Below are 114,615 nucleotides of genomic sequence, written 5' to 3' on the forward strand. Positions count from 1 at the left end.
CCCCGGCGCCCGCGCCGACCACAGCCCCGACGGCGCCCAGCCCGGCCCCCGTCGTCACCACGCCGCCCGCCCCGCGGCCGGCGCCCAGCCCGGCGCCCGCGCCCAAGCCGGCCCCGGCGCCCGTCGCGCCCGCCCCGGCTCCCAGTGGCGCCGGCGAGGTGGCGATCGCCTGGGCGCGGCAGCAGATCGGCACCCCCTACGGCTGGGGCGCCGTCGGCCCCGACTCCTACGACTGCTCCGGCCTGACGATGCGCGCGTTCCAGCAGGCCGGCATCAACCTGCCCCGAACCAGCCGCGCGCAGTACGGCGCCGGCTCGAAGGTCCCGGTGAGCCAGCTCGCCGTCGGCGACCTGGTGTTCTGGTCCAACAACGGCTCGGCGTCAGGCATCTACCACGTGGCCATCTACACGGGCGGCAACATGCGGCTGCACGCGCCGCGGCCCGGGACACCCGTGCAGGAGGTCTCGATGATGTCCACCGGGCTCATGCCCTACGGCGTCCGCGTCTGACCCGCGCCGACGCGCGCGCCCACCCGGGCGCCGGCACAGCACGAGGCCCCGCCGTCCCGGCGGGGCCTCGTCGGCTCAGACGCGCGGCGCGCCGGCGTCCCCGGCACCCGTCGGATCGGCGTGCCCGGCGTCGCCGCTGCCGGTGTGGGCGGCGTGCCCGGCGCCGGCGTGGTCGTAGTAGCCGGTCTCCTTGGCGCGCTGGTAGGAGCGGCGGATCTCCTCCTCGGCCTCCTCACGCCCGGTCCAGTGGGCGCCCTCGACCGACTTGCCCGGCTCGAGGTCCTTGTAGACCTCGAAGAAGTGCTGGATCTCCAGGCGGTGGAACTCGCTGACGTCCTCGATCTCGGTGCGCCAGGAGGCGCGCTGGTCCGCGGCCGGCACGCACAGGACCTTGTCGTCGCCGCCGGCCTCGTCCCGCATGCGGAACATGCCCACCGCGCGGCACCGGATGAGGCAGCCCGGGAACGTCGGCTCCTCCAGCAGGACGAGGGCGTCGAGCGGGTCGCCGTCCTCGCCCAGCGTGCCCTCGATGAAGCCGTAGTCGTCGGGGTAGCGCGTGGACGTGAAGAGCATCCGGTCGAGCCGGATGCGCCCCGTCTCGTGGTCCACCTCGTACTTGTTGCGGTTCCCCTTGGGAATCTCGATCGTGACGTCGAACTCCACGGCTTCCCTTCCTCCGCCCCCGACGACCGCGGCCGTCAGCGGGGCACTGTGTGCGCGCCCGGCACTGAGCTGACGGGACACTCCTGGGCACTAGTGTGTCGCACGAGAGGGGGCTCGTGCGCGGACACGGCCCTGAAACGGTTCTGGCGGGAGGTGCGGTGGCTCGACGACGCACCGCCTGGACCGCCGTCGGCGCCGTCGCCCTGCTCCTCGGCGGGTACGGCGTGGCGGACGCCGCGGACATCGTGCCCGGGGTGCTGACCACCGGCCCGGCCCCGGCCGATCCCGCGACCTTCCCCGCCGTCACGCTCCCCGGGGGCGCGCCGGCCGCGCCCGCCGTGGCCGGCCCGGACGCCGAAGCCCCGGTGCCCGGCACCGCCGCGCTGGAGACCCGGGCCCGGTCCCTGACCGAGGACCCCCGGATGGCGGGCGCCGCCGGCATCGTGGTGGCCGACGCCGTCACCGGCGCGACCCTGCTGGATGCCGACGGCGCCACCGCGCGCGTCCCGGCCTCCTCGCAGAAGCTGCTCACGGCCGCGGCGGCGCTCGACGCCCTCGGGGCCGCGCGGACCCTGACGACGTCCGCGGTCCAGGCCGGGAAGGACTCCGTGGTGCTCGTCGGGGGCGGCGACGTCATGCTCGCCGCCGGCGCGGGCGACCCGGGTGCCGTGATGGGCCGCGCCGGCCTGGGTGACCTCGCCGCCGAGACCGCCGCGGCGCTGCGCGCGCAGGGGCTCACCAGCGTCGGCGTCGGCCTCGACGACCGCCTCTTCACGGGCCCGCTGTACGCCTCGGACGTCACCGGCACCGACCGGAGCTTCGTGATGCCGGTCCAGGCCCTCGCCGTGGAGACGGGGCAGGGCGGAGGCGGCGCCGCCGAGGACCCGGCCCTGGACGCGGCGCGGACCTTCGCGGCGGCCCTGGCCGCGCAAGGTGTCACGGTGCGCGGCGACGTCGGCCGCGCCGCCGCCCCCGCGGACGCCGCCGCGCTCGCCGAGGTCCGCTCGGCGCCCGTGGGGGAGCAGGTGCGCTACGCCCTGAAGCACTCCGACAACTCGGTCACCGAGGTGCTGGCCCGCCTGGTCGCCGTGGAGCGGGGCGACACGGCGGACTTCGCCGGCGCGACGGCCGCCGTCCTCGCGCAGCTGGACGAGCTCGGCGTGGACGTGTCCGGGGTGCACCTGGAGGACGGCTCCGGGCTGAGCATGACGAACCGCGTGCCGCCCGCCGTGCTCGCGGACGTGCTCCTGACGGCGCTCGACCCGGAGGCCACCTCGCTGCACGGCCTCCCCCCGTCGCTGCCCGTGGGCGGCCTCGACGGCACCCTCGACGGCCGGTTCTCCGGCGGGTCGGCGGGGATCGTGCGCGCCAAGACGGGGACGCTCAACCAGGCCATCAGCCTGAGCGGGACGGTGGTCGACGCCGACGGCCGGCTGCTCGTGTTCGCCGTCCTCACGGACTCCCTGCCGCTCGGCACCGCGCTCGACGCGCGCGCCGCCGTCGACGACTGGGTCGACGGGCTCGCGGCGTGCGGGTGCGCCTGAACCATTACGTTAGGCCCATGAGCAGCGCCGTCGACTGGCAGGTGGCCGTGCGCCGCGCCGGGACCCTCACCCCGCCGGGGCCCCGCGGCTCGCGTGCGGAGCTCCGCGCCCTGATCCAGGTGCTGCGCAGCGCCGGCGCCGAGGCGCCCCTGCACGTGGGGGAGATCACCGGGCTGCGTGCCGCGGCGCGGCGCGCCGCCGAGGTCCCGGTCTACGTGGTCGACCGGCCCCGGTGGGCGCAGGCGAACGTCGAGATGTTCGCCCAGCTCACCGACGGGCTCCTGCCCACCTCCCGCCTGCCCGGGTCGGCGCGCATGGCGGGGGAGGAGATGGGCGTGATGCTCGCCGTCCTGGCCCCCAAGGTGCTGGGCCAGTTCGACCCCTTCACGCCGGCCGGCCCCTCGCCGGGGCGGCTCGTGCTCGTCGCCCCCAACGTCCTCAAGGTCGAGCGCGAGCTCGACCTGGACGCCATGGACTTCCGGATGTGGGTGTGCCTGCACGAGCAGACCCACGCCGTGCAGTTCGCCGCCGCGCCGTGGCTGGCCGGCCACCTCTCCTCGCGGATGCGGGCCCTGGTCGAGGGCGTCTCCTCGGCCGAGGAGGGCTCCGAGCGCCTCGGCCGCGCGCTGCGCGCCATCGTGGACACCCTCGCCTCAGCCTTCTCCGGCCCCGGTGACGTCCCCTCCCACGAGGTGGGCGGCCCGCTCGTCGAGGCATTCCTCAGCGACTCCGAGCGCGCCGCGATGGGCGAGGTCGTGGCGGTGATGAGCCTGCTCGAGGGGCACGCCGACGTCGTCATGGACGCGGTGGGCCCCGCCGTCCTGCCCTCGGTCCGCCGGATCCGCGCCGCCTTCGAGAAGCGCCGGGACGGGACCTCCGCGCCCGACGTCCTGCTGCGCCGCCTGCTCGGCATGGACGCCAAGGTGGCCCAGTACCGCAACGGCGCCAAGTTCGTGCGCGCCGTCGTGAGCCGGGTCGGCCACGACGGGCTCAACGCCGTGTGGACCTCGCCGGAGCAGCTGCCGAGCGCGGCCGAGGTCGCCGACCCGGGGGCGTGGGTCCGCCGCGTGCACGGTTAGGTGGCCGGACCCCACCCCGACGTCGCGGCCGCACGCGCCGGGGTCCGGCGCGTCCTGGCCGACCTGCCGCCCGGCGCCCGCGTCCTCGTGGCCTGCTCCGGCGGCGCCGACTCCCTCACGCTCGCCGCCGCGACGGCGTTCGTCGCGCCCCGGGAGGGCTGGTCGGCCGGCGCCGTGGTCGTCGACCACCGGCTCCAGCCCGGGTCGGGGCAGGTCGCGCGCGGCGCCGCGGAGCAGTGCCGCCGGCTGGGCCTCGAGCCGGTCCTGGTGCGCCCGGTCGAGGTCGTCGGCGGGGCGCGCGGCAGCGGCGCCGGGGGACCGGAGGCGGCCGCGAGGGACGCCCGGTACGCCGCCCTCACGCAGGCCGCCGGGGACGCCGGCGCAGTCGCCGTGCTCCTGGGGCACACCCTCGACGACCAGGCCGAGACGGTCCTGCTCGGCCTCGCGCGCGGCTCCGGCGCGCGCTCCCTGGCGGGCATGGCCACGGTGCACGGGCTCTGGCGGCGCCCCTTACTGGCCATGCGGCGCGCCCAGACCGAACAGGTGTGCCGCGTGCTCGGCCTGGACTACGTGCGGGACCCCGCGAACAGCGCGGACGGGCCCTGGCGCGCCGCGGACGGCACGGCGCTGCGCCGCGCCGCGCTCCGCGAGCGGGTGCTGCCCGCGCTCGTGGGCGCCCTCGGGCCCGGTGTCGTCCCCGCGCTCGGGCGGACCGCGGCCCAGCTCCGGCGCGACGGCGACCTCCTCGACCGCCTCGCCGACGACCTGCTCCACCGCGCACTGCTGGGCCGGCCGCCCGTCGAGCTCGACGTCGCCGTGCTGGGCGGCGCGCACCCGGCGCTGCGCACGCGCGCCCTGCGCTCGGCCGCGCTGCTCGCCGGGGCGGCGCCGGGCGCGCTCGCCGCCGTCCACGTCGAGGCCCTCGACGCCGTGGTCTCGGCCTACCACGGGCAGGGTCCCCTCCAGCTGCCCGGCGGCGTCACCGCCACCCGCAGGTGTGGCAGGCTGACACTCGCTGCTCACGACGGCCACGGCCGGGCGTGAGCCGGCGAGGTGGTCGTGGTCGCGCCACCGGACGAGCTCGGAAAGGGGCGCAGTGGACGCGCAGGACATGGGGCAGGACCTGGAGAAGGTCCTCGTCAGCCAGGAGCAGATCGAGGCACGGCTGGACGAGATGGCTGCGGACATCGACGCGGACTACGCCGGCAAGGACCTGTTGCTCGTGGGGGTGCTCCGCGGCGCCGTCATGGTGATGGCGGACCTCTCGCGCCGCATCCATGTCCCGGTCCAGATGGACTGGATGGCAGTCTCCTCCTACGGCTCCGGGACCAAGTCCTCCGGCGTGGTGCGCATCCTCAAGGACCTCGACTCCGACCTGCACGGGCGTGACGTGCTCATCGTCGAGGACATCATCGACTCCGGGCTCACCCTGTCCTGGCTGGTCGCCAACCTCCGCTCCCGGGGGCCCGCGTCCGTCGAGATCGCCACGCTGCTGCGCAAGCCCGAGGCCGCGAAGGTGCAGGTCGACGTGCGCTATGTCGGCTTCGACATCCCCACCGAGTTCGTGGTCGGCTACGGCCTCGACTACGCCGAGCAGTACCGGAACCTGCCGTTCGTCGGGACGTTGGCGCCGCACGTCTACGGCGGCTGAGCCCGACGCGGCGGCTCCGCGGGTGCCGCCGGCCCGGGGAACCGCGAGGAGCCTTGGAACAGCGCCGGGGCGTCGGGCGTTGTCCCGTGCATGCCCTGCGCGAACACGAGGGGCGAGCCCGGCCATCGGTCAGGTTTGTCATATACCGTCGGGCGATGACCGTGCGACCAGGAGGGACCGGGCTTAAAGCCCATACTCGATGAACGCCAAGAAATTGCTCCGAGGGCCACTGATCTGGATCCTCATCATGCTCCTCCTCGTCTCGATGGGGTGGTCGCTCCTGGGGCAGGGCAGCACCCAGCGGATCGACACCTCCCAGGGTCTCGAGCTGCTCGCCGGCGACACCGTCAAGCAGGTGGAGATCACCGAGGGCACCCAGCGGGTGCGCATGACGCTGTCCGAGCCGTACAAGGCGCCGGACAGCGAGGGCGGGACCGTCGACAAGGGCACGTCCGTCGAGTTCTCCTACGTCGAGCCGCAGGGCCCGGGCGTCATCCAGGCCGTCGAGAACGCCGCACCCGAGCAGGGCTACAACTCCGTGGTCCCCACGACGTCGGTGTGGACGTCGCTGATCACGTTCCTGCTGCCGATGCTCATCATCTTCGTCGTCTTCTGGTGGCTGCTGTCCCGCTCGCAGGGCGGCGCCGGCGGCATGATGAAGTTCGGCAAGTCCAAGGCCAAGCTGGTCTCCAAGGAGACCCCGCAGGTCACGTTCGACGACGTCGCCGGCGAGAACGAGGCCGTCGAGGAGCTCCAGGAGATCAAGGAGTTCCTCGCCGAGCCCGCGAAGTTCCAGGCCGTGGGCGCCAAGATCCCCAAGGGCGTGCTGCTCTACGGGCCGCCCGGGACGGGCAAGACGCTCCTGGCCCGCGCCGTCGCCGGCGAGGCCGGGGTGCCGTTCTTCTCCATCTCCGGCTCGGAGTTCGTCGAGATGTTCGTCGGCGTGGGCGCGTCCCGCGTGCGCGACCTCTTCGAGCAGGCCAAGGCCAACGCGCCGGCCATCATCTTCGTGGACGAGATCGACGCCGTCGGCCGTCACCGCGGCGCGGGCCTGGGCGGCGGGCACGACGAGCGCGAGCAGACCCTCAACCAGCTCCTGGTCGAGATGGACGGCTTCGACGTCAAGACCAACGTCATCCTCATCGCCGCGACCAACCGCCCCGACGTCCTGGACCCCGCGCTGCTGCGCCCCGGCCGGTTCGACCGGCAGGTCTCCGTCGAGGCACCGGACATGCACGGGCGCGCCGCGATCCTCCACGTCCACGCGAAGGGCAAGCCCATGGCCCCCGGCGTCGACCTGGGCATGGTGGCCAAGCGCACGCCCGGGTTCACCGGCGCGGACCTGGCCAACGTCCTCAACGAGGCCGCGCTGCTGACCGCCCGCTCCAACGCCCAGCTCATCGACGACCGTGCCCTGGACGAGGCCATCGACCGCGTTGTCGCCGGCCCGCAGAAGCGCACGCGCGTGATGAACGAGAAGGAGCAGAAGGTCACCGCCTACCACGAGGGAGGGCACGCCCTCGCGGCGTCGGCCCTGCGGTACACCGACCCCGTCACGAAGGTCACGATCCTGCCGCGCGGCCGCGCCCTCGGCTACACGATGGTCATGCCCAGCGAGGACAAGTACTCCACGTCCCGCAACGAGCTCCTCGACCAGCTCGCCTACGCCATGGGCGGGCGCGTCGCGGAGGAGATCGTCTTCCACGACCCCACCACCGGCGCCTCGAACGACATCGAGAAGGCGACGGCGCTCGCCCGCAAGATGGTCACCGAGTACGGCATGAGCGCGCGCGTCGGCGCGATCAAGCTGGGGCAGACGCAGGGCGAGCCCTTCCTCGGCCGTGACATGGGCCACCAGCGCGACTACTCCGACGACGTCGCCCGCATCGTCGACGAGGAGGTCCGCCAGCTCGTGGAGAACGCCCACGACGAGGCCTGGGAGATCCTCACCCAGTACCGCGACGTCCTGGACCACCTCGTCCTCGAGCTGCTGGAGCACGAGACCCTCAACCAGGCGGAGCTCGCCCGGGTCTTCGCCCCCGTGGTCAAGCGGCCCGCCCGGCCGGTGTGGCTCTCGTCCGAGGACCGTCAGGTGAGCACGATCCCGCCCGTGCAGACGGCGGCCGAGGTGGCCCGGCACGAGCAGATGCTGCCCCAGGACGAGATGGCCGCCGCGGGGGAGACCGCGCTCGGGGACCACGCCCCGGTCGGCCAGATCCCCGAGGACGGCCGGGTCGGCGGCGCGGCGGAAGGCCTGTGAGCGGACCGCACGAGGCCGTGCCCGGCAACTTGCCGCGCCCGCCCGGGGACTCGCCGCGCCCGCCCGGCGACGGCCGGGCACGCCGGCCCTACGACGCCGACGGCGTGCGCCGGGCCGTACGTGACCTGCTCGTGGCCGTGGGGGAGGACCCGGAGCGCGACGGCCTCGCCGGCACGCCCGAGCGCATGGCGCGGGCCTACGCCGAGATGTTCGCCGGCCTCACCGAGGACCCCGCCGACCACCTTGACGCCGTCTTCGACATCGGCCACGAGGAGATGGTCATCGTCCGGGACATCCCGCTGTACTCGATGTGCGAGCACCACCTCCTGCCGTTCCACGGCGTCGCCCACGTCGGCTACATCCCGGCCGCGGACGGGCGGGTGACAGGGCTGAGCAAGATCGCCCGGCTCGTGGAGGGGTTCGCCCGCCGTCCGCAGGTCCAGGAGCGGCTGACCACCCAGATCGCCGACGCCCTCGTCGACCGGCTCCACCCCGGCGGCGTGCTCGTCGTCATCGAGGCCGAGCACCTGTGCATGTCCATGCGCGGGGTGCGCAAGCCCGGCTCCCGGACCCTGACCTCGGCCGTCCGCGGCCAGATGCGCAACGTGGCCACCCGCGCCGAGGCGATGAGCCTCATCCTGGGCCACCGCGGCTGAGGCCGGCCCGGTCCGACGCCGAGACCCGTGAGCCGGTTGCCGCCCTGACTTATAGCCTGGACGGATGAGCACCCCGACCGCCTGGACCACGCCCAGCCCGCTCCCGCAGGCACTGCAGGAGACCGGGCGGACGCTCGTCGTGGGCATCGTCAACGTCACGCCCGACTCGTTCTCCGACGGCGGTCAGTGGTTCGACACCGACGTGGCCATCGCCCACGGCCGCCACCTGCTCGCCCAGGGCGCCGACATCGTCGACATCGGCGGCGAGTCCACCCGCCCCGGCGCCGACCCGGTCACCCCCGCCGAGGAGCTCGCCCGGGTCCTGCCGGTCGTCGAGGCGCTCGCCCGCGACGGCGCCGTGGTCAGCGTGGACACCATCAACGCCACGACCGCCGAGGCCGCGCTCGCGGGCGGCGCGCTCCTGGTCAACGACGTCTCCGGCGGGCTGGCCGACCCCGCCATGGCCGCCACCGTGGCGCGCACGGGGGCCGTGTACATCCTCGGCCACTGGCGCGGGACGCCCGAGACGATGAACTCCCTCGCCGTCTACGACGACGTCGTGGTGGACGTCTGCTCCGAGCTGGAGGCGCGCGTCTCCGAGATGCTCGCCGCCGGGGTCCGGCCCCAGCAGATCGTGATCGACCCGGGCCTCGGCTTCGCCAAGGACCCGGAGCACAACTGGCGCCTGCTCGCCCACCTCGACGCCCTCGCCGCCCTCGGGCACCCCGTGGCCGTGGGGGTCTCGCGCAAGCGGTTCCTCTCCGGCGTCGTGGCCCCCGAGGTCGCCGCCGAGCCCCTCGCCCGCGACCACGCCACCGCCGCGGTCAGCGCGCTCGCCGCCCACGCCGGCGCCTGGGCCGTGCGGGTCCACGAGGTCGTCGGCTCCGCCGACGCCGTGCGCGTGGCCGCCGCATGGCGGGCGCACCGATGACCTCCCCCGTCCTGGGCGCCGACGGGCAGGAGCTCGACCAGATCCGCCTCCTGGGCCTGGGCGCCGTCGGCCACCACGGCGTCTTCGAGCACGAGCGCGTCGAGGGCCAGCCCTTCGGCGCGGACGTCGTCATGCACCTGGACACGCGCGCCGCGGCCCGCGCCGACGACCTGGCCGGCACCGTCAGCTACGCCGACGTCGCCGACGACGTGGCGGCGCTCCTCGGCGGCGAACCGGTGGACCTGCTCGAGACCCTGGCCGAGCGGATCGCGCAGGCGGTGCTCGCCCGGCCCGGTGTGCGCGCCGTGGACGTGACCGTGCACAAGCCCCGGGCGCCGCTGACCGTGCCCTTCGACGACGTCCAGGTGAGCATCCGCCGCAGGGCGGTGCTGGCCCGGCGCCCGGACGGCGGCACGCGCTTCGTGCTCGCCCTGGGCGCCAACCTCGGGGACCCGCTCGGGACGCTGCGCGAGGTGGTCGGCGCGCTCGGGCACGCGCCCGGCGTGCGCACCCTGGCCGTGTCGCCGCTGGCGCGCACCGCCGCCGTGCTCGCGGCCGGGCAGGCGGCGCAGCCGGACTACCTCAACGCCGTCGTCGTGGGGGCCACCACCCTCGCCCCACTGGAGCTGCTCGCGCTGGGCCGGCGCCTGGAGGCGGAGCACGGCCGACGCCGTGACGAGCACTGGGGGGCGCGCACCCTGGACGTGGACGTCATCAGCGTCGGCGACCTCGTCGTCGCCGACCCGGTGCTGACCTTGCCTCACCCGCGTGCCCACGAGCGCGCCTTCGTCCTCGTCCCGTGGGCGCAGGCGGAACCGGGCGCCGTGCTCCCCGGGCCGGCCGGCGGCCTGGTGGCCGAGCTGGCGGACCGGGCGCCGGACCGCCGGACGGTGCGCTGGCTGGCCGCGGACTGGCTCAGCGGTGACGTGCCGGACCTGCCGGCGGCCGGGCACGGCGTCGACGCCGGTGCGGGGGCGCGCTGATGCGGCGGACCTCGTGGCAGACGCTCGTCGCCCTTGCCCTGGCGGCCGGCCTCGTCACCTTCCTCGTGCTCTCCGTGCTGGACGAGCGCGGCAACCTGCCGGTCCCCGTGCCCACCGTGAGCGGGCTGGGCCCGGCGGTCCTCACGGTCGTGCTCCTCGGGCTCGGGCGCAACGTGCGCCGGCTCGTGCACCGCAAGCCCACCTCCATGACGCCGATCGGCGCATCCCGCGTGGTGGTGCTCGCCAAGTCCTGTGCGCTCGTCGGCTCGGCGCTGGTCGGGTACTTCGCCGCGCACCTGCTCTCGAACCTGGACAACCTCGCCGCCCCGCTGCCCCGTGAGCAGGCCTGGGCGTCCGGGCTCGCTCTCGCCACCAGCCTGGTGCTAGTGGGCGCCGCACTGCTCGTGGAGTGGTGGTGCCGGGTGCCGCCGGAGGACGACGACCCCGAGAAGCCGGGGCCGGGCAGGACGACGCCGACCGCGGCGTGAGCGGGTGCGGGCCGGCGGGGGTGCGGGCCGAGGATGCTGAGGTCCCGGCGCTCTTCTGCCAGGCTTGTCGGAGCACCCGACCACCGAGGAGACGACGATGACCACCCGACCCGCCGACGAGCCGACCCGCGCCCCGGGCCCGGCCGCTGGGGTGGCCAGCCCCTTCGAGCCGTTCGGCGTCACCTTCACGCCCGTCTCGGACGGGCTGATCCGGGCGCGGGTGATCGTGGTGTGCCTCTCGCTGGTGGTGCCGGTGGTGGCGGCCGTCGTCCTCGGCGTCATCTTCGGCGGCTGGGTGTGGGCGGCACCGGTCGTGGTGATCGCCGTCCTCGCCTGGCTGCTGTGGCTGATCCCGCGCCAGGTCCGCGCGATGGGGTACGCCGAGGCCGAGGACGACCTGCTCGTCCGCCGGGGCATCCTCTTCCGCTCCCTGACGGTCGTGCCCTACGGGCGCATGCAGTTCGTTGACGTCAACGCCGGCCCGCTCGACCGCCGCTGCGGCGTGGCCCAGGTGCAGCTGCACACCGCCTCCGCCCAGACCGACGCCAAGATCTCGGGCCTGCCGCCCGCCGAGGCGTCCCGGCTGCGGGACCGGCTGACCGCCCGTGGCGAGGCCAGGCTGGCGGGGCTGTGAGCGCCACCCCGGGCTCCGGCGTCCCGCACGGCGCGGGGCCGGCGCTGCCGCACGACGGCGGGCCGCTGCCGCACGACGGCGGGCCGCTGCCGCACGACGGCGGCGCGCCCGGGCAGGGGGCGCCGCGCGAGCCGGCCTGGCGTCGCGTGCACAAGATCACCCCCGTCCTGAACGCCTGGAAGGTCATCGTCGCGGTCCTCGCGTTCCTGGCGTGGCAGCTGACGGACGACGTCACCAACCTGCCCGCCGAGGTCTGGGACACCGTCGCGCAGTACCGCGCGCGGGCCATCCTCGCCGTGGTCGGTGGGCTCGCCCTGATCGCGCTGGTGGCGACCGTCTACTCGCTGCTGTCCTGGCGGCGCATGCGCTTCACCGTCGGCGAGGAGTCGATCGACCTGCACACCGGCATCCTCTTCCGCCAGGAGCGCCACGCCCGCCTCAACAGGGTGCAGGCCATCGACGTCGTCCAGCCGCTCCTCGGTCGCCTGTTCGGCCTCGCCCAGGTCCGGGTGGAGACGGCCGGCAGCGGCGGGTCGAACGTGGTCATCGGGTACCTGCGTGAGGCGGACGCACAGGACCTGCGCAACGAGATCATGGCCCGGACCGCCGGCGCGCCGATGCCGGTCGCCGGGTCGCCTGTCGGCGTGGCACGCCCCGTCGTCGCGGCGCCCGAGCGCGAGATCGTCCAGGTCCCGGCGGGCCGGATCGTCGGCTCCCTGCTCCTGTCCGGCTCCATGATCATGTTCGTCCTCGTCATGGCCGTTCTCGTGACCGCGGCGATCATCACCCGCAACTTCGGGCCCTTCGTCGGCGCGTTTCCGGCGGTCCTGGGCTGGGGCGGCTACCTGTGGAGCCGCTTCGCCGGCGAGTTCGGGTTCAGGGCGGCGATCTCGCCGGACGGCATCAGGCTGCGCCACGGGCTGCTCGAGACCCGCACCCAGACCCTGCCACCCGGCCGCGTCCAGGCCGTCGTCCTGAGCCAGCCCCTGTTGTGGCGCCGGCGGGGCTGGTGGCGCGTGGAGGTCAACGTTGCCGGCTACGGCATCAACGTGCCCGGCAACGGCGGCGCTGTGGAGACCGTGCTGCTCCCCGTCGGCAGCCGCGGCGAGGCCCTGACCGCGCTGTGGCTGGTGCTCCCCGACCTCGGTGTGGACGAGGCCGAGCCCGTCCTCGACGCCGCGCTCGAGGGCCACGGCGGCGCGGGCGGGTTCCTCACCAGCCCGCGGGCGTCCCGCTGGCTCGACCCGCTGACCTGGCGCCGCAACGGCCTGCGGATCACCCGCACCGCCCTGCTCGTGCGCCGCGGACGCCTCGCGCGCCAGCTCGCGGTCGTGCCGCACGAGCGCACCCAGTCCCTCGCCCTGCAGCAGGGCCCGCTCGAGCGCCGGCTCGGCGTGGCCGACCTGCACGCCCACTCGGTGCCCGGGCCGGTCACCGCGGTGGCCACACACCTCGAGGCGCACCTGGCCGGGGCCCTGCTGCTCGAGCAGGCGCACCGGGCCCGTGGTGCGCGGGCCGCCGAGGGGTTGCAGGAGTGGCAGCGGCGCGTCGGCGCCCCGCCGGCCGGCTCCGACGGCGCGGAGGGCGCGGAGGAGACGCCGGCCCAACCGGGCGGCACGGCCCCGGGGTCGCCCGTCCTGGGATGATGTCGGCGTGAGTCCTGAACCCGTCGTCCGCCCCGCCCACTCGCCCCGCCCCGGTCGTCTCGGCGTGGGGGTGGTCGGTGCCGGCCGGGTCGGGGCCGTCCTGGCCAGCGCCCTGCGCAGCGTGGGGCACGCCGTCGTCGGGGCCACCGCGGTCTCCGCGGAGAGCAAGGACCGGGTCGAGGCGCTCCTGCCGGGCGTGCCGGTCCTGGGCGTGGACGAGGTCGTCGAGCGCTCCGAGCTGGTCCTGCTCACCGTGCCCGACGACGTCCTGCCCGACCTCGTCGCCGGGCTCGCGGAGCTGGGCCGGTGGCAGCCCGGCCAGCTCGTGGTGCACGTCTCGGGCCGTTACGGCACCGAGGTGCTCGCCCCCGCGCGGGCCGCGGGCGCGATCGTGCTCGCGATCCACCCCGCCATGACGTTCACCGGCACGAGCCTGGACCTGTCCCGCCTGACGGGGTGCCCGTTCGCCGTGACCGCCGCCGCGCCCGTGCTGCCGATCGCGCAGGCTCTCGTCGTCGAGATCGGCGGCGAGCCGTTCGTGCTCGACGAGGCGGACCGGCCCGTCTACCACGCCGCCCTCGCCCACGGCGCCAACCATCTGGTCACCCTCGTCGCCCAGGCGGAACGGGCCCTGCGCGCCACGGGCATCGAGGAGCCCGGCACACTCCTCGCCCCGCTGCTGACCGCCGCCCTCGACGGCGCGCTGCGGGGCGGCGAGCAGGGCCTGACCGGGCCCGTGGTCCGCGGGGACGTCGGCACGGTCCGGGCGCACCTCGCCGCGCTGGGGGCGCTCGCACCCGAGGACCTCGCCGACGTCGTCGACAGCTACCGCGACCTGGCCCGCGTCACCACCAGGCGCGCCCTGGCGAACGGGCGCCTGAGCGAGGCCGCCGCCACCGCACTGCTCGACGCCCTCGCCGTGGACGGAGCCGAGGGCGGTGCCTCAGGCGTCCGCCCCCAGGCGGCCGCCGCCGCGAACGCGGCCGGTGCTCCCGCCGCCGCGCCCGTCACCGGCCGCGACGCGACGGACCGCCCGCCCCTCGATCCCGTCCTCGCCCGCACCCGCGGCGAGCTGGCCGCCGCCCTGCGCTCGCAGACCGGCACCCGCGCGTTGGTGATGACTATGGGCGCCCTGCACGACGGGCACCTCGCCCTCGTGCGCGAGGCCCAGGCGCGCGCCGACCACGTGGTCGTCTCCGTCTACGTCAACCCGCTCCAGTTCGGCCCCGGCGAGGACTACGCCGCCTACCCCCGTGACCTCGAGCACGACCTGGCGCTGCTGACCCAGGCGGGGGTCGACGTCGTCTTCGCGCCGGACGACGACGAGGCGTACGTCGCCCGGCCGCTCGTGCGCGTCGACCCCGGCCCCGTCGCGGACGTGCTCGAGGGCCGCACGCGGCCCGGGCACTTCGCCGGGGTGCTGCAGATCGTGTGCAAGGTGCTGAACCTGGTGCGGCCGGACGTCGCGCTGTTCGGCGAGAAGGACGCGCAGCAGCTGGCGCTGGTGCGCACGATGGTGCGGGACCTCGACCTCGGCGTCGAGATCGTGGGCGTCCCCATCCGCCGCGAGGGCGACGGGCTGGCCATGTCGAGCCGGAACGCCTACCTCTCCCCGGCGGAGCGGGCCCGGGCGCTGACCCTGTCCCGCGCCCTCGACGCCGGCCGGGCGGCCGCCGACGCGGGCGCCGACACGGACGCCGTCCTGGCCGCGGCGCGGCAGGTGCTCGATACGGGCGAGGGGGTGGCCGTCGACTATCTTGCACTGGTCGACCCCGGGACGTTCCTGCCCGTCGGCCCGGACGCGACCGGCCCCGGCCTGCTCGCCGTCGCAGCCCGCGTGGGCGGCACCCGGCTCATCGACAACATGACCCTCCAGCTGCAAGGACCGAGGCCCGCATGACCCCCCGCACGACGCCGAGCTCCCTGGTACGCCAGATGATGACCGGCAAGATCCACCGCGCCACCGTGACCCAGGCGGACCTGCACTACGTCGGCTCCATCACCATCGACGCCGAGCTGCTCGACGCCGCGGACCTCCTGCCCGGCCAGCAGGTCGACGTCGTCGACGTCACGAACGGCGCCCGGCTGACCACCTACGTCATCCCCGGCGAGCGGGGCAGCGGCACCGTGTGCATCAACGGCGCGGCCGCGCACCTCGTGCACGCCGGCGACCTGGTCATCGTCATCGCCTACGGCCAGCTCAGCGACGCGGACGCCCGCGACTACACGCCGCACGTGGTCTTCGTCGACGGCCGCAACCGCATCCTCGACGTCGGCGAGGAGCCCGGGCAGGTGCCCGCCGTCGACGACGGAGCGGCCCGGCGCGTGGAGCCCAGCGGCATGACCGTCGCCGACTACCGCCAGAGCGTGGGCTCGCGCGTGGGGCCCGGGCCCCGCGCCTGAGCCCGCCCCGCCTGAGGCCGCTCCACGACTGAGCCCGCGGCGTCCGACGCCGCCAACATCACGTTTCCGGCCGTGAGCGGGCGAACCTGGTGCGGCTACCCTTGTCCGGTGACCGAACAGACCACCGACCAGGGCGTGACCACGGACGACGCCGAGCACGACGAGCACGGCCAGGACGCCCCCGAGCAGGTCCGGGTCCGCGCCGAGAAGCGTGCACGGCTGCTCGCCGAGGGCGTGGACCCCTACCCGGTCACGCTGCCGATCACGACGACGATCGCGGCCGTGCGCGCCGCGCACGGCGGGCTCGCCGCGGGCGAGGAGACCGACGTCGCCGTCGGCCTCGCCGGCCGCGTGATGTACCTCCGCAACACCGGCAAGCTCTGCTTCGCCACCCTCCAGGACGGGGCGGGGGAGCGACTCCAGGTCATGCTGTCCAAGGCCGAGGTGGGCGAGGAGTCGCTCGCGGCCTTCAAGGCCGACGTCGACCTCGGCGACCACCTCTTCGTCCACGGCCGTGTCATCGCCTCCCGGCGCGGCGAGCTGAGCATCTTCGCCGACTCCTGGCAGCTCGCCGCCAAGGCGCTGCGCCCGCTGCCCAAGACCTACGAGAACGAGGCGGGTGAGCAGGTCGCGCTCTCCGAGGAGGGGCGGGTGCGCCGCCGCCACCTCGACCTCATCATGCGCCCGGGCGCCCGGGACATGGTCCGCACCCGCGCCGCCGTGGTGAAGTCGTTGCGCCGGTCCCTCGACGAGCGCGAGTTCGTCGAGATCGAGACGCCGATGCTGCAGATCCAGCCCGGTGGCGCCGCCGCCCGGCCGTTCGTCACGCACATGAACGCCTACGACGTCGACCTGTACATGCGCATCGCCCCCGAGCTCTTCCTCAAGCGCGCGGTGGTCGGCGGCGTGGAGAAGGTCTTCGAGATCAACCGGAACTTCCGCAACGAGGGCGCCGACTCCACGCACTCCCCGGAGTTCTCCATGCTCGAGGCGTACGAGGCGTACGGCTCCTACGACACCATGGCCGTGCTTACCCGCGAGATCATCCAGCGCGCGGCGCTGGACGCCTTCGGCTCGACCACCGTGGTCCTCGAGGACGGCGAGGAGTACGACCTCGGCGGCGAGTGGGCGCAGATCGGCCTGTTCGACTCGCTCTCCGGCGCGCTGGGGGAGGAGGTCAGCCCGGCCACGCCGACGGCGACCCTCGTGGCCCACGCCGACCGGCTCGGGATCTCCCTGGCGCCGCACTACACGCCCGGGAAGATCGTCGAGGAGCTCTGGGAGCACCTCGTGGGCGACCACCTCTACGCCCCAACCTTCGTGCGCGACTTCCCCGTGGACACCTCGCCGCTGACCCGCGACCACCGCGCGAAGGACGGCGTCGTGGAGAAGTGGGACCTGTACGTGCGCGGCTTCGAGCTCGCCACCGCCTACTCCGAGCTGGTCGACCCGGTGATCCAGCGCGAGCGCTTCGCCGCCCAGGCGCTGGTCGCCGCGGCCGGCGACCCCGAGGCGATGGTGCTCGACGAGGACTTCCTCGAGGCCATGGAGCAGGGCATGCCCCCGGCCGGCGGCATGGGCATGGGCATCGACCGGCTGCTCATGGCGCTGACGGGCCAGGGCATCCGCGAGACCATCACGTTCCCGCTCGTCAAGCGGCGCTGAGCCCGCCGGTCAGCCGGCGCCGACGTCCTGCGGTTCCCGGGGCGCTGGTTCCGGCTCGACCTTGCGGCGCCGTCGCACCACCGCGAGGACGACGGCGGCGAGGCCCGCGAGGACGAGCAGCCAGGGGAGCAGCACACCGAGGGTCACCAGCACGGCGCTGGCGAAGGAGACGAGCGCGTCCCACCCGGTGGCCAGGCCGCCGAGGAACCCGCCCGGCGCCAGGCTCGGCGAGCGTGCCGTGACCAGCTGGATGCGGAGCGTGGCGAGGTCGACCCGCTCGGCGAGCCCGGCCCGCTCCGCCTTGAGCGCCTCGAGGTCCGACTGCCGCGCGCTCAGGGCGTTCTCGGCCGCGATGAGGTCGGCGCTGGTCGTGGCGCCCGACATGAGGGCCAGCAGGCGGTCCACCGACGTCTGGAGGGCCGTGATCCTGGCGTCGAGGTCCCGGGTCTCGCGGGTGACGTCCTGGGAGCTGATGGTCAGGTCGCGGGCCTCGCCGAGGCTCTCGAGGCGGTCCAGCGTCGCGGTGAGGTCCGCGGACGGGACACGCACGGTCAGCCACGCGGCCGGGTCGATGCCCTCGCCGCCGGCCTGCTCCGAGCGTTCGTCGACCCGGCCGCCGGCGCCCTCGACGATCGCGGCCACGCGGTCGGCGGCGTCACGGGCGTCCGCGACGACGAGCGTCATCGACCCCGTCGAGATGACGTCCCGGGCGCCCTGCCCGCCGCCCTGCGCCCCGCCGCCCTGGTCCCCGACGGCCGGGGCCTCGCCGCCGACCCCCGGCACGGACTCCGCGCCGGAGCTGCCCGTCGGCGCGTCCGTGCAGCTCGTCAGGAGCACCGCGGCGAGCAGCAGCGCGACGACCCACCTCATGGCCCTCATGACCGCACCGTAGGGGCTGGGCGGCGGCCGCGGGCGTTTCGTTGCGAACCCGTGACCTGGCCGGCCCGTCCCGCCCCTGGCGGAGGCGGCCGGCTCAGCGCCGCAGGAGCGCCGCGATGTCCCGCTCGGCCTCGTCGACACGGACCTTGCGCGCGCCCTTGCCCGTGAGGTCGGCGATCATGGCCGGCTCGTTGCGGGCGAGGTTGAGCCCGCGCCGGACCAGCGTCATCGGGGGCTTGCGCGCCTCGCCCAGGTCCCGCATGAGCCGGTACCAGAAGGTCTGCGCGCGGGGGCGCCAGATGCACAGCGCGTCGGCGAGGATGTCCTCCTCGCGGCACGCCTCGACGATCTCCGCCGCGAAGATCCCCTCGGCGATGAACAGCGGCAGGCCGTCCAGGGACAGGTGCGTGGTGCCCGTGCGCCGGTTCGTCGGGATGTCGTAGACCGGCAGGTCGGCGTGGCCGGTGCTGCTGAGCTCGACCAGCGCGGCCATGGCCGCGGCCCGGTCCCAGCACAGCGGGTTGTCCCAGTCCACGATGCCGTAGCGGCGCGGCAGCGACGGGTTCTCGCCGTCGAGGTAGAAGTCGTCCAGCGAGACCACCGGGAGGCCCATGCGCCGGGTCAGCGACGTCTTGCCCGAGCCCGACGGTCCGGTGAGGAGCACCACGCGGGCGGCGGCCCGCCGGGTGCCCGGCGGGAGCTCGAAGAGACCGTCCTGCGCGGTGGCCTCGGCCTCGTTCGTCCCGTCCTGGCCCACGGCCATGCCCCGTCCTCCCTCAGCTCGGCGCCCCTGCTGCCGGAGGCCCTGACAAGGATAGGCCGCGGCGCGAGCGCGGATGCCGGACCTGTGGTCCCGGCGGGCCTTGACGCCGCCGGGGGCGAAACCTAGGGTCCCCATCACGAGCACAGCGGGCAACGGCGCCCGGGCCAGCGCCTGGTCACGCGTACGCCCCTCCTGTGCGGCGGGCACCGGCCCACGCGGTGTCCACGGAGCCGACCGGCACCCAGCACGGCCGCGCACGAGGCGAAGGAGCTCGCGGTGGACGTGACGGAAGCTCTCGGCACCGGGACGGTCCGCAGGATGCTCGCCGAGCAGACCATCGAGGTCCCGTCCTGGGCGTACGGCAACTCCGGCACCCGGTTCAAGGTGTTCTCCCAGTCCGGGGTGCCTCGCGACCCGTACGAGAAGATCGCCGACGCCGCGCAGGTGCACCGGTACACCGGGGCGGCGCCGCGGGTCTCGCTGCACATCCCCTGGGACCGGGTGGGCGACTTCGCGGACCTGCGCCGCCACGCCGAGGACCTCGGCGTCGCGATCGGCGTGATCAACTCCAACGTCTTCCAGGACGACGACTACATGCTCGGCTCGCTGTGCCACCCCGACCCGGCCGTGCGGCGCAAGGCCGTCGCCCACCACCTCGAGTGCCTCGACGTCATGCGCGCCACCGGGTCCGGCGCCCTGAAGATCTGGCTGCCCGACGGGCTGAACTACCCGGGCCAGGACGACCTCCGCGCGCGGCAGGAGCGCCTCGCGGACGCCCTGGCGCAGATCTACGCCGCCCTGGACCCGGACCAGCGGATCCTCCTCGAGTACAAGCTCTTCGAGCCCGCCTTCTACGCCATGGACATCCCGGACTGGGGCACGGCGCTGCTGCACTGCATGGCGCTGGGTGAGCAGGCCGACGTCGTGCTCGACACGGGCCACCACGCCCCCGGCACCAACATCGAGTTCATCGTCGCGCAGCTCCTCCGGGTCGGGCGGCTGGGGGCGTTCGACTTCAACTCCCGCTTCTACGCCGACGACGACCTCATGGTCGGCGCCGCCGACCCGTTCCAGCTGTTCCGGATCATGAACGAGATCGTGGCGGCCGACGCGCTCCGGCCGGGTTCCGGCGTGAACTTCATGCTCGACCAGTGCCACAACATCGAGCCCAAGATCCCGGCCCAGATCAGGTCGGTGATGAACGTCCAGGAGGCCACCGCCAAGGCGCTGCTCGTGGACCGGGCCGCGCTGCACGACGCGCAGCAGGCCGGTGACGTGCTCGGCGCCCACGGCGTGCTCATGGACGCCTACAGCACCGACGTGCGGCCGCTCCTGGCCCAGGTCCGTCTCGACAAGGGCCTCGACCCGGACCCCGTGGCCGCCTTCGCCGCCTCCGGCTACGCGCGGCGGGCGGCCGCCGAGCGGGTCGGTGGCGGGCAGGCCGGCTGGGGGGCGTGACATGACCAGCCCCGTCGTCGCCGACCTCCTGGCCCGGTCCAACCGGCTCGGCGCCGACCCGCGCACCACCAACTACGCCGGCGGCAACACCTCCGCCAAGGGCACCGCGACGGACCCGGTCACGGGCGGGGACGTCGAGCTGGTGTGGGTCAAGGGCTCCGGCGGGGACCTGGGCACCCTCACCGAGCGGGGCCTGGCGGTGCTGCGGCTGGACCGCCTGCGCGCCCTCGTGGACGTCTACCCCGGGCGGGAGCGCGAGGACGAGATGGTGGCCGCGTTCGACTACTGCCTGCACGGCAGGGGCGGCGCCGCCCCGAGCATCGACACCGCCATGCACGCCCTGGTCGACGCCGCCCACGTCGACCACCTGCACCCCGACTCCGGCATCGCCGTCGCCACCGCCGCGGGCGGCGAGTCCCTCACCCGGGAGATCTTCGGCGACCGCGTGGCCTGGGTGCCCTGGCGCCGCCCGGGCTTCCAGCTCGGCCTGGACATCGCCCGGATCAGGCGGGACAACCCGCGCGCCATCGGCTGCGTCCTCGGCGGCCACGGCATCACGGCCTGGGGCGAGACCAGCGACGAGTGCGAGGCCCGGTCCCTCGAGATCATCCGCACCGCCGAGGCGTTCATCGCCGCGCGCACCGAGACGCTGCTCGCGCAGGGCCACCACCCCTTCGGGGCCCGCCGGCCGGGCTACGAGCCCCTCCCGGAGGCGGAACGCCGCGCCAGGGCCGCCGTCCTCGCCCCGGTGATCCGGGGGCTGGTCTCCCGCGACGCCCGCCAGGTCGGCCACTTCACCGACTCCGACGACGTCCTGGAGCTCCTCTCCCGCGAGAAGCTGGCCGCCCTCGCCGGGCTGGGCACCTCCTGCCCGGACCACTTCCTGCGCACCAAGGTCCGGCCCCTTGTTCTGGACCTGCCCGCCGGCGCGCCGCTCGAGGAGGTGGTCGCCCGGCTCGGCGAGCTGCACGAGGCCTACCGCGCCGAGTACCGGGCGTACTACGAGCGCCACGCAGGCCCCGGCACGCCACCCATGCGCGGCGCCGACCCCGCCGTCGTGCTGATCGCGGGCGTCGGCATGTTCTCCTTCGGGAAGGACGAGCAGACCGCGCGGGTCGCCGGCGAGTTCTACGTCAACGCCATCCACGTGATGCGCGGCGCCGAGGCGCTGTCGAGCTACTCGCCCATCGCCGAGGCCGAGAAGTTCCGCATCGAGTACTGGGCCCTGGAGGAGGCCAAGCTTCGCCGGATGCCCCCGCCCCGGCCGCTGGCCACCCGTGTCGCGCTCGTCACCGGCGCCGGCTCCGGCATCGGCCGGGCCATCGCCCGCCGGCTCGCCGAGGAGGGCGCCTGCGTCGCGGTCGCCGACATCAACCTCGAGGCCGCCGAGCGTGTCGCCGCCGAGATCGGCGGCCGGGACGTCGCCGTCGCCGTGCGGGGAGACGTCACGGCCGAGGACGACGTCGCCGCCCTGGTCGCGGCCACGTCCCTCGCGTTCGGCGGCGTGGACCTGGTGGTCAACAACGCCGGGCTCTCGATCTCCAAGCCCCTGCTGGAGACGACGACGGCGGACTGGGACCTCCAGCACGACGTCATGGCCCGCGGGTCGTTCCTCGTCTCCCGCGAGGCCGCGCGCGCGATGGTCGCGCAGGGGCTGGGCGGCGACATCGTCTACATCGCCAGCAAGAACTCCCTCTTCGCGGGGCCCAACAACATCGCCTACTCCGCGGCCAAGGCCGACCAGGCCCACCAGGTCCGCGTCCTCGCCGCCGAGCTCGGCGCGCACGGCATCCGCGTCAACGGCATCAACCCCGACGCCGTCGTGCGCGGCTCCGGGATCTTCGCCGGGGGCTGGGGCGCCCAGCGGGCCGCGGTGTACGGCGTCGAGGAGTCCGAGCTCGGCGCGTACTACGCGGGGCGGACGCTGCTGGGGCGGGAGGTGCTGCCCGAGCACGTGGCCGCGGCGGTCGTCGCCCTCACCGGCCCGGACCTGTCCCAGACGACCGGGCTGCACGTCCCGGTCGACTCCGGCGTGGCCGCCGCATTCCTGCGATGACCACCTTCGTGGCCGTCGACCTCGGCGCGTCCGGCGGCCGGGTCATCCTCGGCGCCGCCGACGGCGACGGCGTCCGGGCCACCGAGCTCAGCCGGTTCCCCAACCGGCCGGTCCTCGTCCCCGGCGCCGGGGGCCCTCGGCTCCACTGGGACGTCCTGGCCCTGTACGCCGAGATCCTCGACGCGCTCGCCGAGGCCCGGCGCCGCAGCGACGACATCGCGGGGATCGCCATCGACTCGTGGGCGGTCGACTTCGGGCTCCTCGACCAAGACGGCGCCCTGCTCGGCAACCCGGTGCACTACCGCGACCCGCGCACGGCGGGCGTGCCCGAGCGCGTCCTCCGGCAGGTTCCCGCGGGCGAGCTCTACGCGGCCACCGGGGTGCAGGTCCAGCCCTTCAACACCGTCTTCCAGCTCGTCGCGGCGGCGCGCACCGCCCAGCTGGGCGCCGCCCGGCGGCTGCTGCTCATCCCCGACCTGCTGGGGTACTGGCTCACCGGCGAGCAGGTCGCCGAGCTGACCAACGCCTCCACCACCGGCCTGCTCGACGTGCGCGCGCGCCGCTGGTCCGAGAGCGTCGGGCAGCGCGTGCGGGACGGGTTCGGGGTCGGCGTCCTCGACCTGCTCCCGCCGCTCGCGGAACCGGGCACCGTCCTCGGACCGCTCCGCGGCGAGGTCGGCCGGGCGGCCGGCGGCCTCCACGCCGCCGTCGTCGCCGTCGGGTCGCACGACACCGCCTCCGCCGTCGTGGCCGTCCCCGCCACCCGCCCCGACTTCGCCTACATCTCCTGCGGCACGTGGTCCCTCGTGGGCCTCGAGCTCGACTCGCCAGTGCTGACCGAGGCGTCGCGGGCCGCCAACTTCACCAACGAGCTCGGCCTCGACGGCACCGTGCGCTACCTGCGCAACGTCATGGGCCTGTGGCTGCTGCAGGAGTGCGTGCGGGCCTGGCAGGAGGACGGGGACGCCGTCGACCTCGCCGCGCTGATCACCGAGGCGGGGCGCGTCACGCCGCTGCGCCGTGTCATCGACGTCGACGACGCCGACCTCCTGGCGCCCGGGGACATGCCGGCCCGACTGGCCCGCGCCGTCGCGCGCACGGGGGCGCCGGCGCCCGGCACGCGCGCCGAGACCGTGCGCTGCATCCTCGACTCCCTCGCCCTGGCCTACCGGCGCGCGGTGCGGCAGGCCGAGGGCCTCGCCGGCCGGCGCGTGGGGGTCGTCCACCTCGTCGGGGGCGGGGTCCGCAACACGCTCCTGTGCCAGCTCGCCGCCGACGCCATCGGGCTGCCGGTGGTGGCCGGGCCGGTCGAGGGGGCCGCCATGGGCAACCTCCTCGTCCAGGCGCGGGCCCTCGGCGCTATCGACGGCGACCTGGCGGCCCTGCGCCGGCGGGTCCTGGCCTCGGCGGAGCTGACCCGCTACGAGCCCGGGGAGGGCGGCGCCGGCCAGGACCGGTGGGACGAGGCGCAGCGGCGGCTGTGGCCATGAGGGGCCCGGTGGTGAGGCGCACGAACGCGGACCCGCGAGTACCTTGGGAGCGTCCGGGTCGTGCGTCGAGCAAGGAGGCTCTCGCGTGGCTGCACCGACCGCGCCTCCTGTGCGCGCCCCCGCTGCCTCCCTCCGCGCGGCCGGAGGGAGGGCGCCACATCCACGAGCAGGTTCGCGCTGACCACCCACAGCAAGGAGAGGACCATGCGTCGATCGCGCAGCAAGGTCGCCGTCGCGGCCACCGCGCTCGCACTCGCCCTGTCGGTTTCCGCGTGCACACAGCGCGACACCGGCGGGGGAACCGGTGGACAAACCTCGAGCGGGGCCGCGGCCACCGGCAGCGGCGGCGGTAAGGTCACCGTCGCCTTCGTCCCGAAGATCCAGGGCATCCCGTACTTCGAGGCGATGAACACCGGCGGCAAGAAGGCCGCCGAGGACATCGACGGGCTCACGTGGCTCTACCAGGGCCCCACGACGGCCGACCCGGCCGCCCAGACGGACATCGTCCGGTCGCTGATCCAGCAGAAGGCCGACGTCATCGTCGTCGCCCCGAACGACCCCGACTCCATGGCACCCGTTCTCGAGGAGGCGAAGAGCGCCGGCCTGCACGTGGCGACGTCGGACACCGACGCGCCGAACTCCGTGCGCGAGGTGTTCGTGAGCCAGGCCTCCCCGGACGGCATCGGGGACTACGTCGTCGACACGCTCGTCAAGGCGATGGGCGGGTCCGGCAAGTACGCCATCGTCTCGTGCGGGGAGACGGCGCAGAACCTCAACACGTGGATCAAGGTCGAGCAGGACTACACGGCCTCGAAGTACCCGGACGTGCAGATCGTCGACGTCGTGTATGCGGGCGAGGACCAGGCCAAGGCCACCGAGATGGCGACCGACCTCATGAACGCCCACCCGGACCTCACCGGCCTGGTGGGCCAGTGCACCACCTCCGCACCCGGGGTGGCGCAGGCCGTCCGCGACGCCGGACGCATCGGCAAGGTGTTCACCGTCGGCGTCGGCACGCCCAAGTCGATGGCCCCCTACCTCAAGGACGGCTCGTCGTCCGGGTCGATCCTCTGGGACGTCGAGGCCCTGGGCTACCTCACCGCGTGGGCCGGGGTCCAGCTCGCGGGGGGCAAGGAGTTCCAGGCCGAGAACGACGTCAGCGACACCATCAAGGGCGTGAAGTACGACGCCGCCACCAAGGAGCTGCTCCTCGGGCCGCCCCTGGTGCTGACCCAGGAGAACGTGGGCAAGTACAACTACTGACCCGGCTCCCCGCCCGTCCCACGGGCGGGCGGGGACGCCCACAGCGAGGGGGCCGGCATGACGACGTCGGGCGCCACGTCCGCCGCCGGGGCGCGGCTGTCGCTCACCGGCATCACGAAGCGGTTCGGTGGTGTGCGGGCCATCCGGCACGCCGACCTGCGGGTGATGCCGGGCGAGGTCCACGCCCTGGTGGGGGAGAACGGTGCGGGCAAGTCGACGCTCATCAAGATCCTCTCCGGCGCCGAGTCCCTGGACGCCGGGCAGATCGAGTTCGCGGGCCGGCCGGTCGATATCAGGACGGCCGGCGACGCCATCCGCCTCGGCGTGGCGACGGTCTACCAGGAGGCGCAGCTCTTCCCCGACCTGACGGTCGCGGAGAACATCTTCCTCGGCAGGGAGATCCGCACGGGCGGCCGGATCGACTGGGCCGCGCAGAACGAGCATGTCGTGCGGCTGCTGGACCGGCTCTCCCTGCCGGCCTGGTACGCCACGCGGCTGGTGGGCACCCTCTCGGCGGCGCACCAGCAGCAGGTCTCCATCGCCAAGGCCCTCTCCCAGGACGCCGAGGTCCTGATCCTGGACGAGCCGTCCGCGATCCTCACGGACGCCGAGATCGAGGTCCTGTTCTCGGCGATCCGGCGGCTGACCGCGGCGGGGGTCTCCATCATCTACATCACCCACCGCCTCGACGAGCTGTTCGTCATCGCCGACGTGGTGACGGTCATGCGCGACGGCAGCACGCTGGGGACCTTCCCCGTGGGGGACCTCGACGTGCGGCGCGTCGCGCAGATGATGGTCGGCGGCGAGATCACCGAGGTTGCCCGCTCGCGCGTCGCCGCCGACGCCGAGCCGCGCCTCGTGCTCCACGGGCTCAGCTCCGAGGGGTCCTTCCACGACGTCGACCTCACCGTCCGCGCCGGCGAGGTGGTGGGCCTGTACGGCCTCGTCGGCTCCGGGGTGGCCGAGATCGCCTCTGCCATCTACGGCATGGAACGCGTCACCGCGGGCACCATCTGGTTGGACGGCCGGACCGTCACCCCCCGCTCGCCCCGCCACGCCCACGACCTGGGCATCGCCCTGCTCCCCGCGAACCGGAAGCGGGAGGGGTTGTTCGGCTTCCAGTCGGTGGCCTTCAACATCTCCGTCGGGCACCTGTCGCTCTTCAAGAAGGCGGGCGCCTGGATGGATCGTCAGCGCGAGCGGACGGTGGCCCGGAGCATGATCGGGCGGCTCGCCATCAAGACCCCGGACGAGTCGGTCGCCGTCGCCAACCTCTCCGGCGGGAACGCCCAGAAGGTGGTCCTGGCCCGTCAGCTCGTCGAGCGCCCCGGCCTGCTCCTCCTCGCCGAGCCCACGCAGGGGGTCGACATCGGGGCCAAGGAGGAGATCCACCGGATCATCGAGGAGCTCGCGCAGGAGGGCACCGCCGTGCTGGTCGCGACGTCGGACCTGTCCGAGGCGACACGGATCGCGGACCGCCTCGTCGTCATCCGGAACGGGACGCCGTTCGCCGAGTTCGCGCCGGGCGCCGACCACGCCGACGTCCTCGCCGCCGCCGCCGGCCACCGCGAGGACTCCGAGCTCGCCCCGCAGCGCCTGGAGGAGCGGCCGTGAGCGCCCCCGCGACGACGAGCCCGGCCGCGCGGCGCACCGGCCGGGTCATCGCGCCGCCCGTGACGGGCCAGGAGGTCGTCCTCCTCGGCGTCATCGCCGTCACGTGGGTGCTGCTCTGGGCGTTCACGCCGGCGTTCCTCACGTCCGAGTCGATCCAGCCGCTGCTCGTCCGCCTCGCCCCCACCGGGATCATGGCCGTCGGGATGACCTTCATCATCATCACCGGGGGCATCGACATCTCGGTCGCCGCGACGCTCATGGTGTGCGCCGTGGTCACCGCCAAGCTGCTGGCCACCGCGGGGCTGGCGTTCGTGCCCGCGCTGGTCGTCGCCCTCGTGCTCGGCGGCGTGCTCGGCGCCGTCAACGGCGTGCTCATCGCCTACGGGAGGGTGCCCGCCATCATCATCACGTTCGGCACCGCCAACCTGTTCCAGTTCGTCGGCCTGCGGATCTTCAACTCCCAGACCGTCAACGGCATCCCCGGAACCTTCGCCACGTTCGGGCGGGGGGAGGCAGGCCGCACCTTCGGCGTCCCGCACAGCTTCGTCATCATGGTGCTGATCGTCGCGGCCGCCTGGTGGTACCTGCGCCACTTCGCCGGCGGCCGGCACTTCTTCGCCATCGGCGGCGACGCGCACGCGGCGGAGCTCGCCGGCGTCAACGTCCGGCGACGGACCTTCCTCGCCTACACGGTCACCGGCGTGCTGGTCGGGCTGGCGGCCTGCTTCACCCTCGCCGGGGGCACGTCGAGCCTGGACCAGAACGTCGGCCGCGGGCAGGAGCTCGCCGTGATCGCCGCCGTCGTCATCGGGGGCACGTCGATCCTGGGCGGTCGCGGGTCGGTGCTGGGCAGCGTCCTCGGTGCGCTGCTCGTCCAGACGGTGGCGTCCGGCGTCACGCAGATCGGATGGCCGAGCCAGCTGTCGAACCTCTTCGTCGGCCTGTTCATCATCGTCGCCGTCGGCGCCGACCTGGTCCGCGAGCGACGGAGGCGGACCTGATGGCGGCGACGGCCCAGGCCCCGACCGGGACCCCCACGGCCGGCGGGGAGCGCGAGTCCGTCCGCGCGCGGCTGCTGCGCGCGGTCCTGACCCAGCGGATCGTGCTGCTCGCGATCCTCGTCGTGGTGGTCGTCGTGGTGATGATGACCCTCGACCGGCTCGGGTACCTCTCGGCCTCGTACAACTCCGACTACATGGCCGCGGCGCTGATCAACGCCGTCCCCCTCATGATGCTCGCGCTCGCGGAGCTCATCGTCATCGTCTCCGGGCGGGGCGGCATCGACCTGTCCGTGGGGGCCAACGTGTCCCTGACGGGGATGGTCTTCGGCTTCGCGTACGGGTTGTGGGGCTGGCCGCTGGCGGTGTCCGTCGCCGCGGCGATCCTGTTCGGGGCCCTCCTCGGCCTGGTCAACGGCGTGCTGGTGGCCTCCCTGGGCTTCCCGCCGCTCATCGCCACCCTGGCGACGTACTACGCCTATCTCTCCCTCGCGCTGGTCATCAACGGCCAGAAGCCCGTCAACACCACGCCGATCCAGGGCCTGTACGGGGCCTCCCGCGCCGTCGAGCTGCCCCTGGTGGGGCAGTACCTGCCCCTCGTCCCCGCGGGGGTGTTCCTGTTCCTGCTGCCGACCATCGTGATCGTCTGGCTCCTCATGGGCCGCTCGACGTACGGCCGCAAGGTCTACGCCATCGGGACCAACGACACCGCCGGGCGGTGGGCCGGACTGGACGTCGCCCGCAGCAGGATGCTCGCGTACGTCGCGGCCGGCGCGATCTCCGGCCTCGTCGCCGTGGTCACCGTCTCCCAGTTCGCCTCCGCCCGCCCCGACGCCGGCACCTCCGGCAACGGGATGGCCCTGCCGGCCATCACCATCGCCGTGCTCGGCGGGGTGGCCATCACCGGCGGGCTCGGCCGCGTGCTCGGCGTGTTCCTGGCGGCCCTGCTCATCGTGTGGCTCAACGCGGGCATCCTGCTGGCCTTCGCCGGCAACCTCAGCTCGCAGATCCAGCTCCTCGCGCTCGGCGTCATCCTCATCGCGGCCGCGCTGCTCAACGGCATGGCGACGCGGCGGTACGGGGGGACACGCTAGCGCGGTCGCCCGGCACCGCGCCGCAGCCCACCCGCCGCCTTGGCGCCGCGCCCCGCGCCACAGTTCGCCGCCCGTCGTGGCGCCCCCACCGTCCAGAGGAAGGCAGAACGATGAAGTTCGGTATCCACAGCATGGTCTGGGTGGGCGACTGGTCCCCCGAGCACGCGCGCCACGCCATCGCCTCGACCGCGGAGGCCGGCTACGACCTCATCGAGCTGGCGGCGATCGACCCCGCGGACTTCGACGTCGACCTGACGGCGAAGCTGCTCGCCGAGCACGGGATCGCGGCGACGGCGTCCCTGGGCCTGGACGCCGCCACGGACGTCTCGAGCGAGGACCCGGAGGTCGTGGCGGCGGGCCGGGCGCGCCTGCGCGACGCGCTCGCCCTGGTCCGCGACACCGGCGGCACCCACCTGTGCGGCGTCATCTACTCCGCGCTGCGCAAGTACGACCGGCCGGTCACCGAGAGGGGGCTGGCGAACTCCCACGAGACGATCGCCGCGCTCGCCGACGAGGCGGCCGCGTCGGACATCACCATCGCGCTGGAGTTCTGCAACCGCTACGAGACGAACGTGCTCAACACGACGGCGCAGACGCTCGAGTTCATCGAGGCCGTCGGCCGGCCCAACGTGATGGCGCACCTCGACACCTATCACATGAACATCGAGGAGGTCAGCATGAGCGAGCCGGTGCTGGCCGCCGCCGCGGCCGGGCGGCTCGGGTACGTACACATCGGGGAGTCGCACCGCGGGGCGCCGGGGACCGGGTCGATCCTGTGGGACGACTTCTTCGGCGCGCTCGCGAGCTCCGGGTACGACGGCGTCGTCACGTTCGAGTCGTTCTCCTCCGCGGTCGTCCACCCGTCGTTCTCGAACACGCTGGCGATCTGGCGCAACCTGTGGACGGACAACAGGAAGCTGGCCACCGGGGCGCTCACGTTCATGAGGTCCCACCTCCGGGGGTAGTGCGCCGCCGGTCGTGCGCCGCCGGCCGGTGGGCTCAGGCCTCGGGAGGCACGTCCTCGGGCGAGGCGTACGCGGTCATCTCCACGACCTGCCCGTCCACGAACCGGAAGACGTCCACGGCCAGGGCCTCGTGCGGCGTGCCGTCGACGAGCCGGCCGCGCACCCGGTGCACCGCCCTCACCTCAGCGCCGCGGCGCGTCACGGTAGGCCGCGACTCGAGCTCGCCCCACATGTTACGGGAGGCGCGCAGGTAGGCGGCGACCTGCGCCACGCCCACGCGCCGACCGCCGCCCGGGAACTCCTCCGGCTCCGTCCAGACCACCCGCGGGTGCAGGTCACGGACGGCGGCGTCGATGTCCCCGCGCTCGAACGCGCGGTACGCGGCCAGGACGCGCCGCACGTCCGGGTCGAGGTGCCGCGCGCCGTCATCCTGGGACGCCATGGCACGACGGTAGCGGCGACCCGGCGCCGTCGCGCCGGGTCGGGCGGCGGGCCATCGTCGGGCGGCGCGGTGCGGGCGGCGGGGGTCTCACCGCACCACGACGACGTCGAGGCGGCGGGGGCCGTGGACGCCCTCGACGCGCACGAGCTCGATGTCGCTGGTGGCGCTGGGGCCGGCGATCCAGGTCATGGGCCGCTCGGGGTGGCGGCCGAGGACGGCCACGGCCTCCGGGACGGTGGCGACGACCTGGTCGCGGCGCACGACGCAGACGTGGTGGTCCGGGACGAGGCTGATCGCGCGGCGACCCTGGTCCGCCTCGGCGTCGAGGACGATGGTGCCCGTCTCGGCGACGGCGACGCGGGCGGCGGTGAGCACCGCGCCGACCTCGTCGAGCGCCGCCGGGCTGAGCGGCGCCTCGCGCGTGTCGGTGCGGATCACGGTGCCGGCGTCGGCCAGCGGGCGCGCCCACGCCGTCGGCAGCCCGGGTGGGACGACGATTGAGCCCGCGAGGCGGAGCAGGCCGGCCAGCACCGCGGGCAGGGACGCCTCGTCGCACGCGTGCGCGTCAGCCTTGTAGTCCAGCAGCCGGTCGGTCAGCAGCGCGAGCGCGGCGTCGGAGCCCGGCGCGACGTCAGAGGTCGCCCGGTACGACCGCGGCACCGGGGGAGCGGGCGCGGTCTGGGAGCGGCCCAGCGCGTCGCGGACCCGGGCGAGGATCGCCTCACGTGCCTCCATCACGGGGCCACGTCCCCGCCCGAGCTCCCGGTCGTCCCGCGGGCGGCCTCCTCCTGGTGGCGGGCCCACCACGTGCGGAAGGACTCCCGGGGCGGGGCCGGCAGGTCGCGCACCCCGGTCCACAGCGACGCGGGGAAGGGCAGGGCCCCGATGCGTTCCTCGCGGGCGAGGACGCGGCCGGCCCGCGCCGCGTTCGCGGCGGCGGCGAAGCGCGGGCCCGAGGACATCACGACCGCGGCGGCGTCCATGCCCACCTCCCAGGCGGTGGGCAGCGGGCGGCGCTCGGCGGCGGTGTTGACCCGGTTGCGCAGGTGGACCAGCACGGTGGGGATGTCGATCTTTACGGGGCACGCCTCGTAGCACGCCCCGCACAGCGAGGACGCGAACGGCAGCGACGCGGTGGGGTCGTGACTTCCCGCGGGGCCGGGACCGGCGCCGGTGCCCAGGAGCTGCGGGGTGAGGATCGCGCCGATCGGGCCGGGGTAGACGGAGCCGTAGGCATGGCCGCCGGTGCGCTCGTAGACGGGGCAGACGTTCATGCACGCCGAGCAGCGGATGCAGTGCAGGGCCTGCCGGCCCACGTCGTCGGCCAGGGCCTTGGTGCGGCCGTTGTCCAGGAGCACGAGGTGGAACTCCTGGGGGCCGTCACCGGGCGTGACCCCGGTCCACATGGTCGTGTACGGGTTCATCCGCTCGCCGGTGGACGAGCGCGGCAGGAGCTGGGCGAAGACCTCGAGGTCACGGAAGGCGGGGACGACCTTCTCGATGCCCATGACCGTGATCAGGGTGCTCGGCAGCGTCAGGCACATCCGCCCGTTGCCCTCGGACTCGAACACCGAGATGGTGCCCGTCTCGGCGACCGCCATGTTCGCGCCCGAGACCGCGACCCTGGCGGTGAGGAACTTCGCCCGCAGGTGGGCCCGGGCGGCCATGGCCAGCTCGTGGGGGTCGTCGCCCAGACCGGCCGGGGCGTCCGCCATGCCGCGGGCGAAGATCTCACGGATCTCGCCGCGGTTGCGGTGGATCGCCGGGACGAGGATGTGGGAGGGCATGTCACCGGCGAGCTGGACGATCAGCTCGGCGAGGTCCGTCTCGGTGGCCGTGATGCCCGCCGCGGCGAGGTGCTCGTTCAGCCCGATCTCCTGGGTGGCCATGGACTTGACCTTGACCACCTCGCGCTCCCCGGTGGCCCGGACCAGATCCGTGACGATGCGGTTGGCCTCGGCGGCGTCGCGGGCCCAGTGCACCGTGCCACCGCGGGCGGTCACGTTCTCCTCAAGCTGGAGCAGCAGCGCGGGCAGGTTCGACATCGCCTCGTGCTTGATCGCCGCCCCGGCGTCCCGCAGCGCCTCCCAGTCCTCCAGCTCGGCGGTGACCCGCAGGCGCTTGTCCCGGATCGTGTGGGTGGCCCGGCCCAGGTTCGCCCGCATCTGGGCGTTGCCCAGGGTCTCGTGCGCCGCCTCGGGGAACGTCGGGCCCCACCGCAGCGGGTCGGCCGGCGTGACGGGCGGCTCGGGCGTGACGCGGGGCATGCCGAGGAACGTGCTCACCGCGCGGCCCCCGCCCGGTCCGCGGCCGCGGTGCCCGGTGGCTCCGGCGCCACCCCGGCGGGCGGCGTGCCGGCGCGGTCCACGGCGAGCATGGTCGGGGTCCACGGCTCCTCCCTGGTGCTCGCGAGGATCTCCGCGAGGTGGGCGGCGTGGACGCCGGTGCGCTCGCGGGAGAGGTGGCCCGCCATGTTCATCAGGCACGAGTAGTCCCCGGCGGTGACGACCCGGGCCCCGGTGGCCACGATGTTGCGGGTCTTGGTCGTGACCATCGCGGCGGAGGTCTCGGCGTTCTTGAGGGAGAACGTCCCGCCGAACCCGCAGCACGACTCCGCCTCGGGCAGGTCGACCAGGTCGATGCCGCCCACGGCCCGCAGCAGCCGCACGGGCTTGTCGCCCACCCGGAGCAGCCGCAGCGAGTGGCACGTGGGGTGGTAGGTGACCCGGTGCGGGAACCAGGCGCCGACGTCGGTGACGCCCAGGACGTCCACGAGCAGCTCGGAGAGCTCGTACGTCCGGGCCGCGACCGCCGCGGCGTCCCGGGCCAGGCGGGCGTCGCCCTCCCGGGTCGCCACCATCGCCTGCTGGTGGCGGACGGAGCCCACGCAGGAGCCCGAGGGGGCCACGACCGCGTCCCACTCCCCGTCCAGCACCGGCGCGAAGGCCGCGACGTGGTTGCGGATCACCGGCACCGCCTGCCGGTAGTAGCCGGTGTTGACGTGCATCTGGCCGCAGCACGCCTGCCCGGGAGGGAAGGCGACCTCGTGGCCCAGGCGCTCCAGCAGCCGCACCGTCGCCGCCGGCGCCTGCGGGAACATCGCCTCCGCGATGCAGGTGGCAAAGATCGCGATCCGCACGTCGGCCTCCTCGGTCTACTGGTGCGTCAGCCCCCGTAGGGCAGGACGGGCTTGCCGGGCACGTCCACCCGCATCCGGAAGACGGCGCCGGCGCCCGGCTCCGGGTCCTCGAGCTTCTCGCGCGACGTGGTGATGTACAGGTCGCGCAGGTCGGGGCCGCCGAGCGTGCACGCCGTGACCAGGCGCAGCGGGAGGTCGACCTCGGTGAGGACCTCGGCGTCTGGGGAGTAGCAGCGCACCTTCCCGACCCGGTTCAGCGCGACCCACACGTTGCCCGCGGAGTCGACGGTCAGGCCATCCGGGCGGCCGCCGTCGCCGTGGTGGAAGAGGCGGCGGCCCGTGAGCTCGCCGTCGACGACGTCGAAGACGTCCGTGCCACCGGTCTGGGTGTCGTTGTAGTAGGCGCGTGTGCCGTCGGGGGAGAAGTCGATGCCGTTGGAGGTGGTCACCTCCGGCACGACCACGGAGACCGCGCCGGCGGGCGTGACGCGGTACAGCGACGCGGCCCCTGGGGCCTTGTTGTACGGCATCGAGCCCGCGTAGAGGTTGCCGGCGGGGTCGCAGCCGCCCTCGTTCATGCGGATGCCGGTGTCGGACCACATCTCCGGCAGGGGCGTGGGGGCCTCGTCGGGGCCCTCTGCCAGGCCCAGCCCCCGCTCCAGGCCGACGACGTAGCCCCCGGAGGCGCGCGGGCGGACGAACGCGGCGATGTTGCCCACGTGCAACCGGTCCACCGAGCCGCCCGGGCGCAGGGTCAGCAGGTCCCCGGCGAGCATGTCGACCCAGCGCAGGCCGCCCCACGTCTCGGACCACACCGGCCCTTCGCCGTGGTAGCACAGGGGGTCGGTGATCTGCTCGGGGCTGCTCATGGTCCCAGTGTGCCAACGACCACCGACACGCGCGTGAGGTGGGCGCCCCGGCGGGCCGCGGTGGGCGCGCAGCGGGAGGCGCGCAGCGGGAGGCGCGCAGCGGGAGGCGCGCCGGCGCCGGACGCGCGGCGACGGGCACACCGAGGCGCCCGTCGCCGACGCGGTCCCGGCCCTACCGCACGTCCTCGTCGACCCAGTCGAAGGTCCGCGTCACGGCCTTCTTCCACAGGCGGTAGGTGCGCTCGCGGTCGGCCTCGTCCATCTGGGGCGTCCATCGCTTGTCCTCGGCCCAGTTGTCGATGACGTCCTGCTCGCCGTCCCAGAAGCCGACGGCGATGCCGGCCGCGTAGGCCGCGCCGAGCGCCGTCGTCTCGGCCACCTTCGGGCGGACCACGTCGACGCCGAGGATGTCGGCCTGGAACTGCATGAGGGTCTCGTTGGCGATCATGCCGCCGTCGACCTTGAGCTCGGTGAGGGCGACGCCGGAGTCCGCGGTCATGGCGTCGTTGACCTCGCGGGTCTGGAAGGCCGTGGCCTCCAGCACCGCGCGGGCGATGTGGCCCTTGGTGACGTAGCGCGTCAGGCCCACCAGGGCGCCGCGCGCGTCGGACCTCCAGTACGGGGCGAACAGGCCAGAGAACGCCGGGACGAAGTAGGCGCCGCCGTTGTCCTCGACCGTCTTGGCCAGCTCCTCGATCTCGGGGGCGGACTTGATGATCCCGAGGTTGTCACGCAGCCACTGCACCAGGGAGCCGGTCACGGCGATCGAGCCCTCGAGGGCGTAGACGGCCTTGGCGTCGCCGATCTTGTACGCGACGGTGGTGAGCAGGCCGTTCTTGGACTCGACCGGCTCGTTGCCGGTGTTGAGCAGCATGAAGTTGCCGGTGCCGTAGGTGTTCTTGGCCATGCCGACCTCGAAGCAGGCCTGGCCGAACGTCGCCGCCTGCTGGTCCCCGAGGATGCCCGCGATCGGGATGCCCGGCACGAACCCGCCCGTGCGGCCCTCGCCGTAGACCTCGGAGGAGGACCGGATCTCGGGGAGCATGGACATCGGGATGCCCATGTCCTTCGCGATCTCCTCGTCCCAGCTGAGGGTCGCGAGGTCCATGAGCATGGTGCGCGAGGCGTTCGTGACGTCGGTGACGTGCACGCCGCCGTCCGGGCCGCCGGTCATGTTCCAGAGCACCCAAGAGTCGGTGTTCCCGAAGAGCAGGTCGCCCGCTTCGGCCTTCTCCCGCGCGCCGTCGACGTTGTCGAGGATCCACTTGACCTTGGGGCCGGAGAAGTAGGTGGCCAGCGGCAGGCCGACCCGCGACTTGTACTTGTCCTGCCCGTCGGCGCCGCCGAGCTCCTCGACGATCTTCGCGGTGCGGGTGTCCTGCCAGACGATGGCGTTGTAGACGGGCTTGCCGGTGGTCTTGTCCCAGACCACCGTCGTCTCGCGCTGGTTGGTGATGCCGACGGCGACGATGTCGCGGTGGGTGAGGTTGGCGCGGGTCAGCGCCAGGCCGACGACCTCGCGGACGTTCGTCCAGATCTCCTCCGGGTCGTGCTCGACCCAGCCGGCCCGGGGGAAGATCTGCTCGTGCTCGAGCTGGCCCGTCTGCACGATCTGCCCGGAGTGGTCGAAGATGATCGAGCGCGAGCTCGTGGTGCCCTGGTCGATCGCGAGGACGTACTTCTGGTCAGCCATGGTGGTCCTTTCACATCGTTGTGGGTCGGGCACCCTCGGGTGACCGAAGAGCTGTCAGTGGGTGGAGCAGGCGCGCGCCGGTCGGCCGCGGCCTCCGGCGCGCCGCGGAGGAGGGCCGGTCAGGGGGCGGACGGTCAGAGGACGGCCGCGCCGAGCAGGCCCGCGATGACACCGCCGACGATGGGGCCGAGGATCGGGACCCAGGAGTACCCCCAGTCGCTGCTGCCCTTGCCCGGGATGGGCAGGACGGCGTGGGCGAGGCGGGGGCCGAGGTCACGGGCCGGGTTGATGGCGTACCCGGTCGGGCCGCCGAGGCTCAGGCCGATGCCGACGACGAGCAGGGCGACGGCGAGGGGCCCCAGGCCGCTGGGTGACCTGCCGAACATGATGATGACGAACACGAGGACGAAGGTGCCGATGACCTCCGTGATGAAGTTCCACCCGTAGGAGCGGATCGCCGGGCCGGTGGAGAACACCGCCAGCTTCGTGCCGGGGTCTGCCTCCTCGTCGAAGTGCTTCTTGTGCGCCGCCCACGCCAGGATGGCACCGATGAACGCCCCGACCAGCTCGCCCGCGAGATAGGTGAGCACGTTGCCGCCGGTGCCCGGGACCGCGTTGTGGGTGTCGGTCGCCCCCACCATGTCCGAACCGTTGGCGAGCAGGCCCAGCGTCACGGCCGGGTTCAGGTGCGCGCCCGACTTGAAGGCGACGTAGACGCCGGCGAAGACGGCGAGGCCCCACCCGAACGTGATGACGATCCAGCCGCTGTTGAAACCTTTGGTCCTGGGCAGGACCACGTTGGCGACGACGCCGCAACCCAGCAGGGTCAGCATCGCCGTGCCCATCACTTCCGAGAAAAAGATGTCGGACATCGAGAGGTCCACTGTGCACTCACTTTCTGGCGACGTCGTTGTGCCAGTCCGGGCGCCCGGCGGGCGCTCTGCTAGGGGTGGGAGACCCTAGGACGGATACAACACCACCTGGTCGGTCGCGGGAAGGGGTTTATACGGATTCGCGCAGGTCAGCCATGGGGACGAGGTCCGGCACGCGGAGCCGCGTGCGGGCCGCGTCGGCGTCGGTGGTCTCCTGCTCCGCGGCCAGGACGGCCGCGGACTGCTCCCGGTAGGAGGTGATCTCCCGCCGGGTCGTGGCCTCGTCCCAGCCCAGGAGGGGCGCGACGATGCCGGCAATCTCCTCGAGCGCGCTGACGCCGCGGTCGGGGGTCTCGAAGTCGAGGCGCACCCGGTGCACGAGCACGTCCTCGAGGTGGAACGCGCCCTCGTGGGTGACGGCGAAGGCGACCTCGGCCCGCAGGTAGGCGGGGGCGTGCTCGAGCGGGCGGCCCAGCTCTGGGTCCGCGTCGATCATGTCGAGCAGGACGGAGACCTCCGAGCCGTACCGGCCGAAGAGGTGGTCGACCCGGTCGGCCGTCCACCCGCGGCTGCGTGCGATGCCGGCGCGTTGGCGCATGGCGTCCGCGAACCCCTCCGCCCCGACGAGGGGGGTCGTCGCGGTGACGGACGGCGTCTGCCTGGCCCGCGCCTCGCCCAGCGCGAAGTCGACGGCGTCCTCGGCCATCACCCGGTAGGTGGTGAGCTTGCCACCGGAGATGACCGTCAGGCCGGGCGCGGCCTCGGTGACGGTGTGCTCGCGGGAGACCTTGGTGGACTTGGACTCGTCGGCGTCCTTGGTGCCCGGTTGCAGCAGCGGCCGCAGGCCGGCGTACGTGCCGATGATGTCCTCGCGGGTCAGCGGCCGGCCGAGCACGGCGTTGGTGTGCTCGAGGATGTAGTCGATGTCCGCGCTCGTGGCCACCGGGTGCCGGCGCGGCTCGTGCCAGGCGGTGTCGGTGGTGCCGATGACCCAGTACCGCTCCCACGGGATGATGAAGAGCACGGACTTCTCCGTGCGGAGGAACAGCCCGGTCGAGCCCTGGATCGCCTCCTTGGGGACGACGATGTGGATGCCCTTGGAGGCCAGGACCTTCAGGCCGCCCTCCGTCCCGCCGAGCGCCTCGGTCTCCTCCGTCCACACACCGGTCGCGTTGATGACGTGGCGCGCCTTGACGTGGCGCGTCTCGCCGTTCTCCAGGTCGCGCACCTCCGCCCCCGTGATGCGGCCGGTCGCGTCCTTGCTCATTCCCGTCACCTGCGCGCGGGAGGCGGCCAGCGCCCCGTACTGGGTGGCGGTGCGCACCAGGTCGATGACGAGCCGGGCGTCGTCGACGCGGGCGTCGTAGAACCGGATCGCGCCGACGAGGTAGTCGTCCTTGATGTCGGGGAAGAGCCGCTGTGCGCCCTTCTTGGAGTAGTGCTTCTGGATCGGCACGGTGGACTTCCCGCGCGAGCCGACGATGGCCAGCGCGTCGTACATGCCGACCCCGACGGCGCTGTAGGCGCGCTCGATGACGGGGGTCTGCAGCGGCCACAGGAACGGCTGGGCCCGCACCAGGTGTGGCGCCGTCGTGCGCAGGAGGCGGCCGCGCTCGGTCAGCGCCTCGAGGACCAGCTTGAAGTCGAGCTGGTAGAGGTAGCGGAGGCCCCCGTGGACGAGCTTGCTCGACCACGACGACGTCCCGCCGGCCCAGTCCTGGGCCTCGACGATGCCGGTGCGCAGCCCGCGGGTCGCGGCGTCCAGGGCGATGCCGGCGCCGGTGACCCCGCCGCCGATGACGAGGACGTCCAGGCCCTCGTCGTCGCTCATCGCGGCCAGCGCCTCGTCCCGGGACTTCCTTGTCAGGGCGGACGATCTCATGTGCTTCCTCCATGCTCGGCCGTACGGTGCGGCGCGCTCGCTGCGGAGCAGCAGCACCATGCTGGCGACCGCCGCCCACATGCGCAACGGCATGTGCTCGCGGCCGACGGTCCGTTCGCGTCGCCGGCCGCCACCCGAGGGCGCGGGGCCGGCCACGTCCCCCAGCGTCGGGGAGTAGTGCACGTCGGTGCAAGGATGCTGCACATCTGTGCACGAGCGGAGGGTGGGCATGACCAGACGTGACGACGTGATGTACGAGGCCGCGGCGATGTACTACCTGCAGGAGGAGACGATGGAGGACGTCGCCGCGCGGCTGGGCGTCTCGCGCTCGACCGTCTCCCGCCTGCTCAAGGAGGCCCGGGCGACGGGCCTGGTGCGCATCTCGATGCAGGCGCGCGGCGGCTCCTCCAGCGCCGCGGCGCGCGCCCTGCACGGGGTCTTCGGGATCGGCGCCCACGTGGTCCCGGTCCGTCAGGGCGCCACCGAGGTCGAGCGCCTCGACCGCGTCACCCGGGTCGCCGGCCGGCTCGTGTCGGGATGGATGGAGCCGGGCGCCGTGCTGGGCGTGGCGTGGGGGACGACGATCGCCGCCGTCGTGCGTCACCTCGTGCCGCGGCGCGTGCCGGGCAGCGCCGTCGTCCAGCTCAACGGCGCCGCCAACCAGGCGACGTCCGGGATCCCCTACGCGGGTTCCATCCTCACGGCGGCGGCCGAGGCCTTCGACGCGCGGGTCCACCACTTCCCGGTGCCGGCGTTCTTCGACTTCGCGGCGACGAAGGAGGCGATGTGGCGGGAGCGCTCGGTCAGGCGCGTGCTGGCGGTGCAGGGGCAGGTGGGTATCGCGCTGTTCGGCGCCGGCGCGCTCAGCGGGCCGCTCGCCTCCCACGTGTACGAGGGCGGGTACTTCGGCGCGGAGGACCTGGCGAACCTGCGCGCGGAGGGCGTGGTGGGGGACATCTGCACGGTCCTGCTGCGCGAGGACGGCTCGTACGCCGACATCGCCCTCAACGCCCGGGCCACCGGCCCGACCCCGCGCGAGCTGGCGGCCCTGCCCAGGCGGGTGTGCGTGGCGGCCGGCGTCGCGAAGGTCGCACCCCTGCTCGGGGCGCTGCGCGCGGGGGCCGTCACCGACCTCGTCGTCGACGAGGCGACCGCCAGGGCCGTCGTGGAACGGGTGCGCGCGGCCGGCACGCCCGTGCCAGGATCGATGCCGTGAGCAGCGCTGAGTCTCGTCTTGCCGGTGACCGCCACGACGACCAGGCGCTGGTCGTGCGCCAGGCGCGGCCGGCGGACGTGCGGGCCATCTTCGACCTCGTGCGTCACTACACCGCGGACCGCACCCTCATCGACAAGGAGCTCATCACCTACTTCGAGGCGGTGCAGGAGTTCGTCGTGGCCGAGCGCACCGCCGGCGACGGCGCCGCGCACATGGTCGGCTGCGGGGCGCTGCACGTGCTCTGGGACGACATCGCCGAGGTGCGCACCCTCGCCGTGCACCCGTCGGCGCGGGGCACGGGGGTCGGTCACCGGCTGCTCGAGACGCTCGTGGGGCGCGCGCGTGGGCTCGGGCTGCGCCGGGTCTTCTGCCTGACCTTCGAGGTGGACTTCTTCGCCCGCCACGGGTTCGCGCCGATCGAGGGCACACCGGTGGGGACGGATGTCTACGACCAGATGCTGCGCTCCCACGACGACGGCGTCGCCGAGTTCCTCGACCTGGCCCGGGTCAAGCCCAACACGCTCGGCAACACGCGGATGCTGCTCGAGCTCTGAGTCAGCGGCGCAGGAGGTGCAGCACCGCGGCGACCTGCGCGCTGACGAGGGCGCAGGCGAGGATCGCCACGGTGGCCTCCGGCCTGGCGACGACCCAGGCGAGGGCGCCCAGCGCCAGCAGGACGAGCAGGGCCTGCTCCACGCGCCCCAGCGCCGAGCGCACCCGTGCGGTGACCGCGCGCGGCGCGTCCCCCGCGAGCACGCGCCGCAGGCCCCACCCCGCCACGGCGGCCGCGACGAGCGCGAGGAGCTGCCCGAGCCCGAGCAGGGAGACGCCCGGCCACGCGACCGCGCCGTCGGCGCCGGTCAGCGCCGTGAGGGCGAGCCCCATGACGCCCAGCGCGAGGCACGCGCCCACGCATCCGGCGAGGGTCGTGCGCAGGACGCTCGCCGCCCTCGCCGCGGCTTCGGTGGTCCCGGTCTCGCTCACCCACGAAGGCTAGCGGCCCGAGCGGGCGCCGTGCGTCAGGGCAGACGGTAGGAGCCGCTTGCCCCCGCCACCACGAGACCGTCGTCGACCAGCGACGCGAGCGCGCGGGCGGGCTGGGCGGGGTCGGCCAGGGCGGCCGGGTCGGCGCCGTCCGCGCCCGCCACGAGCAGCTCGTGGCCGTCGCTCCACGCGTCGTCGGGCCGCGCGCGCAGGTGCGCCATGATGCGCCCGCGCACCTGACGGTCGGTGCCGTGCCAGGCCTGGCGGCGCCGCCTGCCGGCGTGCTCGTCGGCCGGGCGGCCCGCCGCGTGCCAGGCGCAGCCGCTCACCAGCGGGCACTGCGCGCACCGGGGGGACCGGGCGGTGCACACCAGGGCGCCCAGCTCCATGAGACCGATGTTCCAGCGCACCGACGCGGCGTCGTCGCCGGTGTCCGCGGGGAGGTACCCGCCGGCGCGCTCGCGCTCGGCGCGGGAGAGCGTCGGGCTCGGCAGGGCGCGCCCCTCGAGGGCGCGACCGAGCACCCGGCGCACGTTGGTGTCCAGGACGACGGCGCGGCGCCCGTAGGCGAAGGCCGCGACGGCCGCCGCCGTGTAGGCCCCGATCCCGGGGAGCGCGAGGAGCTCCTCCTCGGTGTCCGGGACGCGCCCGCCGTGCTGGGCGGTGATGCTGCGCGCGCACTCCTGCAGGCGCAGTGCGCGGCGCGGGTACCCGAGGCGGTCCCACGCGCGCAGCACGTCGGCGGCGGGGGCCGCGGCGAGGTCGGCCGGGGTGGGCCACCGCTCCATCCAGGCGCGCCACGCCGGCTCGACGCGCGCCACGGGGGTCTGCTGGAGCATGATCTCGCTGACGAGCACGGCCCACGCGCCCGTCCCGGGGCGGCGCCACGGCAGGTCGCGGGCATGCTGGTCGAACCACGTCCGGACCGCCGCGCGCAGGGGGGCAAGGTCGGTAGTCATCAGGTCCAGTGTGCCCGGCGTGGTGGCCACGCCGGGCACGCGGGGAGCCGTACGGTCGTGCCGTGGCGACGACCAGGGGAACGCAGGGGCCGCGACCCGCCGGCCGGGGCACGGGCGCACCGAGGCGCCCGCCCGGCACGCGCACGGCAGGCGGCCCGACGGCCGGCGGCCCTCGCCGACCGGTGCGCCGCCCCAGCCGGGCGGTGATCTGGCGCCGCCGCGCGGTGGCGCTCCTCGTCCTCCTCGCGGTGGTCGCCCTCGTCGCGTGGGGCATCACGGCGGCGGTGCGGGCGCTGGGCTCGGGGTCTGCCCCCCAGGCTGCGCCGAGCCCGACGTCGACGGCGCCCGTCGACCCGGGGCCCTGCGCGCCGGAGGACCTGGGGGTCGACGTCGTGCCGTCCGTCGGTGCGACCGGGGCGACCGTCTCCTTCGCCGTCACGCTGACCAACGACGGCAAGGCGGCCTGCCTGGCCGACGCCGGCCGGTCCTCGCTCGCGCTCACGGTCCGCTCCGGCACCGACCGGGTGTGGGCCTCGGACGACTGCCCGGCCGAGCCGTCCTCGCGCCCCCTCCTCCTCGACGTCGGCGACACCGCGGAGGCGGCCGTGACCTGGAACGGCAGGCGCTCCGCGGCCGGCTGCCCCAGCGGTCAGGGCTCGTCCGGGCCCGGCTCGTACCGGGTGGAGGCGTCCGTGGACGGCGAGCAGGTTCCGGGGTCCGGGACGAGCTTCAGCATCGGCTAGGAGGACCGGGCGCCGAACGCCCGCCGGCAGCCCGCAGCCGCCGACCGCAGCCGCTCTCAGGCGAAGCGCTCCAGGATCGAGGACTCGGCCAGCCGCGACAGCCCCTCGCGCACGGCCCGCGCGCGCTGCGGCCCGACCCCTTCGACGGCCTGCAGGTCCTCGGTGGTCGCGGAGAGCATCACCTGGAGGGTCCCGCAGTGCGTCACGATCGACTCGGCGATCGAGGACGGCAGCCGGGGGATCTTCGCCAGGACGCGGTACCCGCGCGGGGACAGCGCCGAGTCGATGGCCTCGCCGTCGGGCCCGCCGATGCCCAGCGCCCGGGCGACCGTCGGCATGTCGATCAGCTGGGCGGAGTCCAGCGTGCCGAGGGCGTCGAGGATCTGCTGGGGGCTGGTGCGGACGCCGTCACCGAGGTAGTCGCGCAGCACCAGCGTCCGGTCGGGGTCGATCCCGATGACGAGCTCCTCCAGCTGGAGGGAGAGGAGGCGGCCGTCCGTCCCGAGCTCGACGACGTAGCCCGCCACCTCGGCGGAGATGCGAGAGACCATCTCGAGGCGCTGTACCACGGTGACCACGTCGCGCACGGTGACGAGGTCCTCGATCTCGAGGGCGGAGAGCGTCCCGGAGACCTCGTCGAGCCGCGACTTGTACCGCTCGAGCGTGGCCAGGGCCTGGTTGGCGCGGGAGAGGATCACGTCCGAGTCCTCGATCACGTGCCGGCGGTGGTCGACGTAGAGCGCCACGGTGCGCATCGACTGGCTCACCGAGATCACGGGGTAGCCGGACTGCTTCGCGGCCCGCTCGGCGGTGCGGTGGCGCATGCCCGACTCGGAGGTCTCGATGGATGCGTCCGGGAGCAGCTGGACGTTCGCGCGCCGGATGCGGTTGTTGACGTAGTCGACCACGACCGCGCCGTCCATCTTCGCGAGCTCGCGCAGCCGCGTGGCCGAGAAGTCCACGTCCAGCTCGAACCCGCCGGAGCACATCGCCTCGACCGCGTCGTCGTACCCCAGGACCACGATGGCACCCGTGCGCCCGCGGAGGATCCGCTCGAGTCCGTCCCGCAGCTCGGTGCCGGGTGCGACCGTGCGCAGCATCGCACGGAGCTTGGTGTCGGTGGGCAGGTCGGGCACAGATCCCTCACACGGTGCTCAGGCAGGAGAGGGCGACTGCCCCTTCCCTCATCCTAGGTGCGCTCCTGGGCCCGCTCCGGCATCCGCCGACGCATGACCAGGTCGCGTCACGACCGGGTCGATGCCCAGGCGGACGTGGCCGCCTCGTGCAGGTGCCGGACCGGGCGCACGGCCAGGCCGGGGACCGGCCGCAGGTCCGCCGCGCCCTGGTGGGGGACGATGGCCCGGGTGAAGCCCAGCCGGGCGGCCTCGGCGAGGCGGCGCTGGACACCCACGGTGCTGCGCACCTCGCCCGTGAGCCCCACCTCCCCGAAGACGACGAAGCCCGGGTCCAGCTCCTTGTGCTCGACCGCGGACAGGACGGCCAGCGCGACGGCCAGGTCGACCGCCGGCTCGACGGCGCGGGCGCCACCGACAGTGGAGACGTAGACGTCGGCGCTGCTCAGCATCACGCCGAGCCGGGACTGGAGCACCGCCAGGGTCATGGCGACGCGCGAGGAGTCCAGCCCGGATGTCGTGCGCCGTGGTGAGCTCAGCGGCGACGCGGCCACGAGGGCCTGGATCTCGGTGGGCATCGGCCGGCGTCCCTCCAGGGAGACGGTCACACAGGTGCCGGGCACGGCCGAGCGGTCGCCGGACAGGAAGAGCCCCGAGGGGTCCGCCAGGCCGGTGATGCCCGCGTCGTGCAGGTCGAAGCAGCCGACCTCGTCCGTGGGCCCGTACCGGTTCTTCACGGCACGGACCATGCGCAGGCGCGAGTGCCGGTCGCCCTCGAACTGGCACACCACGTCAACCAGGTGCTCGAGCACCCGCGGGCCGGCGATCGAGCCGTCCTTCGTCACGTGCCCCACGAGGAGCACCGGGATGTCCCGGGTCTTGGCCAGGTGGATCAGGGCCGAGGCGACGGCGCGGACTTGGCTGACGCCGCCGGCGGCGCCGTCCACCCCGGCGTCGGCGATCGTCTGGACCGAGTCGACCACCAGGAGCGCGGGGTCGGCCTGGTCGACGTGCCCGAGCAGGGTGGCCAGGTCCGTCTCGGCGGCCAGGAGCAGGTGCGGTGTCAGGGCGCCGATGCGCTCGGCCCGCAGCCTGACCTGGCCCGCGGACTCCTCGCCGGTGACGTACAGCACCGGCCGGCCGGAGCCGCCCGCACCGTGGTCGGCCGAGACGGCGGCGGCCTTCGCGGCGACGTCGAGCAGGAGGGTGGACTTGCCGACGCCGGGCTCCCCGGCGAGCAGGACGACGGCGCCCGGGACGATGCCGCCGCCCAGGACCCGGTCGAGCTCGCCCACGCCGGTGCTGCGGGCGCGGGCCGAGTCGACGTCGACCTCGCTGATGGGACGCGCGGGGGAGGAGGGCGCGAGGGAGGCCGGCGCGCGGGAGGCGGGCGGCAGGCCCGCGGCCTCCTCGACCGTGCCCCACGCCTGGCACTCCCCGCACCGGCCCTGCCACTTGGCGGCGCTCCACCCGCACTCGCTGCAGCGGAAGGCCGGCCTCGGCGGCCGGGCGGTCTTCGTGACGGTGGGGCTCATGGGGGACACGCTAACGAGCGGCACCCACATCACCGTCCACGGGCCCTGTCGGGGGCCGGGCATAGGGTCGAGGCAGCACCAGCCGGACGGAGAGGGAAGCCAGATGAGCCAGCACCGCCAGATCCTGACCGAGGACCTGCTCGAGCGGATCCGTGAGCGGGCGCCGCGCTATGACGCCGAGAACTCCTTCTTCGACGAGGACCTCGCCGAGCTCAAGGAGGCCGGGTACCTCACGGCGTTCGTGCCCGAGGAGCTCGGCGGGGCGGGGCTCAGCCTGGAGGAGATGACCGCCGAGCAGATGCGCCTGGCCGGCGCGGCCCCCGCGACGGCGCTCGCGGTGAACATGCACCACGTCTGGGTCGGCGTCGCCCGGGTCGTCCGCGCGCGCGGCGACCACTCCGCCGACTTCATCCTCGAGGAGGCGGCGGCGGGCGAGGTTTTCGGCTTCGGCGTCTCCGAGGCGGGCAACGACCTCGTCCTCTTCGGCTCTGCCAGCGAGGCCCGTCCCGACGGCCAGGGCGGCTATTCCTTCCACGGCACCAAGATCTTCACCTCGCTCTCCCCGGCGTGGACCCGCCTGGGAACGTTCGGCGCCGACACGACGGGCGAGGACGGCCCGCACAACGTCTGGGGCTTCGTCACCCGTGACGGCGGCGGCGTCGAGGTGAAGGACGACTGGGACGTGCTGGGCATGCGCGCGTCCCAGTCCTGCACGACCGTGCTCGCCGGCGCGCACGCGCCGGCGGACCGGGTCGTGCGGCGCATCCCGCCGGGGCCGACGATGGACCCGTTCATCTTCGGCATCTTCGCGAACTTCGAGATCCTGCTGGCCTCGGTCTACGCGGGTGTCGCCCGGCGCGCGATCGACGTCGCCGTGGCGAGGGCCCACCGGCGCACGTCTTTCAAGAACGGCGGCGCCCCCTACGCCAACGACCCGGACATCCGCTGGCGCCTGGCGGACGCGGCCCTCCAGCTCGACGGCATCTACCCGCAGATCGCCATGATCGCCCGCGACGTCGACAACCAGGTGGACCGTGGCGCGCTGTGGATGCCGCAGCTCTCGGCCGTGAAGTCCCGCGCCACCGAGGTCGCGCTCGACGTCGTCACCAAGGCCGTCCGGGCCTCCGGCGGCGCGTCGTACTCCAACAGCAAGGAGCTCTCCCGGCTGTACCGCGACGTCCTGGCCGGGATCTTCCACCCCAGCGACGACGAGTCCGTGCACGGCGCGTGGGCCAACGCGCTGCTGGGCCCGGTGGTGCCGTGGCCGCCGCAGGACGGCAACTGAGCCGCACAGCCCGACGGGCCGGGCCCCGCACCGTGAGCGGTGTGGACCCGGCCCGTCGGAGCGCGGCAGGTCAGCGACTCGACCTGCGCTTGTTGATGAGGTCGAAGGCGACGGCGAGGAGCAGCACCATGCCCTTGATGGCCTGCTGCCAGGCCGGGTCGACGGACATGATGGACAGCCCCATGTTGAGCACGCCCATGATGAGCGCGCCGATGATCGCCCCGGACACCTTGCCGATGCCGCCGGTGACCGCGGTGCCCCCGATGAAGGCGGCGGCGATGGCGTCGAGCTCGAAGCTGTTGCCGGCGGCCGCGACGGCGGCCCCGGCCCGCGACGTGGTCACGATGCCGGCCAGCGCCGCCAGGACACCCATGTTCACGAAGATCATGAAGTTCACGCGCTTCGTGTTCACGCCGGACAGCTTCGCCGCCTGGAGGTTGCCGCCGATGGCGTAGATGTGCCGGCCGAAGGTCGTGCGGTTCATGACGAACGTGTAGGCGACGATGAGGACGCCGACGATCACGAGCACGATCGGCGTGCCGCCTGCGCTCCGGGCCAGCAGGTAGGTGACGAACCCGATGAGGAGACCGAACAGGACCAGCCGGCCGACGAACGCCGCGAAGGGCTCCACGGTGAGCTCGTGCTTGCGGATCGCGCGCCGCGCCCGGATCTGGGTGAACGCGAGACCGGCGATCGCGGCGGCACCGATGAGCAGCGTCACCAGGTCGAGGTTCGCGACGTAGCCCAGGACGTTGCGCACCGACCCGTTGGAGATGGCGTTGAAGCCCTCCGGCAGCCCGGCGACCGTCGTCCCGACGAGGACGATGGCGAGCCCCCGGAAGATCAACATGCCCGCCAGCGTGACGATGAACGCGGGGATGCCGACGTAGGCGACCCAGAAGCCCTGCCAGGCGCCGATGGCGGCGCCGAGCACGAGCGCGACCAGGACGGCGACCAGCCAGGGGGCCCCGCTGCTCATCATGAGCGCCGCCACGCCGCCCACGAACGCCACCTGGGACCCGACGGAGAGGTCGATGTGACCGGCGACGATGACCATCACCATGCCGATCGCCAGGATCATGACGTAGGCGTTCTGCTGCACGAGGCTCGCGACGTTGTTCGGCACGAGCAGGAGGCCGCCGGTGAGGATCTGGAAGAGGATCACGATGGCGACGAGGGCCGCCATGATCCCGTACTGCCGGACGTTCCGGCTGAGGTACTGCGTCAGTGTGCTCATCGCGCTGCGGCGTCCTTTTCCATCGTCATGAAGTGCATGAGCCGCTCCTGGCTGGCTTCGGCCCGGGGGACCTCTCCGGTGATGCGTCCCTGGCTCATCGCGTAGATCCGGTCACAGATGCCGAGAAGCTCGGGCAGCTCGGAGGAGATCACCAGCACGGCCTTGCCCGCGTCGGCGAGCGCGTTGATGATCTGGTAGATCTCGTACTTGGCGCCGACGTCGATCCCGCGGGTCGGCTCGTCGAGGATGAGCACGTCCGGGTCGGTGAAGATCCACTTGCTCAGCACGACCTTCTGCTGGTTCCCGCCCGAGAGCTGGCCGACGATCGCGTCCACGCTCGGTGTCTTGATGCGCATCTCGCGGCGGTACCGCTCGGCGACCGTGGACTCCTCGTGCCGGTCGACCACCCCGAAGCGGGCGAGCTTGCGCAGCCCCGCGGCGGCGACGTTGAGCTTGATGTCCTGGATGAGGTTGAGGCCGTAACGCTTGCGGTCCTCGGTCGCGTACGCGATGCCGTGGTTGATGGCCTGCTCGACGGTGTGGCTCTTGATCTCGGTGCCGGCCTTGTACAGGCGGCCCGAGATGTTCTGGCCGTACGCGCGCCCGAAGATGCTCATGGCCAGCTCGGTGCGTCCCGCGCCCATGAGGCCCGCGAGACCGACGATCTCCCCGCGCCGGACGGTGAGGTTGGCGCCGTCGACCACCTTGCGCGTGGAGTCCAGCGGGTGGAAGACGGTCCAGTCCTCCACCCGGAGGACCTCCTCGCCGACGGTGGTGGTGTGGTCCGGGAACCGGTTCTCCAGGTCCCGGCCGACCATCAGCTTGATGATCTGCTCCTCGGTGACGGGCTCGGCGCCGTGCATGTCCAGGGTCTTGATCGTGCGGCCGTCCCTGATGACGGTGGTGGAGTCGGCGATCGCGGCGATCTCGCCCAGCTTGTGGGAGATCATGATCATCGCGATGCCCTGGTCCCTCAGCTGGCGCATGAGGGTGAGCAGGTGCGCGCTGTCATCGTCGTTGAGCGCCGCGGTGGGCTCGTCGAGGATGAGGAGCTTGACCCGCTTGGACAGGGCCTTGGCGATCTCGACCAGCTGCTGACGGCCGACGCCCAGGTCGACGACCTTGGTGTCCGGGTCGGCGTCGAGGCCCACCCGGGCGATGAGCTTGGCCGCCTCGCTGTTGGTGGTGTTCCAGTCGATGACGCCGCCGCGCGCCTGCTCGTTGCCCAGGAAGATGTTCTCCGCGACGGAGAGGTACGGGCTGAGCGCCAGCTCCTGGTGGATGATGACGATGCCGCGTTCCTCGCTGTCCCGGATGTTCCGGAAGTCGCAGGGCCGGCCGTCGAAGTGGATCTCGCCCTCGTAGCTGCCGTGGGGGTAGACCCCCGACAGGACGTTCATGAGGGTGGACTTGCCCGCGCCGTTCTCGCCGCAGATGGCGTGCACCTCGCCGCGGCGGACGCTCAGGTTGACGTCCTCGAGGGCCTTGACACCGGGGAACGTCTTGGTGATGTCCCGCATCTCGAGGATCGTGTGATCAGTGGACATGCGTGCTCCTCGCTCGTTCGGTCGGTCGCGGGCCGCCTGCCGGCCGGTGGGACCGGCAGGCGGCGCGTGCGTCAGAGACCGAGCTCGGCGGCGTCGTAGAAGCCGGACCCGACGAGGAGCTCCTCGGCGGTGTCGGGCGTGACGACCTGCGGGGGCAGCAGGTAGGACGGGACGACCTTGGTGCCGTTGTCGTAGGTCTCGGTGTCGTTGACCTCCACCGTCTCGCCCTTGACGATCTGGTCGACCATGGTCGCGACCTGCTCACCCAGGGTGCGGGTGTCCTTCCACACCGTCATCGACTGCTTGCCGGCGAGCATGTTCTTCACGTTCGCCAGGTCGGCGTCCTGCCCGGTCACGACCGGGAAGTCGGCGCCGTCCGCGTAGCCGGCGGCCTCGAGGGCCTGCTCGATGCCGAGGGCGAGCGAGTCGTTGGGGGAGAGGACGACGTCGACCTTCTTGTCGGCGTAGAAGGAGTTCAGCCGGTTGTCCATCTCCGACTGCGCGGTCGCGGAGGCCCAGCCCTGGACACCGATCGTGGTCCAGGCGTCGTTGCTGGCCGGCGCCTTGCCGGAGGGCACGACGAGCTGGCCTTTCTGGACGTAGGGCAGCAGGACGTCCCACGCCCCGGAGAAGAAGAACTTGGCGTTGTTGTCGTCCGGGGAGCCGGCGAACGGCTCGAGGTTGAACGGCCCGGTGCCGGCGTCCGCGAGGCCGAGCTGCTCGACGATGAACTCGCCCTGGAGCTGGCCGACCTGGTAGTTGTCGAAGGTCGCGTAGTAGTCCACGGCGTCCGTGCCGTTGATGAGGCGGTCGTAGGCGATGACGGAGATGCCCGCGTCCTTGGCGGACCCCAGCACCGGGCCGAGCGCCGTGCCGTCGATCGAGGCGACGACCAGGACGTCGGCGCCGGAGTTGATCATGTTCTGGATCTGCGTGATCTGCTGGTCCACCTTGTTGTCGGCGTACTGCAGCGACGTCTCGTAACCCATGTCCTTGAGGAGGGAGTCGAGGTTCTCGCCGTCGTTGTTCCAGCGCTCGAGCGAGCGGGTCGGCATCGCGATGCCGACGAGCGTCTCCTCGGAACCCGCGTCCGTCGCGCCCGACGCCGTGTCGGTGCGCTCGCTGCTGCACGCGGCGAGGGCCGCCATCGCCATGGCGGTGCCCGCGAGGACCGCGGTCGCCTTCCTCGTTCGCAGAGACGTCATCGTCCAACCCTTCTGTATGCCTGCCCAGCAGGCGCTGCCCTTGACCAGCGGCGTCCGGCACGTCCCAAGGTGCGGCCTGCACCGTCCTCGGTGCCGGGTCCGCGACGCCTCATCACGTCGTCCACGCTGGTTTGTTGTATCAGCGAACTTATTAGACCGTAGCGCCCCAGGCAAGTGACGGAGGTCTCGATTCGGTCTCGTGTCGTCGTGTATCCTCAGCCGGCGATCCAGGCGGCCGGGTCCCGGATGACGGAGTCCAGGGCGCGGAACGCGCCGCCGGTGGTCGCCGGCGCCCGGTCGTCGGGTGCGGTGCGGATCGTGACCTTCGACCACGGCCCCGCCAGCGCCCGGAGGCGCAGCTGCTCCTCGATGCCGGGGCGGAGCAGGCCGGCCAGCGGGATGAACCCGGCGCCGAGGACGACCTCGCCGACGTCCACGATGTTGACCATGTTGGCCAGCGCGATCCCCAGCGCCCAGGCCGCGCGCTCGACGGCGACCCGGGGCGGCCCGTACGCGGAGGTGGCGGCGGCCAGCTCGGCCCCGGAGGTGGTGGGCGGAAGCTGCGCCGCCTCGAAGATCGCGTGCATGCCGGCGTAGCGCTCGAGGCAGCCGCGGGCGCCGCAGGGGCACTGCGGGCCGTCGGGCTCGATGGCGACGTGCCCGATCTCGCCCGCCCAGCCGTGCTGCCCGGTGATGATGTGCCCGCCGGCGACCAGGGCCGAGCCGATGCCGATGTCGCCGCTGACGTAGATGAACGTGCTGGACTCGGCCCGGCGGCCGGGCGCCGCCATGGCGACGCCGTACCCCGCGAGGTTGGCGTCGTTGTCGATCTCGAGGCGCACGCCGGCCGGGATGACGTCGGAGCCGAGGTGGTCCGCCGGCCGCAGGTCCCGCCAGCCGAGGTTCGGCGCGAGGAGCAACCGGCCCTCCGCCACGTCGACCAGCCCCGGCAGCGCGAGGTGCGCCTCCGCGACGACGGCCCCCGCCGCCGTCGTCGCGGCGAACAGGCTCCGCGCCAGCTCGCCGGTCCGGGCCAGCACGCGGCCCGGGTCGGAGTGCTCGAAGTCCCCCGGGACGAGCTCCTCGGCGAGGACCTGCCCGGTGAGGTCGACGACACGGCCGGCCATGTAGTCGACGTTGACCTGGAGGCCCATGCCGGCGATCGAGCCGGGGGCCGGCGCCAGCGGCACCGCCGGCCGCCCGGGGCCGCGCGTGCCGGGCGGTTCCTGCTCCACGACGATCTGCGCGTCGAGCAGCTCCTCGACCAGCCGGGACACCGTCGACCGCGTCAGGCCGGTGTCGGCGGCGAGGTCGGCGCGCGATACCGGCCCGGGGCTCGCGAAGACCGCCTGCGTGAGCACGGCTAGGTTGTTCTCACGCAGGGAGGACTGCCGCGCGGCGCCCCCGTGGCGGGGCGTGGGGGGCGCGAGGGGCGCCGGGAGCGACGTCGACGCCGCTCTCCGGGTTCGCGACGGCACGGGGTCTGTGGTCTCGGTCACCCGCTTGACCTTACTCGGGTCGGCTGATTAAGTTTTGCCACACAACAAATCTCGACGAGGAGACATCATGGTGCGCAACCCCACCCCCGAGGATCGGTTCTCGTTCGGCCTGTGGACGGTCGGCTGGACGGCACGGGACCAGTTCGGCGAGGCCACCCGCCGCGCGATGGACCCGTGGGAGTACGCCACGAAGCTGGCCGAGCTGGGCGCGTGGGGCGTGACGTTCCACGACGACGACGTCGTGCCGTTCGGCTCGGACGACGCCACGCGCGAGCAGATCCTGACCACCTTCAAGAAGGCCGTGGACGACGCCGGCCTGGTGGTGGAGATGGTCACGACCAACACGTTCTCCCACCCGGTGTTCAAGGACGGGGCGTTCACGTCCAACGACCGGTCGGTGCGCCGGTTCGCGCTCCGCAAGATCGTGCGCAACGTGGACCTGGCCGCCGAGCTCGGCGCGCAGACCTTCGTCATGTGGGGCGGCCGGGAGGGCAGCGAGTACGACGGCGCCAAGGACGTGGGCGCCGCCCTGGACCGGTACGCGGAGGGCATCGACACGGTCGCCGGGTACATCAAGGACCGGGGCTACGACCTGCGCATCGCGCTGGAGCCCAAGCCGAACGAGCCCCGCGGGGACATCCTGCTGCCCACGGTCGGGCACGCGCTGGGCTTCATCGCCCGGCTCGAGCACGGGGACATCGTCGGGCTGAACCCGGAGACCGGGCACGAGCAGATGGCGGGGCTGAACTACACCCACGGCCTGGCGCAGGCCCTGTGGTCGGGCAAGCTGTTCCACATCGACCTCAACGGGCAGCGCTCCATCAAGTTCGACCAGGACCTGGTCTTCGGCCACGGGGACCTGCTCTCGGCGTTCTTCACCGTGGACCTGATCGAGAACGGCTTCCCCGGCGCGGGCACCGACGGGCCGATGTACACGGGCCCGCGGCACTTCGACTACAAGCCGTCCCGGACCGAGGGGTACGAGGGGGTGTGGGACTCCGCGCGGGCGAACATGGACATGTACCTCATGCTCGCCGAGAAGGCGAAGGCCTACCGGGCCGACCCCGAGGTGCGTGCGGCGTTCGAGGCCGCCGGCGTCCTGGAGCTCTCCGAGCCCACCCTCGCGCCTGGGGAGTCCCTGACGGACCTGCTCGCCGACCGTGGCGCGTTCGAGGAGTTCGACGCCGACGCCGCCGCGCAGCGCAACTTCGGCTTCGTCCGGCTCAACCAGCTCGCCCTCGCCCACCTCATCGGCTGAGGAGCAACCATGAGCGAGACGCTGGTCGCCGGGATCGACTCCTCCACCCAGTCCTGCAAGGTGGTCGTCCGTGAGGCCGCCACCGGTGCGCTGCGCCGGTTCGGGCAGGCCCCGCACCCGGACGGCACCGAGGTGGACCCCGCCGCGTGGTGGGACGCGCTGCAGGTGGCGGTCGCGGCGGCCGGCGGTCTCGACGACGTCGCCGCGGTCAGCGTGGGCGGTCAGCAGCACGGCATGGTCGCCCTCGACGCCGACGGCCGGGTCGTGCGCCCGGCTCTGCTCTGGAACGACACACGGAGCGCCGCGGCCGCGAGGGACCTGGTCGCCGAGCTCGGGGGCGCCGCGGGCGACGCCGGCGGCGGCCCGGCCGCCTGGGCCCGGGCCACCGGCTCCGTGCCGGTCGCCTCGCTGACCGTGACGAAGCTGCGCTGGCTGGCGGACCACGAGCCGGACGCCGCCGCCCGCGTGGCAGCCGTCGCCCTCCCGCACGACTGGCTCACCTGGCAGCTCTCCGGGGCGCAGTCCTTCGACACGCTCGTCACCGACAGGTCCGAGGCCTCGGGCACCGGCTACTTCGACACCGCGAACGGCACCTACCGCAGGGACCTGCTGGCCCGGGCGCTGCGCCGCGACGACGCCGAGGGGATCGTCCTCCCGCGCGTCCTGCGCCCGCGCGAGAGCGCCGGCAACGGCGCCGTGCGGGCGGGCCTCGGGCACCTCGTGCTCGGTCCCGGGGCCGGCGACAACGCGGCGGCCGCCCTGGGGCTGGGCATGACGGCCGGGGACGTGGCCATCTCCGTCGGGACCTCGGGGGTGGTCTCCGCCGTCTCCGACCACCCCGTCGAGGACCCGACAGGGCTGGTGACCGGTTTCGCCGACGCCACCGGGCGGTTCCTGCCCCTGGCGGTCACGCTCAACGGGTCCCGCGTCCTCGACGCCGCCGCCGGGCTGCTCGGGGTGGACCATGAGGGCCTCAGCGCGCTGGCCCTGGCGGCTCGGCCCGGCGCCGGCGGCCTCACGCTCGTGCCCTATCTCGAGGGCGAGCGCACCCCCAACCTGCCGGACGCCACCGGCTCGCTGCTCGGCCTCACGCTCGCGTCGGCGACCAGGGAGAACCTTGCCCGCGCCGCCGTCGAGGGGCTGCTGTGCGGGCTCGCCGACGGCCTCGACGCCATGCGCGCGCGGGGTGTGCCCACCCGGCGCATCCAGCTCATCGGCGGCGCGGCCCGCTCCCGGGCCCTCCAGGAAATCGCCCCGGCGATCCTCGGCGCCGACGTCCAGGTCCCCGAGCCGGGGGAGTACGTCGCCGACGGCGCGGCCCGCCAGGCCGCCTGGGTGCTCACGGAGGCGAACCGGCCGCCGTCGTGGACCACCTCGCGTGCGCGCACGCGCCAGGCGCCGCCGGTCCCCGAGGTGCGCGAGCGGTACGGTGCCCGGCGCGAGATGGTCGTGAGCCGGGGGGTGTGAACCGGCCCGGCGCGGACGGGCCGGCCGCCCCCGTCGATACCCTGGCACTGAGCGACACCAGCCGGGCAGGAGTGAGATGGAACCGATCCCGGGCCCGCGCACGGCGCGGGTCGGCGCGCCGTCGATGGCCGACGTCGCCGCCGTCGCCGGCGTCTCCCACCAGACCGTCTCGCGGGTGCTGAACAACCCCGATGCGGTGCGCCCCGACACCCGCGAGCGGGTCCTCGTGGCGATCCGCGCTCTGGGCTACCGCCGGAACCCGGCCGCCCGCGCCCTCGTGACCCGGCGCACCCGGCTGATCGGCGTGATCAACCCGGGGGAGGCGCGGTTCGGCCCCGCGAACACCACGATCGCGATCGAGGAGGCCGCCCGCGAGGCCGGCTACGCGACGACGCTGACCATCATGCGCGACGCCCGGCACGAGACCGTCGAGGCGGCGCTGGAGTACTTCCTCGGGCTGGGCGTCGACGGCATCGTCGTCATCGCGGCCCGCACCCACGTGGCGGCGGCGGCGGACGAGCTGGCCGGCAGGCTCCCAGTGGTCATGGTCGCCGCCGGGCTGCAGGCCACGGCGTCGCTGCACGTCGTGGCCGTCGACCAGGAGCTCGGGGCGAGGATGGCCACCCGCCACCTCATCGGCCTGGGGCACCGCGAGGTCGTCCACGTCTCGGGCCCCAACGACTGGTTCGACGCCCGGGCGCGCGTCGCCGGCTGGCGCAAGGAGATGCGCGAGGCCGGCCTGGAGGTCTCCGCGCTCGTGGCCGGCGGGTGGGACGCGGCGCAGGGGTACGAGGTGGCGCGGCGCATGGCCCGGGACCGGCGGCTGCCGGGGGCCGTCTTCGCCGCGAACGACCAGATGGCGCTGGGGATGCTCCGGGCCTTCCAGGAGGCCGGGGTGCGCGTGCCGGAGGACGTCTCGGTCGTGGGCTTCGACGACGTGGCCGGATCGGAGTTCTTCTCCCCGCCGCTGACGACGGTGCGTCAGCCGTTCGCCGCCGTCGGGCGGCGGTGCATCGAGGTGATCCTCGGTGCGCTGGACGGTCGCAGCCCCAGCACCACGCTGATCCCGCCCGAGCTGGTCGTGCGCTCGTCCGCGGCCCGCCCGGCGCCGACGCGGGCAGATCCACCGCAATAGGCCTCCGCTTCACTGAAAACTCCGGCCGTATCACAGTTCAGTCGCGGGCGTCGGTCTGCGGTTGACAAGATCTGCACCTGTCGGCGACCCTCTGATGTTAGCGCTAACATCACGAACCATCGAAGCGGGTCCAGGCCGGGCCCCGGCATAGGAGCCGGTTCGCATGGCAGGTCTCAGCAGCACCTTCTTGGTCGGCGTCGACTACGGGACGCTGTCGGGCCGCGCGGTGGTCGTGCGGGCCAGTGACGGCGCGGAGCTCGGCAGCGCCGTGCACGAGTACGCGCACGGCGTGATGGACCGCGAGCTCACCGCCGCGGACGGCCGGCGCCTGCCGCCGGACTGGGCGCTGCAGAGCCCCGAGGACTATGTCGACGTGCTCCGGACCGCCGTCCCGGCCGCGCTCCGCGCCGCCGGGGTGGACCCGCGGGACGTCGCCGGCATCGGCACCGACTTCACCGCCTGCACCATGGTGCCCACCACGGAGGACGGCACGCCGCTGAGCGCCCTGGCGCACCTCGCGAACCGGCCGCACACGTGGGTCAAGCTGTGGAAGCACCACGCGGCGCAGCCGCAGGCGGACCGGATCAACGCGCTGGCCCACGAGCGGGGCGAGCCCTGGATCGACCGGTACGGCGGCCTCATCTCCTCCGAGTGGGAGTTCGCCAAGGGCCTGCAGCTCCTCGAGGAGGACCGCGAGGTCTATGACGCGACCGCCCACTGGGTCGAGGCCGCCGACTGGATCGTGTGGCAGCTGTGCGGCAGGTACGTGCGCAACGCCTGCACCGCCGGGTACAAGGGCATCTACCAGGACGGCTCCTACCCGTCCGAGGAGTTCCTGGCCGGCCTCAACCCCGACTTCGCCGGCTTCGTGCGGGACAAGCTCGCCGGGGACATCGGCCAGCTCGGGCACCCCGCCGGGACGCTCACCGCGCGAGCGGCGGCCTGGACGGGACTGCCCGAGGGCATCGCCGTGGCCGTCGGCAACGTCGACGCACACGTCACGGTGCCCGCGGCGGACGCCGTCGAGCCGGGCCAGATGGTCGCCATCATGGGCACGTCCACGTGCCACGTCATGAACGGGGACACGCTCGCCGAGGTGCCGGGCATGTGCGGGGTCGTCCGCGGCGGGATCGTCGAGGGCTACTGGGGCTACGAGGCCGGGCAGAGCGGCGTCGGGGACGTCTTCGGCTGGTTCGTCCAGAACGCGGTGCCACCGGCATACGTGGACGAGGCCCACGAGCGGGGCGTCTCGGTGCACCGGCTGCTCACCGAGAAGGCCGCGGGCCAGCAGGTGGGCGAGCACGGGCTCGTCGCCCTGGACTGGCTCTCCGGCAACCGGTCGGTGCTGGTCGACCACGAGCTCTCGGGACTGGTCCTGGGGCTGACGCTGACCACCCGGCCGGAGGACGTGTACCGGGCGCTGCTCGAGGCGACGGCCTTCGGCACCCGGGTGATCGTCGAGGCCTTCGAGGACGCCGGGGTCCCCGTCACCGAGCTCGTGGTGGCCGGCGGCCTGCTGAAGAACTCGGTCCTCATGCAGATCTACTCCGACGTCACGCGGCTGCCGCTGTCCACCATCGTCTCCGACCAGGGCCCCGCGCTGGGCTCGGCCATCCACGCCGCCGTCGCCGCCGGGCTCTACCCGGACGTCCGCGCCGCCGCGCGGGCCATGGGCAACCGCCGGGTGGCGGCCTACACCCCCGACGAGGACGCGGCGCTGCGCTACGACGCGCTGTTCGCCGAGTACGGCGCCCTGCACGACTACTTCGGCCGGGGCGGGAACGACGTCATGCACCGGCTCAAGAAGATGCGCCGCGATGTGGTCTCCGGCCGCGCCGCCAGCCGCGGCACGGACACGGCCGGACGCGCGGAGCCGGACACGGCCGGGCGCGCGGACACCGACCTGGCCGAGAGGCAGGTGCGATGACCGTCGACCTGGCGGCCCTGTCCACGGCGGTCCGAGAAGCCGTCGCCGAGTGCCGCGAGCGCGTGGCGGCGCTGCACGCCGAGCTGCCCCGCAACCAGCTCGTGGTCTGGACGGCCGGCAACGTCTCCGAGCGGGTGCCCGGCGCGGACCTCTTCGTCATCAAGCCGTCCGGCGTGAGCTACGACGAGCTGGACGCCGCGACCATGGTGGTCTGCGACCTGGGCGGCAACAAGATCGAGGACGGCACCGCGGAGCGGCTCCAGCCCTCCTCGGACACGGCCGCCCACGCCTACGTCTACCGGCACATGCCGGAGGTCGGTGGCGTCGTGCACACCCACTCCACCTACGCCACCGCCTGGGCCGCCCGCGGGGAGCCGGTGCCGTGCGTGCTCACGATGATGGCCGACGAGTTCGGCGGCGACATCCCCGTCGGCCCCTTCGCCCTCATCGGTGACGACTCCATCGGGCGCGGGATCGTCGAGACGCTGCGGGAGTCGCGCTCCCCGGCCGTCCTCATGCGCAACCACGGGCCGTTCACCGTGGGCAGGGACGCCCGCGCGGCCGTCAAGGCCGCCGTCATGTGTGAGGAGGTGGCCCGCACCGTCCACATCGCCCGCCAGCTCGGCGAGCCCACGCCCATCCCCGCCGCCGACGTCGACGCGCTCTTCGCGCGCTACCAGCAGGTCTACGGCCAGCGAGGGGAGAGGTGATGTCCGCGCCGTTCGAGGGCAAGGAGATCTGGTTCCTGACCGGGAGCCAGGACCTGTACGGCGAGGACACGCTGCACCAGGTCGCCGAGCAGTCCCGGGAGGTGGCCTCCACCCTCGACGGCGCCGCGGAGATCCCCGTGCGCATCGTGTGGAAGCCGGTCCTGAAGGACCGCGACGCCATCCGCCGGGCGGCGCTGGAGGCCAACGCCGCCGACGCCTGCCTGGGCGTGATCGTGTGGATGCACACGTTCTCGCCCGCGAAGATGTGGATCCTGGGCCTGGACGTCCTGGCCAAGCCGATGCTCCACCTGCACACCCAGGCCAACGTGGCCCTGCCGTGGGCGGACATCGACATGGACTTCATGAACCTGAACCAGGCCGCCCACGGCGACCGGGAGTTCGGCTACGTCGCCACCCGTCTCGGCGCCCGCCGCAAGACGGTGGTGGGCCACGCGAGCAGCGCGCGCGTCCAGGCGCAGGTGGCGTCGTGGGCCAGGGCGGCCGCGGGGTGGGCCGCCATGCACGAGCTGCGCGTGGCGCGCTTCGGCGACAACATGCGCGACGTCGCCGTGACCGAGGGGGACAAGACGGAGGCCGAGCTGCGCCTCGGCGTCTCCGTCAACACCTGGGGGGTCAACGACCTCGCCGACGCGGTCGACGCCGTCGCCGACGTCGACGCCGACGCGCTGGTCGACGTCTACGACGGGGCGTACGACGTCGCGGAGGAGCTGGGCCCGGGTGGCGGGCGCCGCGAGTCGCTGCGCTACGGCGCGCGCCTCGAGCTGGGGATGCGGGCCTTCCTGGACGCCGGCGGGTTCGCGGCCTTCACGACGAACTTCCAGGACCTGGGCGCGCTGCGCCAGCTGCCCGGCCTCGCCGTCCAGCGCCTCATGGCCGACGGGTACGGGTTCGGCGCGGAGGGGGACTGGAAGACCGCGATCCTCGTGCGGGCCGCGAAGGTCATGGGGCACGGCCTGCCCGGCGGCGCCTCGCTCATGGAGGACTACACCTACGAGCTCACGCCCGGCCAGGAGAAGATCCTCGGGGCCCACATGCTCGAGGTCTGCCCGACCCTGACCACCCGGCGCCCCCGGCTGGAGATCCATCCGCTCGGCATCGGCGGGCGCGAGGACCCGGTGCGCCTCGTCTTCGACACCGACCCCGGCCCGGGGCTGGTCGTGGCCATGTCCGACATGCGCGACCGGTTCCGGCTCGTCGCCAACGTCGTCGACGTCGTCCCGCCGGACGCGGACCTGCCGAACCTGCCCGTCGCCCGGGCCGTGTGGGAGCCCCGACCAGACCTGGAGACGTCGGCGCGGTGCTGGCTCACCGCCGGCGGGGCGCACCACACGGTCATGACCACGGCCGTCGGGCTCGAGGTCTTCGAGGACCTCGCCGACATCGCCGGGCTCGAGCTCGCCGTCATCGACGGTGCCACCACGCCCCGGGGCTTCGCCCGCGAGCTGCGCTGGAACCAGGCGTACTACCGCCTGGCCCAGGGAATGTGAGGCGCCGCTGACCCTGAGCGTCCCCGCCGCGGCGGGGGTACGCACGCCCCTCGTGCGCGAGCGGGCACGAGAGCCAGCCACGCCGGCCGGCTCGCCGGCAGGACACGTCAAGGAGGAAGACACATGAGGAAGAGCAGGCTCACGGCACTGGCGGCAAGCGTCGCCCTCGCACTCGGGCTCGCGGCGTGCGGCGGCGGCGGCGCCGGCGGGGGCGGCGGTGCCTCCGGGGGCGCCAGCGGCGGCGGGAGCGGGGAGGGCGGGATGGTCGGCGTGAGCATGCCGACGCAGACGTCCGAGCGCTGGATCGCCGACGGCAAGGCGGTCGAGTCGGGTCTGAAGGACGCCGGGTACAAGGTCTCCCTGCAGTTCGCCGGTGACGACATCCCCACCCAGTCCCAGCAGATCGACCAGATGATCACCCAGGGAGTCAAGCTCTTGGTCATCGCCGCGATCGACGGCACGGCCCTGTCCGGGCAGCTCCAGGCCGCCAAGGACGCGGGCATCCCGGTGATCTCCTACGACCGGCTGATCCGGGACACCCCGAACGTGGACTTCTACGTCACCTTCGACAACTACCAGGTCGGGGTTCAGCAGGCGACCTCCCTGCTGACGGGCCTGGGCCTGCTCAACAAGGACGGTTCCCCGGGCAGCGCCACGGGTCCGTTCAACGTCGAGCTGTTCGCGGGCTCGCTCGACGACAACAACGCCCACTTCTTCTGGCAGGGCGCGATGGACACCCTCAAGCCCTACCTCGACAAGGGCACGCTCGTCGTGAAGTCCGGCCAGACGAAGATCGAGCAGGCCGCGATCCTGCGCTGGCAGCAGGAGACGGCCCAGAAGCGCATGGAAGACCTGCTGACCGGCGCCTACAGCGACGGTTCCAAGGTCAACGGCGTGCTCTCCCCGTTCGACGGGCTCTCCCGCGGCATCATCACCGCCCTGCAGAACGCCGGCTACAAGGCCGGTCAGGACATGCCCATCGTCACCGGGCAGGACGCGGAGATCGCCTCGGTCAAGCTCATCGCCGACGGCGTGCAGTACTCGACCATCTTCAAGGACACCCGCAAGCTCGCCAAGCAGGCGGTCACCTCCTCCGAGGCGTTCCTGAGCGGCAAGCAGCCGGAGGCGAACGACACCAAGACGTACGACAACGGCGTCAAGGTCGTCCCGTCCTTCCTCCTGCAGTCGGACATCGTCTACGCCGACAACATCCAGAAGCTGCTCGTCGACTCGGGCTACTACACCGAGCAGCAGGTCAAGAGCGGCCAGGCCTGATCCGCTCGCCCGGCCGGTGGGTCTGGCGGCGCGGCCGCCAGACCCACCGGGCAGGCACAACACAAGGAGTGACGCATGAGCGACGACGGACGCGTGAGCGACGACGGACGCACCAGCCACGACGGGCGCACGAGCGACGACATCCTGCAGATGCGCAACATCACCAAGACCTTCCCCGGCGTCAAGGCGCTGGAGGACGTCTCCCTGAGCGTCCGGCGCGGCGAGATCCACGCCATCTGCGGGGAGAACGGCGCCGGGAAGTCCACCCTCATGAAGGTGCTCTCCGGCGTGTACCCCGCGGGCAGCTATGACGGGGAGATCTATCTCGACGGCGAGCGGGTCGAGTTCCGCTCGATCAACGACAGCGAGGCGCGCGGCGTCGTCATCATCCACCAGGAGCTCGCCCTCGTGCCGTACCTCTCCATCGCGGAGAACATCTTCCTCGGCAACGAGCGGGTGGGGACCGCGCTGATCGACTGGAACCAGACCAACGCGCAGGCCGCGGAGCTCCTCGAGCGCGTCGGGCTGCGGGAGAACCCGGTCACGCCGGTCGGCCAGCTCGGGGTGGGCAAGCAGCAGCTGGTCGAGATCGCGAAGGCCATGTCCAAGAACGTCCGGCTGCTCATCCTCGACGAGCCCACCGCCGCCCTCAACGACCAGGACTCCGAGCATCTCCTCGGCCTGCTGCGCCAGTTCCAGCAGCAGGGCATCACCTCGATCATGATCTCGCACAAGCTGAACGAGATCGCCGACATCGCCGACTCGACCACCATCATCCGCGACGGCAAGACGATCGAGACGATGGACATGTCCGCCCCGGACGCCACGCAGGACCGGATCATCCGCGGCATGGTCGGGCGCGACCTCAGCCAGCGTTACCCCGAGCACGAGTCGCACCCGGGCGAGGAGGTGTTCCGCATCGAGGACTGGACGGTGCTGCACCCCACCCAGGCGGGACGCGTCGTCATCGACTCCGCGGCGCTCTCCGTCCGGGCCGGCGAGATCGTCGGCCTCGCCGGGCTCATGGGCGCCGGGCGCACGGAGCTGGCCATGAGCGTGTTCGGCCACAGCTACGGGAAGGTCGTGTCCGGCCGGGCCTTCATGCACGGCCGCGAGGCCAGGGTCCGCACGGTGCAGGAGGCGATCGACAACGGCATCGCCTACGCCACCGAGGACCGCAAGCGCTACGGCCTCAACCTCATCGAGGACATCAAGCGCAACGTCTCCGCCGCGGCGCTGGGCAAGCTGGCGAAGGGCGGCTGGGTCAACGGCCACGAGGAGATCGCCGTCGCCGAGCGGTATCGGCAGAGCCTCAACATCAAGACACCCTCCGTGATGGCCGTCGTGGGCAAGCTCTCCGGCGGCAACCAGCAGAAGGTCGTCCTGAGCAAGTGGCTCTACACCGACCCCGAGCTCCTGATCCTCGACGAGCCGACCCGAGGCATCGACGTCGGCGCCAAGTTCGAGATCTACACGATCATCAACGCCCTCGCGGACGCCGGGAAGGCGGTCCTCGTCATCTCCTCGGAGCTGCCCGAGCTTCTCGGCATCTGCGACCGCATCTACACCCTGGCCTTCGGGCGCATCACGGGTGTCCTGCCCCGGCAGGACGCCAACCAGGAGCGCCTCATGGCGCTCATGACCCAGGAGAAGGAAAAGGAACTGGTCTCATGACTGGCATCACGAGCCTGCGCGAGCTCCTGACCAGGAACCTGCGCCAGAGCGGCATCTACATCGCCTTCGTGCTCATCGTGGGGCTGTTCACCATCCTGACCGGTGGCGTGCTCCTGAGCCCGGGCAACATCACCAACCTCGTCCTGCAGTACTCCTACATCCTCATCCTGGCCATCGGCATGGTCATCGTGATCATCGGTGGGCACATCGACCTCTCCGTCGGCTCGGTGGTGGCGCTCACCGGCGCCGTCTCTGCCGTCCTCGTCATCCAGAACGGGATGCCGTGGTGGGTCGGGGTGCTCGCCGCCCTGGGCACGGGGCTGCTCGTCGGCGTGTGGCAGGGCTTCTGGGTCGCCTACGTCGGGATCCCCGCCTTCATCGTCACCCTCGCCGGCATGCTCATCTTCCGCGGGCTGACCCTGCAGGTGCTCCACAACATCTCGCTCTCGCCGTTCCCGGGGCAGTACCAGAGGATCGCGAGCGGCTTCCTCAACGGGCTCCTCGGGGGCCAGGGGGTCGACATCTTCACGCTGCTCATCGCCGCCATCGCGGTCGTGGGCTACGCCGTGAACTCGTTCCGGCACCGTCAGGCGCGCCTGCGGTACAAGCAGCCCGTCGAGGCGATGCCGCTGTTCATCCTCAAGGTGGTGGCCATCGCGATCGTCGTGATGCTGTTCGCCTACCAGCTCGCGCGCAGCCGTGGCCTGCCCATCGTGCTCATCCTCCTGGCTGTGCTGATCCTCGCGTACAGCCTCGTGACCACCAAGAGCGTCTTCGGCCGGCACGTCTACGCGATCGGGGGGAACCTCAGCGCGGCCATGCTCTCGGGCGTGAAGGTCCGAAAGGTCAACTTCTGGATCTTCGTCAACATGGGCCTGCTCTCCTCCGTCGCGGGCATCGTCTACTCCTCCCGCTCGAACGGGGCTCAGCCAGCGGCGGGCAACATGTTCGAGCTCGACGCGATCGCCGCCGCGTTCATCGGCGGTGCGGCCGTCACGGGCGGGGTGGGCACGGTGGTCGGCGCCATGGTCGGTGGTCTGATCATGGCGGTGATGAGCAACGGCATGCAGCTCATGGGCATCGAGCAGTCCGTCCAGGCCGTGGTCCGTGGTCTCGTGCTGCTGCTGGCCGTGGCCTTCGACGTCTACAACAAGCGGCGCGCCGGCACGCGCTGAGCCGCCGAACGACCAAGGGCACCCGGTGGCCGACCTCGAGGAAGGGGACGGCCACCGGGCGCCGGCGTGCCCCCGGGCGACGGCGGGTGCGGTCGGCGCTGGGGGCTGCCCCTCTACGGCCGGTGCGCGAAGCGCTCCAGCAGGTTGGTGTCGCCGCTGACGATGAGGAGGTCGTCCGCCCCGACCAGCGTGTCCTCGGTGGCGTACTCGAACGGCTCGCCCGGCGGCTTCACACCGATCACGGTGATGCCGTAGCGCTCGCGGACCTTCGACTGGCCCAGGGTGAAGCCGTGCGTCTCGCGCGGCGGGCGCATCTTGACGATGGTGAACCCGTCCTCCATCTCGATGTAGTCGAGCATCTTGCCCGAGACCATGTGGGCGACGCGCTGGCCGGCGTCGTACTCGGGGTAGACGACGTGGGTCGCGCCGATGCGGCGCAGGATGCGCCCGTGCTCGGCGCTGATCGCCTTGGCCCAGATCTGGGGCACCTCCATGTCCACGAGGTTGCCGGTGATGAGCACCGACGCCTCGAGCGAGGTGCCCACCCCCACGACCGCGACGGGGAACTCCTCCGCGCCGAGCTGCTCGAGGGCCTCGGGGTTGGTGGCGTCCGCCTCGACGAGCGGGAGCCGGGTGGACCACTGCTGGACCAGGGCGGGGTCCTTTTCCACCGCGAGGACCTCGCGGCCGAGCTTCTCCAGGGTGGCGGCCATCGCCGACCCGAACCGGCCGAGGCCGATCACGAGTACCCCTGAGTCCTTGGACTCTGCCTTCTCTGCCATCACATCTCCTTGGTGGGGCCGCGGCGGACGTGCGCCGCGGCCCGGCCGGTTGCTCGGTGGTTCGTGCGTGGCCGCGCTGCCATTGTGGCCCCGGGGCGCCGTCAGCCGATGATCGGCCGCTCGTGGGGCATGCGGATGACCCGCCTGCGCTCGCGCAGCGCGAGGGCCGCGGCGACCGTGATGGTGCCGGTGCGCCCGGCGAACATCAGGACGGTGAGGACGTACTTCCCCGAGTCGGGCAGCCCGGGCGTGATACCGGTGCTGAGGCCGCAGGTCGCGAACGCGGAGATCACCTCGAAGAGGATCACGTCCAGCCTCAGGTCGGTGACCATGAGGAGCAGCAGCGTCGACACGCCTACGAGGGTCGCGCCGATGAACGCCACCGACACGGCCAGGCGCACGGTCGACGAGCCGATCCGCCGGCCGAAGGCCTCGATGTCCCGGTCGCCGCGCGCCTCGGCCACGATCGCCAGCAGCAGGACGGCGAGGGTCGAGACCTTGATGCCGCCCGCGGTCGAAGCGCTCCCGCCGCCGACGAACATCAGCGCGTCGGTGAAGAACCAGGTCGCCTCGCGCATGTCGCCGACGTCGACCGTGGAGAGCCCCGAGGAGCGCGGCGTCATCCCGTGGACCATGCTCGCCAGGATCTTCTCGTCGAAGGGCAGACCCGCCAGGGTGTCCCGGTTCGTCCACTCGAACAGGGCGAACACGAGCATCGCGACGACCGCGAGGCCGCCGGACGTCACCAGCGTCAGCTTGGCGTGGAGCGTCCACTTCTTCGGCGTGCGCCACAGCCGCGCGACGTTGAGGATCACGGGGAAGCCGATGGCGCCGATGAAGGTGCCGACCACGATGGGCAGGCCCAGCCACCAGTCGCCGACGAACGGCGTCAGGCCGCCCTCGATGATGACGAAGCCGGCGTTGTTGAAGATGCTCAGCGCCATGAACACGCCGTGCCACAGCGACTGCCCGAGCGACTCGCCGAGCGTGAGGAACCGCGGCACCAGGATCAGGGTCAGGGCGCCCTCGACCGTCAGCGACGCGACCAGTACGGCCCGGACGAGGGTGCCGACCTCACCCAGCCGGGTGGTCTTGGTCTCCGACGCCGCGAGCATCCGCTGGGTCAGGCCGATCCGGCGGGAGACCGCGAGGCCGAGGATCGAGGCCAGCGTCATGACGCCGAGGCCACCGATCTTGATGCCCACCAGGACCACCGCCTGGCCGAGCGGCGACCAGTACGTGGCGGTGTCCACGGTGGTCAGGCCGGTCACGCACACGGCCGACGTGGCGGTGAAGAGGGCGTCGATGAACGGCGCGCGATCCCCCGAGGCGGTGGCTGCGGGAAGGGAGAGCAGCGCCGTCTCGACGGCGATGATCGAGGCGAAGACCAGCAGCGCGAGACGTGCGGGGGAGGACCGGGCGATGTGGTCCAGCCAGTCGCGCGCCGCGCTCAGCGTGCCCGGGACCACATCCGTCGCCACGAGGACTTCCCTTCCCACGCGCCCTCGGCACGGCTCGACCCCACGCCCGCGGCGCCAGCCCGCGGCGCAGGCGCGGGCCACGCCCACCTTGGCACAACGTCCGCCTCGCCCGCGCACGCTGGCGTGCGTCCGCGCACGTGGCGGGGCCGCACGGCAGCGCGACGGCGCAGGCCGGACGATCCGCCGCCGGCTTGTGGTGACGGTCACGGGCACGCGCCGCCGCCCGCTACGGTGAGGCATGCCCACCGATGCGCTGCTGGTCTGGTCCGAGGACCTCGTCAGCTATAACTTCGGCCTCGGTCATCCCATGGCGCCGGTCCGGCTGATGCTCACGCACCGCCTCCTGGGCGACCTGGGGATCCTCGACCTGCCCGAGCTGCGGCTGGCCCCGGCCCCCGTGGCCAGCGACGCCGAGCTCGCCCTGGTGCACACCCCCGACTACGTCGCAGCCGTGCACGAGGCGGAGGCGGACGGCCACCCCCGGCCGCAGTTCGGGCTCGGCGACGACGACACGCCCGTCTTCGGCCAGGTCCACACCGCGTCGGCGCGGATCGTCGGCTCGACCCTGACCGCGGCCCAGGCCCTCTGGCGGGGGGACGTGACGCGTGCCGTGAGCGTGGCGGGGGGCATGCACCACGCCATGCCCGGCCGCGCGTCGGGGTTCTGCGTCTACAACGACGCCGCCGTCGCCATCTCGTGGCTGCTCGGGCAGGGCGCGCGCGTGGCCTACGTCGACATGGACGCGCACCACGGCGACGGCGTCGAACGCACCTTCTGGGACGACGACCGCGTGCTGACCGTCTCCGTCCACCAGCACCCGGGCAGCCTCTTCCCCGGCACCGGGTACGCCCAGGACATCGGCTCGGCGGGCGCCCGCGGGACCGCCGCCAACGTCGCGCTGCCGCCGGGGACGTCCGACGCCGCGTGGCTGCGCGCCATCGAGGCGGTCGCCGTGCCCCTGGTGCGCGAGCACGCGCCCGACGTCCTCGTCACCCAGCACGGCTGCGACTGCCACGGGCGGGACCCGCTCGCCCAGCTGGACGTCTCCGTCGACGCCCAGCGCGCCGCGGCCCTGATGATGGCCGGGCTCGCCGACGAGCGCCCGCCGGGACGCTGGCTGGCGCTCGGCGGCGGAGGCTACGAGGTGGTGGGGGTCGTGCCGCGCGCCTGGGCGCACCTGGTCGCCATCGTCGCCGGGCACCCGATCGACCCGGCCACGCCCGTGCCGGAGGCGTGGCGCGCGCGGGTGCACGACCTTGCGGACGTGACCGCGCCGGAGACCATGAGCGACGGGCGCGACGGGACGTATCCCCGGTTCGCGGACGGTTTCAACCCGGATGACGCCGTCGACCGGGCGATCATGGCCACCCGTCAGGCGGTGTTCCCGTGGCACGGGCTGGATCCGCTGCTCGACTGAGGCCCGGGCGCCGTTCCCGCACGGCGAACGAACGCTGTTTCCACGCGGCCCCGATTACCCCTATATTTCGCTCTGGAGAAGCCCGCCATGTTGGCGGCACGAATAAGGACGGGTGGACATGGCTGAGCAGCAAGGGCCGCCGCGGTTTCTCACCGTCGCCGAGGTCGCCGAGCTCATGCGGGTGTCCAAGATGACGGTGTACCGCATGGTGCACGCCGGCGAGATGCCCGCCGTGCGCATGGGTCGTTCGTTCCGCGTGCCGCAGGCCGCCGTCGAGCATCTGATCAGCCAGGGGCTCGGCGACTGGGGGCAGGCGTCGGCCGGCGGCCGGTGAGCGGGTAGAATCTCTGTGTTCTGCGCGCGGCCGCCCGCCCCGCGCCCCGCGATCAACCCTGTGAGGTCCCTATGGGCTCAGTCATCAAGAAGCGCCGCAAGCGCATGTCGAAGAAGAAGCACCGCAAGCTGCTTCGTAAGACGCGTCACCAGCGTCGTAACAAGAAGTGACGCCGGCGCCCCACGGGGCGCCATGACGGCAGGCCCGGCCCCAGCGCCGGGCCTGAGCCGTCTTCAGGGCCGCGCCCGCACCCGCCGCAGGAGCGCCCGCGCCACGATGGAGACCGCCCACGCGGTGCCCGCCCAGCTGGCCGAGCGGGCCCCGGCGCGCAGGTCCTGCTTCACCGACCGCCGTCGGCGGCGGAAGTCCCGCACCGGCCAGCCCACCTCCGCGGCGTGCAGGCGCAGCCGCGGCTCCGGGTTGATCGCGCAGGGATGCCCGACGGCGCCCAGGATCGGCACGTCGTTGATCGAGTCGCCGTAGGCGTACGAGCCGCCCAGGTCGATGCCCCGCGCGGCGGCGAGCTCGCGCACGGCCGCCTCCTTGCCCGGCCCGTGCAGCATCGTCCCGGTCAGCTTGCCGGTGTAGTGACCGTCGGTGGCCTCCATGCGCGTGGCCAGCGCGCCGGTGGCGCCCAGGCGCCGGGCCAGCAGGTCCGCGATCTCGGTCGGGGTGGCCGTGATCAGCCAGACCTCGTGGCCGGCGTCGAGGTGGGCCTGCAGAAGGGCACGGGTGCCGGGGAAGACCCGGTGGCCGAGCACCTCGTCGTAGACCTCCTCGCCGATCGAGATGATCTCGGCGACCGAGCGGCCCTCGATGAGGCGCAGGGCGCGTTCCTTGATGGCCGCGATGCGCAGCAGGTTCTCGCCCAGGACCGCGTAGGCCACGGAGTGCCGCGCGGCGAAGAGGATGTCGCGCAGGCCGAAGAAGCCGCGCCGGTAGAGCTCGCGGGCCAGGTGGTACGCGCTCGCGCCCCGGATGATGGTGTTGTCGACGTCGAAGAAGGCCGCGACGTGGTCGGTGGCGGCCTCTACCTCGGGTCGTGGCACCCGGCCAGCCTAACGGCGCCCCGCGCCCGCGTAGGGTCGTGGCCATGGACGACACTGGAGCGGCGGCGCCCGCGGGCGGGACTGGCGGCGGATCCCGGGTGGTCCTCTACGGACGCGCCGGCTGCCACCTGTGCGACCAGGCCAGGACGATGCTCCTTGGCCTGCGCGAGGCGACGGGGGAGGGCTTCGAGGAGGTCGACATCGACGCGGACCCCGCCCTGCGCGAGAAGTACGGCGAGCTCGTCCCCGTCGTCACGGTCGACGGGGTGCAGCAGGGCTACTGGCGCATCGACGCCGGGCGTGTGCGCGCGGCGCTCGGGCGCGGCTGACCTCGCGGCGACGGCGGGACACGACGGCGGCGCCGGGACGCCACGACGGCGGCGCCGGGACACCACGACGGCGGCGCCTGGTGCAGGCACCGCCGTCGGTGGGTGCGGCCGCGTCCGTGCGGCCGGCCGGGTCGGGTCCGAGGACCCGGGTGACTCAGGCCTCGGTGACCGGGTTGGCCTCGACCTCGAGCGAGATCTTGATCTTGTCGCCCACCAGGAAGCCGCCGGTCTCCATGGCCGCGTTCCAGGTGAGGCCGAACTCCTTGCGGGAGATCTCGGTGCCGGCGGAGAAGCCGATACGGGGGGCGCCGAAGGCGTCGACGACGGAGCCGTTGAACTCGGTCTCCAGCGTGACGGGCTTGGTCACGTCGTTGATCGTGAGCTCGCCGACGATCTTGAACTCCTCGCCCGCACCCTCGATGCCGGTGGTCACGAACGTCCAGGTCGGCTTGCTCTCCGCGTCCCAGAAGTCGGCCGAGCGCAGGTGGCCGTCGCGGTTCGCGTCGCCGGTGTTGATCGACGAGGCGTCGATGTTCACGGTGGCCTTCGAGTCCGCGAAGTTCTCGGCGACGACGATGGTGCCGTCGACCTTCTCGAACTTGCCGCGCACCTTGGAGATGCCGGCGTGGCGGACGGTGAAGCCGACGTCGGTGTGCGAGGCGTCGATGACGTAGGTGCCAGCGGGGATCGAGCTCATGGTTCCTCCGAGGGGATCGAACAAGTAGTTGACGATTGAACTATATACTGGGCGGGTGTGGTCTGCGCAAGTGATCCCGCCCACGGGTATCAGAGCCTGAGACGGTCCCGCCCGCGATGTCCGTCGCGGGGCTGGGCACGGTGCGCGCGGCCGTACGACGATGGTGAGTGACCAACCGGCGCCCCGGGCGCCGAGGAGGGTGAGACACATGTCCGCACCGACGCAGCCGGCGACGCGCTGGCTCGACGCCGACCAGCAGCACAGCTGGCGCCAGCTCCTGCGGGGTTCGGCCCAGCTTTTCGACGACATCAACCGCGACCTCGAGGAGCGGTCGGGGCTCTCGCTCAGCGAGTACGAGGTGCTCGTCCGGCTCACGGAGGCGGAGGGCCGGACGATGCGCATGTCCGTCCTCGCGTCCGAGCTCGTGCACTCCCGCTCGCGCCTGACGCACACCGTCCGGCGGATGGAGAGCGCCGGGCTGGTGGAACGTCGCACCTGCTCCGACGACCGGCGAGGGGTCAACTGCACCCTCACCGACGCCGGGTTCGACCGCCTCGTGGCCGCGGCGCCCGGCCACGTCGACTCCGTCCGCGCGCGGCTGGTGGACCGGATCACGCCCGAGCAGATGCACCAGCTCGGCGAGATCATGGCCGTCTTCGCCGACGACGGCGAGACGGCGCACGCGCCGGGGGACGGCGCGCCGTCCGGCACCAGCGCGGACGCCGGGGACGAGTAGGGCCCGGTCCGCCCGGTTCGCTGAGTTTGCGACACTGGGGTCATGCAGCGAACGACGGTCCACCTCATGCGGCACGGCGAGGTGCACAACCCCGACGGCGTCCTGTACGGGCGCATGCCCGGCTACCGGCTCTCCGCGCGCGGCCAGGAGATGGCGGCGCGCGTCGCCGAGGTGCTCCACGCCGCGGGCCACGACATCCGCGCCGTCGTCGCGTCCCCGCTCCAGCGGGCCCAGGAGACGGCACGCCCCACGGCGAGCGCCTACGGGCTCGAGGTCGGTACCGACGAGCGCCTCATCGAGGCCGCGAACCGCTTCGAGGGCGTCGCGGTCAACAAGAACCGCGCCGTCCTCGCGCACCCGCGCTACTGGCCGTCCTACGTCAATCCCTTCCGGCCCAGCTGGGGCGAGCCCTACCGCTCGCAGGTGGCCCGCATGAGCGGGGCGATCTCGGACGCGCTCACGCGCGCCGACGGCGGTGAGGTCCTGCTCGTGAGCCACCAGCTGCCGATCTGGTCCACGCGCCTCTTCCTCGAGCGCCGCCCGCTCGCGCACGACCCGCGCCGGCGCCAGTGCTCGCTGGCCTCGCTCACGTCGCTGACCTTCGACGGGCGGCGGCTGGTCGGGCTGAGCTACTGGGAGCCCGCCGGGGAGCTGCTCCTCGGCGCGTCGGACATGGTGCCCGGGACCTCGGCCGCCGCCGAGAACGACGGCGGGGCGCTCGCGTGAGCGGGGACGGCGCACGGGCGACGCGCACGCAGGGCGCCCAGGCCGGGCGCCCCCCGGGGGCTCAGGCCGGGCGCCCCCGCGGCGCGCGGGCGCGGGTGCTGCTGGCCGCCGTCGTCGCCGCGGTGCTGCTCGCGGCGGGCTGCGCCCCGGGAGGCGCGTCCGGCGACCCCGGCTCGGTCAACGGCGGCTACGTGGCGGGGGACGGGTCCTTCGCCACCTGGCCCGAGGCCGACCGCGGCGACCCGGTGGAGCTGACCGGCACGAGCTACGAGGGCGACCAGATCGACGTCGCCGACTGGCGCGGCGACGTCACCGTGCTCAACTTCTGGTACGCGGCGTGCCCGCCGTGCCGCGCCGAGGCCCCCGACCTGGCGGCCGTCCAGCACAACTACGCGGCCCAGGGTGTGCACCTGCTCGGGATCAACCCGCGCGACGACGTCGGCACCGCCCAGGCCTTCGAGCGCACCTTCGACATGCCCTACCCCTCGCTGCACGACTCGGGCGCCCGCGGCGTCGCGGCGCTGGAGGGTCTGGTGCCGCTGCAGGCCATGCCGTCCACCGTCGTGCTCGACCGTGACGGGCGGGTGGCGGCCCGGGTGCTCGGGCAGGCGGACCCCACGATCCTGCGCGGGCTCATCGACGACGTCCTGGCCGAGGGGGCCTGAGGCGCGGTGGACCAGATCGCCGAGCTCTTCCAGCGCACCGTCGTCGACGGCTCCATGCTCGCGGCGCTGCCCGTGGCCATGGTGGCCGGGCTCGTCTCCTTCGCCTCTCCGTGCGTGCTGCCGCTGCTGCCCGGATACGTCGGGTACCTCGGCGGCATGGTCGGCACCACGACCGGCGGCGCGGGCGCCCGGAAGGGCTCCGGCGGCGGGCGGCTGCTGGTGGGGGTCCTGCTCTTCGTCGCCGGGTTCAGCGCGGTGTTCGTGGGCCTCAGCCTGGCCTTCTCCTGGGTCGGCATCGCCCTGACCCCGTGGATCGGCACCATCATGCGGGTGCTGGGGGCGGTCGTGATCCTCATGGGCCTGGCCTTCATGGGGGCGGTGCCCTTCCTCCAGCGGGACCGGCGCATCCACGCCACCCCCCGCGGCGGGATGTGGGGCGCGCCGGTGCTCGGCGTCGTCTTCGGCCTCGGGTGGGCCCCGTGCATCGGCCCGACGCTGGCGGCCGTGCTCACCCTCTCCCTCGGCGGCGCGGACCCCGCGCGCGGCGTGGCGCTCGCGGTGGCGTACTGCCTCGGGCTCGGGGTCCCGTTCGTGGTCCTGGCCATGGCCTTCTCCCGGTCCCGGCGGGTGCTGGGCTTCCTGCGCCGGCACCGGCTGCTCATCCAGCGGCTGGGGGGCGCCCTGCTGGTGCTGCTGGGCATCGCGCTCGTCAGCGGGGTGTGGGGCACCTTCTCCAACTATCTCCAGGGCCTCGTCCTGAACTTCGAGCCGGTGGTGTGAGCGTGGCCAAGCTGCGGACGAACGAGAACGACCCGACGAACCTGAGCTCCAAGGCGGGCCTGGGCGACGAGGCCGCGCCGGGGGACTCCCGAACCTCGGGCGGGTCCGGCGGCGGCCCCGGCGTGGAGGTGCCCGCCCTGGGGCTGCGGGGCTGGCTGCGCTGGACGTGGCGCCAGCTCACCAGCATGCGCGTGGCCATCATGCTGCTGCTGCTCATGGCCGTGGCGGCGCTGCCCGGCTCGTTCTTCCCGCAGGACCCGCAGAACCCCGCGAAGGTGGCCCAGTACCAGCTCGACCACCCCTCCCTGGCGCCGTGGCTCGAGCGGCTGGGCCTCTTCGACGTCTACGGCTCGCCCTGGTTCGCGGCGATCTACCTGCTGCTGTTCACCTCGCTGATCGGCTGCATCGTGCCCCGCATCGCCGTGCACTGGCGGGCGCTGCGGGCGCAGCCGCCCCGGGTGCCGCGCACGTTCACCCGGTTCCCGGTGCGCGCCGAGCGGGTGGTCGACGCGACCGCCGCCGACGCGACCGACGCCGTCAGGGCGGCGCTGAGGGGCCGCTACCGCGCGGCGGTCACGCCCGACGGGATCACGGCGGAGCGCGGGTACCTGCGCGAGACCGGCAACATCGTCTTCCACCTCTCGCTCGTCGGCATCCTCCTGTCGCTGGCCGCCGGCCAGCTCTTCAGCTACCGGGGCCAGGCGGTCGTGGTGGAGGGGCAGTCCTTCGCCAACTCCGTCGTCGCGTACGACTCCTTCGACCCCGGCACCCTGTTCGACCCGGGCTCGCTCGAACCCTTCACCTTCACGCTGAAGAAGTTCGAGTCCGAGTTCAACGCCGTCGCCCAGGCCCGGAACTTCACCGCGCACATGGAGGTCAGGGAACCGGACGGGTCCACCCGGGCGGAGCTCCTCAAGGTCAACCACCCGATGACGGCCGGCGGCGCGAACGTCTACCTCTCCGGCAACGGGTACGCCCCGGTGATCACCGTGCGCGACGGCGCCGGCGAGGTCGCGTTCTCCGGGCCGGTGCCGTTCCTGCCCGAGGACGGCGTCTACACCTCCCGGGGCGTCGTCAAGGTGCCCGACGTCAGCCCCGGCCAGGAACAGCTCGGGCTGACCGGCGCCTTCCTGCCCACCGCCGTCGCGGAGCCGGACGGCTCCGGCGTGCGCTCCGTGTACCCCCAGCCCGACGCACCGCTCCTCGCGCTGACCGCCTGGGCGGGCGACCTCGGGCTCGACGGCGGCGTCCCGCAGAACGTCTACGTCCTGGACACGGACGCCATGCGGCAGCTGTACGAGCCCGCCGCCGACGGCTCGCCCGGCTCCGCCGAGGGCGGCCAGGCGCCCGTCACCCTCTTCCTCGCGCCCGGGCAGACGGTCGACCTGCCCGAGGGGCTCGGGTCGGTGACGTTCGACTCCCTCCCGCGGTTCGCGGCCCTCGACCTGCGGTACGACCCGTCGCTGCCGTTCCTGCTGACCTTCGCCGTCACCGCGATGGTCGGGCTGTTCGGTTCGTTGTTCGTCCCGCGCCGGCGCCTGTGGGTGCGCCTGACCGCGCGGCCGGGTGGCGGCACCGACGTCTCCGCCGCGGCGCTCGCGCGCGGCGACGACCCCGCGCTCGGCAGGGACCTGGAGCGCGTGATGTCCGCGGCGGGGCCCGCGAGGCACAATGAGACCGCTGAGACCACCGCGGCAGGCCGTCCGGGCGCACCGGACCGGGCCGAGGCGGTAGGGACAACCGCCGGCGCGCTGCCGGCCCAGGAAGGACACTGATGCCGGAGAGCAACCTCGGTCAGCTGAGCACGCTGCTGATCTACGGCGCGATGGCCGCCTACATGGTGGCGCTCGTCGCGTTCGCGATCGACCTCTCGGGCCTGCGGGACCGCGGCCCGGAGGGGCGCCGGCGCCGGGCGGTGGGGATCGCCATGTCTACGACGTGGCTCGGCGCGGGCCTCCATCTCGTGGGCGTCGCCACCCGTGGCATCGCGGCCGGGCGGGTGCCCTGGGCCAACATGTACGAGTTCTCGATCCTCGCCACCCTCGTGGCGGTCGCGATCTTCCTCGCGCTGCAGCGGGGCCGTGACCTGCGGATCCTGGGCACGTTCGTGGTCGGGCCGGTGCTGCTCATGCTCGGCGTCGCCGTCTCGGTGCTGTACGTGCGCGCCGACGGCGTGCAGCCGGCCCTGCAGAGCTACTGGCTGGTGATCCATGTCTCGATCGCGACGGCGGCGGTCGGTGTCTTCGGCATCGCGGCCATGCTCTCCGCGGTCCAGCTGGTCCAGGAGCGCGCCGAGCTCCGGCGCGGCCGGGAGGCGGAGGCGGGCGCCGGTGACCTGGCGCTGGTCGGCTCCGCCGGCGCCGCGACGGCGGGTGCGGCGCACGCCGTCGCCGGCCGTGGCGGCAGCGGCGCCGCGGGCGCGCCCAGCGGCGCGGGACGCCCGGGCTTCTGGGGCAGGGTTCTGGAGGTCGTGCCCTCGTCCGCGGAGCTGGAGCGGATCTCGTTCCGCCTCAACGCCGTCGGCTTCATGATGTGGACCTTCACCGTCATCGCCGGCGCCATCTGGGCGGAGCACGCCTGGGGCCGGCCGTGGGGCTGGGACCCCAAGGAGGTCTGGTCCTTCGTGATCTGGGTGGTCTACGCCGCCTACCTGCACGCCCGCGCCACCCGCGGGTGGGAGGGGCGGCGCGCCGCCTACCTGTCGCTGTTCGGGTTCGTGTGCATCCTCGGGAACTACTTCGTCGTGAACCTGCTGTTCAACGGCCTGCACTCCTACAGCGGGATCGGGTAGCCCAGCGGGATCGGTTAGCCCGCCGCCGGCGGCCGTGCCGGCGGTCCGCCCCCGCGGCCCCTCGGCTCGCCCGTGGCGGGCCGCCCGTGGCCTACTCGCTCGTGGCCTACTCGCTCGCGCCGGTCTCCGCGGCTACTCGCTCGTGCCGGTCCTCGCGTCCGGGTCCACGGTGCCCTGCTCGCCCTCGTCGGCGACACGCTCGTCGTCCTTGCGGGGATCCGCCGGGCCGTGGTCCGAGGCGCGCTGCGCCCGTTCGGGACCGAGGCGCCCCTTGGGGGACTCGCGGAGACCGCCCGAGGTGGCCCCCTGGCCGTTCTGGTCCGGGTGACCCTTGCCCCCGTTCCCGGTGCGACCTTCCTTGACGGCCCGGCGCCGTTCCCGTGCCGTGCGGCGACGCTCGGCCTCCAGCCGGGCGAGGAACTCCGGGTCGTCGTCGGGGGCCACCGGGCCGCGGCGCCGGGCGGGTGGTGCGGTCCACGGCCCCGGCCGGGTCCCGCTCTGCTGCGCCGCCTCGGCCCTGGCGATCCTGCTGATGACGAGCCACGCCAGCGCGCCGAGGCCCGGGAACACCAGGATGAGGACCACCCAGAGCGCCTTGGGGATCCCGGCCGGCATGGAGTCCTCAGGGGTGCGCACACAGTCGATGAGGGCGTAGATGATGACCGCGAGCAGAAGGATCACGGGGAGAAGTTTTCCCATGCCCCAAGGGTAATCGGGCTGGGAAGCGGTGGACGCCCGAGGGGGCGCCCGGCGGGCCGGCGGCGCCGGCGCCGTAGTGTGGGGGGATGCGTCTGCTCGTGTACACCGCCCTCCGGCTGGTGATGGTCCTCGCCGCCGCCGGCGTCCTGTACGTGCTGGGGATGCGGTCCTGGTTGCTGTGGGTGACCGCCATCGTGCTCGGCGCGCTGGTCTCGTTCCTCGTGCTCAAGCCGCAGGGCCAGGCCGCCGCCCAGGTGATCTCCGAGTACAGCCCCCTGCGCGAGCAGCGGCCGACGTTCTCCCCCCGGGTGGAGCAGGACGCGGCCTACGAGGACGCGCTCCTCGACGAGCGCGCCGACGGGCCGGACGAGCCCGGGCCGGAGGAGACCGGGCCGGGTGCCGATCCCGCCCGTGGCGCCGCACCCGCCCGCGAGGGCTCGCCGGCGGAGGGCAGCTCGCTAGAGCGCGAGCCCGACGCCGAGCAGCAGCCCGTAGCCCAGCTCGAGGAGCCCCGTGTCGCGCAGGACCACGATGAGGTCGCGGCCGACGGCGCCCCCGAGCACGATGCGGCTCAGGCGGACCGCCCACGGGACGAGGACCAGCACCAGCAACGCCCACGGTGACTGCAGCGCGCAGGCCACGCCGAGCACGACCGGCAGCCAGATCATGGCGACGTAGGTCCAGCGTGCGCCGCGCTCCCCGAGGCGCACGGCCATCGTCGTCTTCCCCACCCGGGAGTCCGTGGGGATGTCCCGGATGTTGTTGACCATGAGCAGCGCGCAGGCGATGAGGCCCACCCCGACGGCGCCCGCCCAGGCCATCCAGGACACCTCCAGCGCCTGGGTCCAGGTGGTGGCGAGCGTGGCCATCAGCCCGAAGAAGACGAAGACCCCCACCTCGCCGAGGCCCATGTAGCCGTACGGGTGCTTGCCCCCGGTGTATCCCCACGCCGCCAGGAGGGCGGCGGCCCCCGCGGCGAGGAGCCACCACGAGCCCGACGCCGCGACCAGGCCGACGCCCAGGAGGCCGCCGACGCCGAGGCTGACGAGCGCCGCCCGCTTCACCGTCGCCGGCGTCGCCTTCCCGCCGCCGGTGAGCCGCGGCGGGCCGGTGCGGACGTCGTCGGTGCCCCGGATCCCGTCCGAGTAGTCGTTGGCGAAGTTCACCCCGATCTGCAGCGCGAGGGCGACGCCCGCGGCCAGCAGCGCCCGGCCTACCGATGCCTGGCCCAGGCCCACGGCCGCGCCCGTGCCGATGAGCACGGGCGAGATGGCGGCAGGCAGGGTGCGCACGCGCGCGCCCTCGAGCCAGTCGGTCAGGGTGGCCATGGGACTCCGTCGAGGTCGGGGGCGGCCCGGTGGGAAGGACCGGGCAAAGGGGGACGATCAAGGATAGTGGCGTGCCGGCCGGCCCGGCGTCCGCGCCTCGGCCGCCGTCGGCGCCGCGCCGTGGGCCAGGCCTAGCGTCCGCGGCTGCCCTCGTCCGCCGTCGGTGGTGCGCCGTGGACGTGACGCTCGACGCCGGAGCCGTGCGGCTCGCGCAGCGCGGCCTCGGCGATGCGGGCCGACGCGATCCGGTCCACCTTCCCCGGGCCGCGCTCGGCCAGCCGCGGCACCACCACCAGCGCCCGCGGGGCCTGGGCGCTGTCGAGCCGGGCGGCGACGAGCGCGCGCAGCTCGGCGAGGGCCGGGGCGGCGGCCCCCGGCGCGACGGTGAGGACGGCCGTGACCAGCTCGCCCCACTCGTCGTCGGGCACCCCCACGACGACCACCTGACCGACGCCCGGGTGCTCGTGCAGGACCCGCTCGACGGCGCCGGGGGAGACCTTCACGCCGCCGGTGTTGATGAGGTCGTCCATGCGGCCGAGTACGACCAGCCGGGCGGCCTGTCCCGGGGCGGAGTGCTCGAGCCGGCCCCGGTCCGACGTGCGCAGCCACCGGACCCCGTCCGCGGTGGTGAAGGCCGCCTCGTCCGCGGCCGGGTCGTCGAGGTACCCGGAGGCGAGCACGGGCCCGCTGATCTCCACGCGCTGGTCCGTGGTGCGGACCGTCACGCCCGGCAGCGGCACGCCGTCGTAGACGCACCCGCCGCCCGTCTCGGTCATGCCGTAGGTCGTCACGACGCGCAGGCCCGCGTCGCGGGCGCGGCCGAGGGTGTGTAGCGCCGACGCGGCACCACCGACGAGGATCGCGGCGAGGCGCCGCAGTGCCGCGACGGCGTCGTCGCCGGCGTCGAGGACGCGCACCAGCTGGGTCGGTACGAGGGACAGGTACCCGGGGACGTCGGCGCGCATGGTGCGGGCGGCGCCGGCCAGCGACTCGGCGTCGAAGCCGCCGGTGGTGTCCAGGACCACGGGCTCGGTGCCGGCGAGCGCGGACCGCACCAGGACCTGCAGGCCGGCGACGTGGTGGCTCGGGACGGCGAGGAGCCACTGGCCGGGCCCGGCCAGCCGCTGCTCCGTCGCGCGCGCCGACGCGGCCAGCGACCGGGCGCTCAGGGCGACCAGGTGCCCCCGGCCCGTCGTGGAGCCCGACGTCTGCAGGATCACGGCCGTGCCGCCGGGGACCGGGCGCCGCAGCCGGCCGCGGACCTCGGTGAGCACGTCGGTGCCGGACCGGTCGGGGCTGTGGGGGACGAGGATGCGCGCGTCGTCGCCGAGGACGACCCCGCGCAGCGCCCCCAGGAGCGCCGCGACCTCCCGCGGGTGCGTGCCGCCGGGGACCGGCTCGAGCCCCGCAGCCAGGGCGCCGGGGTCGCGGCCTTCACGCCCGGGCGACGACGGGGCGGGCGGGTCCTTCGGCGGCACGGCGTGGCTGGTCACCGAACCAGGGTAGGTCGGCCACTAATGTGAGCGTCATCTCCCCGTCAGAGAGCAGACAACGATGAGCACCCCGACCCCGGACCGTTCCCCCGCTGGGGCGGCCGGTCCGCGCGGCGATCGCCGGCGCCCGTGGCGGCGTGGGCGGGTGGGCGTGGCGTTCGTCGTCGGCGTGGCGCTGGCGCTCGCCGCCTGCTCGCCGTCGACCCCGGAGCCAGAGCCGTCGACGACGACGACCCCGGCCGTGGATCTCGCGAAGAAGGCGCGGCCCGCGCCGCTGCCCGCGCGGTGGCCGCTGACGGGCGTGGCCGGGGAGGTCACCCCCCGCCCGGCGCTCTCGGTCAAGATCGAGAACTCGGCGGCGGCGCGCCCGCAGACGGGCCTCGAGGACGCGGACGTCGTCTGGGAGGAGATGGTCGAGGGTGGGATCACGCGGTTCAACGCCGTCTACCACTCCGCCGTCCCGGACGTGCTCGGGCCGGTGCGGTCGGTGCGTCCGATGGACGCGGCCATCTCGGGCCCGCTCGGCGGGGTGATGGCCTTCTCCGGCGGGCAGCCCCAGTTCGTGCAGCAGATCCGCGACGCCGGCCTGCAGGTCCTCAGCAACGACGAGGGCGTCCGCGGGCTGTACCGGGTGAAGTTCAGGCGCGCGCCGCACAACGTCTACGGCTCCGGCCCCGACCTCCTCGCCCAGGCGGACGGCGCGCACAGCGCGCCGCCGGCGGAACAGCTGCGTCACGCCTGGGATGCGGCGTCCGCGAGCGCGGTGAAGGCGGGGACGCCGGCGTCGAGGATCGTCCTGGCGTTCCCCAGCGCCGCGCCAGGGTGGACCTGGGACGGGGCGGCAGACGCCGGCCGCGGCGGCGGGCCGGGCGTCTGGGCACGCGACGAGCGCGGCGCCGCGCAGGTCTCCGCCGACGGTGTGCGCATCGTGGCCACGAACGTCGTGGTGCTGCGCGTCCAGGTGGTCGACACGGGCGCCCGCGACCCCGCGGGCCTCCCGGTCCCGGAGACGGTCCTCACCGGCAACGGACAGGCCTTGGTCGCCACCGGCGGCAAGGTCCTGGAGGGCACCTGGTCCAAGGCCGGCACGCGCGACCCGCTCGCGCTCACCGCGGCCGACGGCACCCCGCTCACGATCGCTCCGGGGAACACGTGGATCGAGCTCGTGCCGGTCAACGGCGGCGTGACGGTCCAGTAGACGGGGCCAGGGAGTCGGACCCCCACCGAGGAACCCTCACACACATCATCACTGTCAGTAGTAGTACGGGAACGTCGACCAGTCCGGGTCGCGGCGCTCGAGGAAGGCGTCGCGTCCCTCGACCGCCTCGTCGGTCATGTACGCGAGGCGGGTGGCCTCGCCGGCGAAGACCTGCTGACCGGCCAGGCCGTCGTCGGCCATGTTGAAGGCGAACTTGAGCATGCGGATCGCCTGGGGCGACTTCGTGGCGATGATCCGCGCGTACTCGAGCGCCAGGGGCTCGAGGTTGTCGTGGTCGGTGACCTCGTTGACGACCCCCCACCGCTCGGCGTCCTCGGCCGAGTACTCGCGGGCGAGGAAGAAGATCTCCCGGGCGCGCTTGTCCCCGATCTGGCGGGCGAGGAGGCCCGACCCGTACCCGGCGTCGAAGGAACCCACGTTGGCGTCCGTCTGCATGAACTTCGCGTGCTGCCGTGAGGCGATCGAGAGGTCGCACACCACGTTGAGGCTGTGGCCGCCTCCCGCGGCCCACCCGGGGACCGCCGCGATGACGACCTTGGGCATGGTGCGGATCAGCCGCTGGACCTCGAGGATGTGCAGGCGCCCTGCCCGTGCGGGGTCGATCTGCTCGCGGCGCTGGGCCACCGGCGCCTCGTCGTCTGCCCCCTCGGCCTCATAGCGGTAGCCGTCCCGGCCGCGGATGCGCTGGTCGCCGCCGGAGCAGAACGCCCAGCCGCCGTCCTTCGGGCTCGGGCCGTTGCCGGTGAGGATGACCGCGGCGACGTCGGAGGTCATCCGGGCGTGGTCCAGGGCGCGGTAGAGCTCGTCGACGGTGTGCGGGCGGAAGGCGTTGCGCACCTCGGGGCGGTCGAACGCGATGCGGACGACGGGCAGGTCGCGCTCCTCGGTGCCCGAGCGGTCGACCCCGCGGTGATAGGTGAGATCGGTGAAGCTGAACCCGGCGACCTCCCGCCATGCCGTCGGGTCGAAGGTCTCGGACACGGGGGAGGGGATCTCGCTCACGGCCTCACCCTAACTGCGGTGGCGACGCCCCCAGCGAGCCGGCCGTGCGCCGCCCGACTGCCGCGTCAGAAGGGTGGAGCGTCGTCGTCGCCCTCGCCCTCGCCGTCGTCGGCCGATCCGGAACGATCGGCCGGTGGAGGGACCGGCTCGGCGTCGCGCTTGCTGGCCCGCCAGGGGAGGACGGTGGTGGAGCCGTCGAGCTCTCGCCGGTACGTGCGGCCGGTGAGGCGCGAGGTCCACTCGAACACGCCGTGGGCGAACTGCCGTACCCGGAAGTCGCCCATGGTCTTGATCAGGTGGTCCGTGTCGCAGGCCGCACCGAGGTTCGTCAGCGCGGTGGGTCCGCCGCGGCCGAACGGGATCGTGTGGTCGAGGTCGCAACGGCTGGCCGGGGTGCCGCAGCCGGGCAGCACGCACGTGCCGTCACGCGCCCGCACGATCTCGGCGAGACCCAGCGGGACCCGGTAGCGGGTGCGGCCGACGTCGAGCACGGTGCCGCTGAGCGGGTCGGTGACGAGGCGTCTCCAGACGCCGCCCAGCGCCAGTGCACGGGCCGAGGCGGGGTCGATCGGGCCGTAGCCGTGGAGGTCGCCCGGTTCGCCGCCGCCCATGAGCGTCGAGAGGGGCACCGTGACGTTGACCTGTACCGGCACCCCGCCCACGGTGCCGATGGGAAAGGTCTCGGCAGGCGCCGGACGGCGCTTCGGCCGTGGGCCGGACGCATCGGGACGGTCAGCCGGGTCCGCCGCGGCACCAGGTGCGGGGTCTGCGGCCACGACGGTGCCCGGCCGGCCCCCGATCCACCCTTGCACCAGTGCGTCGGCCCCCACGGCGGCGAGGATGTCGGCGCGCAGCTGGTCGCTGGTCCTTCGGTCGCCGGCGTTCTTCGCCGAACGGGCCCCGGCATCGAGGGCCAGGTCGAGCGCGATCGCGTCCTCCGCCGGCAGCACGGCGAACATGGACGCCATGCCGTCCGGCAGGGCGCGCGGGTGGCAGACGCGTCGCTTGTCGCGTGCAGACCGGTGGCGCCGCTCGGCCTCGTGATGGTCGACGGCGATGAGTGCCCTGCTCAGGTCCCTCGTCAGCTGCCGGTGAGTCCGCCCCAGAGCGCCAGGGAGGACGACGTCCTCCACGGCGGTGCTCACCGGCAGCGGCAGGTCTTCGAGCGCCTTGGCGATGATCTGGGCCTTGCCCGGGTCGATCGCCCCGCGGCGGAGCGCTTCCCCGGTGGCCATGAGCGGGCCGGCGAGGAGGCTGCCGGTGCGCACCAGGGTCGAGGCCGCCTGTCGGCTGGTCCCCTGCCTCATCGCGACTTCCGTGGCCACCACGAGGAGCGCGGTGTCGGCCGTATGGTCCCGGCTCGCCCGCTCGAGGAGCTCCGCGGCCGCCTCGCCGCGACGCGCATGGGCCCACGCGAGCAGCCGGGACCAATGGGCGATGAGCTCGACGAGGTCGCCGGCGTCCTGGCCCTCCGGGTCGACTCCGTCGATGGTCTGGGCGAGGTCGAGCCCGACGAGCGGGGCTGCCGAGTCCAGGATGTCGCCGAGGCTGGCCGGATCGGCGAGCGGGGTGGGCGAGGTCGCGGCTACGGGGGCTGTGGGTGGTTCGGGCTCGGCCGGGGCCGTGGGGGTCTCCGGCGCCGCGACCACCTCAGGTGGTTCCGGCCGGACGGTCCGGGCGCGACGCGCCCCGTGGTGCCGCTTGCCGGGGTGGTCGACCGAGTGGCGGTGGAGGGCGGTGAGCATGAGGACCTCCAGCGGGCTGGGACGCTCGCCGGCCTCCGCCGGGGGCGCCTCCGCGGCGTCGTCCTGCGGTCCTGGGTTCCACACCATGTCGAACATACGTACAAACTACCGACATGTGACACACCGCACAAGGGTCTAGGCGCACCGTGTGGATGCCGAGCCTGCTGCGCTGCTGACCGCCCCTCGAGGTGGCGGAGGTGCCCGCAGTTCGGCGGCCCGCTACGGTACGTCCGTACCACTATCTGAAGGAGATCATCATGGCCTGGCTCATCCTCATCGGCTCGGGCGTCCTGGAGGCGGGATGGGCGCTCAGCCTCAAGGCCTCCGACGGGCTCAGCCGCCTCTGGCCCAGCGTGTCGTTCGTCGTGCTGACGGTCGTCAGCCTCCTGGGCCTCAGCTACGCACTGCGCACCCTCCCCGTCGGTACCGCATACGCGGTGTGGACGGGCATCGGGGCCAGCGTCACGGCGGTGGTGGGCATGGCGGTCCTCGGCGAGAGCGTCTCAGTGCTCAAGCTCGTCTCCCTGGTCCTCATCGTCGCGGGGATCGTCGGCCTCAACCTCGCGGAGAACGCAGCCTCATGACCGTGGGCTCCAAGGGGGAGCGCCGGCGGAGCGCCCTCGTCGAGGCGGCGGCCGCCATCGTGCTCGCCGAGGGGCCGGCCGCGGTCACCCACCGGGCCGTAGCCCAGCGCGCGGGCTGCTCACTCTCTGCCACCACCTACTACTTCGGGGGGCTGGAGGACCTGCTCGGCGCCGCCGGGAGCCTCCTCGTGGGTCGCTGGGCCGAGCAGGCCGAGCGGGTGCTCGACCGGCTCCGCACGCCGGGCCCCACTGGCGCCGGTCGCCCGCCCGACCGGCCCACCGACGTGCCCGCGCCGGAGATCGCCGCGGCCGTGCTCGACGCGCTGCTGCCCGGCCCCGGCCAGGTCCGGGGCCACTACCAGCAGCTCCTCGCCGCAGGCGGCACGCCCGCCGTCGCCCGCGCCTACCGTGCCGGCCGCGAGCGCCTCGACGCGGCCGTCGGCGGGATCCTCACGCTCCTGGGCAGCCGATGCCCCCCGGCGCTCGCGGTCGCCGTGGTCGACGGCGCGGTGGTGAGCGCCCTGAGCGAGGGCGGCGACGTCCGCAAGACGGCCACCGACCTGCTGGGACACGTCGTGTAGGTGCGGCCTCCTATCCTGGCCACCATGTCCGCCACGCTCGCCGCCCGACACCTCCCGCAGGTTCGCGCCGTCTACTCGACGCCCCTTCGCACCCGGTTCCGTGGGATCACGGTGCGCGACGGCGTGCTGCTGCGCGGCGACGCCGGCTGGGGCGAGGTCTCGCCCTTCTGGGACTACGGCGCCGCGGAGTCCGCCGCCTGGCTGCGCGCGGGCCTCGAGGCCGCGGAAGAAGGCTGGCCGCCGGCCGTCCGGGCCAGCGTCCCGGTCAACGTGACCGTCCCCGCCGTCGGCCCCGAGCAGGCCGCCCGGATCGTCCTCGGCTCCGGCGGGTGCATGACGGCGAAGGTCAAGGTCGCGGAGCCGGGCCAGTCCCTGGGCGACGAGCAGGCCCGGCTCGAGGCCGTGCGCGACGCCCTCGGCCCAGAGGGCAAGATCCGGGTCGACGCGAACGCCGCCTGGGACCTGGAGACGGCGACGTCGCGGCTGGGCCACCTCGACCGCGCGGCCGGCGGCCTCGAGTACGCCGAGCAGCCGTGCGCCGCCGTCGCCGATCTCGCGGCCCTCCGCCGGCGGACCGATGTGCTCATCGCCGCGGACGAGTCGATCAGGCGTGCCGAGGATCCGCTCGCCGTGCGCCGGGCCGAGGCCGCGGACGTCGTCGTCCTCAAGGTCCAGCCCCTCGGCGGCGTGCGCGCGTGCCTGCGCCTGGCCGAGGAGATCCAGCTTCCCGTGGTCGTCAGCTCGGCACTGGAGAGCTCCGTCGGGATCGCGGCCGGCCTCGCGCTCGCGGCGGCGCTGCCGGACCTGCCGTACGCCTGCGGGCTCGCCACCGTGCACCTGCTCGAGCGCGACACCGTCCCCGACCCCCTGTTGCCCGTGGACGGCCGGATCGGGGTGCGCCGCCCCGCGCCGACGCCGCAGACACTCGCGTCCGCGCGCGCCGGCGGCGACGTCGCCGTGCGGTGGGACGACCGTCTGTCCGAGATGGCCGGCCACCTCGGAGCAGGTCGATGAGCGCGAGCATCGGCGACGGCGCCGCGGTTGAGCCCTCGACGGCGACCGCGCACCAGCTCGTGACCGCACTCGTGGCGCACGGGGTGCGCGACGTCGTCCTGGCCCCCGGCTCGCGCAGCGCCCCGCTCGCCTACGCGCTGCAGGCGGCCGAGGACGCCGGGTGGCTGCGCCTGCACGTGCGTGTCGACGAGCGCGTCGCCGGCTTCGTCGCCCTGGGCCTCGCGCGCGCCCCCGCCGAGGACGGGCGCGCCGCCGCCGAGGACGGGGGCGCCTGCCGCCCCGTCGCGGTCGTGACCACCTCCGGGACCGCCGTCGCGAACCTGCACCCCGCGGTGCTCGAGGCCTCCCACTCGGGAGCGCCGCTCGTCGTGCTCAGCGCCGACCGCCCGCACGAGCTGCGCGGCACCGGCGCGAACCAGACCACCGACCAGGTGGGCATCTTCGCCTCGGCGACGCGGTACGCCGTCGACCTGCCCGCCGGGGCCGCGGGCGGGTCCGCGCTGGACCAGGTCGTCACCAGGGCGCTCGCCGCCGCGCGGGGCCTGCGGTCGAACGACCCGGGCCCCGTGCACCTCAACGTCGCGCTGCGCGACCCGCTCGCCCCGGCGGCGCGGTGGCGCCCCGGGCGGCCGCCCGCCCCGCGCGACGTCGTGGCACCGGCGGGGCGCCCCGCCGCGGAGGCGCTGCGGCGGGGTCCGCGCACGGTCGTCGTGGCCGGGGACGGCGCGGGCCCCCGCGCCCGACAGCTCGCGGAGGCGGCGGGATGGCCGCTGCTGGCCGAGCCGACCTCGGGCGCCCGTGCCGGGGACCACGCCATCGGCCCCTACCGGCTGCTCCTGTCCGAGCCCGCGCTCGGCGGCGCGATCGAGCGGGTCGTCCTGTTCGGCCATCCGACACTGTCCCGGCCGGTGAGCACGCTGCTCGCGCGCCCGGATGTCGAGGTGGTCGTCGTCGCCCCGCGGGGACTGTGGACCGACGTCGCGGGGACGGCGGCCCGCGTGGTGGGCGACGTGCTGCCGCCCGCGGCGCGCGTCCCGGCGGACGCGGCCTGGCTGGACCGCTGGCGCCTGGCCGACCAGGCCGCGCGGGCCGCGATCGACAAGCTCGTGCTGGACGCCCGCCGGCCGCTGGACGGGCTCCTGCTCGCCCGTCGCGTCGCGGACGCGGCCGGCCGGCCCGGCGACGGACCGGACATCCTGGTCCTCGGCTCCTCCAACACGGTGCGCGACCTCGACCTGGCCGCCGCGCCATGGGATGCGGCCGCGGCCCCGACGGTGCTCGCCAACCGCGGGCTGGCGGGCATCGACGGAACCATCGCCACGGCCACCGGCGTCGCTCTCGGCACCGGGCGGCCCGTGCGCGCGGTGATGGGAGACCTGACGTTCCTCCACGACGCCGGGGCGCTGCTGCGCGGCACGCTCGAGCGGGAGGTGGACCTGCAGGTGGTGGTGCTCAACGACGCCGGCGGCGGGATCTTCTCCACGCTCGAGCACGGGGCGCCGGAGCGGGCCGCCCAGTTCGAGCGGATCTTCGGCACTCCTCAGGCTGTGGACCTCGCGCAGCTCGCCACCGGCTACGGGGCGCGCCACGTGCTCGTCGAGGACGGCGAGCAGCTGCGCGCCCTGTTCGCGGGTGCCATGCGGGGCCGCAGCGTCGTCGAGGTCCGGGTCGACAGGTCCGGGCTCAGGGCCGAACGAGGGCGGCTCGGGGCGGAGGTCGCCTCGGCCGTCGGCGGTGCGCTGCGCGGCGTGGCCGCCCGCTGATCGGCCCCGCGCCCGGTGGCGCCGGGCGCGGGCCGGGGCCCGCGGCACCGGCGTCCGAACGCCGGCGCGGCGCCCGGGGACGGCTCGCGCCCGCGCCGACGGCGTCCCAGGATGTTCTCAGGATTCGCCAAGGTGCCCGTCAGGTCGCTGGGGTTACCTGGTGGCACCAACAGGTACACGGAGGACACGATGAGCAACGACGAGCAGCAGCCGCAGTCCGCCTCACGGTGGACGGCCCCGAATCCCTACGGCCGTGACGGCTGGACACAGCAGGGGGTCGGCGGCGGCACGGGCTCGCCGCGCTCGACCGACCCGGCCCGCGGCGACGCGCACGGCCCGGCTACCACGAACGGTCATGAGCCGAACGGTCCCTACGCACCGGCGTCCCGCGGCCCGTACGCCGCCGCGGGTGCTCGATCGGGCAGCAGCTACGCGTCGGTCCCCGGCCCGGACGGCGGCCACGGCGGCGGCCCCGGGCAGGGCGGCAGCTACGGCGGCGCACCGCGATACGACGCCAAGGGCCCGAACTTCGGTCCCTACGGGCCGGCGGGAGCCGGGGGAGCGGGCGGATCGGGGCCCCTGCGCGGCCGCGACACCGAGCGCACGGAGCGCCGCCGGCCCGGCTGGGCCGCGCTGGCCGGCACCGCAGCCATCGCCGCCCTCCTCGCCAGCGTGGGCACGGCCGGGCTGACCGGCGCGTTCGACGACGGCGGCGCGCCGGCGGCCGCGACCGCCACCACGCAGCAGGAGAGCGCCGGCACCAACAGCAAGCCGGTCGTGACCTCCACGACCACGGACCCCGACTGGGCCAACGTGGCCGCCGCCGTCCGCCCGAGCGTGGTCGCCATCGACGTGCAGACCGCCTCCGGCGCCGGCGCCGGCTCCGGCGTGATCATCGACAACAAGGGCCACGTGGTGACCAACAACCACGTGGTCGGGGACGCCGTCGACGGCGGGATCCAGATCACCCTCTCCGACGGCCGCATCTACAAGGCGACCGTCCAGGGCACGGATCCCGCCACCGACCTCGCCGTCGTGACGATCACCGACCCGCCGAAGGACCTCAAGCCCGCCACGATCGGCAACTCCGAGGACGTCGTCGTCGGCGACCCGGTGGTCGCCATCGGCAACCCGCTCGGCCTGAGCTCGACGGTGACCACGGGCATCGTCTCGGCGCTCGACCGGCCGGTGAGCACCACCGAGCAGCCCCAGGGCCTGGGACAACAGCCCAGCAAGGTCGTCACCAACGCGATCCAGGTCGACGCGGCGATCAACCCCGGCAACTCCGGCGGGCCGCTCTTCGACGCCGCCGGCCGGGTCATCGGCATCACCAGCTCCATCGCGAGCATGTCCAACGGCTCCGGCCAGGCGGGCAGCATCGGACTCGGGTTCGCCATCCCGAGCAACCTGGTCAAGCAGGTCGCCGGCCAGCTCATCAGCAAGGGCGTCGCGGAGCACGCGTACCTTGGCGTGTCCCTGGCCGACGGCACCGCCACGGCGGACGGCGCCACCCGCTCCGGCGCGCAGGTGCACTCCGTGGAGCCGGGCACGCCCGCCGCCGACGCCGGCCTGCAGCCCGGCGACGTCATCACCGCGATCAACGGTGACCCCGTGGACGGCGCGGAGGCGCTCACCGGCTATGTCCGCCAGTACGCCAGCGGTGACAAGGTCACCCTCACCGTGGTGCGTAGCGACAAGGCGCTCGACGTCAGCGCCACCCTGGCGGTGCGCAAGGACCAGTAGCGGGGCGCGCTCAGCCGCGGCGGGTCACGCCGCGGCTGACGGTCCGACGATCGGCCACCGCCACCGCCACCGCCACCGCCACCGCCACCGCCACCGACCCGGGGTCGGTGTGGGCCCTGGGGTGCCGGCGGCCCCCGGCGCAGCGGCGCCCGGGCGCCTCAGGGCCGCAGGGCCTCGCGCATCGGGCTGAGCTTCGCCTCGGACTCGGCCAGCTCGGCCTCGGGGTCGGAGGCGGCCACGACGCCGCAGCCGGCGAACAGCCGCATCTCGCGCGGGTCGGCGGTGGAGATCTGCCCGGAGCGCAGGGCGATGCCCCACTCGCCGTCGCCGTCCGCCCCGATCCAGCCCACCGGACCCGCGTAGCGGCCGCGGTCCATCTTCTCGGCGCCGGCGAGGATCGCGGTGGCGTCCTTGGTCGGCGTCCCGCCCACCGCGGCGGTGGGGTGTAGGGCGGCGGCCAGCGCCAGGCTCGACGGCCCCAGCCCGTCCGCCCCGTGCGACGTGTAGGTGCTGGGGTGTCCCAGGGCCCCGTCCACCACGCCGGTGACGTCGCTGGCCAGGTGCATGACGTTGGGCAGGTGGAGGACGAAGGGCGCGTCGGGGACGTTGATGCTGGCGCAGTACGGCCGCAGGGCCCGGACGAGGGAGGCGACCGCGAGCTCGTGCTCCTCGAGGTCCTTCGACGACCGCGCGAGCTCGGCCGCGCGGCGCAGGTCGTCGGCGTCGTCGCCGGTGCGCTGGATCGTCCCCGCGAGGACGCGGCACGCGGCCAGTCCCTTCTCGCGGCGCACCAGCAGCTCGGGCGTGGCGCCGAGCAGGTGGTCGACGGCGAACGTCCAGCAGGCCGGGTAGTCCGCCGCGAGGTGACGCAGGAGGTGGCGCAGGTCCACCGGCGCCTCGGCGCGGGCGATCACGTCGCGCGCCATCACGACCTTCGCGACCTCGCCCGCCTTGATCCTCGCCACGACCTCCGCGACCGCCGTGCGCCACTCGCGGGTGGTGAGGGACCCGTCCGCGAAGGTCACCGCCCCGGGGGCGGTGACGGCGGTGGGGGTCGGCAGGGCGGGCGCGGTGACCGCGGCGGCGCTGTCATGGGCGGCGGAGACGGTCGTCAGCCAGCAGCGCCCGTCGCGGCGCCCGACGACGGTCTGGGGCACCACGAGCACGCCGCCCGCGTCCGAGTCGGCGGAGAAGGCGAAGGACCCGAAGGCCACGGCGCCCGTTCCCGGCAGCCCCACCTCATTCTCGACCGTCATCCGGGCGACGACGCGCGACCACTCGGCGTCGGCGGCGCGGATGCGCCCGGGCCCGTCGGTCTCGATGCGGAGCGCCTCGCCCCAGCCGACGAGGCCCTCGTCGCGCCGCACCCAGGAGAACGTGCGCACCGGGTCCGAGGACGGCAGCAGCGCGAGGAGGTCGGGCACGTCGTCGATCTCGACGGTGCGCACATGGAGGGCAGGGGAGGGCGCGCGGGCGGCGTCACCGGGCTCGGGGCGGGGCTCGTGCACGCTCGTGGCGGCGCTCGGGTGGGTCGTGGGCATCAGGCCCACAATAGGCCCGGTGCGCACCGGCGGCGGACCTGGGATGATGGCGCCATGAGCCGAGCAAGCCTGGAGAAGAAGCCGCGCGAGGTCGCCGGGATGTTCGACGGCGTGGCCAAGCGCTACGACGTCACCAACGACGTCCTCTCCCTCGGGCAGGACCGCATCTGGCGGGTGGCGACCCGCAAGGCTGTCGCGGCCCGCCCGGGCGACCGCGTGCTCGACCTCGCGGCGGGCACCGGGACGTCCTCGGAGGAGTACGCCGACGGCGGGATCGACGTCGTCCCCTGTGACTTCTCGACCGGGATGATGGCCGTGGGCAAGCGTCGGCGGCCCGACCTGCCGTTCGTGGCCGGCGACGCGACCGCGCTGCCCTTCGCCGACGGCAGCTTCGACGCCGTGACGATCTCCTTCGGCCTGCGCAACGTCGTGGACACCGACCGGGCCCTGCGCGAGATGCTGCGCGTGACACGGCCGGGCGGCCGGCTCGTCGTGTGCGAGTTCTCCCGGCCGACGCTGGCGCCCTTCCGGAAGGTCTACGAGACCTACATCGGCCAGGTGCTGCCCCGGATGGCCTCGCTCGTCTCGTCGAACACGGACGCGTACCGGTACCTGACAGAGTCCATCATCAGCTGGCCCGCGCAGCGCGAGCTCGCCGGGATGCTGCAGCGCGCCGGGTGGAGGCAGGTCGCGTACCGCAACCTGTCCGGCGGCATCGTCGCGTTGCACCGGGCCGTCCGGCCGGCCTGACGGCGGCGCGAGCCGCACCGGCCCGGCGGCGCGAGCCGCACCGGCGTGGCGCGGGCGCCCCACTACCACCCGCACCAGGATGACCAGGGACAATGGTCCCGGTTGCCCGGTCGCGAACCGTCCTTAGGGTGGCCTAACAAGACGACGCAAGACCCGAATCGTAGAATCCGTGTCATACGGGACGATGTGGGCCCCGTCACTTCCGTGAGCATAGACGTTGGGAGCAAGTGTGCGTGCTGGTGCGGGCGCCGATGCCGACGTCATCGTCGTCGGCGCAGGCCCGGGGGGAGCGGCCACCGCCCACTACCTCGCCCAGACGGGGCTCGAGGTGCTGGTGCTGGAGAAGGGCACCTTCCCGCGCGACAAGGTCTGCGGCGACGGCCTGACGCCGCGCGCCGTGGCCGAGCTCATCCGCATGGGCGTGCCCACGCCCGAGTCGGACGGGTGGATCCGCAACTGGGGCCTGCGCACGTACGGCGGCGGGCACCGGATCGAGATCCCGTGGCCCGAGCTCGCCGAGATGCCCAGCTACGGCCTCGCGCGCTCCCGGATGAACCTCGACGAGACGCTGGCCCGGCATGCCGCGGCCTCGGGCGCCACGGTCATGGAGGGCGTGGCGGTGACGGGCCCGGTGCGCCACGAGCGCTCCGGCCGCATCCAGGGCGTCACGGCGCGGCAGGTGGACGCAGGTGGCCGCAAGAGCGGCGAGGAGCTCACCTTCCGCGCGCCGCTCGTCGTCGACGCCGGCGGGGTCTCCGCCCGCCTCGCCACCTCGATGGGCATCGAGAAGAACATGAACCGGCCCATGGGCGTGGCCGTGCGCACCTACTTCCGCTCGCCGCGCCACGACGACCCGATGATGGAGTCGCACCTGGAGCTGTGGGACGGCAAGCCGGGGGAGTCCAACCTCATGCCGGGCTACGGCTGGGTCTTCGCCCTGGGCGACGGGACGGTCAACGTCGGCCTGGGGTCGCTCAGCGCCACGGCCCGCCCGACGAAGCTCGACTACAAGGGCCTCTTCGCGACCTGGATGCGCAACGCCCCCGCCGAGTGGGAGCTCACGCCGGAGAACCACGTCGGCGAGCTGCGCAGCGCCGCGCTGCCGATGGCGTTCAACCGCAAGCCGCACTACACGCAGGGCCTGCTGCTCGTGGGGGACTCGGGCGGGATGGTCTCGCCGTTCAACGGCGAGGGCATCGCCTACGCGATGCAGTCCGGCCGCATCGCCGCCGACGTCATCTCCCAGGCGCTCGCCCGTCCCGCGCACTACCAGCAGGAGAAGGCGCTGCGGACCTACCCCAGGATCCTGGCGCACGAGCTGGGTGGCTACTACACCCTCGGGCGCGCCTTCGCCCACCTCATCGAGCGGCCGGAGATCATGCGGCTGTGCGTGAAGCACGGGCTGCCCCGCCGCACGCTGATGCGGTTCGTCATGAAGCTCCTCTCGGACGGGTTCGACCGCCGGGACGGCGACTGGATGGACCGCCTGATCACGGCGCTGACGAGGATGGCACCTGCCTCATGACAAATCGGACGGCGTGGGTGGTCAACGTCGTGCACCCATGCCCTTACGCTGGCAGTGAGAGGTTCGTCATGGACGTCTCTCACCGCACCATTCCGACGGAGGAACGATGACGAACCCGTACGTGCCGCTGCTCGTCATGATGGGTGTCGCCGCAGCCATGGCCATCGGCGGCCTCGGCGCGAGCGCGCTCATCGGGCCGCGGCGCTACAACCGCGTGAAGGTGGCCAACTACGAGTGCGGCATCGAGCCCACCCCTCGCGCGCCCCAGGCCGGCCGGTTCCCGGTCAAGTACTACCTGGTCGCCATGACCTTCATCATCTTCGACATCGAGGTGGTCTTCCTCTACCCGTGGGCGGTGGCGTTCTCCGAGCTCGCCGCCTTCGGCCTGGTGGCCATGCTCGGCTTCATCTTCCTGATCACGGTGCCCTTCGTGTACGAGTGGCGCCGCGGCGGGCTCGAGTGGGACTGAGGGACGCGCACATGGGTATCGAGGAGAAGGCACCGGCCGGGTTCATGCTCACGACGGTCGAGAAGATCGTCGACTGGAGCCGCGGCACGTCCCAGTGGCCGGTGACGATGGGGCTGGCCTGCTGCGCCATCGAGATGATGGCGGCCGGCACGCCGCGTTTCGACATCGCCCGGTTCGGCATGGAGGTCTTCCGCGCCTCCCCGCGCCACGCGGACCTGATGATCGTCTCGGGCCGCGTGAGCCACAAGATGGCCCCCGTCGTCCGCGCCATCTACGACCAGATGGCCGAGCCCAAGTGGGTCATCGCCATGGGCGTGTGCGCGTCCTCCGGCGGGATGTTCAACAACTACGCCGTCGTCCAGGGCGTGGACCACATCCTCCCCGTGGACATCTACCTGCCCGGGTGCCCGCCCCGGCCGGAGATGCTCATCAACGCGATCCTCGAGCTGCGCAAGCAGATCAAGTCCTCCCCCCTCGGCGTCAACCGCGAGAAGGCGGTCCGCGCCGCGGAGGAGGCGGCTCTCGCCGCCACGCCGACCCACCAGATGAAGGGCCTGCTGGCGTGAGCGACCGCAACGACGAGAAGCAGTCCGCGGCCGACGCGGCGCAGCCGGGCAAGGTGAGCGCGGAGGTGGGGCAGAGCCCCACCGCCGGCGCCGCCGAGGCCGGCGCCCAGAACATCCCCGCCGGCCCGCGGGGCGGCCGCACGCAGCTCGAGATCGTCGCGACCCGGCACGGGCTCTTCGGTGCCGAGGACTCCGGCGACACCTCCGGCATGGGCGGCCTGGTCAGCGTCATCGCCATGCCCCCCGCGTCCGAGCGGCCCTACGGCGGCTGGTTCGACGAGGTCGTCGACGTCCTGACGGAGGTGCTGGGCACGCAGGGGCTGGACGCGGACGCCGTCATCGAGAAGGTCGTGGTGGACCGCGGCGAGCTGACGATCTTCGTCGCCCGCGAGCACATCGACACCGTCTGCCGGGCCCTGCGCGACGACCAGGACCTGCGGTTCGAGCTGTGCCTCGGCGTCTCCGGGGTGCACTACCCCCAGGACGCCGGCCGCGAGCTGCACGCCGTCTACCACCTGTTCTCCGTCACGCACGCCCGGCAGCTGCGCCTCGAGGTCGCCTGCCCCGACGCGGACCCGCACATCCCCACCGTGGTGGACACCTACCCCGGCAACGACTGGCACGAGCGCGAGACGTGGGACCTGTTCGGCATCGTCTTCGACGGTCACCCCTCGCTCGCCCGCACCGCGCTGCCCGACGACTGGGTCGGCCACCCGCAGCGCAAGGACTACCCGCTCGGCGGCATCCCCGTGGAATACAAGGGAGCGGTCATCCCACCGCCCGACAACCGGAGGTCGTACCGCTGATGACCGCGTCCACCAACGCCATGCCGCACGCCGCCGGGCCGGCCGGCGAGGCCCCCGGCGCGCCCGAGTTCGTCGCCGACGGCGGGGACTGGGCCGAGATCGCCGCCGAGGCGGAGCGTCTCGGCCAGGAGCGCATCGTCGTCAACATGGGACCGGTGCACCCCTCCACGCACGGCGTGCTCCGGCTCATCCTCGAGATCGACGGCGAGAGCATCCGCGAGCTGCGCGTGGGCACCGGGTACCTCCACACGGGCATCGAGAAGAACATGGAGTTCCGCAGCTGGACCCAGGGGGTGACGTTCTGCACCCGCATGGACTACGTCGCGCCGTTCTTCCAGGAGGTCCCCTACTGCCTGGGCGTGGAGAAGCTCCTCGGGATCACCGACGAGATCCCCGCGCGCGCCACGCTCATCCGGGTCCTGCTCATGGAGCTCAACCGCATCTCCTCCCACCTCGTGGCGATCGGCTCGGGCGGCAACGAGCTCGGCGCCACGACGATGATGACGGTCGCCTTCCGCGGCCGCGAGGACATCCTGCGCATCTTCGAGCGCATCTCCGGGCTGCGCATGAACCACGGTTTCATCCGCCCCGGCGGGGTCGCCCAGGACCTGCCGCCCGGCACCACCGACTACATCCGCGAGCTCCTGCCCAACATCCGGCTCTCCGTCAAGGAGCTGCAGGACCTCGCCGCCGAGAACCCCATCTTCAAGATGCGGCACATCGACGTCGGCTACATCTCGCTCGCCGGCGCGATGGCGCTGGGCCTGACGGGCCCGTGCCTCCGGGCGGCCGGCCTGCCGCTGGACATGCGCAAGGTCCAGCCCTACTGCGGCTACGAGACGTTCGACTTCGACGTCCCGGTCCGGGACAAGTCCGACGCGTACAACCGGGTCATGCTGCGCTTCGAGGAGTGCTACGAGTCCCTCAAGATCGTCGTCCAGGCGCTCGACCGGCTCGACGCCACGCCCGGACCGGTCATGGTGGCCGACAAGAAGATCGCCTGGCCCGCGCAGCTGTCCATCGGCCCCGACGGGCAGGGCAACTCCCTCGAGCACATCAAGGAGATCATGGGCACCTCCATGGAGTCCCTGATCCACCACTTCAAGCTGGTGACCGAGGGCTTCCGGGTGCCGGCCGGGCAGGTCTACCAGGCCGTCGAGCACTCCAGGGGCGTCATGGGCGTCCACCTCGTCTCCGACGGCGGGACCCGGCCCTACCGGGCGCATTTCCGCGACCCGTCCTACTCCAACCTCCAGTCCACGGCGATGATGACCGAGGGCGGCATGATCGCCGACGTCGTCGTCGCCCTGGCCTCGATCGACCCCGTCCTGGGAGGGGTGGACCGCTGATGAACGAGACCTACGCGCCCGAGGCCGACGCGCGCCTGCGCACCGAGGCGGCGCAGATCGTCGCCCGGTACCCCGACCCGCGGTCGGCCCTGCTGCCGATGCTGCACCTGGTCCAGTCCGAGGACGGCTACGTCTCCGCGCGCGGCATCGCGCTGTGCGCCGACCTGCTCGACCTCAGCCGTCCCGAGGTCTCCGCCGTGGCGACCTTCTACAGCCAGTACAAGCGCCACCCGAACGGCGAGTACACCGTCGGCGTGTGCACCAACGCCCTGTGCGCCGTCATGGGCGGGGACATCATCTGGGACCGGCTCACGGACCACCTGGGCATCGGCAACGACGAGACCACCGCGGACGGCCGGATCACCCTCGAGCAGGTCGAGTGCAACGCCGCGTGCGACTACGCGCCCGTGGTGATGGTGAACTGGGAGTTCTTCGACAATCAGACGCCGACGTCGGCCGTGGACCTCGTCGACCAGATCGCCGCCGGCGTGCCCGTGCACCCCACCCGCGGGGCCGACACCGTCGCGACGTTCAAGGAGATCTCGCACGTCCTCGCCGGCTTCGAGGACGGCCGGGCCGACGAGGGACCGGGCGCGGGGGAGGCCACGCTGCTGGGCCTGCGCATGGCGCGCGAGAACGGCTGGACCGCGCCCCGCGTGGTGCCGGGCGCGCCGGCGGAGCCCGACGAGGAGCCCGCCGCCCAGTCGCCCGCCGACGCGAAGTCGCCCGGAGCGGCGCCCGCCGCCGACGTCGCCGCCGCGGCGGCCGCCGGCACGGCGCCCGTCGGGCGCGAGCAGTCCAGCGCCGAGCGCAAACCCACCACCGAGTCGGACGTCTCGCCAGAGCCGATCCGCGATGAGGGCAAGGGGAACGTCCAATGACCATCACCGCCCCAGGCCGGCTGACGCCGGTCCTCAGCGACATCTGGGACGTCCCGAGGTCCTGGAAGCTGGACACCTACCGCGACCACGGCGGCTACGAGGGCCTGGCCAAGGCCCTGACCATGGCGCCCGCGGAGGTCGTCAACCTCGTCAAGGAGTCGGGCCTGCGCGGCCGCGGCGGCGCCGGGTTCCCCACCGGGCTGAAGTGGTCCTTCCTGCCCAAGCCCGACGGCGGACCCCGCTACCTCGTGGTCAACGCCGACGAGTCCGAGCCGGGCACCTGCAAGGACGTCCCGCTCATGCTGGCCAACCCGCACTCGCTCATCGAGGGCATGGCCATCACCTCCTACGCCATCGGCGGCCACCACGCCTTCATCTACCTGCGCGGCGAGGTCGTGCACGTCTACCGCCGCCTGCTCGCGGCCGTGCGCGAGGCCCGCGAGGCTGGGCTCATCGGCACCGGCCTCGGCCCGAACGGTGACTACGACCTCGAGATCACCGTCCACGCCGGCGCCGGCGCGTACATCTGCGGCGAGGAGACGGCGCTCCTCGACTCCCTCGAGGGCCTGCGCGGCCAGCCGCGCCTGAAGCCGCCGTTCCCGGCGGTCGCCGGCCTGTACGCCCGCCCCACGGTCGTCAACAACGTCGAGTCCATCGCCTCGGTCCCGGGCATCCTGGCCAACGGCAGCGACTGGTTCACGTCCATGGGCACGCCCAAGAGCACGGGGCACGGCCTGTTCTCCGTCTCCGGCCACGTGACGAACCCGGGCCAGTTCGAGGTGCCCTTCGGCATCACGATGCGCGAGCTCATCGAGATGGCGGGCGGCATCCGGGACGGGCACCGCCTGAAGTTCTGGACCCCCGGCGGGTCCTCGACGCCGATCTTCACCGAGGCCGAGCTCGACGTGCCCCTGGACTACGACTCCGTCGGCGCCGCCGGCTCCATGCTCGGCACGCGCGCGCTGATGGTCTTCGACGAGACGACCTCCGTGGTGCGCGTCATCGCGCGGTGGACGGACTTCTACCAGCACGAGTCGTGCGGGAAGTGCACGCCGTGCCGCGAGGGGACCTACTGGATGAAGCAGGTCATGCACCGGCTCGAGGCCGGCAAGGGCCTGGACAGCGACGTCGACCTCCTGCTCGACGTCGCGGGCAACATCGCGGGCCGGTCGTTCTGCGCCCTCGGTGACGCCTCCGCCACCCCGATCCAGAGCGGGATCAAGTACTTCCGGTCCGAGTTCGAGGCGGGCACCACCACCCCGGCCTGGGAGCTCTTCCCCTACGAGGCCTCGGCCATCTTCAGCGAAGCGGGTGTGCGATGACCGCCACGACAGAACGCTCCACCGCCGCCGCGGTGGAGCTGCACACGGTGACCGTCGACGGCGTCGAGGTCCAGGTGCCGGGGGGCACCCTGGTCATCCGCGCCGCCGAGAAGGCCGGCATCCAGATCCCCCGCTTCTGCGACCACCCCCTCCTCGAGCCTGCGGGCGCGTGCCGGCAGTGCCTCGTGGATGTCGCCACCCCGGACCGCGAGGGCAACCTCCGGGCCATGCCCAAGCCGCAGGCCTCCTGCACGCTCGAGGCGACGCCCGGCATGGTCGTCAGCACGCAGCACACGTCCGAGGTCGCCGAGAAGGCCCAGCGCGGGATCATCGAGTTCCTCCTGATCAACCACCCGCTCGACTGTCCCGTCTGCGACAAGGGCGGCGAGTGCCCGCTGCAGAACCAGGCCATGAGCAACGGGCGCGCGACCTCCCGGTTCGACGGCGTCAAGCGGACCTTCCCCAAGCCGCTGAAGATCTCGTCGCAGATCCTGCTCGACCGGGACCGCTGCGTCCTGTGCCAGCGCTGCACCCGGTTCTCCGCGCAGATCGCCGGCGACGCGTTCATCGCCCTGCAGGGACGCGGCGGCGGCACGCCCCGCAGCGAGGTCCACGGCCTCAACGGCTCGCAGATCGGCACGTTCGACGAGCACGTCCTCCACTTCGCCCCCACGGGGGAGGAGGGCCCCGTCGTCCCGGCCACGGACCTCACCGGGCCCGACGGGCGCCCCGGCGTCGTGGGCGCGCTCGCGTCAGGGCCCCTCGGCGTGGCGGAGCAGGACACCTCCGGGCGTCCCTTCTCCTCCTACTTCTCCGGCAACACCATCCAGATCTGCCCCGTGGGCGCGCTGACCTCCGCGGCCTACCGCTTCCGCGCGCGGCCTTTCGACCTGGTCTCCACCGCCTCCGTGGCCGAGCACGACGCCGGCGGCTCCGCGATCCGCGTGGACCACCGCCGCGGCGTGGTCGTGCGCCGCCTCGCCGGCGAGGACGCCGACGTCAACGAGGAGTGGATCACCGACAAGGACCGCTTCGCCTTCCCCTGGCAGAGCGCGCCGGACCGCCTCACCGTCCCCCTCGTGCGGGACGCCCAGACGGGCGAGCTCGTCCCCACCAGCTGGTCGGACGCGCTCGACGTCGCCGCCCGCGCGCTCACGGAGGCCACCCGGGCCGGCGGCGTCGGCCTGCTGCCCGGCGGCCGCCTGACCCTGGAGGACTCCTACGCCTGGTCGAAGTTCGCCCGCGTCGTGCTCGGCACCAACGACGTCGACCACCGCGCCCGCGCGCACTCCGCCGAGGAGGCGCAGTTCCTCGCCCACCACGTGGCCGCCACCGGCCTGGGCGTGACCTTCTCCGACCTGGAGCGCGCGGGCCAGGTGCTGCTCGTGGGCCTGGAGCCCGAGGACGAGTCCGGCACGATCTTCCTGCGGCTGCGCAAGGGGATGCTCGCCGGCGGCGTGCAGGTGGCCACCCTGGCCCCGTTCGCCACGCGCGGCAGCACCAAGATGCGGGCCCAGCTCGTGCCCGCCGCCCCCGGCACCGAGCCGGAGGTCCTCGGCGCGATCACGGCCGGCGCCGCCGACGACGCCCTCGCCGGGCTGGCCGAGCGGCTCGCCGCGCCGGGCGCGGTCATCCTCGTGGGCGAGCGGGCGGCGGGCGTGCGCGGCACGCTCTCGGCCGTCTCGGCCCTCGCCGAGCGCACCGGCGCCCGCCTGGCGTGGGTGCCCCGCCGCGCGGGGGAGCGCGGCGCCGTCGACGCCGGCCTCCTACCGGGCCTGCTGCCCGGCGCCCACCCCGTCGCTGATCCGGTCGCCCGCGTCGACGTCGCCACCGTGTGGGGCGTCGAGCGCGTGCCGTCGACGCCGGGCCGCGACCTCACCGGGATCCTCGCCGCCGCGCGCGACGGCGAGCTGGGCGCCCTGGTGGTCGGCGGCCTCGAGCCGCTCGACCTGCCCGACCCGGCGCTGGCCCGCGCGGCCCTGGCGGCGGCGGGCTTCGTGCTCCAGCTGGAGGTGCGCCGCTCCGAGGTCAGCCGCTACGCCGACGTCGTGCTGCCCGTGGCGCCGCCCGTGGAGAAGGCCGGCAGCTTCGTGAACTGGGAGGGACGGGTGCGGCCCTTCGGGCAGGTCCTCGTCTCCCGGGCCCGCTCCGACCGGCAGGTCCTCGCCGCCCTGGCGGACGAGATGGGCACCGCCCTGGGGCTGGACGAGCTGTCCGCCACCCACGCCGAGCTCACCGAGCTCTACGGCTGGGAGGGGCGCCGCCCCGACGCCCCGGCCGCCGCGGCGGCGCCGCTCCCCGCGCCCGGCGCGGGGCAGGCCGTGCTCGCGACGTGGAAGTTGCAGCTCGACTCCGGGCGCGGGCAGGACGGCGAGCCGCACCTCGCCGGCACCGCGCACCGCCCCGTCGCGCGCGTCGCCCCGGCCACGGCCGCCTCGCTCGGCGTCGCCGACGGCGAGCCGGTCACCGTCGCCGGCCCCGCCGGCGCGATCACCCTGCCGCTGCAGCTGACCACGATGCCCGAGCACGTGGTGTGGCTGCCGCAGAACTCACCCGGGTCGAGCGTGCTGGACGCGCTCGGCGTGGGCGCCGGCGCCGTCGTCGGCGTCACGGCCACGACGAAGGAGATCCGGTGACCACGCTGCTCGCCTCCGCGGCGCCGACCGCGGACTTCAGCCACGACGTGTGGTGGCTCTGGGTCCTCAAGGCCGTCGGGATCCTCGTGTTCCTCCTCGTGTCGGTGATCATGGCCCTGTGGGTCGAGCGCCGCGGCCTGGGCCGGATGCAGACCCGCCTCGGCCCGAACGTCTCCGGACCGCTGGGCCTGTTCCAGGGGATCGCGGACGCCCTCAAGCTCGTGCTCAAGGAGGACATCAACCTCAAGGGCGCGGACCGGTTCCTCTACCACCTGGGCCCGTTCATCGCGGCCTTCGCGTCCTTCATGGTCTACGCGGTGCTGCCCTTCGGGCCCGAGGTGAGCCTGTTCGGCCGCACCACGCCGCTGCAGCTGACCGACATGCCCGTCGCCGTGCTCTACATCCTGGCGGTCACCTCGCTCGGGGTGTACGGCCTGGTCCTCGGCGGATGGTCGTCGAACTCCACGTACCCGCTGCTCGGCGCCGTGCGGTCGTCCGCGCAGGTCATCTCGTACGAGCTGGCCATGGGCCTGTCGCTGGTGAGCGTCTTCCTCGTGTCGGGGTCGATGTCCACCTCGCAGATCGTCAGCTCCCAGACCCAGCTGTGGTGGGGCCTCGCCCTGCTGCCCGCCTTCGTCATCTACTTCATCTCCATGGTCGGCGAGGTCAACCGCCTGCCCTTCGACCTCCCTGAGGCCGAGGGCGAGCTCGTCGCCGGCCACATGACCGAGTACTCGTCCATGAAGTTCGCGTGGTACTACCTCGCCGAGTACATCAACATGTTCAACGTCTCCGGGGTGGCCACCACCCTGTTCCTCGGCGGCTGGCGGGCCCCGTGGCCGCTCTCCGCCGTCGGCGACGGCGTCCTGAACACCGGCTGGTGGCCGGTGCTGTGGTTCGTCGTCAAGGTCTGGATCCTCATGTTCGTCATGATCTGGATCCGCGGCACGCTCCTGCGCTTCCGCTACGACCAGTTCATGAAGCTGGGCTGGAAGGTCCTCATCCCCGTCGCGCTGGCGTGGCTCGTCGCGGTCGCCGTCGTGCAGGGGGTGCGCCAGTTCACCGACACGGACCTGACGACCATGCTGCTGTGGATCGCCGGGGCCTTCCTGGTGCTCATGGTCGCGCTGCTGGTCTGGCCCGAGAAGAAGCCCGAGGAGCAGGCGCCGGCGACGGCCGCCCGCCCCGACATCATCGCGCCCACGTCCGACTTCGACGCCTTCGCGGGCGGCTACCCCGTGCCGCCGCTGCCGGGGCAGACCCTGCCGCCGTCGCCACGCCGTGCCCGACGCGAGGCCGCCGCGGCGGCCGCCGGGGCGCCGTCCACCACCCACAAGGAGGGTCAGGATGTCTGAGGAGAGCTCCCCCCGGGAGGAGGGGAAGGCCGTCGGCCGGCGCGGCAAGCGGCGCGGCGAGGTCGAGAAGTTCGACCCGGCGCGCCTGGGCCCGGCCGAGAAGGGGCCGGTCGGGAAGCTCTTCGCCCCCGTCGCCGGCTTCGGTGTGACGATCTCCTCGATGTTCCGCCCGGTCGTGACCGAGCAGTACCCGTTCGAGAAGGTCCCCACGCAGCCGCGCTACCACGGCCGCCACCAGCTCAACCGCTACGCGGACGGGCTGGAGAAGTGCATCGGGTGCGAGCTGTGCGCCTGGGCGTGCCCGGCCGACGCCATCCTGGTGGAGGCCGGCGACAACACCCCGGAGGCGCAGTACTCCCCGGGCGAGCGGTACGGCCGCGTCTACCAGATCAACTACCTGCGCTGCATCTTCTGCGGGCTGTGCATCGAGGCGTGCCCCACGCGCGCCCTGACGATGACGAACGAGTACGAGCTCGCCGGGCCGAGCCGCGAGGGGCTGATCTTCGAGAAGCAGGACCTGCTCGCGCCCATGCTCGAGGGCATGCTCGCCGCCCCGCACCCGATGGCCGAGGGCACCGACGACGACGACTACTACCGTGGCGAGGTCGGCGGGCCCAGCGAGGGACAGGTCGAGTGGGTGCGTGAGCGCCGGCCGAGCGACCCCACCCTGCGCACCGTCCGCGTGGCCACCTCCGGGGGGACGAAGTGAGCGCGCTCGCCCTCGCCCTGCCCGCGGCGGCCCAGCCGCCGGCGGCCTTCTCCACCGGCGAGACGGTGCTGTTCTGGGTCCTCGCCCCGATCATGGTCCTCGCCGCCCTCGGGCTGCTGTTCTCCCGGCGGGCGGTGCACGCCGCGATGAGCGTCGTGCTCGTCATGGTGTGCCTGGCGTTCCTCTACGTCGCGCAGGACGCCCCGTTCCTCGGCGCCGCCCAGGTGGTCGTCTACACCGGCGCCATCATGATGCTGTTCCTGTTCGTCCTCATGCTCGTGGGCGTGGACTCCTCCGACTCGCTGCACGAGACCATCCGCGGCCAGCGCTGGGTCGCCGTCCTCGTCGGCGCGGGCCTGCTCCTGGTCCTCGCGGGCGTCGCGGTCTCGGCCACGATGCCGGACCCCGCCGGCCTGACCGCCGCGAACGCCGACACCAACCCGGTGGGCGTCGCCCGGCTGATCTTCTCCGACCACGTCTTCACCATGGAGATCACCGGCGCGTTGCTCATCACCGCCGCGCTCGGCGCGGTCACGCTGACCCACAACGAGCGCATCCGCCCGCGCGTGACGCAGACCGATCTCGCCGAGGCCAAGATGCGCGCCTACGCCGCGGGCCGGGGCCGCATCAACCAGCTGCCCGCGCCCGGCGTCTACGCCCGGTCCAACGCCGCCGACCTGCCCGCGCTCTCCGCGGCCGGCGAGCCCATCGTCTCCTCCGTGCCGCGGGTGCTGCGCATCCGCGGCCAGGAGCGCACCATCGCGGACGTCAGCCCTGAGACCGTCGAGGCCATCGCCCGCGCGAGGTCGGGCGAGACCGGCGCGGGGCTGCACGGCGGCGACGCCACCCGCGCCGTCGGCCAGGCGGCGATGCCCGGCATGCGCGGCGAGGCGCCACCGGTGCCCCGCGTGCCCGGCAGCCCGGGGGCCACCGCCGGGGAGGTCGCGGCCGTCCGGCCCGGCGACGCCGCCGGGACCGGGTTCGCCGGCGAGGACGCGGACGCCCACCAGGGCGACGGCGCGGACGGCGCCGCGCGCGTCGCCACCGAGGGTTCCACGAAGGAGCAGGGATGAGCCTCGTCAACTACCTGGTGCTGGCGTCGGTCATCTTCGCCATCGGCGCCACGGCCGTGCTCGTGCGGCGCAACGCGATCATCGCCCTGCTGGGGGTCGAGCTCATGCTCAACTCCTCGAACCTGGTGCTGGTGACCTTCTCGCGGCTGCACGGCAACCTCACCGGCCAGGTCGTCGCCTTCTTCGTCATGGTGGTCGCCGCCGCCGAGGTCGTCGTGGGCCTGGCGATCATCGTGTCCATCTTCCGAACTCGCAGGTCAGCGTCGGTCGACGACGTCAACCTCCTGAAGCACTGACGGGGTACGCGTGAGCGCCACCATGTTGGGTTCTCTTTCCATGCCCGCGGCACTGGCCGCCGGTGTGCCCGCCGGCCTGCCCGCGGCGGTGACGGCCGGGCCCGCCCCGGCCACAGGCGTCGCCGCGCTCGCGTGGCTCCTCGTCGCGATCCCGCTGCTCAGCGCGGGCGCGCTGCTCGTCGCCGGGCGGCGGGCGGACCGCTGGGGCCACTGGGTCGGCGTCCTCGCCTCGGCCCTCAGCTTCGTCGTCGGGCTCGGCGTGCTGGTCCAGCTCCTCGGCCTGCCGGCCGCCGAGCGGGCCCTGCGCGTGCACCTGTTCAGCTGGATCCCCGCCGGGAACCTCGACATCGACGCGGCCCTGCTCCTGGACCCGCTGTCGATCACCTTCGTGATGCTCGTGACCTTCGTGGCCACGCTCATCCACATCTACTCCGTGGCCTACATGGAGCACGACGTCGACCGGCGCCGGTTCTTCGCCTACCTCAACCTCTTCGTCGCCTCGATGCTGCTCCTGGTCCTCGCGGACAGCTACGCGCTGCTCTTCGTCGGCTGGGAGGGCGTCGGCCTGGCCTCCTACCTGCTCATCGGGTTCTGGAACTACCGCACCGACTACGCCGTCGCCGCGAAGAAGGCGTTCGTGATGAACCGCGTCGGGGACGTCGGCCTGCTGCTCGCGATGGGCGTGATGTTCGCGGCCTTCGGGGCCGTGGACTTCGCCACGGTGCTCGGCGCGGCCGGCGGCGCGGGGGAGGGCGTGCTCACCGCCATCGGGCTGCTCCTCCTCCTGGCCGCATGCGGCAAGTCGGCTCAGTTCCCGCTCCAGGCCTGGCTCGGGGACGCCATGGCCGGCCCCACGCCCGTCTCTGCCCTCATCCACGCCGCGACCATGGTCACGGCCGGGGTCTACCTCGTGGTGCGCTCGGGCCCGCTGTTCACCGGCGCCCCCACCGCGCTCCTCGTGGTCTCCATCGTCGGCGCGATCACCCTGCTGTTCGGCGCCATCGTCGGCTGCGCGAAGGACGACATGAAGAAGGTGCTCGCCGCCTCGACCATGTCCCAGATCGGGTACATGATGCTCGCCGCCGGGCTCGGCCCCATCGGCTACGCCCTGGCGATCTTCCACCTCGTCACCCACGGGTTCTTCAAGGCCGGCCTGTTCCTCGGCGCCGGGTCCGTCATGCACGGCATGGACGACCGGGTGGACATGCGCGGCTTCGGGGGCCTGGCCCGGTACATGAAGGTCACTTGGGTCACCTTCGCCCTCGGGTGGCTGGCGATCCTGGGGATCCCGCCCCTGTCCGGGTTCTTCAGCAAGGACGCCATCATCGAGGCCGCCTTCGTGGGCGAGGGCTGGCAGCCCTGGGTCCTCGGCACCGTCGCCCTGGTCGGCGCCGGCATCACCGCGTTCTACATGTCGCGGCTGTTCTTCATGACCTTCCACGGCAAGGCACGCTGGGAGAGTGCCGGCGAGGCGCAGGTGCACCCGCACGAGGCCCCGGCGCTCATGACCGTCCCCATGGTGATCCTGGCCATCGGGTCCGTGGCGCTGGGCGGGCTGCTCGCGGCGGGCGGGGGGTTCGCCAGCTGGCTGGAGCCGGTGACCGGGCACGCCGAGCACGGCGAGCCGGTCCTGCCCGCGACGGTGATCGTCGCGGCGACCCTGGTGCTCGTCGTCCTCGGCGCCGGGCTGGCGTGGCGCATGTACGGCGCGGCCCCGGTGCCGGTGGCCGCCCCGCGGGGCACGGTCCTCACGCGCGCCGCGCGCGCCGACCTGTACCAGGACGCCGTCAACGAGGGCGCCTTCATGCGGCCGAGCCAGTACCTGGCCCGCTCGCTGGTCTACGCCGACTCCGCCGTCGTCGACGGCGCCGTCATGGGGGTCGCGCGCTCGACCGCCGGGCTCGGCGGGGTGCTGCGCCGGTACCAGAACGGGTACGTACGCTCCTACGCCGCGCTGATGCTCACCGGGGTCGTCCTGGCCCTGGTCGTCGTCCTCGCCTCTCGCGTGTAGAGCCGAGAGGAACAGGTAGAGGAAACCATGGAACTCAACAACGACGCCGCGCTCCCGTGGCTCACCCTGCTCATCGTCGTGCCGCTCGTGGCCGCCGTCGTGCTGTGGCTGGTCCGGCCGCTGCACCGGGTGGCCCGGCCCTACGGCCTGGCCGTGTCGCTGCTGGTGCTGGTCGGCGCGGTGGCGATGGCGACCCAGTTCGACGTCGCCGCGGCCGGCCGGCAGCAGTTCACCGAGGTGGCCGGGTGGATCCCGCAGCTGGGCGTCTCCTACGCCGTCGGCGTCAACGGCCTCGGCCTGGTGATGGTGCTCCTGGCGGTCTTCCTCGTGCCGGTCGTGCTGCTGGCCGCCTGGCGCGAGCAGGAGGTGGTGCCCGACGGCGCCGTCCTCGTGCGGCGCCAGATGGGGTTCGTCGCGCTGGTGCTCTCGCTCGAGGCGCTCATGGTCGCGGTCTTCGCCGCCCGTGACGTCTTCCTGTTCTACGTGCTCTTCGAGGCCATGCTCGTGCCGGTGTACTTCCTCATCGGCAACTACGGCGGGCCGAGGCGGCGCACGGCCGCGCTGAAGTTCCTGCTGTACTCCCTCGCCGGCGGCCTGATCATGCTCGTGGGCGTGGTCGCGCTCTACCTGGCCGGCCCCGGCGGCGACCAGGGCTTCCTCGTGGACAACCTCGTGGGCAACCTCAAGATGTCGGCCACCACCGAGCGCCTGCTGTTCCTCTCCTTCTTCATCGCCTTCGCGATCAAGGCGCCGATGTGGCCGGTCCACACGTGGCTGCCCGACGCCGCGCAGCAGTCCACCCCCGGCACCTCCACCCTCCTGGTGGGCGTGCTGGACAAGGTGGGCACCTTCGGGATGATCACGCTGTGCCTGCCGCTGTTCCCGGCAGCGTCCCGGTGGGCCGCGCCGGTCATCATCGTCCTGGCCCTGGTCTCGATCATCTACGGCGGGCTCGTCGCGGTCGGCCAGAAGGACCTCATGCGCCTGGTGGCGTTCACGTCCGTGAGCCACTTCGGCTTCATCGTGCTGGGCATCTTCGTGCGCGACCAGGTCGCCCTGACCGGCGCGATGGTCTACATGGTCGCCCACGGCGTCTCGACCGCCGCGCTGTTCCTGGTCTCCGGGTTCCTCACGCGCCGCGGCGGCACCCAGCAGATCCCCGCGTACGGCGGCATGCAGCGGGTGACGCCGGTGCTCGCCGGGACGTTCCTCGTCTCCGGCCTCGCCACCATCGCGCTGCCGGGGCTGAGCGGGTTCGTGCCCGAGTTCCTCGTGCTGCAGGGCACCTTCCGCGTCTCCATCCTCGCGGCCTGCGTGGCCGTCCTCGGCGTGATCATCGCCGCCCTGTACATCCTGTTGCCCTACCAGCGGATCTTCACCGGGCCGAAGCTCCCCGAGCTGGCCCGCACCCCGGACCTGAACGGGCGCGAGAAGTGGGCCCTCGCGCCCCTGGTGGTGGCGATGCTCGCGCTGGGCTTCTACCCGGCCCCGGTCATCGACGCCGTCACCCCGGTGGCGCAGGGCGTGGCCCTGGACCAGCCCAGCAGCGTCGACCCGTCCGCCGCGCCCGGGCTCCTTCCGCCCGCGGGGACGGCCACCGCCGACGCCCCGCTCGGCGCCCCCGCGGCCGCGACGCTCGTCGCGGCCGGCGAGGGCACCTCCCGCGGCGGCGCGGACAGCGCCGCCCGCACCGTCGCCATCGAGGGGATCGCCAAGTGAGCACGTTCGTCGCCCCGTCAGTCGACTGGGCCGCGCTGACACCGGTCCTCCTCGTCCTGGGCGCCGCCGTCGTCGGCGTGCTCATCGAGGCCTTCGTGCCGCGGGGGAGCCGCCGGCCGGCCCAGCTGATCCTCGGCCTGCTGGCTACCGCCGCCGCGCTCGTCGCGGTGGTGTGGCGCTGGACCGTCGTGCAGGACACGGGCCCGCGCGAGCTCGTCTCCGGCGCGCTGATCGAGGACGGCCCCGCGCTGGCCGTCCAGGCGATCCTCGCCCTGTTCGGGCTGCTGGCCCTCCTCGTCATCGCCGACCGCACCGAGTCCGGCGAGGGCGCGTTCGTCGCCCAGGCCGCCACCCGGCCCGGCTCCACCGACGAGGCCGACGCCACGCGCGCCGGGATGGCGCAGACCGAGGTCTTCCCGCTGACCCTCTTCACGCTCGCCGGCATGATGGTCTTCGCCGCCGCCGGGGACCTCCTCACGCTGTTCGTCGCGCTCGAGGTGCTCTCCCTGCCGCTGTACGTCCTCTCCGGCCTGGCGCGTCGCCGTCGTCTCCTCTCGCAGGAGGCTTCGCTGAAGTACTTCCTGCTCGGGGCCTTCGCCTCGGCGTTCGTGATCTTCGGCATCGGGCTGCTGTACGGCTACTCCGGCACCGTCCGCCTGTCCGGCCTCGCGCAGTCCGTCCCCGCCACCGCGGGCATGGACTGGCTGCTGCTGGCCGGCGTCATCATGGTGCTCACCGGCCTGCTGTTCAAGGTCGGCGCGGTGCCGTTCCACGCGTGGACGCCCGACGTCTACCAGGGCGCGCCCACGCCCATCACCGGGTTCATGGCCGCCGCGACGAAGATCGCGGCCTTCGCCGCGCTGCTGCGCTTCGTCTACGTGGTGCTGCCCGGCATGAGCTGGGACCTGCAGCCGGTGATGTGGGTCATCATCATCCTCACCATGCTCGTCGGCACGGTGCTCGGCATCGTCCAGACGGACATCAAGCGGATGCTGGCGTACTCGTCCATCGCGCACGCCGGGTTCGTGCTCATCGGTGTGATGTCGCTGCGCAGCGCGGGCATCTCCGGTGTGATCTTCTACCTCCTCGCCTACGGCCTGGCCACCGTCGGCGCCTTCGCCCTCATCACGCTCGTGCGCGAGCGCGACACCGCCGGCAACGTCACCGGCGAGGCCACCCACCTCTCCCAGTGGGCCGGGCTGGGACGACGCAGCCCGGCCGTCGCGGTCGGGATGGTGATCTTCCTGCTCTCCTTCGCGGGCATCCCGCTCACGGCCGGTTTCATCGGGAAGTTCGCGGTCTTCTCCGCGGCGGTCGACGGCGGCGGCGCCGTCCTGGTCGTCCTCGCGGTGCTCGCCTCGGCCGCGACGGCGTTCTTCTACGTCCGGCTCGTGGTGCTGATGTTCTTCACCGAGCCCGACGGGGAGACCACGGCCGTCGTGTCCTCCGAGGGGCTGACCTCGGTCGCGGTGGCGGTCTGCGTGGTGGGCACCGTGCTCCTGGGCGTGCTGCCCGGACCGGTCCTCGCGCTGGCCGACCAGGCGGCGGTGTTCCTTCCTTGAGTACCGTGCCTTCCGTGACTACCTCCATGCTCCCCCTGGGCGACTCCGCGCTCGAGGAGCGGCTCCTGCCGCTCCTGTCCGACGTCGAGACCCGGCTCCGCGCGGCCGTCGTCGGCGCGGACGAGCTCGTCGACGCCCCGGCCGCCCACCTCGCCGCCGCCGGCGGGAAGCGGCTGCGCCCCCTGCTCACCCTGCTGACCGCCGAGCTCGGCGGGGGCAGCAACGAGCAGGTGCTCCGCGCCGCCGTCGCGGTCGAGCTGACCCACCTCGCCACGCTCTACCACGACGACGTCATGGACTCCGCGCCCGTGCGCCGCGGCGCTCCCGCCGCCCACGAGGTCTGGGGCAACTCCGTGGCCATCCTGACCGGGGACCTGCTCTTCGCGCGGGCCTCGCAGCTGGTCGCCTCCCTCGGCGCCCACGCCGTGCTCGTGCACGCGGAGACCTTCGAGCGGCTGTGCCTGGGCCAGCTCCACGAGACCCTCGGGGCCGCCGACGGCGAGGACCCCGTGGAGCACTACCTGGGCGTGCTGGCCGACAAGACCGGCTCGCTCATCGCCGCGTCGGCGCGCTACGGCGCCACCTTCTCCGGGGCCTCGGACGAGGTCGCGGAGATCCTCGCGCGCTACGGCGAGAAGGTCGGCGTCGCGTTCCAGCTCGCCGACGACGTCATCGACCTCTCCGCCGACGCCGCCACCACCGGCAAGACGCCCGGCACGGACCTGCGCGAGGGCGTGGACACCATGCCCGTGCTCCTACTGCGCCAGCGGGCCGCAGCCGGCACCCTGGACGACGACGGCGCCGCCGTCCTCGGCCGCCTCGGCGCCGACCTCCGCTCCGACGACGCGCTGCGCTCCGTCGTCACCGGCCTGCGCAACCACGAGGTGGTCGCCCAGGCGCGCGAGCTCGCCGGGACCTGGGCCGCCGACGCCGTCGCCGAGCTCGAGCCGCTGCCGGCGGGGGAGATCAAGGACGCGCTGGGCACCTTCGCGGGGATGCTCGTCGACCGCATGGCCTGACGGGTGGCCAGCACCCGGGCGGCGCCGGATCGCGCCCGGCCGGCACCCGGCCGGCACCCGGCCGACGAGGTAGAACAGTTGCGGTGAGCTAGGAGATTTGAACCTTCTATCTCGCCGCGACTGTTCTATCTCGGGCGGCCATCCAACGGAATGTCGTTGGGCGGCGCCGCGTGCGGGTGCCCACCCACTGGGCGCCTGTGTGCACAGCGTGGATCGCGCTCACCGATCCACAGTCCAACCCGGCGGGCGACCGGCCGGCGACCACGATCAGCGCATGGCCTTACAGATCCTCCCGCGTCCGCTGCCACAAGTCACCTTCTCGCGGGACGTGGGCGCCGACGCCATCCGCCCAGAACATCGATCGGGCGAGCTGGTGCGGGTTCGGTCGGGCGCCTACATCCACGACGTTCCCGACGCGGCGCCCTGGCAGCGGCGCGAGCGTGAGGCCCTGGGCCGGTGCGTCGCCGTCGCTCGCCAACTGACATGCGAGTTCGTCTTCAGCCACATCTCTGCCGCCCTGATCCACGGCTGCTGGATCTGGCAGCTGGACGACAAGACGCACATCACCCAACCTCTCAACCCCAGCACCGGCAGCTCTGCGGACGTTCGGCGCCATGTGGCCGAGGTGCCGCCCGGTGATGTCGTCGTCGTCAACGGGCTGCGGGTCACCGCCCTGGTGCGCACGATCGAGGACTGTGCGCTGACGATGCACCCGCGTGACGCTCTGGTCATCGCGGACAGTGCTCTACGCATACTTGCCGCGCCGAGTCGTCGAGAACGTGCCAACGCCGCGGGTCGCGTCGAGCGGGTGCGACGGGAACTGGTCGAGAGGCTCGCTCGCAAACCGGGCGCTCGTGGGATCGTGCGTGCCCGCGCCGTCGTCAAGTACGCGGATGCGTTCTCGGAGTCAGCGTGGGAGACCGTGCTGCGCTGGATCGCGGTCTCCCGCGGCCTTCCGGCGCCGGTGACCCAGTACCGCGTCGTCACACACCGCGGCACGTACTTCAGCGACCTGGCGTGGACCTTCCGTACGGTGGATCCCGGCGGCCGGACGCTTCGGGAGTGGACCCTCCACGTGGAGTTCGACGGCCGGATCAAGTACGCCAACGGCGGCGCCGACGCCTCACGTGCCATGGTCGACGAGAAGCTCAGGGAGGATGCGATCCGTGCGCTCGGGGACGATGTGCGCCGGTTCGACCAGGGTGATGTGCGAGACGAGGAAGGCACCTTCCGGCGACTGCGTGCGGCGTTCCCGGCGGCGATGGTCACGGCGCTCCGCCCGGTCGCCGGCCTGATGGTGCCCGGAGGCCCCGAGGCCCGGAGACGGCCCCGTCACGCGAGTCCGGGAACACCCGGCCACCAAACGCCGCGCTGACCCGTGGAGGTGGCGGGCGGGCGTGGATCTGGCTGCACCTGGCGAGGTAGAAGAGTTGCGGCGAGTCAGGGCGTTTGAAGGTTCTAGCTCGGCGCAAACGTTCTATCTCGGCGGGGTGGGCCGCGGGGCCGCGCCTGATGCCGACGGCGATCTCGCCCACCGGCGTCGTGATGCTGAGCGCGTCTCCGGCCCGCCACCACGACGCTGGGCGCCACGTCAGGCGCGAGTGCTGTACGTCAGGCGCGCGCCCACCGCGGGCGGCTGCGCACGCCGTCGAGGGTGAGGATCGCGATGGCCGCCCACACCAGGGCGAAGCCGGCCCACCGCTCCGGCGGCATCGGCTCGTGGAAGACGAGCACACCCACGAGCAGCTGGAGCACCGGGGTGATGTACTGCAGCATGCCCACCACGCTGAGCGGCAGGCGGCGGGCTGCGGCGCCGAAGAGCAGCAAGGGGACGGCGGTCAGCGGGCCCGAGACCGCGAGGAGCACCATGTGCGAGACCCGCTCCGGCCCCGCCGCGCCGAAGGTGCTGGCGCCGGACTGCGCCAGCCACAGCAGGTAGGCCACCGCCACGGGGAACAGCACCGTCGTCTCCACCGCCAGGCCGGGCAGGGCGGCCACAGTGCGCCCCACCCGGTTCTTCACCAGCCCGTAGAGCCCGAAGGTCACCGCGAGGCTCAGCGCGATCCACGGCAGCTCCCCGTAGCCGACGACGATGACGACGACGGCGAGCCCGCCCACCGCGGTCGCCACCCACTGCAGCGGCCGCAGGCGCTCGCCCAGCACCGCCACGGCGAGCAGCACCGTCACGAGCGGGTTGATGAAGTACCCCAGCGCCGCGTCGACCGTGTGGCCCGAGTTGACGCCGTAGACGTAGATGAGCCAGTTGGCGGCCACCAGCACCCCGGCGAGCGCCAGCGTGGCCAGCGTGCGCGGCCGGCGCAGCGCCCGCGCGTACGGGCGCATCTGCCGGGTCAGGAGCAGCGCGAGCAGGCAGAAGCCGAGGCTCCAGGCGGCCCGGTGCGCCACGATCTCGACCGCGCCGGCGGGCTCGAGGAGGCGGAAGTACAGCGGGAACGCGCCCCAGAGGAGGTAGCAGCCCAGGCCGAGCGCCAGCCCCACGCGGTCCATTCCCGGACGCGCCGCGGGCCCCGCGTCGGCGGCGGCCGGTGCGTCGGTGGGCGGGGCGGGCGCGGCGGGCCGCGCGTCGGTGGCTCCGCCGTCGTGCGCCGCGGCGTCGCCCCGTCCGGTGGGGCCGGGGGCGAGCGGGCCCGGGGAGGCGGGGGGCGTGCGCGGACGATTCACGCGCCCCACTCTGGCACCGCGGGCGCCCGGAGCGTCAGAGGCGTTCGAGCCGCGAGCTGTCGAGCGCCACGCGGCGCACGTCGCCGTTGCCGAAGTCCACGAGGACGGCACGTGCGCCGTCCAGCGCGATGACCTTGCCGAGGCCGTGGCGCTCGTGGGAGACCTGCGCACCCACCGGGATGGGCACCGCCAGGGCGTCCGCGGCCTCACGGGCGGCGTTGAACGGGCTGCTCGGGAGATAGGGGCGGTTTCCGGCGCGGGGGGTGGCCATGGCCCCATCCTCCTCCCCGCGGACTCGGATGGGAACCAAACCGCCCCACCTCCCAGGGCCCGACGGGCCGCGTGAACGAGGTCACCGGTCCGGGAGGGGGCGCGGCGTCCTAGACTGGTCGCTGGACTTTGGCCCCGGTGCGCGCACGCGCGGTCCGCCTCGCCCCCCGCACCCCTGATGAGAGGTACTTGTGACCAGCTCCCGCCCGCTCAGCGTGGCGCTCGTGGGTGCCGGCCCTGCCGGCATCTACGCCGCCGACATCCTGTCCAAGTCAGGGCTGGAGGTGAGCATCGACCTCTTCGAGCGGCTGCCCGCCCCGTTCGGGCTGGTGCGCTACGGCGTCGCCCCCGACCACCCCCGCATCAAGCAGATCATCGTGGCCCTGTACAAGATCCTCCAGCGCGGGGACGTCCGCCTCATCGGGAACGTCGACGTCGGCACGGACGTCTCGCTCGCCGAGCTGCAGCGCCACTACGACGCGGTCATCTTCTCCACCGGCTCCGACCGCGACGCCCCTTTGAACATCCCCGGGATCGACCTGCCGGGCAGCTACGGCGCCGCGGACTTCGTCTCCTGGTACGACGGCCATCCCGACGTCCCGCGGACCTGGCCGCTGGAGGCCAAGGAGGTCGCGGTGGTCGGGGTGGGCAACGTCGCGCTGGACGTGGCGCGCATGCTCGCCAAGCACGTCGAGGACCTCATGCCCACGGAGATCCCGCCCAACGTCGTGGAGGGGCTGCGCGCCAGCCCCGTCACGGACGTCCACGTGTTCGGGCGCCGCGGCCCGGCGCAGGTGAAGTTCACCCCCCTCGAGCTGCGCGAGCTCGGCAAGGTGCCCGACGTCGACGTCATCGTCTACGACGAGGACTTCCAGTTCGACGAGGGCTCCGAGGAGGCCATCCGCGCCTCCAACCAGACCAAGCAGGTGGTCAAGACCCTCATGGACTGGACCCTCAAGGAGGAGTCCGACCGGACCGCGTCGCGGCGCATCCACCTGCACTTCCTGCACCGCCCGGTGGAGGTCCTGGGCGCGGACAGGGTCGAGGGGCTGCGC

At 73.5% G+C, this 114,615-nt stretch carries 101 protein-coding genes and 2 pseudogenes (1 of these 103 only partly in view); 72 read left to right on the plus strand and 31 right to left on the minus strand.

Translation table 11 applies throughout. The features are described 5' to 3' along the window. Positions 1–509, plus strand: a 509-nt coding sequence (locus EJK16_RS18365; RefSeq protein WP_205739845.1) for a C40 family peptidase, incomplete at its 5' end; no start/stop codon positions are given. A gap of 186 nt (positions 510–695) precedes the next feature. Here EJK16_RS18365 and EJK16_RS18370 read toward each other — a convergent pair. Next, positions 696–1,172: pseudogene (locus EJK16_RS18370) on the minus strand (inorganic diphosphatase); the annotation flags it as partial. Positions 1,173–1,330: 158 nt separating this feature from the next. Between EJK16_RS18370 and dacB the strand changes: the two are divergent. From dacB to lysS, 14 genes are all read left to right on the plus strand, one after another. Further along, on the plus strand, positions 1,331–2,716 hold the full coding sequence (dacB, locus tag EJK16_RS18375; RefSeq protein ID WP_127132021.1) for a D-alanyl-D-alanine carboxypeptidase/D-alanyl-D-alanine-endopeptidase: 1,386 nt from the start codon (positions 1,331–1,333) through the stop codon (positions 2,714–2,716). A 17-nt stretch (positions 2,717–2,733) separates the two neighbouring features. After that, positions 2,734–3,795 carry a zinc-dependent metalloprotease gene (locus EJK16_RS18380; protein ID WP_127132023.1) on the plus strand — a complete coding sequence of 354 codons (1,062 nt, stop codon included), beginning with the start codon at positions 2,734–2,736 and terminating at the stop codon, positions 3,793–3,795. Then, positions 3,796–4,839 (plus strand): tRNA lysidine(34) synthetase TilS, encoded by a 1,044-nt coding sequence (tilS, locus tag EJK16_RS18385; RefSeq protein WP_127132025.1) that lies wholly within the window; start codon positions 3,796–3,798, stop codon positions 4,837–4,839. 52 nt (positions 4,840–4,891) lie between these two features. After that, positions 4,892–5,446 (plus strand): hypoxanthine phosphoribosyltransferase, encoded by a 555-nt coding sequence (gene hpt, locus EJK16_RS18390; RefSeq protein ID WP_127132027.1) that lies wholly within the window; start codon positions 4,892–4,894, stop codon positions 5,444–5,446. 199 nt (positions 5,447–5,645) lie between these two features. Continuing rightward, on the plus strand, positions 5,646–7,706 hold the full coding sequence (gene ftsH, locus EJK16_RS18395) for an ATP-dependent zinc metalloprotease FtsH (RefSeq protein WP_127132029.1): 2,061 nt from the start codon (positions 5,646–5,648) through the stop codon (positions 7,704–7,706). Positions 7,707–7,810: 104 nt separating this feature from the next. Continuing rightward, positions 7,811–8,362, plus strand: a complete 552-nt coding sequence (folE, locus tag EJK16_RS18400; protein ID WP_240646175.1) for a GTP cyclohydrolase I FolE — start codon at positions 7,811–7,813, stop codon at positions 8,360–8,362. Positions 8,363–8,426: 64 nt separating this feature from the next. Then, on the plus strand, positions 8,427–9,293 hold the full coding sequence (gene folP, locus EJK16_RS18405) for a dihydropteroate synthase (protein ID WP_127132031.1): 867 nt from the start codon (positions 8,427–8,429) through the stop codon (positions 9,291–9,293). Next, a complete protein-coding gene (gene folK, locus EJK16_RS18410; RefSeq protein WP_164737412.1) occupies positions 9,290–10,276 on the plus strand; it encodes a 2-amino-4-hydroxy-6-hydroxymethyldihydropteridine diphosphokinase in 987 nt (328 codons plus the stop codon). Before folP ends, folK begins: the two co-directional genes overlap by 4 nt. Then, positions 10,276–10,764, plus strand: a complete 489-nt coding sequence (locus tag EJK16_RS18415; protein ID WP_127132035.1) for a DUF3180 domain-containing protein — start codon at positions 10,276–10,278, stop codon at positions 10,762–10,764. The genes folK and EJK16_RS18415 overlap by 1 nt, the downstream gene beginning before the upstream one ends. Before the next feature lie 97 nt (positions 10,765–10,861). Next, positions 10,862–11,398 (plus strand): PH domain-containing protein, encoded by a 537-nt coding sequence (locus EJK16_RS18420; protein ID WP_127132037.1) that lies wholly within the window; start codon positions 10,862–10,864, stop codon positions 11,396–11,398. Beyond that, positions 11,395–13,044, plus strand: a complete 1,650-nt coding sequence (locus tag EJK16_RS18425; RefSeq protein ID WP_240646164.1) for a PH domain-containing protein — start codon at positions 11,395–11,397, stop codon at positions 13,042–13,044. The genes EJK16_RS18420 and EJK16_RS18425 overlap by 4 nt, the downstream gene beginning before the upstream one ends. Before the next feature lie 7 nt (positions 13,045–13,051). Then, the gene (gene panC / locus EJK16_RS20680; RefSeq protein WP_127132039.1) at positions 13,052–14,944 is read left to right on the plus strand and encodes a pantoate--beta-alanine ligase; all 1,893 of its coding nucleotides are present in this window, start codon (positions 13,052–13,054) and stop codon (positions 14,942–14,944) included. Then, positions 14,941–15,447 (plus strand): aspartate 1-decarboxylase, encoded by a 507-nt coding sequence (gene panD, locus EJK16_RS18435; protein ID WP_127132041.1) that lies wholly within the window; start codon positions 14,941–14,943, stop codon positions 15,445–15,447. Before panC ends, panD begins: the two co-directional genes overlap by 4 nt. A 108-nt stretch (positions 15,448–15,555) precedes the next feature. Then, a complete protein-coding gene (gene lysS, locus EJK16_RS18440) occupies positions 15,556–17,112 on the plus strand; it encodes a lysine--tRNA ligase (RefSeq protein WP_127132043.1) in 1,557 nt (518 codons plus the stop codon). Between the two features lie 9 nt (positions 17,113–17,121). Here the strand turns inward: lysS and EJK16_RS18445 are convergent, their stop codons facing one another. Then, positions 17,122–17,991: a DUF4349 domain-containing protein gene (locus EJK16_RS18445; protein WP_127132045.1), complete on the minus strand. Its 870-nt coding sequence runs from the start codon at positions 17,989–17,991 to the stop codon at positions 17,122–17,124. Positions 17,992–18,085: 94 nt separating this feature from the next. Further along, positions 18,086–18,754, minus strand: a complete 669-nt coding sequence (locus tag EJK16_RS18450) for a uridine kinase (protein WP_205739846.1) — start codon at positions 18,752–18,754, stop codon at positions 18,086–18,088. Positions 18,755–19,072: 318 nt separating this feature from the next. Between EJK16_RS18450 and rhaI the strand changes: the two genes are divergently transcribed. The 8 genes from rhaI to EJK16_RS18490 all read left to right on the plus strand — a co-directional run bounded on the left by rhaI (position 19,073) and on the right by EJK16_RS18490 (position 29,692). Continuing rightward, entirely contained in the window at positions 19,073–20,212 is a 1,140-nt protein-coding gene (rhaI, locus tag EJK16_RS18455; protein ID WP_127132370.1) for an L-rhamnose isomerase, read from the plus strand. Position 20,213: 1 nt separating this feature from the next. Continuing rightward, positions 20,214–22,268, plus strand: a complete 2,055-nt coding sequence (locus tag EJK16_RS18460) for a bifunctional aldolase/short-chain dehydrogenase (protein WP_127132047.1) — start codon at positions 20,214–20,216, stop codon at positions 22,266–22,268. After that, complete coding sequence (locus tag EJK16_RS18465; protein WP_127132049.1) at positions 22,265–23,758, plus strand: rhamnulokinase family protein; 1,494 nt, start codon at positions 22,265–22,267, stop codon at positions 23,756–23,758. The genes EJK16_RS18460 and EJK16_RS18465 overlap by 4 nt, the downstream gene beginning before the upstream one ends. A gap of 204 nt (positions 23,759–23,962) precedes the next feature. Continuing rightward, the gene (locus tag EJK16_RS18470) at positions 23,963–25,021 is read left to right on the plus strand and encodes an autoinducer 2 ABC transporter substrate-binding protein (RefSeq protein ID WP_127132051.1); all 1,059 of its coding nucleotides are present in this window, start codon (positions 23,963–23,965) and stop codon (positions 25,019–25,021) included. Positions 25,022–25,078: 57 nt separating this feature from the next. Next, the gene (locus tag EJK16_RS18475; RefSeq protein ID WP_127132053.1) at positions 25,079–26,635 is read left to right on the plus strand and encodes a sugar ABC transporter ATP-binding protein; all 1,557 of its coding nucleotides are present in this window, start codon (positions 25,079–25,081) and stop codon (positions 26,633–26,635) included. Then, complete coding sequence (locus EJK16_RS18480; protein ID WP_205739847.1) at positions 26,632–27,636, plus strand: ABC transporter permease; 1,005 nt, start codon at positions 26,632–26,634, stop codon at positions 27,634–27,636. The genes EJK16_RS18475 and EJK16_RS18480 overlap by 4 nt, the downstream gene beginning before the upstream one ends. Continuing rightward, entirely contained in the window at positions 27,636–28,727 is a 1,092-nt protein-coding gene (locus tag EJK16_RS18485; protein WP_127132055.1) for an ABC transporter permease, read from the plus strand. The genes EJK16_RS18480 and EJK16_RS18485 overlap by 1 nt, the downstream gene beginning before the upstream one ends. Before the next feature lie 110 nt (positions 28,728–28,837). Continuing rightward, on the plus strand, positions 28,838–29,692 hold the full coding sequence (locus EJK16_RS18490) for a sugar phosphate isomerase/epimerase (RefSeq protein WP_127132057.1): 855 nt from the start codon (positions 28,838–28,840) through the stop codon (positions 29,690–29,692). A gap of 34 nt (positions 29,693–29,726) precedes the next feature. On the opposite strand, the gene EJK16_RS18495 is transcribed toward EJK16_RS18490, so the two are convergent. The 8 genes from EJK16_RS18495 to EJK16_RS18530 all read right to left on the minus strand — a co-directional run bounded on the left by EJK16_RS18495 (position 29,727) and on the right by EJK16_RS18530 (position 38,589). Then, complete coding sequence (locus tag EJK16_RS18495) at positions 29,727–30,134, minus strand: nuclear transport factor 2 family protein (protein ID WP_127132059.1); 408 nt, start codon at positions 30,132–30,134, stop codon at positions 29,727–29,729. 87 nt (positions 30,135–30,221) lie between these two features. Continuing rightward, positions 30,222–30,869 (minus strand): lactate utilization protein C, encoded by a 648-nt coding sequence (locus EJK16_RS18500; RefSeq protein ID WP_127132373.1) that lies wholly within the window; start codon positions 30,867–30,869, stop codon positions 30,222–30,224. After that, the gene (locus EJK16_RS18505) at positions 30,869–32,401 is read right to left on the minus strand and encodes a lactate utilization protein B (RefSeq protein ID WP_127132061.1); all 1,533 of its coding nucleotides are present in this window, start codon (positions 32,399–32,401) and stop codon (positions 30,869–30,871) included. Before EJK16_RS18505 ends, EJK16_RS18500 begins: the two co-directional genes overlap by 1 nt. 14 nt (positions 32,402–32,415) lie before the next feature. Further along, complete coding sequence (locus tag EJK16_RS18510) at positions 32,416–33,273, minus strand: (Fe-S)-binding protein (RefSeq protein ID WP_127132063.1); 858 nt, start codon at positions 33,271–33,273, stop codon at positions 32,416–32,418. A gap of 26 nt (positions 33,274–33,299) precedes the next feature. Next, complete coding sequence (locus EJK16_RS18515) at positions 33,300–34,142, minus strand: SMP-30/gluconolactonase/LRE family protein (RefSeq protein WP_127132065.1); 843 nt, start codon at positions 34,140–34,142, stop codon at positions 33,300–33,302. 172 nt (positions 34,143–34,314) lie between these two features. Then, positions 34,315–35,835 (minus strand): glycerol kinase GlpK, encoded by a 1,521-nt coding sequence (gene glpK, locus EJK16_RS18520; RefSeq protein WP_127132067.1) that lies wholly within the window; start codon positions 35,833–35,835, stop codon positions 34,315–34,317. A 134-nt stretch (positions 35,836–35,969) separates the two neighbouring features. Continuing rightward, complete coding sequence (locus EJK16_RS18525; RefSeq protein WP_127132069.1) at positions 35,970–36,707, minus strand: MIP/aquaporin family protein; 738 nt, start codon at positions 36,705–36,707, stop codon at positions 35,970–35,972. 130 nt (positions 36,708–36,837) lie between these two features. Continuing rightward, positions 36,838–38,589, minus strand: coding sequence for a glycerol-3-phosphate dehydrogenase/oxidase (locus EJK16_RS18530; protein ID WP_127132375.1), 1,752 nt, complete (start codon positions 38,587–38,589; stop codon positions 36,838–36,840). 229 nt (positions 38,590–38,818) lie between these two features. Here EJK16_RS18530 and EJK16_RS18535 point away from each other — a divergent pair, with 229 nt between their 5' ends. Together EJK16_RS18535 and EJK16_RS18540 are read left to right on the plus strand one after the other, a co-directional pair. Then, complete coding sequence (locus EJK16_RS18535) at positions 38,819–39,805, plus strand: sugar-binding transcriptional regulator (protein ID WP_127132071.1); 987 nt, start codon at positions 38,819–38,821, stop codon at positions 39,803–39,805. Beyond that, complete coding sequence (locus tag EJK16_RS18540; protein WP_205739848.1) at positions 39,802–40,359, plus strand: amino-acid N-acetyltransferase; 558 nt, start codon at positions 39,802–39,804, stop codon at positions 40,357–40,359. The genes EJK16_RS18535 and EJK16_RS18540 overlap by 4 nt, the downstream gene beginning before the upstream one ends. Before the next feature lies 1 nt (position 40,360). Here EJK16_RS18540 and EJK16_RS18545 read toward each other — a convergent pair whose 3' ends face one another. Both EJK16_RS18545 and EJK16_RS18550 read right to left on the minus strand, forming a co-directional pair. Then, positions 40,361–40,789, minus strand: a complete 429-nt coding sequence (locus tag EJK16_RS18545; RefSeq protein ID WP_127132073.1) for a hypothetical protein — start codon at positions 40,787–40,789, stop codon at positions 40,361–40,363. A gap of 35 nt (positions 40,790–40,824) precedes the next feature. Next, positions 40,825–41,748, minus strand: coding sequence for an A/G-specific adenine glycosylase (locus tag EJK16_RS18550; RefSeq protein WP_127132075.1), 924 nt, complete (start codon positions 41,746–41,748; stop codon positions 40,825–40,827). Between the two features lie 182 nt (positions 41,749–41,930). Here EJK16_RS18550 and EJK16_RS18555 point away from each other — a divergent pair, with 182 nt between their 5' ends. Then, a complete protein-coding gene (locus EJK16_RS18555; protein ID WP_127132077.1) occupies positions 41,931–42,491 on the plus strand; it encodes a hypothetical protein in 561 nt (186 codons plus the stop codon). A 56-nt stretch (positions 42,492–42,547) separates the two neighbouring features. Here EJK16_RS18555 and disA read toward each other — a convergent pair whose 3' ends face one another. Together disA and radA are read right to left on the minus strand one after the other, a co-directional pair. After that, positions 42,548–43,591 (minus strand): DNA integrity scanning diadenylate cyclase DisA, encoded by a 1,044-nt coding sequence (disA, locus tag EJK16_RS18560; protein ID WP_127132379.1) that lies wholly within the window; start codon positions 43,589–43,591, stop codon positions 42,548–42,550. A 143-nt stretch (positions 43,592–43,734) separates the two neighbouring features. After that, positions 43,735–45,159, minus strand: coding sequence for a DNA repair protein RadA (gene radA, locus EJK16_RS18565; RefSeq protein WP_127132079.1), 1,425 nt, complete (start codon positions 45,157–45,159; stop codon positions 43,735–43,737). Positions 45,160–45,262: 103 nt separating this feature from the next. Here radA and EJK16_RS18570 point away from each other — a divergent pair, with 103 nt between their 5' ends. Then, positions 45,263–46,444 (plus strand): acyl-CoA dehydrogenase family protein, encoded by a 1,182-nt coding sequence (locus EJK16_RS18570; protein WP_127132081.1) that lies wholly within the window; start codon positions 45,263–45,265, stop codon positions 46,442–46,444. A gap of 70 nt (positions 46,445–46,514) precedes the next feature. Here the strand turns inward: EJK16_RS18570 and mmsB (EJK16_RS18575) are convergent, their stop codons facing one another. From mmsB (EJK16_RS18575) to EJK16_RS18590, 4 genes are all read right to left on the minus strand, one after another. Continuing rightward, positions 46,515–47,681 (minus strand): multiple monosaccharide ABC transporter permease, encoded by a 1,167-nt coding sequence (gene mmsB / locus EJK16_RS18575; RefSeq protein ID WP_127132083.1) that lies wholly within the window; start codon positions 47,679–47,681, stop codon positions 46,515–46,517. After that, complete coding sequence (gene mmsA, locus EJK16_RS18580) at positions 47,678–49,228, minus strand: multiple monosaccharide ABC transporter ATP-binding protein (RefSeq protein WP_127132085.1); 1,551 nt, start codon at positions 49,226–49,228, stop codon at positions 47,678–47,680. Before mmsA (EJK16_RS18580) ends, mmsB (EJK16_RS18575) begins: the two co-directional genes overlap by 4 nt. Positions 49,229–49,299: 71 nt before the next feature. Continuing rightward, on the minus strand, positions 49,300–50,433 hold the full coding sequence (gene chvE / locus EJK16_RS18585) for a multiple monosaccharide ABC transporter substrate-binding protein (RefSeq protein WP_127132087.1): 1,134 nt from the start codon (positions 50,431–50,433) through the stop codon (positions 49,300–49,302). A gap of 215 nt (positions 50,434–50,648) precedes the next feature. Further along, complete coding sequence (locus tag EJK16_RS18590; RefSeq protein WP_240646165.1) at positions 50,649–51,932, minus strand: ROK family transcriptional regulator; 1,284 nt, start codon at positions 51,930–51,932, stop codon at positions 50,649–50,651. A gap of 67 nt (positions 51,933–51,999) precedes the next feature. Between EJK16_RS18590 and xylA the strand changes: the two genes are divergently transcribed. From xylA to mmsB (EJK16_RS18635), 9 genes are all read left to right on the plus strand, one after another. Continuing rightward, positions 52,000–53,190 carry a xylose isomerase gene (gene xylA / locus EJK16_RS18595; protein ID WP_127132089.1) on the plus strand — a complete coding sequence of 397 codons (1,191 nt, stop codon included), beginning with the start codon at positions 52,000–52,002 and terminating at the stop codon, positions 53,188–53,190. A 9-nt stretch (positions 53,191–53,199) separates the two neighbouring features. Beyond that, positions 53,200–54,657 (plus strand): xylulokinase, encoded by a 1,458-nt coding sequence (gene xylB, locus EJK16_RS18600; RefSeq protein ID WP_127132091.1) that lies wholly within the window; start codon positions 53,200–53,202, stop codon positions 54,655–54,657. Between the two features lie 76 nt (positions 54,658–54,733). Continuing rightward, on the plus strand, positions 54,734–55,792 hold the full coding sequence (locus EJK16_RS18605) for a LacI family DNA-binding transcriptional regulator (RefSeq protein ID WP_240646166.1): 1,059 nt from the start codon (positions 54,734–54,736) through the stop codon (positions 55,790–55,792). Between the two features lie 163 nt (positions 55,793–55,955). After that, on the plus strand, positions 55,956–57,719 hold the full coding sequence (gene araB, locus EJK16_RS18610; RefSeq protein ID WP_127132093.1) for a ribulokinase: 1,764 nt from the start codon (positions 55,956–55,958) through the stop codon (positions 57,717–57,719). Continuing rightward, entirely contained in the window at positions 57,716–58,429 is a 714-nt protein-coding gene (locus tag EJK16_RS18615) for an L-ribulose-5-phosphate 4-epimerase (RefSeq protein ID WP_127132095.1), read from the plus strand. The genes araB and EJK16_RS18615 overlap by 4 nt, the downstream gene beginning before the upstream one ends. Next, complete coding sequence (gene araA, locus EJK16_RS18620) at positions 58,429–59,937, plus strand: L-arabinose isomerase (RefSeq protein ID WP_127132097.1); 1,509 nt, start codon at positions 58,429–58,431, stop codon at positions 59,935–59,937. The genes EJK16_RS18615 and araA overlap by 1 nt, the downstream gene beginning before the upstream one ends. A gap of 123 nt (positions 59,938–60,060) precedes the next feature. After that, positions 60,061–61,212, plus strand: coding sequence for a multiple monosaccharide ABC transporter substrate-binding protein (gene chvE, locus EJK16_RS18625; protein WP_127132099.1), 1,152 nt, complete (start codon positions 60,061–60,063; stop codon positions 61,210–61,212). A gap of 150 nt (positions 61,213–61,362) precedes the next feature. Continuing rightward, complete coding sequence (mmsA, locus tag EJK16_RS18630; protein WP_240646177.1) at positions 61,363–62,886, plus strand: multiple monosaccharide ABC transporter ATP-binding protein; 1,524 nt, start codon at positions 61,363–61,365, stop codon at positions 62,884–62,886. Continuing rightward, positions 62,883–64,061, plus strand: a complete 1,179-nt coding sequence (gene mmsB, locus EJK16_RS18635; RefSeq protein ID WP_127132103.1) for a multiple monosaccharide ABC transporter permease — start codon at positions 62,883–62,885, stop codon at positions 64,059–64,061. Before mmsA (EJK16_RS18630) ends, mmsB (EJK16_RS18635) begins: the two co-directional genes overlap by 4 nt. Positions 64,062–64,174: 113 nt before the next feature. Here the strand turns inward: mmsB (EJK16_RS18635) and EJK16_RS18640 are convergent, their stop codons facing one another. Together EJK16_RS18640 and EJK16_RS18645 are read right to left on the minus strand one after the other, a co-directional pair. Then, on the minus strand, positions 64,175–64,843 hold the full coding sequence (locus EJK16_RS18640) for a TrkA family potassium uptake protein (protein WP_127132105.1): 669 nt from the start codon (positions 64,841–64,843) through the stop codon (positions 64,175–64,177). Positions 64,844–64,944: 101 nt separating this feature from the next. Further along, a complete protein-coding gene (locus EJK16_RS18645; RefSeq protein ID WP_370276114.1) occupies positions 64,945–66,324 on the minus strand; it encodes a TrkH family potassium uptake protein in 1,380 nt (459 codons plus the stop codon). A gap of 238 nt (positions 66,325–66,562) precedes the next feature. Here EJK16_RS18645 and EJK16_RS18650 point away from each other — a divergent pair, with 238 nt between their 5' ends. From EJK16_RS18650 to EJK16_RS18660, 3 genes are all read left to right on the plus strand, one after another. Next, a complete protein-coding gene (locus tag EJK16_RS18650; RefSeq protein WP_127132109.1) occupies positions 66,563–67,741 on the plus strand; it encodes an acetoin utilization protein AcuC in 1,179 nt (392 codons plus the stop codon). A 118-nt stretch (positions 67,742–67,859) separates the two neighbouring features. Continuing rightward, positions 67,860–68,075 (plus strand): helix-turn-helix domain-containing protein, encoded by a 216-nt coding sequence (locus EJK16_RS18655; RefSeq protein WP_127132111.1) that lies wholly within the window; start codon positions 67,860–67,862, stop codon positions 68,073–68,075. Between the two features lie 71 nt (positions 68,076–68,146). Beyond that, positions 68,147–68,245, plus strand: a complete 99-nt coding sequence (locus EJK16_RS18660; protein ID WP_005504750.1) for a 30S ribosomal protein bS22 — start codon at positions 68,147–68,149, stop codon at positions 68,243–68,245. Between the two features lie 63 nt (positions 68,246–68,308). On the opposite strand, the gene EJK16_RS18665 is transcribed toward EJK16_RS18660, so the two are convergent. Next, positions 68,309–69,124, minus strand: coding sequence for an HAD family phosphatase (locus EJK16_RS18665; RefSeq protein ID WP_127132113.1), 816 nt, complete (start codon positions 69,122–69,124; stop codon positions 68,309–68,311). Positions 69,125–69,168: 44 nt separating this feature from the next. Here EJK16_RS18665 and EJK16_RS18670 point away from each other — a divergent pair, with 44 nt between their 5' ends. After that, entirely contained in the window at positions 69,169–69,453 is a 285-nt protein-coding gene (locus EJK16_RS18670; protein ID WP_127132115.1) for a glutaredoxin family protein, read from the plus strand. Positions 69,454–69,607: 154 nt separating this feature from the next. Here EJK16_RS18670 and EJK16_RS18675 read toward each other — a convergent pair whose 3' ends face one another. Then, on the minus strand, positions 69,608–70,150 hold the full coding sequence (locus EJK16_RS18675) for a YceI family protein (RefSeq protein WP_127132117.1): 543 nt from the start codon (positions 70,148–70,150) through the stop codon (positions 69,608–69,610). A 208-nt stretch (positions 70,151–70,358) separates the two neighbouring features. Between EJK16_RS18675 and EJK16_RS18680 the strand changes: the two genes are divergently transcribed. Genes EJK16_RS18680 through ccsB form a run of 6 tightly spaced genes read left to right on the plus strand, consistent with a single transcriptional unit; the run spans position 70,359 to position 75,848 of the window. After that, positions 70,359–70,886 carry a MarR family winged helix-turn-helix transcriptional regulator gene (locus EJK16_RS18680; RefSeq protein ID WP_127132119.1) on the plus strand — a complete coding sequence of 176 codons (528 nt, stop codon included), beginning with the start codon at positions 70,359–70,361 and terminating at the stop codon, positions 70,884–70,886. 42 nt (positions 70,887–70,928) lie between these two features. Further along, positions 70,929–71,612, plus strand: a complete 684-nt coding sequence (locus EJK16_RS18685; RefSeq protein ID WP_127132121.1) for a histidine phosphatase family protein — start codon at positions 70,929–70,931, stop codon at positions 71,610–71,612. Beyond that, complete coding sequence (locus EJK16_RS18690) at positions 71,609–72,277, plus strand: TlpA disulfide reductase family protein (RefSeq protein ID WP_240646167.1); 669 nt, start codon at positions 71,609–71,611, stop codon at positions 72,275–72,277. Before EJK16_RS18685 ends, EJK16_RS18690 begins: the two co-directional genes overlap by 4 nt. Before the next feature lie 6 nt (positions 72,278–72,283). Continuing rightward, a complete protein-coding gene (locus EJK16_RS18695; protein WP_370276117.1) occupies positions 72,284–73,057 on the plus strand; it encodes a cytochrome c biogenesis CcdA family protein in 774 nt (257 codons plus the stop codon). Positions 73,058–73,059: 2 nt separating this feature from the next. Further along, positions 73,060–74,832, plus strand: coding sequence for a cytochrome c biogenesis protein ResB (locus EJK16_RS18700; protein WP_240646168.1), 1,773 nt, complete (start codon positions 73,060–73,062; stop codon positions 74,830–74,832). After that, positions 74,832–75,848: a c-type cytochrome biogenesis protein CcsB gene (ccsB, locus tag EJK16_RS18705; protein WP_127132122.1), complete on the plus strand. Its 1,017-nt coding sequence runs from the start codon at positions 74,832–74,834 to the stop codon at positions 75,846–75,848. The genes EJK16_RS18700 and ccsB overlap by 1 nt, the downstream gene beginning before the upstream one ends. Before the next feature lie 132 nt (positions 75,849–75,980). Here ccsB and EJK16_RS18710 read toward each other — a convergent pair whose 3' ends face one another. Then, positions 75,981–76,547: a PLD nuclease N-terminal domain-containing protein gene (locus EJK16_RS18710; RefSeq protein ID WP_127132124.1), complete on the minus strand. Its 567-nt coding sequence runs from the start codon at positions 76,545–76,547 to the stop codon at positions 75,981–75,983. Between the two features lie 86 nt (positions 76,548–76,633). Here EJK16_RS18710 and EJK16_RS20480 point away from each other — a divergent pair. Beyond that, positions 76,634–76,804, plus strand: a pseudogene (locus tag EJK16_RS20480) (DUF4229 domain-containing protein); the annotation flags it as partial. Positions 76,805–77,005: 201 nt separating this feature from the next. Here the strand turns inward: EJK16_RS20480 and EJK16_RS18720 are convergent. Then, a complete protein-coding gene (locus EJK16_RS18720; RefSeq protein ID WP_127132128.1) occupies positions 77,006–77,875 on the minus strand; it encodes a 1,4-dihydroxy-2-naphthoate polyprenyltransferase in 870 nt (289 codons plus the stop codon). 131 nt (positions 77,876–78,006) lie between these two features. Beyond that, positions 78,007–79,368: an AMP-binding protein gene (locus EJK16_RS18725; RefSeq protein WP_205739849.1), complete on the minus strand. Its 1,362-nt coding sequence runs from the start codon at positions 79,366–79,368 to the stop codon at positions 78,007–78,009. 61 nt (positions 79,369–79,429) lie between these two features. On the opposite strand from EJK16_RS18725, the gene EJK16_RS18730 reads away from it, so the two are divergent. Further along, positions 79,430–80,566, plus strand: coding sequence for a DUF3048 domain-containing protein (locus tag EJK16_RS18730; protein WP_127132130.1), 1,137 nt, complete (start codon positions 79,430–79,432; stop codon positions 80,564–80,566). A gap of 54 nt (positions 80,567–80,620) precedes the next feature. Here the strand turns inward: EJK16_RS18730 and EJK16_RS18735 are convergent, their stop codons facing one another. Both EJK16_RS18735 and EJK16_RS18740 read right to left on the minus strand, forming a co-directional pair. Continuing rightward, complete coding sequence (locus EJK16_RS18735) at positions 80,621–81,589, minus strand: 1,4-dihydroxy-2-naphthoyl-CoA synthase (protein WP_127132132.1); 969 nt, start codon at positions 81,587–81,589, stop codon at positions 80,621–80,623. A gap of 65 nt (positions 81,590–81,654) precedes the next feature. Next, positions 81,655–83,430 (minus strand): HNH endonuclease signature motif containing protein, encoded by a 1,776-nt coding sequence (locus tag EJK16_RS18740; RefSeq protein ID WP_127132134.1) that lies wholly within the window; start codon positions 83,428–83,430, stop codon positions 81,655–81,657. 161 nt (positions 83,431–83,591) lie between these two features. Here EJK16_RS18740 and EJK16_RS18745 point away from each other — a divergent pair, with 161 nt between their 5' ends. From EJK16_RS18745 to EJK16_RS18765, 5 genes are all read left to right on the plus strand, one after another. Further along, positions 83,592–83,918: a multidrug efflux SMR transporter gene (locus EJK16_RS18745; RefSeq protein WP_127132136.1), complete on the plus strand. Its 327-nt coding sequence runs from the start codon at positions 83,592–83,594 to the stop codon at positions 83,916–83,918. After that, entirely contained in the window at positions 83,915–84,499 is a 585-nt protein-coding gene (locus tag EJK16_RS18750) for a TetR/AcrR family transcriptional regulator (protein ID WP_127132138.1), read from the plus strand. The genes EJK16_RS18745 and EJK16_RS18750 overlap by 4 nt, the downstream gene beginning before the upstream one ends. Positions 84,500–84,523: 24 nt before the next feature. Beyond that, the gene (locus EJK16_RS18755) at positions 84,524–85,513 is read left to right on the plus strand and encodes an o-succinylbenzoate synthase (RefSeq protein WP_127132140.1); all 990 of its coding nucleotides are present in this window, start codon (positions 84,524–84,526) and stop codon (positions 85,511–85,513) included. Next, positions 85,510–87,276: a 2-succinyl-5-enolpyruvyl-6-hydroxy-3-cyclohexene-1-carboxylic-acid synthase gene (menD, locus tag EJK16_RS18760; protein WP_127132142.1), complete on the plus strand. Its 1,767-nt coding sequence runs from the start codon at positions 85,510–85,512 to the stop codon at positions 87,274–87,276. Before EJK16_RS18755 ends, menD begins: the two co-directional genes overlap by 4 nt. A gap of 111 nt (positions 87,277–87,387) precedes the next feature. Continuing rightward, positions 87,388–89,019 carry a S1C family serine protease gene (locus EJK16_RS18765; protein ID WP_240646169.1) on the plus strand — a complete coding sequence of 544 codons (1,632 nt, stop codon included), beginning with the start codon at positions 87,388–87,390 and terminating at the stop codon, positions 89,017–89,019. Positions 89,020–89,177: 158 nt separating this feature from the next. On the opposite strand, the gene EJK16_RS18770 is transcribed toward EJK16_RS18765, so the two are convergent. Next, on the minus strand, positions 89,178–90,560 hold the full coding sequence (locus EJK16_RS18770) for an isochorismate synthase MenF (protein ID WP_127132144.1): 1,383 nt from the start codon (positions 90,558–90,560) through the stop codon (positions 89,178–89,180). Positions 90,561–90,614: 54 nt separating this feature from the next. Between EJK16_RS18770 and EJK16_RS18775 the strand changes: the two genes are divergently transcribed. The 18 genes from EJK16_RS18775 to EJK16_RS18860 all read left to right on the plus strand — a co-directional run bounded on the left by EJK16_RS18775 (position 90,615) and on the right by EJK16_RS18860 (position 111,983). Beyond that, a complete protein-coding gene (locus EJK16_RS18775; protein WP_127132146.1) occupies positions 90,615–91,310 on the plus strand; it encodes a demethylmenaquinone methyltransferase in 696 nt (231 codons plus the stop codon). A gap of 229 nt (positions 91,311–91,539) precedes the next feature. Continuing rightward, entirely contained in the window at positions 91,540–92,835 is a 1,296-nt protein-coding gene (locus EJK16_RS18780) for a geranylgeranyl reductase family protein (RefSeq protein WP_127132148.1), read from the plus strand. 106 nt (positions 92,836–92,941) lie between these two features. Next, the gene (locus EJK16_RS18785) at positions 92,942–93,304 is read left to right on the plus strand and encodes an NADH-quinone oxidoreductase subunit A (protein WP_127132150.1); all 363 of its coding nucleotides are present in this window, start codon (positions 92,942–92,944) and stop codon (positions 93,302–93,304) included. Between the two features lie 11 nt (positions 93,305–93,315). Further along, the gene (locus EJK16_RS18790; RefSeq protein WP_127132152.1) at positions 93,316–93,870 is read left to right on the plus strand and encodes an NADH-quinone oxidoreductase subunit B; all 555 of its coding nucleotides are present in this window, start codon (positions 93,316–93,318) and stop codon (positions 93,868–93,870) included. Then, positions 93,867–94,676 (plus strand): NADH-quinone oxidoreductase subunit C, encoded by an 810-nt coding sequence (locus tag EJK16_RS18795; RefSeq protein ID WP_127132154.1) that lies wholly within the window; start codon positions 93,867–93,869, stop codon positions 94,674–94,676. The genes EJK16_RS18790 and EJK16_RS18795 overlap by 4 nt, the downstream gene beginning before the upstream one ends. Further along, entirely contained in the window at positions 94,676–96,025 is a 1,350-nt protein-coding gene (locus tag EJK16_RS18800; RefSeq protein ID WP_127132156.1) for an NADH-quinone oxidoreductase subunit D, read from the plus strand. The genes EJK16_RS18795 and EJK16_RS18800 overlap by 1 nt, the downstream gene beginning before the upstream one ends. Continuing rightward, positions 96,025–96,906 carry an NADH-quinone oxidoreductase subunit NuoE gene (gene nuoE, locus EJK16_RS18805; RefSeq protein WP_127132158.1) on the plus strand — a complete coding sequence of 294 codons (882 nt, stop codon included), beginning with the start codon at positions 96,025–96,027 and terminating at the stop codon, positions 96,904–96,906. Before EJK16_RS18800 ends, nuoE begins: the two co-directional genes overlap by 1 nt. Continuing rightward, positions 96,903–98,228 (plus strand): NADH-quinone oxidoreductase subunit NuoF, encoded by a 1,326-nt coding sequence (gene nuoF, locus EJK16_RS18810; protein ID WP_127132160.1) that lies wholly within the window; start codon positions 96,903–96,905, stop codon positions 98,226–98,228. Before nuoE ends, nuoF begins: the two co-directional genes overlap by 4 nt. Then, the gene (locus EJK16_RS18815; protein WP_127132162.1) at positions 98,225–100,864 is read left to right on the plus strand and encodes an NADH-quinone oxidoreductase subunit G; all 2,640 of its coding nucleotides are present in this window, start codon (positions 98,225–98,227) and stop codon (positions 100,862–100,864) included. The genes nuoF and EJK16_RS18815 overlap by 4 nt, the downstream gene beginning before the upstream one ends. After that, the gene (gene nuoH / locus EJK16_RS18820; protein ID WP_127132164.1) at positions 100,861–102,219 is read left to right on the plus strand and encodes an NADH-quinone oxidoreductase subunit NuoH; all 1,359 of its coding nucleotides are present in this window, start codon (positions 100,861–100,863) and stop codon (positions 102,217–102,219) included. Before EJK16_RS18815 ends, nuoH begins: the two co-directional genes overlap by 4 nt. Continuing rightward, positions 102,212–102,928, plus strand: a complete 717-nt coding sequence (gene nuoI / locus EJK16_RS18825) for an NADH-quinone oxidoreductase subunit NuoI (protein WP_127132166.1) — start codon at positions 102,212–102,214, stop codon at positions 102,926–102,928. The genes nuoH and nuoI overlap by 8 nt, the downstream gene beginning before the upstream one ends. Further along, complete coding sequence (locus EJK16_RS18830) at positions 102,925–104,001, plus strand: NADH-quinone oxidoreductase subunit J (RefSeq protein WP_240646170.1); 1,077 nt, start codon at positions 102,925–102,927, stop codon at positions 103,999–104,001. Before nuoI ends, EJK16_RS18830 begins: the two co-directional genes overlap by 4 nt. After that, positions 103,998–104,297 carry an NADH-quinone oxidoreductase subunit NuoK gene (nuoK, locus tag EJK16_RS18835; RefSeq protein WP_127132168.1) on the plus strand — a complete coding sequence of 100 codons (300 nt, stop codon included), beginning with the start codon at positions 103,998–104,000 and terminating at the stop codon, positions 104,295–104,297. The genes EJK16_RS18830 and nuoK overlap by 4 nt, the downstream gene beginning before the upstream one ends. A 40-nt stretch (positions 104,298–104,337) precedes the next feature. Continuing rightward, entirely contained in the window at positions 104,338–106,308 is a 1,971-nt protein-coding gene (gene nuoL / locus EJK16_RS18840; RefSeq protein ID WP_127132170.1) for an NADH-quinone oxidoreductase subunit L, read from the plus strand. A gap of 27 nt (positions 106,309–106,335) precedes the next feature. Beyond that, positions 106,336–108,027 (plus strand): NADH-quinone oxidoreductase subunit M, encoded by a 1,692-nt coding sequence (locus tag EJK16_RS18845; protein WP_127132172.1) that lies wholly within the window; start codon positions 106,336–106,338, stop codon positions 108,025–108,027. Further along, the gene (gene nuoN / locus EJK16_RS18850) at positions 108,024–109,589 is read left to right on the plus strand and encodes an NADH-quinone oxidoreductase subunit NuoN (RefSeq protein ID WP_127132174.1); all 1,566 of its coding nucleotides are present in this window, start codon (positions 108,024–108,026) and stop codon (positions 109,587–109,589) included. Before EJK16_RS18845 ends, nuoN begins: the two co-directional genes overlap by 4 nt. Before the next feature lie 14 nt (positions 109,590–109,603). Next, positions 109,604–110,608 carry a polyprenyl synthetase family protein gene (locus tag EJK16_RS18855; protein ID WP_370276119.1) on the plus strand — a complete coding sequence of 335 codons (1,005 nt, stop codon included), beginning with the start codon at positions 109,604–109,606 and terminating at the stop codon, positions 110,606–110,608. A 274-nt stretch (positions 110,609–110,882) separates the two neighbouring features. After that, positions 110,883–111,983 carry a hypothetical protein gene (locus EJK16_RS18860; protein WP_127132176.1) on the plus strand — a complete coding sequence of 367 codons (1,101 nt, stop codon included), beginning with the start codon at positions 110,883–110,885 and terminating at the stop codon, positions 111,981–111,983. A 236-nt stretch (positions 111,984–112,219) separates the two neighbouring features. On the opposite strand, the gene rarD is transcribed toward EJK16_RS18860, so the two are convergent. Further along, positions 112,220–113,290 (minus strand): EamA family transporter RarD, encoded by a 1,071-nt coding sequence (gene rarD / locus EJK16_RS18865; protein ID WP_370276120.1) that lies wholly within the window; start codon positions 113,288–113,290, stop codon positions 112,220–112,222. 34 nt (positions 113,291–113,324) lie between these two features. After that, on the minus strand, positions 113,325–113,561 hold the full coding sequence (locus tag EJK16_RS20380) for a hypothetical protein (protein ID WP_127132178.1): 237 nt from the start codon (positions 113,559–113,561) through the stop codon (positions 113,325–113,327). 190 nt (positions 113,562–113,751) lie between these two features. Here EJK16_RS20380 and EJK16_RS18875 point away from each other — a divergent pair, with 190 nt between their 5' ends. Next, positions 113,752–114,615: the 5' portion of an FAD-dependent oxidoreductase gene (locus EJK16_RS18875; protein WP_127132180.1), read on the plus strand. The gene runs 543 nt beyond the window's last position; the window shows 864 of its 1,407 coding nt (coding positions 1–864); its start codon is at positions 113,752–113,754; its stop codon lies off the right edge, out of view.

Origin of the sequence: Georgenia sp. SYP-B2076 (assembly GCF_003991205.1) — a bacterium.
GTDB lineage: Bacteria > Actinomycetota > Actinomycetes > Actinomycetales > Actinomycetaceae > Georgenia.

Bases quoted from the DNA above. Each gene is read 5' to 3' on its own strand.
- EJK16_RS18710 (WP_127132124.1), bottom strand. From the start codon at position 76,547: ATGGGAAAACTTCTCCCCGTGATCCTTCTGCTCGCGGTCATCATCTAC.
- EJK16_RS18775 (WP_127132146.1), top strand. From the start codon at position 90,615: ATGAGCCGAGCAAGCCTGGAGAAGAAGCCGCGCGAGGTCGCCGGGATG.
- EJK16_RS18485 (WP_127132055.1), top strand. From the start codon at position 27,636: ATGGCGGCGACGGCCCAGGCCCCGACCGGGACCCCCACGGCCGGCGGG.
- EJK16_RS18615 (WP_127132095.1), top strand. From the start codon at position 57,716: ATGACCGTCGACCTGGCGGCCCTGTCCACGGCGGTCCGAGAAGCCGTC.
- xylA (WP_127132089.1), top strand. From the start codon at position 52,000: ATGGTGCGCAACCCCACCCCCGAGGATCGGTTCTCGTTCGGCCTGTGG.
- nuoF (WP_127132160.1), top strand. From the start codon at position 96,903: ATGACCATCACCGCCCCAGGCCGGCTGACGCCGGTCCTCAGCGACATC.
- EJK16_RS18550 (WP_127132075.1), bottom strand. From the start codon at position 41,748: ATGACTACCGACCTTGCCCCCCTGCGCGCGGCGGTCCGGACGTGGTTC.
- EJK16_RS18770 (WP_127132144.1), bottom strand. From the start codon at position 90,560: ATGCCCACGACCCACCCGAGCGCCGCCACGAGCGTGCACGAGCCCCGC.
- menD (WP_127132142.1), top strand. From the start codon at position 85,510: ATGAGCGCGAGCATCGGCGACGGCGCCGCGGTTGAGCCCTCGACGGCG.
- mmsB (WP_127132083.1), bottom strand. From the start codon at position 47,681: ATGAGCACACTGACGCAGTACCTCAGCCGGAACGTCCGGCAGTACGGG.
- disA (WP_127132379.1), bottom strand. From the start codon at position 43,591: ATGCTGCGCACGGTCGCACCCGGCACCGAGCTGCGGGACGGACTCGAG.
- EJK16_RS18650 (WP_127132109.1), top strand. From the start codon at position 66,563: ATGCCCACCGATGCGCTGCTGGTCTGGTCCGAGGACCTCGTCAGCTAT.
- EJK16_RS18680 (WP_127132119.1), top strand. From the start codon at position 70,359: ATGTCCGCACCGACGCAGCCGGCGACGCGCTGGCTCGACGCCGACCAG.
- EJK16_RS18470 (WP_127132051.1), top strand. From the start codon at position 23,963: ATGCGTCGATCGCGCAGCAAGGTCGCCGTCGCGGCCACCGCGCTCGCA.
- folP (WP_127132031.1), top strand. From the start codon at position 8,427: ATGAGCACCCCGACCGCCTGGACCACGCCCAGCCCGCTCCCGCAGGCA.
- EJK16_RS18765 (WP_240646169.1), top strand. From the start codon at position 87,388: ATGTTCTCAGGATTCGCCAAGGTGCCCGTCAGGTCGCTGGGGTTACCT.
- EJK16_RS18815 (WP_127132162.1), top strand. From the start codon at position 98,225: ATGACCGCCACGACAGAACGCTCCACCGCCGCCGCGGTGGAGCTGCAC.
- nuoL (WP_127132170.1), top strand. From the start codon at position 104,338: ATGCCCGCGGCACTGGCCGCCGGTGTGCCCGCCGGCCTGCCCGCGGCG.
- EJK16_RS18745 (WP_127132136.1), top strand. From the start codon at position 83,592: ATGGCCTGGCTCATCCTCATCGGCTCGGGCGTCCTGGAGGCGGGATGG.
- EJK16_RS18800 (WP_127132156.1), top strand. From the start codon at position 94,676: ATGACCGCGTCCACCAACGCCATGCCGCACGCCGCCGGGCCGGCCGGC.
- EJK16_RS18415 (WP_127132035.1), top strand. From the start codon at position 10,276: ATGCGGCGGACCTCGTGGCAGACGCTCGTCGCCCTTGCCCTGGCGGCC.
- EJK16_RS18465 (WP_127132049.1), top strand. From the start codon at position 22,265: ATGACCACCTTCGTGGCCGTCGACCTCGGCGCGTCCGGCGGCCGGGTC.
- mmsA (WP_127132085.1), bottom strand. From the start codon at position 49,228: ATGTCCACTGATCACACGATCCTCGAGATGCGGGACATCACCAAGACG.
- EJK16_RS20380 (WP_127132178.1), bottom strand. From the start codon at position 113,561: ATGGCCACCCCCCGCGCCGGAAACCGCCCCTATCTCCCGAGCAGCCCG.
- EJK16_RS18535 (WP_127132071.1), top strand. From the start codon at position 38,819: ATGACCAGACGTGACGACGTGATGTACGAGGCCGCGGCGATGTACTAC.
- EJK16_RS18720 (WP_127132128.1), bottom strand. From the start codon at position 77,875: ATGGCCACCCTGACCGACTGGCTCGAGGGCGCGCGCGTGCGCACCCTG.
- EJK16_RS18490 (WP_127132057.1), top strand. From the start codon at position 28,838: ATGAAGTTCGGTATCCACAGCATGGTCTGGGTGGGCGACTGGTCCCCC.
- EJK16_RS18445 (WP_127132045.1), bottom strand. From the start codon at position 17,991: ATGAGGGCCATGAGGTGGGTCGTCGCGCTGCTGCTCGCCGCGGTGCTC.
- EJK16_RS18790 (WP_127132152.1), top strand. From the start codon at position 93,316: ATGGGTATCGAGGAGAAGGCACCGGCCGGGTTCATGCTCACGACGGTC.
- EJK16_RS18570 (WP_127132081.1), top strand. From the start codon at position 45,263: ATGAGCCAGCACCGCCAGATCCTGACCGAGGACCTGCTCGAGCGGATC.
- chvE (WP_127132087.1), bottom strand. From the start codon at position 50,433: ATGACGTCTCTGCGAACGAGGAAGGCGACCGCGGTCCTCGCGGGCACC.
- EJK16_RS18475 (WP_127132053.1), top strand. From the start codon at position 25,079: ATGACGACGTCGGGCGCCACGTCCGCCGCCGGGGCGCGGCTGTCGCTC.
- EJK16_RS18640 (WP_127132105.1), bottom strand. From the start codon at position 64,843: ATGGCAGAGAAGGCAGAGTCCAAGGACTCAGGGGTACTCGTGATCGGC.
- mmsA (WP_240646177.1), top strand. From the start codon at position 61,363: ATGCGCAACATCACCAAGACCTTCCCCGGCGTCAAGGCGCTGGAGGAC.
- EJK16_RS18525 (WP_127132069.1), bottom strand. From the start codon at position 36,707: ATGTCCGACATCTTTTTCTCGGAAGTGATGGGCACGGCGATGCTGACC.
- chvE (WP_127132099.1), top strand. From the start codon at position 60,061: ATGAGGAAGAGCAGGCTCACGGCACTGGCGGCAAGCGTCGCCCTCGCA.
- xylB (WP_127132091.1), top strand. From the start codon at position 53,200: ATGAGCGAGACGCTGGTCGCCGGGATCGACTCCTCCACCCAGTCCTGC.
- EJK16_RS18860 (WP_127132176.1), top strand. From the start codon at position 110,883: ATGGCCTTACAGATCCTCCCGCGTCCGCTGCCACAAGTCACCTTCTCG.
- araB (WP_127132093.1), top strand. From the start codon at position 55,956: ATGGCAGGTCTCAGCAGCACCTTCTTGGTCGGCGTCGACTACGGGACG.
- mmsB (WP_127132103.1), top strand. From the start codon at position 62,883: ATGACTGGCATCACGAGCCTGCGCGAGCTCCTGACCAGGAACCTGCGC.
- araA (WP_127132097.1), top strand. From the start codon at position 58,429: ATGTCCGCGCCGTTCGAGGGCAAGGAGATCTGGTTCCTGACCGGGAGC.
- EJK16_RS18495 (WP_127132059.1), bottom strand. From the start codon at position 30,134: ATGGCGTCCCAGGATGACGGCGCGCGGCACCTCGACCCGGACGTGCGG.
- EJK16_RS18655 (WP_127132111.1), top strand. From the start codon at position 67,860: ATGGCTGAGCAGCAAGGGCCGCCGCGGTTTCTCACCGTCGCCGAGGTC.
- EJK16_RS18730 (WP_127132130.1), top strand. From the start codon at position 79,430: ATGAGCACCCCGACCCCGGACCGTTCCCCCGCTGGGGCGGCCGGTCCG.
- EJK16_RS18750 (WP_127132138.1), top strand. From the start codon at position 83,915: ATGACCGTGGGCTCCAAGGGGGAGCGCCGGCGGAGCGCCCTCGTCGAG.
- EJK16_RS18500 (WP_127132373.1), bottom strand. From the start codon at position 30,869: ATGGAGGCACGTGAGGCGATCCTCGCCCGGGTCCGCGACGCGCTGGGC.
- nuoK (WP_127132168.1), top strand. From the start codon at position 103,998: ATGAGCCTCGTCAACTACCTGGTGCTGGCGTCGGTCATCTTCGCCATC.
- EJK16_RS18450 (WP_205739846.1), bottom strand. From the start codon at position 18,754: ATGGCCGTGGGCCAGGACGGGACGAACGAGGCCGAGGCCACCGCGCAG.
- EJK16_RS18675 (WP_127132117.1), bottom strand. From the start codon at position 70,150: ATGAGCTCGATCCCCGCTGGCACCTACGTCATCGACGCCTCGCACACC.
- EJK16_RS18785 (WP_127132150.1), top strand. From the start codon at position 92,942: ATGACGAACCCGTACGTGCCGCTGCTCGTCATGATGGGTGTCGCCGCA.
- EJK16_RS18605 (WP_240646166.1), top strand. From the start codon at position 54,734: ATGGAACCGATCCCGGGCCCGCGCACGGCGCGGGTCGGCGCGCCGTCG.
- EJK16_RS18380 (WP_127132023.1), top strand. From the start codon at position 2,734: ATGAGCAGCGCCGTCGACTGGCAGGTGGCCGTGCGCCGCGCCGGGACC.
- EJK16_RS18755 (WP_127132140.1), top strand. From the start codon at position 84,524: ATGTCCGCCACGCTCGCCGCCCGACACCTCCCGCAGGTTCGCGCCGTC.
- EJK16_RS18505 (WP_127132061.1), bottom strand. From the start codon at position 32,401: ATGCCCCGCGTCACGCCCGAGCCGCCCGTCACGCCGGCCGACCCGCTG.
- EJK16_RS18740 (WP_127132134.1), bottom strand. From the start codon at position 83,430: ATGTTCGACATGGTGTGGAACCCAGGACCGCAGGACGACGCCGCGGAG.
- glpK (WP_127132067.1), bottom strand. From the start codon at position 35,835: ATGGCTGACCAGAAGTACGTCCTCGCGATCGACCAGGGCACCACGAGC.
- EJK16_RS18660 (WP_005504750.1), top strand. From the start codon at position 68,147: ATGGGCTCAGTCATCAAGAAGCGCCGCAAGCGCATGTCGAAGAAGAAG.
- nuoE (WP_127132158.1), top strand. From the start codon at position 96,025: ATGAACGAGACCTACGCGCCCGAGGCCGACGCGCGCCTGCGCACCGAG.
- ftsH (WP_127132029.1), top strand. From the start codon at position 5,646: ATGAACGCCAAGAAATTGCTCCGAGGGCCACTGATCTGGATCCTCATC.
- EJK16_RS18670 (WP_127132115.1), top strand. From the start codon at position 69,169: ATGGACGACACTGGAGCGGCGGCGCCCGCGGGCGGGACTGGCGGCGGA.
- panD (WP_127132041.1), top strand. From the start codon at position 14,941: ATGACCCCCCGCACGACGCCGAGCTCCCTGGTACGCCAGATGATGACC.
- ccsB (WP_127132122.1), top strand. From the start codon at position 74,832: ATGCCGGAGAGCAACCTCGGTCAGCTGAGCACGCTGCTGATCTACGGC.
- nuoI (WP_127132166.1), top strand. From the start codon at position 102,212: ATGTCTGAGGAGAGCTCCCCCCGGGAGGAGGGGAAGGCCGTCGGCCGG.
- folK (WP_164737412.1), top strand. From the start codon at position 9,290: ATGACCTCCCCCGTCCTGGGCGCCGACGGGCAGGAGCTCGACCAGATC.
- EJK16_RS18685 (WP_127132121.1), top strand. From the start codon at position 70,929: ATGCAGCGAACGACGGTCCACCTCATGCGGCACGGCGAGGTGCACAAC.
- rhaI (WP_127132370.1), top strand. From the start codon at position 19,073: ATGCTCGCCGAGCAGACCATCGAGGTCCCGTCCTGGGCGTACGGCAAC.
- EJK16_RS18420 (WP_127132037.1), top strand. From the start codon at position 10,862: ATGACCACCCGACCCGCCGACGAGCCGACCCGCGCCCCGGGCCCGGCC.
- radA (WP_127132079.1), bottom strand. From the start codon at position 45,159: ATGAGCCCCACCGTCACGAAGACCGCCCGGCCGCCGAGGCCGGCCTTC.
- EJK16_RS18515 (WP_127132065.1), bottom strand. From the start codon at position 34,142: ATGAGCAGCCCCGAGCAGATCACCGACCCCCTGTGCTACCACGGCGAA.
- EJK16_RS18460 (WP_127132047.1), top strand. From the start codon at position 20,214: ATGACCAGCCCCGTCGTCGCCGACCTCCTGGCCCGGTCCAACCGGCTC.
- EJK16_RS18530 (WP_127132375.1), bottom strand. From the start codon at position 38,589: ATGAGATCGTCCGCCCTGACAAGGAAGTCCCGGGACGAGGCGCTGGCC.
- EJK16_RS18845 (WP_127132172.1), top strand. From the start codon at position 106,336: ATGGAACTCAACAACGACGCCGCGCTCCCGTGGCTCACCCTGCTCATC.